This window comes from Aquimarina ulvae, assembly GCF_053613295.3.
On sequence record NZ_JBSIBP030000010.1, the window covers coordinates 1 to 115343 of the forward strand.

The window sequence follows — 115343 nt, forward strand, 5'->3', positions numbered from 1 at the left end:
CAGGAAGCGGAAGCAGCCAGATTAGCTGAGGAAGCCGAAGCAGCAAGATTGGCAGAAGAAGAGAGATTACGTCAGGAAGCGGAAGCAGCCAGATTAGCTGAGGAAGCCGAAGCAGCAAGATTGGCAGAAGAAGAGAGATTACGTCAGGAGGCGGAAGCAGCCAGATTAGCTGAGGAAGCCGAGGCGGCAAGATTAGCAGAAGAAGAGAGATTACGTCAGGAAGCCGAAGCAGTAGAAGAAAGTAGTGAAGACCTTGATCAGATACAGAGGGAACTGGATAATAGCAGTAGAATTACCGATAAATTAATTGCATCAAGAGATTCTTTGTTAACTTCTTCACAGAACTTGGATAAAAGAGAGTTTAATAAACTCTTAGAGTCTTTAGTGAATATGAGTAATGAAGCTGAGGAAGTAAAAAATGATAGTGATCCTACGAGTTCAAAAAGATTAACTTCTAAAAACAGATTTATAAAGTTTGCAGAAGCAACAAGACCTGAAGCTAAATACGCAACTAAATTTATCCCTGGATACCCTGAAGGATATTATTTAATTGGGAATGTATTTAGAGGAGGAACATACGCAGATAGCTTTACGAATAAGTTGAAGGATTTAGGCTTTAATGATGCTCAAATAATCTTAAACCCAGAAAATCAGTTCCAATATGTATCAATTCAATACTATGCTGATAAAACGGAAGCTGCTGAGAACTATTTAAATAATTTAGGAAACAAATACTTTGGTGATATGTGGATATTACATATAGCTAAGAGTAGAGTGGAATCCTTAAAGCGATTAGTACAAGAATCCAGATTAATAAAGGATACTGTAAAGGATGATACCGTTTTGACCGAAAGCTTATCGTATATAGGAGGTCACAACATAGAAAATGGTTACTATTTGATTACCAATATCTTTAAAAGAGAGAATTATTTTGAAAGAGGAATGGAAAGACTTAAGTCAGAAGGATTAGAACCTAAGTTTTTCAGGAATCCTAAGGATAATTACATATATGTCTATTTAGATAGATTCGACACATTAGACCAAGCAAAGCAAAGCCTGTTCTCTAATGTTAATAATACATATGATGGTGATCTTTATATTTTAAAAATACAGTAGTAAGCACCCCAAAAAAATGTTAGAATGAATAACGCAACTCAAATAAAGCAGCTTATGAAAACAATATCCCCAAAAAAAGCTGTACTGTTAATAATGTTAATTGTTATCGGTACCATAAGCAATATAAGTGCACAGGAATTAGTTCCTTTTACACCAAGAGAAACTCGTGATAATATTAGAGGTAATATCCTAATGACAGGTAACGATATTGTTGGTGTATTAGAAAGAAATGGTGTAGACTATGATCCGAACGCTCCTTTCGATCTTTTTACTGGTAACAATGGTCCTTATACGACAGCATTTATTGATGTGGATAATGATAACTCTACGTTTAGCTCTAGTGAAGCAGATTTAAGAATATATAACAATCAGACCAGAGAATCTTGTAGTTCGATTGTCTATGCTGGGTTGTATTGGTCTGCCAACTACTATATGGCTAGAACTAATAATGTTAATGATTTCAATGATGACGAAATAGGATCAAATAGTGATACAAATACTGTTCTAATTATTAATAATGGAAGACTAGCCCAAGAATATACAGTTAGAAATTCAGAATTTGATAATGATAACTCAGACATAAAATTTAGTCCGGTAACATCATATATGGTGGTTGCTCAACCAGTAAGTGGATGTGGTATTACCAATGGAGCACAATTAGCCGGCAATATCGCGGTGATTAGTAATACTGGTAGTTGTTCGATAAGAGAAAAAGTGGTAAATGCTCAGAACGCTGGAGCTGTCGGGGTTGTGATTGTACATAATAATGGTCTTTTACCGAGAATGACAGGTAATGGTCCTGCCATCAATATTCCATCGGTTTCTATAGGGAACAATGATATCAGTAATGCTAATGTTAATAATGGAGATTTAATACCTTTATTGCAGGCAGAAACCAATGTAGTATTGGGTACGTTATCTACAGAAGATGATGATCAAGAAACAGGACTGCCTCTTACGGATCCAAGAAAAGACGGACCTGCTGATTTTAGAAATATAAAGTTTAAAGTTCCAGGTGGTTCTTATATAGATGTAACGGCCAGCAGCGTTGTTTGGGATGGATATAGAAACACGTCAACGAACAACAGTAACAGGGCTAATGATGAAGTGCAATATGTTTGTTATTCTGAGGTAACGAGTTTAATTGATCAAGATAATCCATTTGGAACCTACACGTTGGCAGATATGAATGCTACCAATGGACAAACAGATGGTAGTGATGGTGCTTGTGGCGGATGGTTTTTGGTAGTGATATATGAAGACCCTCTAGAAAGTGCTAAGTATATAGCTACCTCTGATGGTTATGTTCAGATTTTTAATGGAGGCGCGCCAGAAGACTATACCTTTTCTGGATTTACTACGTTACAAGGTAATCAACCTGTAGATGTGCGTTTTGGTTCTGCGGGACTAGAAGGTGATAGAGGTCTTAGAGGTGATGCTTTACAAGTATTAAATACAGCCAATAATTATACAGCATTGGGTCAAGGTAACAATGCTAATAATGATGTTAATCCTACAAATAACTTTTTTGCAAGTACAATTTCTTTTGATCATCAGCATATAACAGATCGGAATCCGGATTCTGAAAACACCATGGGGTTTGATGCGGATCTCTTTGATCTGAACAATGACAATAATTTATTAATAGGTAATAATCAAACCGACGCCACCTTTAGATTGTTTACCGAAGGTGATAGATATAGCGTGTTTTTTAATGCATTTTCTGTTACAATTATAGAACCGGAACTAAGAATTATAAAGCGAATATATGATACTGATGGTACTACAGAGATTACAGGAGGAAATGTAGAACTGGGAGATCAACTATTTTATGATTTGGAAATTGAAAATGTTGGTAATGAGGATTTAGTTGATGGTACAATAGTTATTACAGATATTTTGCCTCCCAACACCAATTTGCTCAGTGTCGAAACTGCTACCTTACCACCAGGCGTTACTTTTACGGAAGTATCACCAGGAGTAATCGAATTTTATATTCCTGCTAGTTTGGTAGAAACGCCTAATGATGGAACACCGGGAGATGCTCCCATATTCATAAGATTTAGAGCAGAACTAGTTAGTACATGTGAGGATCTGCGGGATGCTTGTTCGGATATTATACAAAATACTGCGACTGCTACATATACTGGAGCAGTATCCGGTACGCTTGGTAGTACCTTAAGTAGTAATGAGTTAGGTGTTTGTGGTAATACAGATGGAGAAGCTTCGAATGTTTTAGTAAATGTTCCAGCTTGTCAATTAGATGTTACTTTTTGTAATGATGAGCTATTATTAGTAGCTGGTACTGGCTATAATCAATATACGTGGTCAGGTCCTGGGATTGCTACACCTGTAGTAACAACCGTTAACTTTTTTAACGTACCAAATCCTCAATCTGGTACTTATACTGTACTTAAGGAAGATACTGATGGTGTCGATCCTTCGTGTATGTCACTTACAGAAGAGTTTACGGTAGAAGACTTTAGAGACATTACAAACCCTGTGTTGGATTATGTTAATGGAACGACCGTAGTGACAGAGGATTGTAGTGGACTTCCTATTCCACAAATTTTGTTATGTGGAGACCAGTCATTATTATTAGAAACAAATTTTGATCCGTCTAGCTTAGACGATATTTCCTGGCAACGGCTAAGTCCATCAGGATCTTGTGTATTAGACCCTAATGACCCTTGTTCTTTATTAGATGGTAATTGTACAGATGCTAATTGGGTAGAAGTTACCGGTGGTGACACTCCAGATTATACAGTTTCAGAAGCAGGTGATTATAGAATTCTTGCAGAGTTTGATGGTGGATGTATTATACCATTTTATTTCAGTGTATTTAAGAATGATTATCAGCCTCAGTTAACCATGAATCCTATTGAGTGTGGCAACGATGGTAGTGTAACAGTAACTAATGTTCCTAACAATTTTGCCTTTAGCTTAACTCCAGGAGGACCATACACAAATACGACGGGTATTTTTGCGATTTCTACTCCAGGTGATGTTACGGTATATGCCATTGATACAACGTTTCCTGGTTGTGAATATACCGCAACTATTAATGTGCCTTCTATTGATCCTACGTTTAGCGTTACATCATCAGACCCTAGTTGTATTAATGACGATAATGGTACTGGATTTGGTAGTATTGTAATAGCTGTAACAGCAGGTTCGCCAGAATACGAATATACTATAGACGGTCCAACCTTAACAAACCCTATTGTTATACCAAATAGCAGCGCAAATAATGGAAACTATACACAAAATAATCTTCCTCCAGGAACATATTCTGTAGAGGTTATCTCTAACAGACCGGCACCAGAATGTATTTTTAGTACTTCGGTAACTATAAACCCTGCTATTCCTTTTGAGGCAGAAGCAGTTTTATTAGCCCCCGAAACTTGTGATACAGGTGCATTAGTACAAATTAATGTTACAAGTGGATCCGGTAGTTATTTATATGCTGACAGTGGCGGTAATTTTCAGTCGAATAATGTTTTCGAAATTCCAATTCCTGCAGATCCTACTGCAACATATACATTCTTTGTAAGCGACCAAAATGTACCTGTTGGTGAACCTGCTTGTGTGATTGAAGTAAGCATAGATAATATTAATCCATATGAGCCTATAGTAATTGATGCCGTTACACCAACGGATCCAGTGTGTCCCGGTGATGCTGGACAGATACGAGTAGAGGTTTCTCCACAAGTTACAGGAAGAGATTATCTATATGAACTATTGACTACGGCTACTTGTGCTGTAACAGATACTACCTATACAGTGGTTGGTCAAATTAATAGCCCTCTTAGGGATGTAACCTTTACAAATGTTACAGATTTTGATTGTTACAAAATCAGAGTATCTCATAACAACACCACACCTCCAGGAACGACTCCAGCAACTATTTGTCCAGTCATTCAAGGGGACTATGCGATCAACTCAGAAGATGCCATAGATGCAACTGTTACCTTAGAAAAGGAATTATCGTGTGAAGTGGGTAATGAAGATGCCATTATAAGAATAACATCTGTTACAGGAGGTTCCGGCAGTTATGCGTGGAGTTTTAGCCCAACAGGTGGTTTTACTAATATCACTACTTTCCCAGTGGATATAGCAGTCGCTACAGCGGGAGGTTATACGGTTTATATAGCGAATCAGAATACAGGAAATACGTGTCCTATTTCCAGAGATGTTACAGTAGCACCTTTAGCTACGGTTAATGATTTAAACATTGTAGAAAATTCTACAGACTGTAGTGCACAAACTTTAGAAGTAACAGTAAGTGCAGTTCCTGTAGGCCCAACGTATACATATAGTGTAGTTCCCGCACCAGTTTCAGGTGATGCAACTACTGGAGTGTTTGTTCTAGACAGAGGAACTAGTTATACATTTACTGCAGTACGATCAGACAATCAATGTTCTTATAGTGAGGGTTTCATAAGAGATATACTTCCTGAAATCGATATTACGAGTGCTGTCGAAGCAAGCCCAGTAATATGTAATGGTGATAATGATGGTTCCCTTAACTTTACAGTTACTAATACTACTGATTTTGATTGGGTAGTAACGGACGCTGGAGGAGCTACGGTTGGATCTGGTTCTGAAACAGGTACTGATCCAACAACAGTTACAGTAAACAATTTACCTGCTGGTGATTATGACATAACTGTTACCGATACTAGTATTACAACTACCTCTGCGTGTGGTGATACTGCTTCTGTTACAATAACTGAACCCTCTGCTTTAACTTTTACAACCACAGCAACAGAAACAGATTGTAGTGCCAATACAGGAACCATTACGGTAACTGCCACTGGTGGAAGAGGAAATTATCAATACAGATTAGTTGATAGCGGTGGTAATGTGATCGTAGATTATCCTAATACCAGCAATATATTTACAGGATTAGCGGTAGATACATATACTGTCTTTGTTAGAGATGGAAATGATCCTGCTACAGCTTGTGAAGTGAATGCTACTGAAGATATTATAGAGTCGGCTTCACCAACTATTGCGTTAGCAACAGGAGGAGATCCTTGTTTTGATGGTACTGATCAAGCAACACAATGGATTACAATTACCCCAGGAATTAACCCTCCTTTAGGGCCATTTGAATATATATTAGATAGAGGAGCGGGACCAGAAACCCCAGTCGCAGTCACTTTCTTGGGTGCGCCTGCAAATACTTTCGAAATAGACAATTTAGCCCCCGGTAATTACACAGTCTTTGTTAGAAACACAAATACACAGTGTACTACAGGTACATTGAATTTTACAATAAATCCTGAGATAACTATTACAACTAATCTTGATAAGGATATAGATTGTAACGGTGATGCTGTGATTTCATTTATCGCATCTGGTGGTAGTGGGACATACACGCAATATGACCTTTATACTACAGGAACACCACCGACATTGTCTCAGGCTAATATTACGTCAACACATAATATTGGAACACCAGGAGATTATCTAGTTCAGGTAACTGATGATCTTGGATGTTCTGCATTTTCTAACCCAGTAACAATAACCGCATATACAGCTGTTACGGCAACAGCAGCAGAAACAAATCCTGATTGCCCTGGCGATGATGGATCTATAACTGTTACAATAGGAACAGGAGATGGACCTTTTACCTACGACCTCAATGGAACAATTATTGGACCTACAGGCGATACAACAGTTACTTTTAATAACATACCAGTAGGAACCGGATATACAGTGGATGTTACTGATGGCACAGGTGTTTGTACCATAACTACCAATAGTGTTGATATTGTAGCGCCAGTTGCCCCTACAGGAACTGTTGCAATTACACAAGACTATAGCTGTGATGGTTCTGGATCAAGTACGACACCAATTTTAGGTGAAATTACAGCCACTATATCAAGTAATGGAGATGCAACTCCACCTTTAGAATATAGTATCGACGGAATTAATTGGCAAGCGTCTCCAGTGTTTACGGGATTAACTGATGGTACATACACAATACAGGTAAGAGGAGCAAATACTATTGCTTGTCCTGTTTCTTTAGCGCCGATTACTATTGATCCGTTGGTACAAGTTACAGATCTATCTTTTGCTGCCACACAAGTACAATGTCCAGCATTAGAGGCAGATGTCACTATTACACCTACATTAGACGGAACAAGTGCAGTTCAATATGAAATTACTGCTCCAATCACAGTAGGACCACAGGCTTCAAATGTATTTACAGGATTAACTTCCGGAACTACATATACATTTTTAGCAAGAACAGATTCTGATGGTTGTGTGTATACAGAAGATTTTACTGTACCAGTAATAGATTTCATCGCCGTAAATGGAACTGTAGTTTCAGAACCTTCGTGTAATGGAGCTACTGATGGGGAAATCTCATTTACAGTTTCTGGTATTGATTTAACATCGACTACGTATACATATAGGGTTAACAGCGGACCCATATCGGCTCCAACGAATGTAGCAACTACAAACCTTGGTAGTCTTGGTGCTGGCTCTTATGTGATCGAAGTTAGAGATGAAACTACATTATGTACTGCACCAGCGACAATTACATTAACAGATCCAGCGGTATTAACCGTGAATGCTGCAGTTACTACAGATCTAACATGTGTACAGAATGCAACTATTACAGTTACCGTAACAGGTGGTAATGGAGGATATCAGTATACATTAGTTGATAGTGGTGGTACGCCAGTAGCAGGACCACAAACGAGTAATGTATTTACCGTAGCAACTGCTGACACATATACTGTTAATGTTGTGGATGCAGAGTCTTGTACTGCAAGTGATACAGTTATTGTTGCTGATCCTACACCAATTGATGCAACCATAGATGCTGCTTCTGATTTCTGTTTGGACGATGGTGCAATTAGTTTTACAATTATTATAGATGGAACAAATACAGGTACTCCTGATTATATTTATAACGTAACTAGAAATGGTGTAGTGGTAATACCAGATACAAATGTTGGAGCGGCAACTACTTTTACTACCACACCAGACTTGACACAGCCGGGTGATTATGTAATCACAGTAACTGATAGTAATGGATGTTTCGTTGTATTACCAACTCAAACAATAGAACCGGCAGTAGAACTAGTTGCTACACAAGTTGCAGACATTACTTGTGACGCTTTAGGAAACCCTGTTGACGCTGAGTTCTCTTTTGTTGTAAACGGAGGATACACTCCTTATGATATTGATGTAATTTTTAATGGTGGTGCTCCTGTAAATCATATTACCAATGGCACTGCACCTTTTGCAAATTATGTGGCAACTTTGGGAGCTGGTACTTATGAGTTTGTAGTAACTGATGATAGAGGTTGTTCGTTTACAACATCACCTTTCACAGTTAGCAATCCTGTAGCTCCTACAATAACTTCACCTAATGTGAATGTGGATTGTGATGGTGAATTAGGAACGGCGATAATAACTGTAACAGGTACAGAAACACCATACGAAATTGATTTCCAAAATACAGGAACGTTTGTAACGATAACGGGAACGCAAATTTCTTTTGCGAATCTTGCAGAAGGATCCTATGCTTATACAGTGAGAAGCAGCAGAGGTTGTTTGTATACTGGTACAGTTGATATAATCGCTCCGGATCCAATTACCGAAGTTAATAGAGTTGAAACTCCTGTAACTTGTGGTGGATCAGCAACAGTGACCGACTTGGGGTCTATTGATTTAGAAATTGCAGGAGGAACTGCTAACTATACATACAATTTAGTTAGAGCCGAAGACTTATTCACTAGACCTTTTGTATTTGCAGCTACTGATGTAGCTACACCTAATCCAGTAACTACTGGTACTAACGTAAGTTTTGATGGTTTGGATTTTGGACAATATTATATAATAGTTGAAGATGCTAATGGTTGCGATCAAGAATTTGGTCCATTTAACATATTCTCACCACCAAATGATCTTTTGCAGAATATTACAGTTTCTGCTACCTGTCCGGGTGGAGTTACTTTCGAAATTGATGTACAAGGAGGTTCGGGTATTAACCCACCTGCTAATCCACCACCTGGATTTGATATAAGAATTGTTGGAGAACCATCTCCGGGTCTTGGAGACTTTGTACCTCTTGATGATAGTGTGGGTGGACCAACTGCGGTAGATGCTAATACTCCAATTAGAGATCACACTTATTCAGGACTTGATTTTAACAGAACTTATATCTTAGAGGTTAGGGACAATGCAACTAATTGTTTATATCAAGAAGTAGTTAATCCCGTTTCTCCACCTTCAGAACCAAATATTACTAATTTGACGGTTTCCGATGTTTCATGTAATGAAACTCCTGCAGTAAATGATGGTGAAATTAGTTTTGATATATCAGGATACGATCCTTCTGTAACTCAAGTTTCATGGGAAGTTTTTGATCAAATCACTAATGTAACATTAGGAGTGGCTTATACTGGTACTGCACCGGCAGCAAGCCCCGCGACTATTCCTGTTACTATTTCAAATTTCTCTCCTGGTCAATATTATGTTGTGGTCAGAGAAGATGATGGAACTTTATGCCCTACTAGAGCGGATTTCGTAATTGATATTCCAGATCCTTTGGATTCAGCTATTACAGCACAAACACCAGCAAATAGCTGTGGTACAAATGCTTTTGTAACATTACAGACTACGGGAGGAACTCCGTTCGGAATACCACCTACTGCAGATGGATATACGTATGAAGTAGTGGCTGATGGAGCAGGTGATCCAGGAACATATACATTGAACAGCAACGTCATTGACTTAGGCATTGTTGCTGGCGATTTTGATATTTGGGTGGCTGATGCTAATAATTGCAGTTTCGGACCTATTGATGTTATGGTTGTAGTAAACCCATTACCTACTGTTACAGCTGCGTTTATAGATGACTGTACTTATGATAACAGCAATATTATTGATGTGGATGGCACTGGTTTAGGAACACTTTTATATCAATTAGATGGTGGAACAGCTGTTGTCGGTAGTATTGATAATAACAATCATGAATTTACTGTTTCAACACCTGGTACGTATACAATCTCTATAACCGATGAATCTGGATGTACGGTTTCTACATCTGTTACTGTGTATGACGAACTAGTGATAGTAGCTGAATTCACTACCGCACCAACCTGTGAAAATGCAGATGGTGTGATTACAACTACAGTTAATTCTGGAGTAGTTCAAGGTACGTTAACCTATGTACTTCAGGATGGAACAGGAACTCCTACAGGAAATACAACAGGAGATGCTACAGGTATTTATACAGGAGTAGCAGCTGGAAATTACATAGTAGTTGCTACTGATGACGGTAGAGGTGTTGCACCAGGCTGTTCATTCTCTGCGCCAGTTAGTATAGATGCTCCAACACCACCAGTTCTGGTACCGGCGACCACGTTGGTTACGTGTGTGGGTGATACAGACGGAGTAATTACTGCAACATTAACAGCAGGATCGACAGATGCTGATCCAGCGGTAACCTATCAATATGAAATTATTGCTGGTCCGGCATTAAGACCTATTCAATCTAGTCCAGTTTTCACCGGATTAGGTATTGGTACTTATACGGTCGAAGTTACAGCTACCAAACCAAATGGTTCGTTGAGTGTAATTTGTACAGATACTGAAGATTATATTATTGCTAATCCAACCTTAGCAACGGCAACTATTACAAACACAGCATATACTTGTGCTGCCGATGGCACTACAGAAAACTTCCCAGTAATTACTATAGATACTTTTGCAGGAGGTTCGGGAGCACCATACAGAATTGAATATATTGATCCATCAGGTAATACTGTTGGACCGGTTGATGCTAATAGTATTGATATTGACGGTAATCCGGCAAATGGTATTCAGATCATAGCTAATGAAGCGGGAAATTATACATTTACTCTTTACGACAGCAATAATTGTCCTAATCCATTAGCACCATATAATATCCCAGCATTCCCAATCATGACGGATGCTGTTATAAATCAAGTTACTCCTATTGATTGTGCTACGAATACCGAAGAGGTAACAGTAACCGTTACAGGAGGAACTGGTCCATACGATTTTGTAGAAATTAACGGAGCCGTGCCACCACAAAATAATGTTGCTTCGGGTGGTGCTACCACAACGAGTGCTTCATTTTTCTTACCAGGTGTAGGAAACTATATTTTTAGAGTGACAGATCAGGCAACAGGTTGTACTATTGATACAGCACCGTATGAAGTGTTGCCGTATGATACTATTGAAGCTAATATTGTTGTAATCGCACCAGATATATTATGCTTTGGTGATGCTACAGGTAATATTGAGCTTACCGTAACGGGTCACACGGGACCTTATAATTATACGGTAACGAATACCACAACCGCAACGGTTACAGGGCCATTCGGTGCTGACACCACTGTTCAAAACCCAATTACAATAACAGGTCTGGAAGCTGGAAATATCCAGGTTTCAATTACAGATCCAGTTTCTACTTGTGATGATGATTCGAATGTGGTTACTATTACGCAGCCAACAGAGTTAACATTGGCTTTAGTTTCTAATGATAATGCATATTGTACTTCTGACGGTAGAGTAGTTGTAGAAGCAACAGGAGGAACAGCTCCTTATACATTTACTGCCGATGATGGTGTTAATCCGGTGTTTACAAACAATACTGGTGACTTCTCATTACCAGGTGGGCCTGCTCCAGGAATTACTTATACCATTACGGTTACGGATGCCAATAGTTGTACCTCAAATCCAGCTTCGCTGTCTGTAGATGTCATAGAAACGGCAGACCCTACATTAGATCCATTAACAGTTGATGATGTTTGTACACACGACGGTAGTTATGAAATCACTGCCACGGGAACAAGTAATGTTACTGGTGGTACTGGAGCATTGAGATTCCAGTTAGATGGTGGAACCATTGTTGATGCCAATAATGGATTAAATTCTCACATATTTACAGTATCTACACCAGGAACATATACAGTGACTGCGTATGATGAAAACGGTTGTCCAACTAATGTGGAATCAATCACGATTCTACCAGAGTTAATCGCTTCAGCAGATTTCACTGCAGATCCAACGTGTAGAGATTTTGATGGAACGATTACAGTGACAGTTACGGGTGGTTCTGATTTCGGTACCAACCCTGTTAACTTTACATTTGTGTTAACTGGAACAGACAGTGCAGGTAATCCTGTAAACATTTCTCAAAACGGTGCAACAGGAACTGAAAATGTGTTCACTAATATTTCAGCAGGAACATATACGGTTACAATTACTGATATAAATATTCCTGCAATAACAGCACCTTGTTCAATCACTATAGATGTACCTACATTACCGGTACCGGTAGACCCTATAATTACAGCTTCTGCAACAGCGGTTTCTTGTATTGGAGCTACTGATGGAGTAGTAACAGTTGTACTAACTAACCCTATCACTGACGACGCTCCTTATACTTATCAATTATTTGTAGATACAGGAGGAGGTGTTCCAGGAGCTCAAATAGGAGTTGATCAAATTGATAACCCTGTGTTTACTAATTTACCAACAGGAAATTATGTTGCTATAGTGACTTCGGATAGAGATTGTTCTGGTCAAGCTTTAGTAACAGTTCCTAATGCAACTCAGGTTGTGGCAACAGCTGCTCAAACAGCATATAGTTGTGCTGCAGATAACAGTGAGGTATTCCCTATAATTACAGTTACAATTCAGGATGGTACAGCACCATATACAGTAATTTATACAACACCTTCAGGAAATACGGTTACTGCAGTTGATGTAGTTGATGCGGATGCTACAGCTGCAGGTGTGCAATATGAGTTTGTTGCTGATGAAGAAGGTAATTATGTGATTACGGTTACAGATTTTAATGGCTGTAACACATCTCCGGTAACTATTACCGAATCAGTAGGACCATTCCCAGTAATGACCAACCCACTGGTTACGGTAAACACACCTATTAGTTGTGTTGTAGCAGAGGATGTATTGGTAACTGTAGAAGGAATTTCTACTGGATTATATGATTTTGTGGAAACTACAGGTACAGGATTATCCGTAACTGGCGTACCATTTGGAACAAATGATATCGGCGCAACACCACAAACAGAAACAGGTGCGTTATTTACATTACCTAATGTTGGCGTGTATATATTTGAAATTACAGATCAGACAACGGGTTGTACAATTACTGTAAGTCATGAGATTCAGCAATTTGATAATATCATCTCTACAGCTACACAGCAAACACCAGAAAGTTGTTTTGGTGATGCTGACGGTCAGGCAGTAGTTACTATCGAAGGATATGCAGGAGATCTAAGCTATCAAATTGTGGATATAGGTGTTACACCAGAGGTTGTTGTTTACACTTCTGTAACAAACTTAACTACTGACGGAGATGTAAATACGGCGGATACGTTTATCGTACCTCCAGCTCCTGATGGATTGACAACAGGTAATTATAGAATTGACTTTACAGAGTTAAACGCTCCACTATGTACAGATAGTGCTGTGTTTACGATTCTTGGTCCTGCTACTCCGGTAGATTTAATATTGACAGCAATAAACGACACAGAGTTTTGTGATCCGGCTGCTAATGGTGCGATTCAAGCAAGTGTTACAGGAGCGAGAGGAACCGTTACGTATCAAATTGCAAGGGCAAGTGCTCCGGCCACTATATTGGAAACAAATACCGATGGTTTGTTTGAAGGATTAACGGCGGATACTTATGAAGTAACAGTAATCGATAATAATGGATTATTTAGTTGTTCAGATACTGATACATTCGTGATCAATCCTCCCGCAGATGATGTAGTTGTAGCTTTAACACCTACAAATATTAGCTGTTTTGGAGCTGCTGACGGCAGTATTACAGTTAACGCTACGGGTACAGATGTACCATTTGTTTACACAATAACACCTAGTGGAGGAGTAGAAAGTGCAATACAAACATCAAATGTGTTTAATTTCCTAACAGCGAATACGTATATCATTAATGTATATGATATTTATGGTTGTGCAGGATCTAATACAATTGATATTACCGAACCAAATGAAGTAACGGTGGTTATCGATAATGCAACTGAAGTTACTTGTGCTATTGATACAGTCGATGTTACGGTGACGGGTAATGGAGATTTCCCAATTGAAAGCCACGTTCTTGTAAATGTAACTGATGACCTTAACCCTGTAGAAACTGTGTTCACGACGAATACTGCTACATTTACCTTTACAGGTTTAGCAGAAGGAGAGTATCAGTTTTATGTGATTGATGTTAATGGATGTAGATCTCAATTGTCTGCTCCTGTGCCTGTTGTGCCAATCGATCAAATTACATTTGATTTAGACCTAAGTGCAGCTAATGTAAATTGTACTGATGAAGCTTCAGGAATAGTGAACCTTGGGAACATTACAGGTGGAATAGGTGATTATAGATTCCAATTAACAAATAATACGACTGGTGTGGTATTGCCAGGCGCTGGATTATTCCAGGCAGAAAGTCAGTTTACAGACTTACCACCTGGTGATTATACATACCTAGTAGAATCAGATAGAGGATGTTCTACTCCAAGAAACTTTACTATAGTAAATCCTCCATTGTTTGAAGAAATTCCTCCAGAGGTAACAAATGTAGTTTGTTTTGGAGAGGACAATGGTTCGATTATAGTATTTGCAGCAGGAGGAACAGGATCATATTCATTTGCAATAAGTACGGATCCTGGCCAATTCTTTAATGATGAGTCAGACAATGTGCTTAATCAGCATACGTTTACGAATCTGGTTCCTGGAGTATATCAGGTGTTTGCACAGGACTCTAATGGTTGTGGTCAGGTATATGATGTAACTATAGGAGAACCAGAGCAGTTAATGGCTAATATTGTTGGAGCAGTAACCCCAGAAACTTGTTTTGGAGATAGTGATGGAGCAGTGACAATTGAAATCACAGGTGGTACTCCACCATATTCAACAAATATTACGAATAATGATTCGGATTTTGTAGAAGGGGTACTCACCTACATGGATCTTCCTGGAGGAACGACTACTATATTTGTAAGAGACGCTAATAATTGTAGAATTAATTTACCAGTAGACATTCCTGAAGGAGCGATTCTTAATGGTGTTATGATTCCAAGGGCAGACTGTCCTATTTATAACGCGGACGGCACTGTGAGTCAACCACCAGTATACTATATAGATTTTGTGTTAGGTGAGGATTCTGTAGATACAGATATCATTTATAACTTAGTTTCAACAGATGGAGGCGTGAGCCCGGGTGATAGCCTTTCGCCAACATTTATAGTACAACCAGGGGAATATCAAGGTACGATGACCTACACGCCTACAGGATGTGTATTTGATGCAGGGTTGATTACCATTGAGGTATATGATCCTTTGCTTCCACCTATAGCAATTATGACCAATAATCCTCAGGATCCAAATGAATATGAAATAAGAGTTGGAGGTACTGAACCATATAATAGTAATTACACATATTTTGTTGCGATTATTCCAGATGGTTTGACAATTAATGATTTAACCGATGCGGATTATAGAGAATTGGATACAAATGTTTTTTCTATTGATGAAACTGCAGAGTATGCACTAAGAGTAGTTGATAATAGTTTTAATGATTGTCCAATAACTGCATCACAGGAATTAACATATATTAATATTGTTATTCCAAACTACTTTACTCCGGATAGTGATGGTACAAACGATTACTGGTATCCAAGACAAGATAGTGCTAACCCTGGCAGTGATCCTTTCTTCTTTAGTGATATGGAAGTAAGAGTCTTTGATAGATACGGTAGATTATTAGCTGAGTTTGTTGGAGAGCAGCAAGGTTGGGACGGAATCTATCAGGGAAGTGAATTGCCATCAGGAGATTATTGGTTTACCATTATCCTGAATGATATTGATAACAGAGAGTTTACAGGTCACTTTACTTTATACAGATAATAAGTATGAGAACGTACACAAAACATATGATAATAGCTATAGTTGTATTAACAACTATAGCAAGCAAACGAAGTTATGGTCAGGAGTTTTTTGCACCGGTTCAAAACCAATACATTGCAGATAATCCATATTTAATTTCGAGTGCTTATGCCGGAATTGGTGATTGCTGGCAGGTTCGTGCTTCAGGATTCGAGCAATGGGTGGATATTGCTGATGCTCCCGGCACCCAGTCTATTTCGATAGATGGACGTATATCGGACCGCTCGGGTGTAGGCGCTATTCTATTTAATGATCAGAACGGATTTACAACGCAAAAGGGTGTTCAGCTATCCTTTGCGCATCACCTTACTTTAAACGAGTACACTAACCAATATTTATCTTTTGGTATTAGCTATAAGTTTACACAGTTTGGTATCGATACTTCAGAGTTTAATGATGGAGATCCTAATCAACCACCCAGTCAGTCATTAGAAAATATTACCGTAAATAATTCTAATTTTGATATTGGGGTATTGTATCGTTTAGGAAGATTCTTCTTAAGTGCGAATGCGGTAAACTTATTACGTAAGGAAATAGATGATTTCAACCCAACAGAGCCCGCTTCAATACAGAATTACTATGTGTATTCTGGCTACACTTTTTACGATCGTTTTAGTAATATTGAGATAGAACCATCTATGTTATATCAGAATTTTGCAGGAGATGGAAGAAGTACCGCAGATTTAAATATAAAAGTAAGAAAGTTACACAGAGGAGATTACTATTGGGCAGGTATAAGTCTTCGATCGTTGGTTGATCAAGATTTTAAGCCACTTTCTGTATCTCCCATGATTGGTATTAAGAAGTCTAACTTTTATGTAGCATATGGATATCAGGTAAATGTCAATGAAGTATTTGATGCCAGTAACGCTGCAGGATCCCATATGATTACTTTAGGCATAGACTTTGGTTGTCGACAAAGTAAATGTGGATGTACATATTAAACTTATAAGAAAAAGAGCACTATAATAGTGCTCTTTTTCTTATAAGTTTAAGGTATACAAGCCAAATATAGCTACTATAAAGTAACAAGTAATAGTCAATGCTCCTTGGTAATCTTTGGCAACTCGCTGTCCAAAAAGAAGCATAAGCAAAGTAACACAAGCAGAAAACATAGCACCAACTGCAAATCCTGTATGATTATCTGCTATTAAATGATAGATACCCATAATGCAGAATATAGCAGTGATGATTTCGATAATCAAGATTGTTCCTAAAAGGAGCGGGACTATATTGCCTAAAAATGTTGCAGAAAAATGATCCTTTAACCAACTTAGATTCCCTTTCCAATCAGTGAATTTATCAATACCAGATTGTAAAAAAGTAATTAATAAAAATAGTAAGATTGTAATCGGGACAAGATGAGTCATAAAATTATCCATAAAGTCGAATTTAGTTTTGAACGAATAACGATTTCTAAAAGTCGTAATAAAGAATAAGAATAAAAAACAGTAAGTATAAAAGCTTATAGAGCCTTTTTATGAAGTAATCGAGTCAGTTTGATAGACAAGTCGGTTAGAATAATTTTTGCATTACCATTACGCTCTATATGATAAATAGCATCCTGAATTTCATTACTGATATCTATGATGTTTGCACCGTGAATAAAAGGCGCAAAATTTTGCAACTCAAAACCATTGGTTTTCGGCTCTAAAAATACGAGATCTTCAGCACCGTAGTTTAATAATAAAGCTTGTCTGAAAAAATCAAGACAATAGTTTAGAAACTTCTTTTGTGTTTCTCTTCCAGAACCAGCTATAGATTCACTCCAATTGATTAAATCATTAACAGCCGATTTATTCCCTTTAGCTCTAAAAGCTGTTCGAATCCACTGTATGAACCAGTTTTCGAATTGCTCATCGCCACCATCGTGGTGTAATAAATGTAATGCCTTGCTATAATCACCATTGGCTTGGTGCGCAATCTTCAAAGCTTCTGCATCAGAAACACCTTCTGATGCTTTTATAGCATCTTTGATTACTTGTTCTCCTAAAGGTGGGAAATGCAAAACCTGACATCGAGATCGTATCGTTTGTATCAGTTGCTCTTCGTCCTCGGAAATCAAAATAAAAACGGTCTTCTCGGGTGGTTCTTCGATAAGTTTGAGCAGCTTGTTAGAAGCGGCCATGTTCATTTTATTAGCCATCCAGATAAGCATTACTTTATAACCACCTTCATAACTTTTTAAAGATAATTTTTTAACAACATCCAACGCTTCATCTACACCTATCTGCCCTTGCTTTTTCTCGATACCTAATAAAAGATACCAATCAAAAATACTTCCATAAGGATTCTCTTTTACAAAAGTTCGCCATTCTTCGGCAAAGTGATTGGCAGTTGGATGCTTTTTCACTTTATCATTCGTGGCAACAGGATATGCAAAATGTAAATCGGGATGTGCCAGATGATTGAATTTTGCATTACACGATTGAATGCCTCCGCTGTTCTCACCATCTTTATTTTGACATAAAATATACTGAGCATATGCTATAGCCATTGGTAAAGTACCACTACCATTAGGTCCCACAAAAAGTTGTGCGTGTGGAACACGACCACGTGCTACGCTGTTAGTCAAATAACTTTTGATATGTGTGAGCCCTAAAATTTCTGAAAAAAGCATAGCGCAAATATAATTTAATCATACATAAAATGAAGGGAGGAGTTTAGATATCTCAAGAATATGATTTTTTCATTGAAAACGACCTTTTTGCTAAAAATCGATAAAAGTGAAACTTTAACGTAAAAATTCAGCATTTTTTCCAATTGTTTTCGATGTTTTTGACGAAATAAAATTATTTTCGTTTGCGATAAATCAATCCAATCCGATGAAGACAATCAACGATTTCAATTTTGAAAATAAAAAAGCATTAATTCGAGTAGATTTTAATGTTCCATTAGACGAAAATTTTAAGGTTACTGATGATACCAGAATCCAGGCGGCGAAACCAACAATTATCAAAGTACTAGAAGATGGAGGAAGCGCTGTTTTAATGTCTCATTTAGGTCGTCCGAAGGGCGTTCAGGATGAATTTTCATTGAATCACATTATAGAAAAAGTAGCAGATGTAATTGGGGTACAAATAAAATTTGTAACTGATTGTGTTGGTCAAGAGGCAGAAGAAGCTGTGGCACAATTAAACCCAGGTGAAGTATTATTATTAGAAAATCTAAGATTCCATAAAGAAGAAACTGCAGGAGATAGTGATTTTGCAGAGCAATTATCCAAACTTGGGGACATCTATATAAACGATGCTTTTGGTACAGCACATAGAGCACACGCATCTACGACAATCGTAGCAAAGTTCTTTCCTGAAAACAAATGTTTTGGAAGCTTATTAGCAAAAGAAATTGAAAGTATTGATAAAGTTCTAAGCAGTGGAGAAAAACCTGTTACAGCCGTTTTAGGAGGATCTAAAGTATCTTCTAAAATTACGATTATAGAAAATATTTTAGATAAAGTAGACCACCTGATCATAGGAGGAGGAATGACATATACCTTTATTAAAGCACAAGGAGGTCAAATAGGCGATTCTATATGCGAGGATGATAAGCAAGAATTAGCTCTAGAGATTTTAAAGAAGGCAAAAGAAAAAGGAGTACAAATTCATCTACCTGTAGATGTAATAGGGGCGGACGCTTTTGATAATAACGCTAATACAAAAGCAATGAGTGTAGATGCGATCCCTGACGGATGGCAGGGTTTAGATGCCGGACCCGAAACCTTAAAGAGTTTTCGTGAAGTGATATTGAATTCCAAAACTATACTTTGGAACGGACCTCTTGGAGTTTTTGAGATGGAAAACTTTGCAAACGGAACCATAACATTAGGACACGCTATCGCAGAAGCAACAGAAAAAGGAGCATTCTCACTTGTAGGAGGTGGAGATTCGGTAGCAGCAGTAAAACAGTTTGGATTTGGAGACAAGGTAAGCTACGTCTCTACGGGTGGAGGAGCGATGTTAGAAAGTTTGGAAGGAAAAACGCTTCCAGGTATTGCTGCTATTGAAAATTAATTATTTAAGATGATGTGTTATTAACAAAAGATGTAATTTTCTGTAAGAAAAACCTTAATAAATACAAAAGTTATTAAAAATCAGTCATTTAGACTGATTTTTTTATGTTTTTAACTTATTGATTTTTTGGATTTTAGAAAAAAAATGCGATTTTCGCAACGGTGTTGTTGATAACTTGTAGAAGCATCGTACGAATCACCCTAAAATATCCGTTAGTTTGAGAAATGATAAAGAATATCCGAAAATGATTAAAAATTGTTGGTTCTGTCTTAGTTTTGTTTTCTGTCTGGCTACATTGCAAGCTCAGGATACTATCCCGTTACCCGTAAGCCAAAAAACGAAAACTTCCAGAACATTAGTGCTGGATAAACAAGTAACATTACAAAAAGATACCGTTCAGGTAATTGATACAACCAAGATCGTTAATACCGTCAGTGAATTAAGAACAACAACCTTTACAAAGACAAGTGCGAAGGATAGTGTGATGTATGCCGTGCAAGATTATCCAAAAATGGCAGAATTAGATGCGATCTGGAAACAAGAATTATATAATTCAGGTCTTTTTGATACCATTCATAAATCAGTTACAGAATTAGAATACGAACCGGTTGAGTATGTCGACCTTCCTACAGATACGCTAAAGGCAAGATTAGCAGAGCTCAATGCACGCACACCATTTAATGTAGAATATAACCCTTCATTAGAAAGTGTAATTAAAAATTATCTCAAGAATCGCCACGAGCACTTAGAAAGACTAATGGCCTTAAGTGAGTTTTACTTTCCGCTGTTTGAACAAGAACTTGACAACCAAAATATTCCATTAGAAATAAAGTATTTGGCAATCGTAGAATCTGCATTAAAACCAAGAGCTAAATCCAGAGTAGGAGCTACGGGTTTATGGCAGTTTATGTTTGGAACCGGAAAAATGTTTGGATTAGAAGTAAGTTCTTATGTAGACGAACGTATGGATCCTATTATGGCTACGCAGGCAGCTTGCAAATATCTAGCAAGTTTATACCGTGTATTTGGCGATTGGGATCTGGCGCTGGCATCATATAACTCAGGACCAGGAAACGTGACTAAAGCAATCAGACGCAGTGGAGGATACACCAATTATTGGAATATACGTCAAAACCTACCAAGAGAGACCGCAGGATATTTACCTGCATTTTTAGCAACGATGTACATATTTGAATATGCAGAAGAACATGGGTTTAAACCCAGAAGACCAGAATTTGCATATTTCGAAACAGATACGATAAAAGTAAAACAGATGATCACCTTGGATCAAGTTTCTGAAGTAATGGATATAAATATGGAAGAATTACAGTTTTTAAACCCTTCGTATAAACTAGACATTATTCCCTTTATTAAAGATGAAAATTATGTGTTGCGCCTGCCACTCGATCAGGTGGGTAAATTTGTAACCAACGAAAATCAAATATATGCATTGGCGCAGGAAGAATTTAATAAAAGAGAAAAACCACTCCCAAAGTTTTTCGAAGCAAATGATAAAATTCGTTATCGTGTGCGAAGCGGAGATTTCTTAGGTAAAATAGCAAGAAGATACGGAGTACGTGTAAGTCAGATAAAAAGGTGGAACGGGTTGCGAAGCAATAACCTCAGGATCGGACAACGATTAACTATCTATCCACGTCGTCCGGTTGTTAACAGAACGCCAAAGAAAAAAGCAACCCAAAAAGCTGTAGCAAGTACCAACGTAGGAAGTTCGGAAACATACACGGTAAAATCAGGTGATACCTTATGGAGCATTTCACAAAAGTTTAAGGGAGTCTCTATTGAAAACTTAAGAAGTTGGAATAATATAAGCGGTAGCGGAATCAAACCTGGTATGAAGTTGAAATTGTCAAAGTCATAGTTGGTTATATATTTGTAAGAAATAGTTGGGTATTCTAACTTTATGAGTTCTTATAGCTGGCTCTATTTTATACAGTAATTTACATTTGGAACGGTTTATGATGTCAAAATCAGTATTATATCGGTTATCTGCATATAATTATTTTTGATATTAGTTCATCCCAAGTATATTTGTATTATGAAAAAACTAACACTAGCCATTATTACTATTCTATGCACCATTAGTTGTGCCGAGAAAAAAAAAGATACCTCCGAAAAAATAAACGGTTCTCTTGCTCAATCTGTTGGTAAAATAAATGAACTAGCGGTTGTGGTGGAGAACGATTTATGGAAAAGTAGTTTAGGTGATACCATACGTAAATATTTTGGAGCAGAGGTTCCAGGTTTACCGCAAGAAGAACCATTATTTTCTATGAGACAATTACCTCCAGAAGCTTTTACTGGTATTTCCAGAAGAAATAGGTTGTTCCTAAAAATCCAAATAGGCAATGAGCCCAAAGTATATGTAGCCAATAATAAATATGCCACACCACAATTAGGATATGTAATCACAGGAACAAATAATGATGATATTGTTAGTTTGATTCAAGAAAGGTCTCAAGGGATGATTGCCAAATATAAAAAGGTGGAAACTAGAGAAAAGCAATTCAGAATTAAAAAATCAGTAGAATACATCCCTCAATTACAAGAAAAAATGGGAATCACTCTCAAAATTCCTTCGGCATATAGGATTGCCAAAGAAGAGGATAAATTCTTTTGGTTGCGTAAGGATATTAAAAATGGTGATACCAACCTGATGATTTATGAACTTCCTTTAGGTACCATACCCAAAGATTCTAATACCATTGCTAAGATTATTCAGGTAAGAGATTCCATAGGCGTATTAAAAATACCAACAAACTCTGGAAAGTTTATGACAGAAGAGGCTTATGCACCATATTTATTCGAAACTTCATTCAACAATAAATTTGCATTCGAAACCAAAGGAACTTGGGAAATCAAAGATCGATATATGGCAGGCCCTTTTGTAAACTATGTGATTGATGACCTTGAAAACAACAGACAATTGGTTATAGAAGGCTTCGTATTAGCTCCTTCTGTTAGAAAAAGAAATTACATGTTCGAACTCGAAGCAATTATTAAGACGATTAAATTCGATTAATACGACTTCCTATACAATAAATCTAAAACTTGCAAATTAGTTTCCGCTCCTTTTAGAGAAGATTGAGGACAGCCTTTATAGCCTTTACCCTAGTGTACATTACTAATTCCGTATAAAAAACATTTTGGATTATTTTTTATAATGTCATCGAAGTAAAGTGTACCGAAAACAAGTTTGTTAGTAGGTATCAATTCCTAATATAGTTTGATTTTAGAGCAGCTTTATAATATATTTAGCCGTTCAAAAATCTTACCAATGAATATTGTTTCTTTTATTGCGAAACACGTTGCTGTTTCAGAAAAACAAATCACTAAAACTATTGAGCTTTTAGAGGATGGAGCTACAATTCCATTTATATCCAGATATCGCAAGGAAATGACCGGCAATCTCGATGAGGTGGAAATTGGAGAGATCGTTAAATACAAAACAGCTTTTGAAGCGTTACAAAAAAGAAAAGAAAGTGTTCTTGCTAGCATTAAAGAACAAGAAGCATTGACACCAGAATTACAAAAACGTATAGAGGCATCTCAAACCCTCTCTGAAGTAGAAGATTTATACCTACCCTATAAGAAAAAGCGTAAGACTAGGGCTACGGTTGCTAAGGAACTAGGATTGGAACCCTTGGCAAAAGTCATCAAGCAACAGCGAGAGGAAGAAATTCTGTTCGTTGCCTCTCAATACCTTACTGATACCATTAGTAATGAAGAGTTGGCGCTACAGGGAGCCAGAGATATAATAGCAGAATGGATCAATGAAGATGAAAAGATTAGAAATAGATTACGTAGACTATACCAACGTAGAGCTACCATTTCGTCTACCGTTATAAAATCCAAAAAAGACGAAGAAGAAGCTCAGAAGTACCAACAATATTTTGAATGGGAAGAACCGTTACATAAATGTCCATCACATCGATTATTAGCTATTCTTAGAGCCGAAAATGAGAAGATCGTACGAGTAAAAATCACCGTTCCAGAAAATGATGCCTTAGACATTATAGATGATGTTATGATCCAATCAAACGTAGAAGCCTGTACAGATCAAATGTTTTTAGCAATCGCAGACGCATACAAAAGATTGTTAGCACCGGCAATTTCTACAGAAATACTTAATCATACAAAAGAGAAAGCTGATGATGATGCAATAAAAGTATTTGCTCAAAATCTCAAACAATTACTGTTAGCCTCACCTTTAGGACAGAAACGTATTCTGGCATTGGATCCTGGATTTAAATCAGGCTGTAAGGTAGTGTGCCTTGACAAGCAAGGCGATTTACTTCATAACGAAAACATATATCCACATCCGCCGCAACGTGAAACAACCAATGCGATAAAAAAAATCAAATCTTTGGTGAATGCCTATAAAATTGAAGCTATTGCCATAGGAAACGGAACTGCCGCCAGAGAAACAGAAGAATTAATTAAAAAAATTCCGTTTGAAGGTTCAATTCAGGTATTTATGGTCAATGAAAGTGGCGCATCTGTATACTCAGCTTCCAAAATTGCCAGAGCAGAATTTCCGAATTATGATGTAACCGTTAGAGGAGCGGTATCTATTGGTAGACGATTAGCAGATCCACTAGCAGAATTAGTAAAAATTGACCCTAAAGCAATTGGAGTTGGTCAATATCAACACGACGTGGATCAAACTAAATTAAAAATTGAACTCGATACCGTTGTGATGAGTTGTGTAAACAGTGTAGGAATTAATGTAAACACAGCCAGCGCCCCATTATTAAGTTATGTATCCGGAATCGGAGAGAAACTTGCAGAAAACATCGTGAACTATAGATCAGAAAATGGAGCCTTAAAATCTAGAGAAGAACTAAAAAAAGTACCTCGGTTAGGCGGGAAAGCGTATGAGCAAGCAGCAGCATTTTTGAGAATCTCTGAGCCTAAAAATCCACTTGATAATTCTGCAGTACATCCAGAACGATATAAATTGGTATCCAAAATGTCCAAAAATGTGGGTGTACCTATCGACGAATTGATAGGAAATAGAAATGCCATTACTAAAATAAAATTAAATGAATATATCTCTGAGGATGTGGGTTTACCAACTTTGACCGATATTGTTAAAGAACTAGAAAAACCTGGAGTTGACCCAAGAAAGAAAGCGACTGTTTTTGAGTTCGACCCCAATGTAAAAACAATTAATGACCTAAAAGCAGGAATGAAATTGCCAGGGATTGTTAATAACATTACCAATTTTGGATGTTTTGTAGATATTGGTATTAAAGAAAGTGGGTTAATACATATCTCAAAACTGGCCCATGAGTATATTAGTGATGTAAACACCATAGTTCAGTTAAATCAACATTTGATAGTTACTGTAATAAGTGTGGATTTACCAAGAAAGAGAATTCAGTTGTCTCTGATCGATTAAAAACAAAAAACCCACTTGCTTGATAGCAAATGGGTTTTCTCTTTTTTATAAAAGTTGAAAATTACTTTTTCTCATCTATTTTGTTAGGATCCTCGTCTTCTTTTGAGGCATCTTTAAATTCTTTAATCCCACTTCCTAAACCTCTCATCAGTTCTGGAATTTTTTTACCTCCAAATAAAAGTAAAACCGCAGCAACAATCATTGCGATTTGCCAAGGGCCTATCATTCCTAAAAATACACTTAATGACATCATGATCTTAAAATTAGATTACAAAGTTAACAAGATTTAGGTAAAAAAGGCATTTTTAAAGTGCTAAATACCGCTTTTAAGAGAATATTCACACCTTCCAGTAAAACTATTCACCCTAAAATAACGTTTTATACTAGTCGCACTTTGAGTTTATAGTAAAAGAAAATCAGCTATTTTTTGCTTATATGAAGAAGAAAAATTTAGCATAGCCATAGCTACGGTCAATTTTTATCCTGAAGTATAGGCGAAAAAGAGTATTTTATGGTGGTAAACTCAAAGTGTAAATAGTATTATTGTAAAATTTAGCGTTTTTATCCGTAAACAGAATATGTATATTTGCGATATAAACACAATTGCCCTGATAGTAGATCGATCTATGGCTAAAAAGAAAAAAGAACAAAAAAGAATTACTAAAAAACTGCTTAATAAGTATCGTTTGGTTATTCTCAATGAAGATACTTTTGAAGAACGCATATCCTTTAAACTAACAAGGCTTAATGTATTTGTGTTGGTAATGATTACCTCAATTGTATTGATTTCATGTACTACAGTCCTTATTGCTTTTACACCATTAAGAGAATATATTCCAGGATACTCTTCGACATCACTAAACCAAAAGGCAACCAGGTTAGTTTCTACCGCGGATTCGTTAGAAACCGTACTAGGCATTAATCAGAAATACTATAGTTCTATCAAAAAAGTACTAACGGGTGATGTAAAAACAGTAGAATTTGATATTGACTCTGCAGTACAATCACAAAAATTAAATCCAGAAGAAGTAGATCTAAGTCCGTCAGAACAAGATATACAACTTAGAGAAGAAGTTTCTAGAGAAGATAAATACAGTTTATTTGAAAGTGAAAAGTCCAGTACCGATTTTTCCTTGTTTCCACCAGTAAAAGGAAGCGTAACAGACACCTATAATGTTAACAAAAAACACTACGCTATTGATATCGCAGTGCCAAAAGATACACCTATCAAAGCTGCTGCAGCGGGGACAGTAATTTTTGCAGAATGGACTTCAGAAACAGGTCACGTAATTATATTAGAACATGGAAATAGTCTATTAACTGTGTATAAGCACAATACCTCTCTTACAAAACAACAAGGAGAGTTGGTGAAAGCGGGTGAGGTAATAGCTACCGCAGGATCCACAGGAGAACTTTCAACAGGACCACACTTACATTTCGAATTGTGGAGAGATGGGTATCCTACAGATCCGTCAAAGTTTATTGATTTTGAATAACAACATACAATGTCTATTAAAGCATTAGGGGCAAAGATTTTTGCAAAGCATATCCGTAAAAAGATAAATAAATGGGCTAACAACCCCGTAAAAACCCAGAAAAGAGTTTTTAACGAGTTAATAGTATCTGCACAGAACACATCTTTCGGTAAAGAGCACCATTTTAAAAAAGTAAAAACCCACGCCGATTTTGTAAAAAATGTACCTATTCGAGATTATGAACAATTGCGAACCTATGTGGATCGGGTGGTAAAAGGAGAAAATGACGTTCTATGGCCGGGAAAACCAATTTATTTTGCTAAAACATCTGGAACTACAAGTGGTGTAAAATACATCCCTTTGACCAGAGACTCTATGCCGACGCACGTAAATGCTGCACGAAATGCTATCTTATGTTACATTGCAGAAAGCGGAAACGCAAGATTTGTGAATGGTAAAATGATATTCCTTCAAGGAAGCCCCGAGCTCATAGAAAAAAACGGAATTAACCTAGGGAGACTTTCAGGTATTGTAGCGCACTATGTACCTAAATATCTTCAAAAAAACAGACTGCCGAGTTGGGAAACAAATTGTATTGATGATTGGGAAACAAAAGTGGACGCTATAGTCGAAGAGACTGTAAACGAAAATATGACGATCATTAGTGGAATTCCACCTTGGGTCCAGATGTATTTTGAAAAACTTCAAAAAAAGACAGGAAAACCAATTGGAGAGCTTTTTAAAAATTTTGAATTATTTATTTACGGAGGTGTAAATTATGAACCTTATAAAGCTACATTCGAAAAGTTAATAGGAAGAAAAGTTGCCAGTATTGAGCTGTATCCTGCCTCTGAAGGCTTTTTTGCGTTTCAGGATAAACAAAATGAAAAGGGAATGCTGTTACAGCTGGATTCAGGAATGTTTTATGAGTTTGTAAAAGCAGAAGAATTTTTTGAAGAAAACCCTAAGCGACTAATGATTGGAGATGTTGAGGTGGGGGTAAATTATGTGATGCTGATTTCCTCTAATGCGGGATTATGGGCTTATAATATTGGAGATACTGTAATGTTTACTAGTACCTCTCCTTATAGATTGGTAGTGTCTGGTAGAATCAAGCATTTTATCTCTGCTTTTGGAGAACACGTGATAGGTAAAGAAGTAGAGCAAGCGATAAAAGAAGCTGCAGAAGCAACAGGAATAATGATCAAAGAGTTTACCGTGGCACCGCAGATTAGCCCTAAAGACTCAGAACTGCCTTACCACGAATGGTTTGTGGAATTTCAAGAAGTTCCAGAAGATATAGAAGAATTTGCATTGCAAATAGACCATTCTTTACGAAAACAAAACTCATATTACGATGATTTGATTGTGGGTAATATACTAAGAACGTTAAAGGTCAGAACCGTTCCAATAAATGGATTTAATGACTATATGAAATCAATTGGAAAATTAGGAGGACAAAATAAACTACCGAGGCTTTCTAATGACAGAAATATTGTCGATTCCTTAGCAATCAGTATAGATAAATAAATTATATCTTTGTTCGGAAAAATTTTATGGTACATCTAAAACTACAAGGAAGAACCCGAGCACAAGAAAGTTCAAGCGCTATTGAGCGCATGTACATTACCATGCGGCACTTGTTCAATAGAGGGTTTTATAAGCCGATGGGGGTTTCTGGAGACACCCTACGGGAAGGACTTCTTACACTACGTCCTGAGATTTATGGCTCTGTAGCAGAAGAAAAAGTAGAATTAGATGGGTTGTTGTATGTAATTGATCGACTACCTATTGGAATTGAAGAATGTCGTTATATTAACCTTACTAGTGAAGAAGGCTATAAAAATTCGCATTTTAAGGCAATTGTCCCTCCTAAAAGGAGAAGAAACTGCTACAGGATTGATGAAGAGCAGATGAATATTGAGATTACACGGGGACGATCGGAAATATATGATATTCTTACCCACCTTACTTTTTTGTTTATTGAATCTCATAAAATAATGAATCGCGTGGTGATTAATGAGGAAGGAAATGTTACACGGGACTGGGATAAACTAGAAAATGCAGTGTCCTCTAAAAAAGAACTAACCAAAGCTGAGAGAGAAGTCGCTCTTACGCATACAGCAAATATATTAGGAAGAACTTTTCATGAGGTTTCTTCTATTTACGAAAACTTTTCTTATCCAGAAAATAAAGAGCGGTTCTTACATATTATCTATTGGTTGGGTAAATTGGCAATCGACGAGTTTGTAAACGGGAACAAAAGAATTGTAACCTTTAGCCCAGTGCTAAGAGAGCGTTTAGGACACCATATTCACGGAGAACGATGGGCAAATACGATTAAAAGTAAGCTGGAAGATCTCAACCTTCTGGATCGACCAATACATATTATAAGTGCGAATATGCATAGTGTAATGAATACACTGTACACGCCAATTGCATTGAAGACAGAACTAAAAAACAAGACTACTTTTGACGTTTATGAATTGCTTAGCGAAAGCAAAAATGATAAGCTAAGAGCTAAAGTAGAAAAACTGGCCTTGCAGAAAGGAATGACCTATATCGCCGATCAGAGCGGAACAAATATTAATGTACAAATTTTTGACACCTCTAAATACACTGAAGGCGGATATGCATCCTTACTATCAGAGGTTAAAAATGAAGAAAAACCTGTTATTATCGTAATGGACTATGCTTTTGGAGAACAAGCGTATGAAACCATGGACGAATTGCTTAAGCCATATGTAAAAGTGAATGATCAAAAGTATCTTAATGTTAAATCGGTTTCTCTAATGGGAAAAGCTGGTATTCTTGAAGGAGGAAAGGGCGACATTATGATACCTTCTGCCCACGTTTTTGAAGGAACAGCAGATAACTACCCTTTTGATAACGGATTAAAGAAAGAACATTTAGAAGGAAATGGGATCGATATTTATGATGGATCCATGATCACCGTATTAGGAACGTCATTACAAAACAGGGACATCCTAAAATTCTTTCACGATTCTACCTGGAATGTAATCGGATTGGAGATGGAAGGGGCTCACTATCAAAAAGCGATACAGTCCGCATCAAAACTTCGTGGTAGTATTAGCGCTGATGTCAAAGTAAATTACGCCTACTATGCATCGGATAACCCATTAGAAACAGGAAGCACATTGGCATCTGGAGGACTAGGTACAACAGGAGTAAAACCAACATACTTGATTACGGAGAAGATTTTAGAACAGATATTTAAAGAAGCATCGATAAAATGAATCAAGAAAAAATAAGTCCAGAAAATGATGATGAAATAATTGATATTAAACCACTTTTTAATGCTATTAAAGGAGTTTTTAAAGGTTTGTTAAAAGCCTTAGTTGCAATTGTTTTATTTTATAAAAGAAACCTTATTCTGTTTCTTGTTTTGGGGATATTAGGCGCTATTGGAGGATATTTTCTAGATAAAAAATTGGAGATAACCAAAACGTTTTCACAAGAAATAATACTAGAACCTAAATATGGAACAAACAACTATATTTATGATTTTGTAGAAGGTTTGGAAAAGAACCTAAAAAACGGGGCTTTTTTAAGAAAACTGCAAATAGATTCTGTGCAGGTGTCCAACATCAAGAAGATAGAATTAGAACCGGTGATTCAGGCAACAGATGTATTGGACGGATTGCATTTAAAATATGGAGATCAGGATTTTTTTCATCATATTATAGATGAATACGATGAGGAAACACTGGAAGATGAAAAATATAGAAATTTTTATAAATACCATAGGCTTCAATTGTATTTCAATAGTGAATCTTCTGATGAGAAAGCTGTTTCAAAAGCGTTACTATCTTATATCCAGTCTAATGAACATTATAGCAAACAGCTATCATTAAAGCTTAAACAAACCAAATATAATCTAGAAAAGAATAGAGAAACGCTGGTTTATGTAGAAGAATATTTAGATAAATTGAATAAGAGCCAAAGCAATCAAGAGAAGGAAATAATCGTTTATGCAGAAGAATCAGAAATCCCTACTATTTCTTCCTTACTAAAAAGAAAAGATGATTTATTAAATGTAATTAATCAACAAGAAAAAATATTAACGTTAGACAAAGAGCTTTTTGAAGTGATTGAATACGGAAACATTATTTCTCAATCGGTTAGGATACATAAAAGGTTTATAATATTATTACCGTTGATTCTTTTTGCATTAACTTCATTGATTTTTTTGTTTATAAACATTTCTCGTAAAATAAATAGTTTTATTAAAGATTAAATGTCGAAAAAAACAGTTTTAATAACAGGAGGAGCAGGATTTATAGGTTCAAATTACTTGAATTTTAAATCCAAATTTCAGGATATAAAACTGATTAATCTTGATAAACTTACCTATGCTGCAAATTTAGACAATATTCAAATAGCTAATAATTGTGATTACACCTTCATTAAAGAAGATATTTGTGATGTAACTTTAGTTCAAAAAATATTTTCCGAATATAAAATAGATGAGGTAGTTCATTTTGCTGCAGAGTCTCATGTGGATAATTCAATAAGCAACCCCGGAGCTTTTATTAATACTAATATCGTTGGTACGTTTAATTTATTACAGACGGCGTATCATAGTTGGATGGATGCTCCAAATATTTTTAAAAAGGGAAAAGAGAAGTCTAGATTCCTTCATGTCTCCACAGATGAAGTTTATGGAACTTTAGGAAAAACAGGTTTGTTTACTGAAGAAACACCCTACGCTCCTAATAGTCCATATAGCGCTTCGAAAGCTTCTTCTGATATGTTGGTGAGAAGTTATTTTCACACCTATGGTTTGCCGGTTGTAACGACTAATTGTTCTAATAATTATGGACCGCAACAACATGATGAAAAACTAATCCCCACCATTATAAGAAAGGCGGTTAGAGAGGAAAACATTCCTATTTATGGAGATGGAAAAAACATAAGAGATTGGTTATACGTTTCGGACCACTGTAAAGGAATTGATCTAGTTTTAGAAAAGGGAAGACTAGGTGAAACCTATAATATTGGAGGTAAAAACGAAAGAGAGAATATATATATAGCTAAAGTTATATGTAGAATTCTGGACAAGGTTAAACCATTGAAGGATGAAAAATCATATCTGGATTTGATTACATTTGTAAAAGATAGACCAGGTCATGATTTTAGGTATGCTATCAATGCTTCTAAAATAGAAAATGAATTGGGATGGAAAGCTGAAGAAAATTTTGAAACAGGAATTGAAAAAACAATAGATTGGTATTTAGAGAAGTACAAATGAAACGAATTTTTCGAATAAATACGAATGGCTGAAAAAATATTATTTAAAGAAGAAAGCTATAAAATTGTTGGAATATGTATGAAAATTCATAGGAAATTAGGTGCTGGTTTTTTGGAAGCAGTTTATCAGGAAGTTTTGGCTGAAGAGTTTTTAAATGAAAAAATACCGTTTCAAAGAGAGGTTAAGCTTGAAATATATTATGGCGAAAAAAATTAAAAAAGTATTATCGTGCGGATTTTTTGTGTTATGATAATATCATTTTAGAAATTAAATCATTAACGCAGGTTCCTGAAACAGGTATTTATCAGCTAAAAAATTATTTGAAAGCAACTAAAAAAGAATTAGGGATTTTAGTAAACTTTGGAAAGCCTTCTCTAGAGTATAAAAGAATTATAAATTTGACAAATAACGAAAGTAAATTCGACTGAATTAGTGAAATTCGGCAAATTCGTAAAAAAATGAAAGGAATCATATTAGCAGGAGGATCAGGAACACGTTTGCATCCGCTTACCTTAGCGATAAGCAAGCAATTAATGCCGGTGTATGATAAACCTATGATTTATTATCCCCTTTCTACATTAATATCCGCAGGGATTAGAGAAATTTTAATCATTTCGACTCCACAGGATGTACCTTTATTCGAAAAATTACTTGGTGATGGTAAGAAGTATGGTTGTGCTTTTGAGTATGCAGTTCAGAAGGAACCGAATGGACTGGCAGAAGCCTTTATAATTGGAGAACAATTTATTGGAAAGGACAAAGTTGCGCTGATTTTAGGTGATAATATCTTTTATGGATCTGGCTTAGAGGAGTTATTAGAAAGTAATAACGACCCAGATGGCGGAATTATATATGCTTATCATGTTCAGGATCCTGAGAGATATGGGGTTGTAGATTTTGACAATGACGGAAAAGCGATATCAATAGAAGAAAAACCAAAATTCCCGAAGTCCAATTACGCGGTTCCTGGAATTTATTTTTATGACAATGACGTTGTCAAGATTGCAAAAAACAGCAAACCAAGTGATAGGGGTGAGTTAGAAATTACAGATGTCAATAACGCATATTTAGAAAAAGGAAAGCTAAAAGTAAGTATTTTAGATAAAGGTACAGCTTGGTTAGATACAGGAACATTTAACTCCTTAATGCAAGCCTCGCAATTTGTGCAGGTTATTGAAGAAAGACAAGGGTTGAAGATAGGCTCCATCGAAGAAATAGCATATAAAAAAGGTTTCATCACCAAGACACAACTTGAAGCACTAGCTAAACCTTTGATTAAAAGTGGGTATGGCGAATATTTATTACAATTGATATAATAGAAATGATTTCAAATCCAACACCAAAAGAGTTACTAATTTTTGAACAACATGTTTAATTTTTGCCTCCCATTAGGGATGGGGTAAAGCAAAAAAAATTAATTAAGAATAGAAATAAAACATATAGTTTGGAAGTAGAAAAAACAAATATCGACGGCTGTATTATATTGAAACCAAGAATATTCAAAGACGAAAGAGGTTCTTTTTTTGAAAGTTTTAATCAACAAAAATTTCAGGAAGTAACAGGATTGAATGTAGAATTTGTTCAGGATAATCAGTCCACCTCTTCAAGAGGGGTGTTAAGAGGATTACACTATCAAACTGGCAAATATGCGCAAGCAAAATTAGTAAGAGTACTACAAGGAGAAGTATTAGATGTTGCAGTTGACTTGAGAAAGCATTCTAAAACGTATGGAAAACATATTTCAGTGGTGTTAAATGACCAAAATAACTTTCAGCTATTCGTTCCCAGAGGGTTTGCCCATGGATTTGTGGCGTTAAGTGAAAAGGCAGTTTTTGCCTATAAATGTGATAATTATTATCACAAAAATTCAGAATCGGGAATCATTTATAATGACCCGGATTTGGCAATCAACTGGAAGATTAGTTCTTCCGAAATTCAATTATCTGAAAAAGATAAAGATTTACGTAATTTCGCATATTTAAATTAATAGCACAAAGTTCTTTTTATTTTTAGAAAACACAGTACCTTTGCGGCACTTTTAAAAGATCAATAATAACTGATTATGAGTAATAAAGAAAACACTTCTGAAGAAATTGACCTTGGTCAATTATTCAAGATAATTGGGGATGGAATCAACAAATTGTTTCGATTTATAGGAAATATTTTCAAAGGGATATTTCACGCTGTTATTTTATTTCTTCAGTTTATTCGTGTCCATTTTTTTAAGTTTGTGATTGCTGGAATAATAGGATTTACATTAGGTTTGATTTTAGACTATATAGCAGAACCGATTTACAAATCGTCGATGATTGTAGAGCCTAATTTTAACAGTGCTCAACAACTATATAATAATATTGAATTCTATAATGAACTTACTGAAGAAGAAGAATACAATACACTCGCCTCAGCTTTAAAAATATCAGATCAAGAAGCGGCTAATATAACGGAGTTATATATCGAAGCTTTTAGTGACGATAATCAGAAGTTAAAACAATTTAGTGATTTTGTTAGAACATTAGATAGTACCTCTAGGGCAAATCTTAGTTATAGGGATTATCTAAAAAACTTTAATAATATTAATGCTAGATTTCATATAGTTACAATAGAAGCTTTAGATCCTAGTGTAGCTAAAAAATGCCAAAATGCAATTGTGCGTTCTATTGCTAACAATGAGTATTTTAGGGTTCAAAAAAGCACGAATGATCTAAATTTAAAAATAGATGATTCTATAGTGCGCAAACAATTAGCAGAAGTAGATTCTTTAAAGGAGTTTTATCAAAAATTAAAGCTATTAGACGTTCAAAGGCCTAATGAATCTTCTGGGACTAGTATAAGCTTAAGCTCAGAAAACAATCAGCTAGATCAATCAGAGATAACTTTATTAAATCAAGCAAAGTCCTTAAGTAAGGAAATTTTGGAAAATAATAGAATAAAGGCAAACTCTAAGGAAATTATAAATGTGTTATCCGATTTTCCAAATCGAGCAGCATTAGTCAACAGCTTTTTTACTCAGAAAAAAGTACTCCTACCAATTCTCTTAATAGGGTTAACATTTTTAGTACTTGTATTACTGTCTTTAAATCGTTTTTTAAAAAATTACGACAAAAGGAGTTGAATTGTAATCGATCATTAGACTTATGAAAAAGACAAAGGTTTTAATAACAGGGTCTAATGGTCAACTTGCCCAGTGTATCAAATCTTTTGAAGATGATTTTAGTGTCTTGGATATTTTCTTTGCTACAAAAGCTGAAATCGATATCACAAATAAAAAATCTGTAAAGGAGTTTTTACATCATAAAAAATATGATTATATAATTAACACTGCTGCCTATACGAATGTAGAACAGTCAGAAAAAGACCCTGAGAAAGCGTTTTTGATAAATGCAGAAGGAGTGAAAAATTTGGCACAGGTGTGCAGAGAAGAAAAAATAGTTCTTATACACATATCAACGGACTATGTTTTTGATGGTGATAATAGTATTCCTTACAAGGAGAAAGATAAACCTAACCCTATTAACAAGTATGGAAAGTCAAAATTAAAAGGAGAATACTATATCCGAGAGATACTTACGAAGTATTTTATTGTAAGAACTTCTTGGCTCTATTCTGAAAATGGTAAAAATTTTTATAAGACCATTCTGGAAAAGTCGAATACACAAACAGATTTCACTATTACAACTACAGAAAGCGGTACTCCTACAAACGCCAATGACCTTGCTAATTTTCTACTTAAAATTATAAATTCTAAAAGTGAAAACTATGGGATTTATCATTTTAGTAACTTAGGAAGTGGCACTTGGTATGATTTTGCAAGAGAAATTTTTGAAATTTCAGGGAAACTGGAGAGAATTAAGCTTAAAAAAACAGATAATTACCCTACTTTTGCAAAACGTCCAAAATACAGCGTGTTAAGTAAAGGAAAAATTAAGAAAAACTTCGATATAAAGATTGATGACTGGAGGAAATCTTTGAAAAAACTAATGACTATTTAGAAAAATGTTATATCCTTTAAAATTCCGACCCATTTTGAAAGAAAAAATTTGGGGAGGAAACAAACTACAAAGTTTTTTGAATAAACCTACAACTAAAGGAAATGTGGGAGAAAGTTGGGAAATTTCGACAGTTGAGAATAATATCTCAGTAGTTTCTAATAGGGAACTAGCCGGAAAAAGTTTGACAGAATTAATTAAAAGATATAAAGAAGAACTTGTCGGTAAAAGAATATATGATGAGTTTGGAAATCACTTTCCTCTGTTACTAAAGTTTATCGATGCCAAAGAAGATTTATCCGTTCAATTACATCCTAATGATACATTAGCAAAAAACAGACATAACTCTTTTGGAAAAACCGAAATGTGGTATGTTGTACAGGCTGATAAAAATGCCAAACTGATTGTCGACTTTAACAAAAAGACGACCAAAAAAGAATACCAAAATTATCTCGAAAAAGGCAACATAGAGGAGCTTCTAAATTTCGAAAATATTTCTAAAGGAGATAGTTATTTTATAAATGCAGGAAAGATACACGCTATCGGGGCAGGGTCTTTAATAGCCGAGATTCAGCAAACTTCCGATATTACCTATAGAGTGTATGATTGGGGTCGACTAGATGATCAAGGTAATGCAAGAGAACTCCATACTGATTTGGCATTAGATGCATTAGGTTTTGATTCAAAAAAAGACTTTAAACTCAATTACCAAAGGAAAATAAATAAAGTAAATAATTTAATACAGGGAACTTACTTTACTACCAACTATTTAAGGATTCAAGGCAAATTAGAGAGAAATTATCATGACATTGATTCATTTGTAGTTTTTATGTGTGTAGGTGGTTCGTTGACTATAAAAACAAAAGAAACATTCGAAGAGATAAAACTTGGAGAAACTATATTGATACCATACTTTGTAAGAGATGTTGTAATATTGGCAAGCGATGCAGAGTTGTTGGAAATTTATTCATAAATAAAATTGATAAATGAAAAAAGCATTTATAACCGGAATTACAGGGCAAGATGGAGCTTACTTAAGCGAGTTTTTATTAAAAAAGGGTTATGAGGTTCATGGGATGAAAAGAAGATCCTCTCTTTTTAATACAGATAGAATAGATCACTTGTATCAAGACCCTCATGTGGAAAACAGAAACTTCCATCTTCACTATGGAGATATGACGGATAGTACTAACTTAATACGGTTAATTCAAGAAATTCAACCAGATGAAATATACAACTTGGCTGCGATGAGTCACGTTCATGTTTCGTTTCAAACTCCAGAATACACTGCCAATGCGGACGCAACGGGAACGTTGAGGCTGCTCGAAGCTATTAGAATCTTAGGCCTGGAGAGCAAAACGAGAATTTATCAAGCATCCACGTCAGAGTTATACGGAAAAGTCCAAGAAGTTCCTCAATCAGAAACAACACCCTTTTACCCTAGAAGCCCATATGCCGTTGCAAAAATGTATGCATATTGGATAACAGTTAATTATCGTGAAGCCTATGGAATGTATGCTTGTAACGGAATATTATTTAATCACGAATCCCCTATTAGAGGTGAAACTTTTGTTACTCGAAAAATTACACGAGCAGCATCTAGAATTGCATTGGGACTACAAGATAAATTCTATTTAGGAAATCTTGATGCGCAGAGAGACTGGGGCCATGCAAAGGATTATGTTAGAATGATGTGGATGATTCTTCAGGCGGATGAAGCAGAAGATTGGGTAATTGCGACAGGAAAAACAACACCGGTAAGGGATTTTGTAAAAATGAGCTTCGCTGAGGCTGGGATCGAATTAGAATTCGAAGGAGAAGGCGTAAATGAAAAAGGGTTTATAAAGGCATGTAATAATCCAGATTATCAATTACCAATTGGTAAAGAAGTTTTGAATGTCGATCCTAAATATTTCAGACCAACAGAAGTCGATTTGTTAATTGGAGACGCTTCTAAAGCAAAGAATAAACTAGGTTGGATTCCAGAATATGAATTAAAATACCTAATAAAGGATATGATGAAAAGTGATTTGAGATTGATGAAAAAAGATCAATATTTGCAAAACGGTGGATATACAACCTTGAACTATTTTGAATAAAAATGCAAAAAGATTCCAAAATTTATGTTGCAGGTCACAGAGGGTTGGTTGGTAGTGCAATCTTAAAAAACCTTAAACAAAAAGGGTATACCAATTTTGTTTTAAAAACCCATAACGAACTTGACCTTACAGATACAACTCAGGTAGCGTCCTTTTTTGAAAAAGAAAATCCAGCATATGTGTTTTTAGCTGCCGCTAAGGTCGGAGGAATAGTCGCCAATAATAAATATCGAGCAGATTTTATTTATCAGAACCTTATGATTCAAAATAATGTGATTCATCACAGTTATGTCAATAACGTTAAGAAATTACTGTTTTTAGGAAGTACCTGCATATATCCAAGAAATTGTCCACAGCCAATGAAAGAGGAGTATTTGCTTACAGATACGTTAGAATATACTAATGAGCCTTATGCTATTGCTAAAATTGCCGGTATTAAAATGTGCGAAAGTTATAATTTACAGTACAACACTAATTTCATATCAGTAATGCCTACTAATTTATATGGCCCTAATGATAATTTTGATTTAGAGAAATCACACGTCCTACCGGCATTAATAAGGAAAATGCATTTAGCCAAATTGCTAGCAGAATCTAAATACGAGCAAGTGGCAAAAGATTTAGGGAAAAAAAATATCGAAGAGGCAATAGAGTATTTGAAAAATTTTGGTGTCTCTGACAATACTGTTGAAATATGGGGTAGTGGTAATCCTATGAGAGAGTTTCTATGGAGCGAGGATATGGCTGATGCTTGTGTTTATATTATGGAGAACAGAAACTTTAAAGACACTTATGATGGTAATTCTAAAGAAATTCGAAACACACATATTAATATTGGAACGGGTAAGGATATATCGATTAGGGAACTTGCAGAATTAATCAGAGATATTGTTGGGTTTAAAGGTGGTTTGGTTTTTAACAAAGAAAAGCCAGAAGGCACCTTAAAAAAATTAACGGATGTTACAAAATTGAATTCCTTAGGTTGGAAACATAGAATTGAATTAGAAGATGGAATTAACAGGATATACAAATGGTATGAAGAGAATAGAATTACTTAACACTGCAATTCGTGCCGCAATTCTGGCAGGAGAAGAGATATTAAAAATATATCAAGAAGATTTTAAAGTTGAAGTCAAAGAGGATAAATCTCCGCTAACTGAAGCTGATAAGAGATCGAATGATACTATTAACCAAATCTTGAAGCCTCTAGACCTTCCTCTGGTTAGCGAGGAAAATAAAGAAATTGCCTATGCACAGCGTAAAGATTGGGATGTTTGTTGGATCGTTGATCCTTTAGATGGCACCAAAGAATTTATTAAAAGAAATGGAGAGTTTACAGTAAATATTGCTTTGATAGAAAAGGGCGAACCGAAGCTTGGAGTTATTTATGTTCCAGTGACCAAAGAATTGTATTATGCAGATGTAACAAGCAAAAAAGCCTTTAAATCAATTGTCAACTACAAAGACCTAAGTTCTTATAAGTTTTTCGAAGATGTTGATCTAATTAATTGGAAAGAAAACAATAAGGATCTTATCAAGGTAGTAGGAAGCAGATCTCATATGAATCAAGATACCTTAGATTTTGTTGAATCATTAAAAGAAAAATACGAAAAGGTTGATATTGTTTCAAAAGGAAGTTCTTTAAAATTTTGTCTAGTAGCAGAAGGTAAAGCCGATGTTTATCCAAGGTTTGCTCCAACAATGGAATGGGATACCGCAGCTGGACAAGCTATTTGTGAGGCAACAGGTTTAAAGGTTTTAGATATGAAAACAAAAAAAACAATGACATATAACAGAGAAAATATGTTAAACAACTATTTTCTTGTTACTAAATAATGAAAAATCAATCGTACAAGAGGCACCTTGCAAAAACATTTACATGGAGGTTTGTTGGCACAGTTGACACGATAGTTTTATCTTGGATTATATCAGGTAATCCAATGTCCGGTTTAAAAATTGGTTTTGCAGAGGTTATTACTAAAATGGTGCTGTATTATGTACACGAAAGACTGTGGTTTAAATATAAAATACCAAATAGTAAAAAAAGGCATTTAGTAAAAACTATCACCTGGAGGTTTGTTGGCACTCTTGATACAATGTTAATAGCTTGGCTTATTACAGGTAATGCAATGGTTGGTTTACAAATTGGGATGTCAGAAGTTGTAACCAAAATGATTTTATATTATATGCATGAGAGACTTTGGTATAAAATAGATTATGGTATAAAGAAATATAGAAGAGCTAAAAAATGGAAAAGAACATCATAAAGCACGATTATAAAGTTTCTAGAAAAGAAAGAACCTTATTAAACAAACATAATTCTTTTTTAGTTTTTTTTACTGGATTATCAGGATCTGGTAAATCAACTATTGCCTGTGCCTTGGAGCAGAAACTTTACAAAGATAATGTAAGAACCTATGTTTTAGATGGAGATAATGTAAGAAGAGGAATTAACAAAGATCTTAATTTTACTCCAGAAGATCGTTCTGAAAATAATAGACGTATTGGGGAAATATCTAAGCTATTTATTGATGCAGGAATTGTAGTATTGGCTGCATTTGTGGCTCCATACAAAAAAGACAGGAATATTATTAAAACAACTGTAAATCCTATTAACTTTGTAGAAATTTTCGTTAATACGAGTATTGAAGAATGTGAACGAAGAGATGTAAAAGGATTATATGCAAAAGCAAGAAAAGGAGAAATAAAAAACATGACAGGAATTTCTGCTCCATATGAGTTGCCAGAAAACCCTGATATAGAAGTAACCGATCTTAATTCTATTGAAGAATCTGTAGAATTGATCTATGAAAAAATTAAGAATAAACTAGAACTCAAAAAACAATGAGTAAATACTATTTAAATTATCTGGATGAATTAGAATCTGAAGCAATTTTTATTTTGAGAGAAGTATGGGCACAATTCCAAAATCCAGTTATACTTTTTTCAGGAGGCAAAGACTCTATTCTAGTTACTCATCTGGCTAGAAAAGCATTTTACCCGGCTAAAATTCCGTTTGCCCTTATGCATGTTGATACAGGGCACAATTTTCCAGAAACGATTAAGTTTAGAGATGACCTTATTAACAACCTAGGTGTGCAATTAATTGTTGGATCGGTTCAAAAATCTATAAACCAAGGCAGGGTAACAGAAGAGAAAGGGAAAAATGCAACAAGAAATGCCTTACAAATCACAACATTACTGGATGCTATAGAGGATAATAAAGTAGATTGCGCTATAGGAGGAGGAAGGAGAGACGAAGAAAAAGCAAGAGCCAAAGAACGTTTCTTTTCACATAGAGATGAATTTGGTCAATGGGATCCCAAAAATCAAAGACCAGAATTATGGAATATTTTTAATGGGAAACATTTTGAAGGAGAGCATTTTAGAACTTTTCCCATAAGTAATTGGACCGAAATGGATGTTTGGAATTATATATTAAGAGAAAATATAGATATACCATCTTTATATTTTGCGCACGAAAGAGAAGTTATTTGGAGGAATGGCTCTTGGATACCCAATTCAGAATTTTTGGTTCTTGATGAAAACGAAGAAGTAATTTCAAAAAAAATACGTTTTAGAACTCTTGGGGATATAACTATTACCGGTGGTATAGAATCAGATGCAGACACATTGGAAAAAATAGTAGAAGAAGTAGCAGCGATGAGACATACGGAAAGAGGAAACAGAGCTGACGACAAACGTTCTGAAACCGCTATGGAAGATAGAAAGAAACAAGGTTATTTTTAAGAAAAAGCAATGGAAATAGACAATAATCAGTTACTTAGATTTACTACCGCAGGTAGTGTAGACGACGGTAAAAGTACCTTAATTGGACGATTGCTATATGATTCAAAATCTATCTTTGAAGATCAACTCGAAGCGATTGAAACAACAAGTAAAAAGAAGGGACACGAGGGGGTAGATTTGGCTCTTTTTACAGATGGATTACGTGACGAGCGAGAGCAAGGCATTACTATTGATGTAGCATATCGTTATTTTACGACACCAAAACGTAAGTTTATCATTGCAGACACTCCCGGTCATATTCAGTATACCCGTAATATGGTCACTGGCGCATCTACAGCTAATGCGGCAATTATCTTGGTAGATGCCCGTCACGGAGTTATAGAACAAACCAGAAGACATGCTTTTATCGCTTCATTATTACAGATCCCACACATTATAGTTTGTATCAATAAGATGGACTTGATAGAGTATAAAGAAGACATATATAATGATGTGATTCAACAATTTGAGGAGTTTTCATCAAAACTTTTGGTAAAAGACATACGTTTTATTCCTATTAGCGCTTTATTAGGAGATAATGTTGTAAACCGTTCAAAAAACATGGATTGGTATCAGGGTGCACCTTTATTACATACACTGGAAACAATGCATATAAGCAGTGATATAAATAAAGTAGACGCACGCTTCCCTGTACAAACAGTTTTAAGGCCTCAAAGTGAAGAATTTAGAGATTATAGAGGATATGCTGGAAGAGTAGCCAGTGGGATTTTCAGACCTGGCGATGAAGTAACTGTAATGCCTTCAGGTTTTACCTCTACAATTAAGACCATAAATACTTTTAATAATAAAATAAAAGAAGCATTTGCGCCAATGTCCATTTCTATGACATTAGAAGACGATATTGATATAAGTAGAGGTGATATGATTGTAAGGTCCAATAATCAACCCGAGGCATCTCAAGATATTGAAGTGATGTTATGTTGGCTGCATAACGACCCTCCAAAGCCAAGAGGCAAATATTCTATTAAACACACTACCAATGATCAAAAGGCTATTATTAAGGATGTTGTGTATAAAATAGACATAAACACACTAGAAAGAAAAGAGAACGATAAAAACCTATGTATGAATGACATTTCTAAGGTGAAAATACGAACTACAAAACCTTTGATGATTGATTCTTATAGAGAAAATAGAGCGACCGGAAGTATTATATTGGTTGATGATGCAACAAATGAAACTGTAGCTGCCGGAATGGTGGTCTAGGTTATAATGATTTTTATAATACAAGTATTTCAATTTATAAAATTATGAAAACAGAAATATTAGATTGTACTTTGAGAGACGGTGGGTATTACACCAAATGGGATTTTGACGATATACTAGTAGAAGAATATGCTAAATCCATGGAGGCTTTGCCTATAAAATACGTAGAGATTGGTTATCGAAGTACTCCGTTAGAGGGTTATCTTGGGGAATATTTCTATTGTCCAGAGTATGTTTTAAAGAATTTGAAAGCTTTAATGCCAAGTAAAGAATTGGTTATTATTCTAAATGAAAAGGATATCCGTGATACACATATTTTAGAAGGGTTATTAGATCCTTGTATAAATTACGTTTCCATGGTTAGAATAGCAGTAGATCCTAAAAGCATTGGACGAGCCTTGAAATTAGCTAAGGCTGTCAAAAAAATAGGATTTAAAGTGGCTTTTAATGTCATGTATATGTCTAATTGGGAAAAAGACACCGGTTTTTTAAACAATTTGAAAGGTATAGAAGAGATCGTAGATTATTTTTACATGGTAGATTCTTTTGGAGGTGTTATGCCAGAGGATGTTAAAAAAATAGTCGCACTTGTTCGTTCTAAAACAAAAGTTCCTTTAGGGTTTCATGGACATAACAATTTAGAAATGGCATTGATTAATACAATTACGGCAGTCGAATCAGGTTGTGACATAATTGATGCCACAATTACTGGTATGGGAAGAGGAGCGGGTAATTTAAAAACTGAGCTTTTATTAACATACCTTGAGAGTAAAAAAGGATTAACATTTACGCACCATATCTTAAGTAAAGTAGTCGGTAAATTCGAAGAGCTTAGAAAACAGTATCAATGGGGTACAAGCTTTCCTTATATGTTTTCTGGTGCTAAATCCTTACCACAAAAACAGGTAATGGAATGGATTGGCCTGAATAGATACCCGCTAGGAAGTATTATTAATGCATTACATAACCAAAAACAAGAGGTTAGAGATAATCTGAAATTGCCAGAGCTCAAGAAAACTAATAAGTATACTAAAGCAGTTATTCTAGGAGGAGGAAAGTCCGCAAAAGAACATAAAAAAGCTATTGAGAAATTTTTAGAAAACAACGAGCATAGTATCTGTTTAGTTCATGCCGGAGTTCGTAATGCTAAAGAGTATTTGGAAATAGAAGGGGATCAATATTATGGGTTAGTAGGCTTTGAAAGCGATAAATTATTGGATGAGACAAAGAGTTTCTCTAATGTTAAGCATATGTGCGTATATCCACCTTTTCCGCGAAGAATGGGGACATCTATCCCTGAAGAAATGAGAGCTTTTTCTCAAGAGTTGCAATCAATAACTTTTACCGATGTAACAACGGATTCTCCAATGGCAATCGCTATCCAAGTTGCACTTGACCTTGGCGTAAACGAAATTTATTTGATTGGTTTTGATGGTTACGATGTAAATTTAAATCAAAATCAGTTTGTTATTGCTCAAGAAAATCAAAAGGTGATAGATGATGCGGTTAACATTTCAGGTGTTAATGTGCGATCTTTTACTCCAACCAAATATAAGAGTTTAGAGGTTTTATCTATTTATAGTTTTTTATAATCAAGATGACAATATTTCTCCCTTGTAGATTAGGAAGTCAAAGGATTCCTCAGAAAAATACAAAAGATTTTGCTGGGGTCAAAGGTGGTTTATTAAAAATAAAACTCAATACACTTCTTCAGGTCTCAGGAATCGATACTATAGTGGTGTCAACCAATGATCCTGAAGTAATTGCTGTGTCTAAATCTTTTAAAAATAAAAAGATAAGTATAGACATAAGGCCTGATCATCTAGCAACATCTTCTACAAGTACAGATGATGTAGTTAAGTATGTGCCATCTATAATAGAAGATAACCATATATTATGGACTCACGTAACCTCTCCATTTATATCTGTCTCTACTTTTGAAAAGGCTATTGGTAAATATTTGAGCACAAATAATTTTGATAGCTTGATGACTGTCAATAAGGTTCAAACCTTTTTATGGGATAAAGAAAAGCCAATTAACTATGATAGGTCCGTTGAAAAATGGCCACGCACACAAACTTTACCAGAATTTTTTGAAATAAATAGTGGTTTTTTTATCAGCTCAAGACAAAATTATTTAAAGTATGGAGATAGGATAGGTGCAAAACCATACTTATATGTAACAGAAGGTTATGAATCTTTAGATGTGGATTGGCCAGAAGATTTTCAACTAGCAGAAATGATTTACAAACAAAAACTTCTTTGATGACACAACAGATTGGAACTATATTATGGGATTTTGACGGTGTTATTTTGGATTCAATGCAAGTAAGAGATTGGGGATTCAAAGAAATATTTAAAAATTATCCAGAGGACTTAGTTAAAGAATTAATAATCTACCATAGAATTAATGGAGGACTATCTAGATATGTGAAGATTCGGTATTTTTATGAAAAAATACTAAGAAAGACAATTACTGAAGATAAGATTTTTGATTACGCCAATCAATTTTCGATTTTAATGAAAAAAAGACTTGTAAATCCTGATAATCTGATAACAGATTCTGTTGATTTTATTAAAGCTAATTTTCAAAAATATAATTTTCATATAGTTTCTGGCTCAGATCAGAAAGAGCTTCGGTTTTTGTGCAAAGAATTAGGTATTGATTCCTATTTCATTTCTATTCACGGTTCTCCAACACCCAAAACACAATTAGTTTCTAAACTTATAGAGCAATATCATTATAAAAAGTATACTATTTGTTTAATAGGTGATTCAATGAACGATTATGAAGCGGCTAATGTAAATCGTATAGCTTTTTACGGCTATAATAATATTGATCTAAAATCAATAGGAGATAGTTATATTTCTTCTTTCAATCATTTATGAAAAGAAAAATAAACAAATTTTTATTCTTTGCTTTAGCGCTATTTCCAATATTAGATTTCGCAATAATAAATATTATTACTGTCTTATTTTTTATTACAGCTCCCTTTGAACTAAAGTCGTTATCAAAAGATAAAAGTAAGAAAGTTTGTTTTATTGTATTCATATTTATCCTCACACTAATACCATTAATTGAATCGAATTTTGACTGTTCCATCACACAATGGCTTAGAAAAGTGTTGCCTTTATATATTTCATCACTTGTATTCATATTTTCTTCACCTTTTATTACAAAAAAGGAAAATAAAACATTCGAAAGCATTTTTTTAGTTGGAACGATTCTATACATATTTAAATTTATTTCAATCGTTTCTACACAGGTTTTTAAAGGAAACTTAAAAATTATTTTTGAAAAACAATTTGTGTTCTTTTCAGATATTATGACGCTCTTAAGGCCTGAGATAGATCAATTAGATTCATATTATCATAAGCCGTATTTGTCTTTAATTATGCTATTAGCGTTGTTTTTTGCAACAAAGAAATTGCTAGAAGATAAAAGACATAAAATACTTAATTTTTCTCTAGTTGTATTCTTTTTGTTCGCCCTAGTATACCCAATGTCTCTCCCTAATATTGCTATAGTATTTGTTTATCTAATATGTCTTGCGTATTTATTATATAAAAAAAAGAAAATCGTCATAGCTGGTTTGCTATTAGCGTTCGTAACAGGGTTAGTAACAATAGTTCTTCAGAAAAGCTTTAAGCACAAAAACCTTAATTTAACAGAGGATATTGTCTTTGTTTTAGGTGTTTTACAAGGGAAAAACGAAGATCGAAAAGAAAGTAAATATAATCCAAGGAAAATAATTTATACGGCCTTATTAAGCAAATCAAACGAAGTACCGTTATTGGGTTTTGGATATTGTGAAGGAAAAAAAACGGTTACAAATATTGTCGAAGAAAGAATTTATGAAAACGATCTAAATACTTTAAGAAATAACCTTCTTACTGATACTGAAGACCTACAGAGTTATTTATGGAAAAAAAAAGGCGCTTTTGTAGAAAAACAGGACAGTACATTTTCAATATACTCTAAACCTAATAATTGCCTATCACATACGCTATACCAAACGGTTAATGATTTACAGGATAATGAGTTCTATACGTTTTCGGTAAGTATTAAATCAGACCAAAGTGATGTAATAGTTCGACTAGGTAAAATAAATACCCAAATGGTTGTGTTTGACACGAATGATAAAATTCTATCTCAGGTTGGAAAAGATGTTTTGAGTAAAGAAATTAAAAGAGAAGAAGACGGATACTATAGAATATCAATAACAACAAAAGTTGAAAGTTCAAAAAGTATTGCTTTAGTAGGCTTTGCAGGGGATAATAATACCTATAATCATTGCTCAAAGAATAATCATTTATATATAAAATCGCCGCAATTGGAAATTGGATCACACCAAACGCGGTATAATAAAGGACTTTCAAAAAATGAAAAAAACCTTGTAGATGTAAAGATTAATGCCCATAATACATTTTTACAGAAGTACTTTACTGGAGGTGTCGTCGGACTGTTAGCTATAATTTTGTTCTACGGATGGTTTTTATATTTAGGGATTGTCAATGGAAATAAAATGTTATCCCTATATTTTTTAGTAGTGATATTTAATTCGCTTTTTGAACATATCCTATATAGACAAATGGGAATTACTATTGTTATTATAGTATCAATTTTGTTGATTTTTAAAAAGAAAGAATGAGAGTTAATAAAGTAGCTGAGTTAACGGGAAAGCTTTTAAATAATAAAGGAATAAAAAATTTATCAATGAAGGCATTGGTGAAGGGAGTTTTTTTTCTTTTTAACTTATATATTATCAATACTTTTCCTATCCCTGAGGTTGCGAGTTTTTCGATTTTTTATACAACAGCAAGGTTTTTGTCCTTTTTTGGAGTTGATAGTATGCATATAACTCGTTTTTCAGAAATTCGGGATGTTCATCTAACCGGTAAAGACGACACAAACGTTGTGGACAAAATTAAGACACACCTATTTGTCTCTCATTTACTTTTGTTGGTACTAAGTTTTTTTATTTTTGATGATGTAGAAATAATTATTTCAGCCAATATCGTTGCCTTTGTTTTTTCTGCTATTAGGTTGTTTGCAGATTTTTCAAGAGTAAATAACACAATTTGGATGTCAATAATAATTGAAGACCTATTGTTTACTTTGGGTTTTATATTCTTAAGCGTTGTTTTCTTATCCTTTTTTGATAATATTATATATTCTATCACTTTAGCAGCAGGCATATGCGGTTCCATTGCTATAGGATATGCTCTTTTCCATTTTGAAAAAAATCTTCGAGTTAATTTCTTTTCTCTCGGAAAGTTTGACTTTAGCATTTCAAGATTTTGGTTTTTCAATAAGTTTACTTTATTGAAGGGGATTACTGTATTTGTATTGTATTTGTCCAGGCAGTTTGGTGATTATTACTATGGAGAAAAGATGGTTGCAGAAACACATTTATTGATAATCTTTATTAATGTCTTTACGCTAGTATCAAATTCAATTATCGGTGCCTTTCAAAATGAAATAGTATTACGTGCAGAAGATCATCTCGATAGAAGGGTTTTTCTAAAAGCATTTAAAAAGCTTACGATACCTATCTTATATTTTGTTTTCTTGTTAGGAATACTTTTAATTGTTTTTTCTAAGGAAATATTATTAATCATTGCGCCAAACTACGCATATTTAGAAATTCAATTTATCTGTATGATAATTTTAGTGTTTTTGTACTTTGTTGTTAATCCAATCTTTTATTTCTTTTACATGAATAAAAGAGTAAATAACCTTAAAAGTGTAATAGTTTTAGGATATTTGCTCTTGATTATTGTTGTGCTTTCGGGAATGGTATTAGAAAATTATTGGATTTGGTTCTTCTCTATAATATCCATTATAGTCATTATTCCAATAATGGTGTCAATTAACAACCTAAAACATCTAAAAAAATAATGGATATTTTTTATGTGTTTTTCTTAAGGTTAATATCCTACATCGATGGGAATCAAAAGATTATTGCCTCTTTTGTTTTGTTTTTATTCATTGCAATACACATTTTAAAGCTAAATAGGTGGAAGATTACTCTTCAAAAGGATAATTTATTACCTTTAGGTATTTTTCTTTATATAATCATCCATACCCTAATTTTTTCTTCGTTAACATTACAAATTGTTGGTATTCTTTTTTCTTATTTGTTGTGGTATTTTTTTTTTAAAACCAAATTCGAAAATCAATCAATATATGTTGCTATAAGGTTTTTAGCTTATAATCTGATTATTTATAACTTAATTAATTTTATTTGGTACAAAGTAGCGTATGCTCATTTAAAGACAGGAATTAATAAAACGTTAAGCTTGTTTAATATCGTTGCTTACAGAGTCAATTTTCCAATGGCTAGTGGATTAACAATAAATTCTATTCAGATAGCTATTACGTCCTTATTGATATTATATCTCATTAAAAACACATCGCAATTTTTGACCAAAATCTTTTTAACTATACTATATATTTGGTGTATTTATCTTTTGGTTATTCTGGATTCGAGATCTCCTCTTTTAATTTCTTTAATTTTGGGTGTAATTATAGGCATGGGTATAAGGACGATTATAAGGTTGCTTACTCGTTATTGGGTTGTATTAGCACTATCCGCTATTTTTTTTGTTAATATCTTTTATAATACGGACATCTTTGAAAGTTTCAAAAGACCAGGTGAACTAAGGGAAGGGTTTTTTAAAAGACCAAAAATATGGGGGATTGCATTGAGTAATACATTCAATGATTTGAGATTTTTAACAGGTTATGGCTTAAATAATTTTGGCAACTATATATCACGGCAGAATGTAAATTTACGAACAACACATAACATTTTTCTTCAGATTTTTTACGATTTTGGAATTCCTGGTATTATAATACTAGGATATTTTTTACGAAAAACAATGATCATACTTTTGAAAAAGGAAGATTTGAATCTTATGGTAATATTTGTCTCCTTTTTTTTGTTTGGCTGTTTGGAATCTGTTCCAAGTTATTATACTTTTACCCCTACGTTGATATTTATTCCAATAATCATCATTATATATTACAATAAAGAGAATGAGGCTGTTTGATAAGGTTGTTAAATTAAGCAAACCATTGAGAGATTTTTTTGACAAAGTAATCTTTTTGGTTCTAAACAGATATAATAACTGGCCTTTATTAGAGTCTTTGAAAAACAAACCTGTACTTATTGTAGGTAATGGACCTAGTCTTAATAAAACTGATTTTGATGCTTTTGAAAATCACGTAAGTATTGGTATGAATAAAATCAATTTGCTTTATGAAAAAACAACTTGGCGTCCTGATATTATCGTTTGCGTAAATGGAAGTATCTTATGGCAAAACAGAAGCTTTTTTAATAAAACAAACACTATTTTATTTGTTCCTCCTCGTGCAATATATTTAGGAATAAGAAAAAGGAAAAATATTTTTGTGTTGAACTTCCACAAGAATGATGATTTTTCGGATAATATAAAGCAAACAATTGCCAATGGAGTTACAGTTTCATACCCTTGTTTTCAGATAAGTAATTTTTTAAACCCATTAGAAATTGCTATTGTAGGAATTGATCATAGCTATAAGTTTAAGGGAAAAAGTCAGGTATATAAGAAACACGAAGGAGAAGACGAGAACCATTTTTCTAAAGACTATTTTAAAAATCAAATATGGGGTACTCCCAATTTAGAGCATAGCGAGGTTCAATATAGTATAGCGAAAAGCTTTTTTGATAAAAAAGATGTGCAAGTAGTTGACTATACGGTTGGTGGAAAGTTGGATATTTTTGAAAAAGGCATGATAAATAAACAAGAGATTTAATTCTATATTTGAGCTTGTTTTAGACGTAATACCAACTAGAATATGACCTCTGTTCAACTAATACTGTAGCATAATTTAATTTGAAATGAATAAAGTTATCAAAGAAAAATTAAGAAATTCTTGGCTTAGGGCAGTCGGGTTTTACCTGTTAGATAGTTTTAATTATTGTAAATATAAGTTTTTGGGAAAAGACTTGGTTTTAGTCTATCAGATGGGTAAAGTTGCGTCATCTTCAATATATTCTAGCCTTAAAGAAAAAAACAAAATTGTCTATCATATACATCGATTAAACGAGAAATACATTAAAGAAGTACATAAATCCTCTTTGGAAAAGACAGGATCAATAGAGCCAAAAGTAGTGGATCAAAGAGGAATTAGGCTACATAACCTTTTTATAAAAAATAATGAGCAACCTGTTTATATTATTTCATTAGTAAGAAATCCTATCGAAAGAAATATATCAGCATTTTTTCAAAACAAGGATTATTACACAAAACAAAATGCCTATTCTGATACAGACTCATTAATTGAATTATTTTATGATTTATATGATCATGATACTCCTTTAATGTGGTTTGATAAGGAATTTAAACCATGTCTGAATGTAGATATATATGAACACGCTTTTCCGACTGAGAAAAAATATAAAATTATAACATCAAATAATTTTAATATACTGCTAATGAGAGTAGATTTGGAAGACAGTGTAAAGGAACGTATTATCAGTAATTTCTTAGGGATTGAAAATTTCAAATTGCAAAATAAAAATGTTGGAACTTTAAAAGGCTATAATAAGGAGTATAAAGAATTTAAGAAAGAAATAAACCTGAATGAAGCCTATATAAATAGCATGTTAAACTCTAAATTTACGAATCATTTTTACTCAAAAGGTGAAATTGGCGAATTTAGGAAGAAATGGATGGAAAAATAATGATGAAATAACTTAATCAGTGCAGTGTAATTGCCCATTTTCTCACATCTTTTGTTCAAATCTATGATTGCCAATAACCTCTATATTTATTAACGGTCTATTATAGAGTCGGAGGCTAGAAACCCCTCCTTTCATTTTTATTAGCCCTTGTTTAAAATTACCAATTTTAATAGAACCGAAGTTAAAATCGTCAATATTAGCATTGAAATGAGTCCAACCGGGTTCACGGATATTTCTTCCATTGTTGACTATACCATCTATAACAAATTGTATAAAATCTGGACCACTATCAACAATTTCTCAAACGGATTGCTTTATACCAGAGGCTTTTATAATACCTGGATCAGAGATAAACGAGTCAGTAATTTTACCATCATTTACACTAATTTTTATTACTCTAAAATAATCTGTTTCTAATTTGATCAGCCTCCCATTTTTATCTTTTATAGATAACAATTTTTGTCCCAAAGATAAAGTTGTTATTACCAGACTAAAATCTATTGTAAAACCATCAACATACGAACTCTTGGATGCTGCTGGTATCTTTAGCTCACTATTTTTAGATATTTCATCACTATTCCATTGTGCAACTAAACTTTTTTTAATAACTGTTTATATTTCAAACCGATATCATAACGTTTTTAAAAACTCATTAGGAATTTTCCGCTTTTTTCAACAGCTTCACTTATCCACGCTGGGTTTCTCGAACTGAAATCCTGTGTACCATTATTGTGGTACCAAAGCAAAAACTTTCCGTTTTTACATTTCCATATTCTGGCACAAGCCCTGTGGTTTTTAAGTTAAGTCGCATTGTTGTAGATTGGCGGTAGTGGTAGTGTCCAAGTTTTCGCATCATTATTTGAATAAGTTTCAGCAGGATGTCCAGAAGCAGTTCCTTACATACAATATAGAGTTCTATTATTTAATTGTACAATATTAAGCTCTGAGTTTATAATGCCTAGTTTAGGATTTTTTATTCCTGTATCCGTTTCGGGCAGTAATTCGAAAATTAATTTTTGAGGATTTTTTTTGTATATTAATATCTTTACAATAAAGTAACCAGCCTTCACTATATTCAAGCAAATGTTTTCCAATTTTTGTAATTGCTACCATCATGCCTCCTTTAAAATTAATTGGTTTTCCTACACTCCAAAAAATTTTCACCGTTCCATTCCATTGATTGCTTAAATCAATAAGTTTATTAGGAATAATTATTCTATATCGATTAGACTACGTTTTTCCTATATCATCGCTTATAGAGCTTACAGTATGTTGCCCTTTACTTCCTTCGTTTCTTTGGTTTGTTGTAAATACACATAACCATTTAGCATCTTCGAGAATGATAATATAGGGTTGGTCACAATATCCATTAGAATATATGGGATTACCATTAATTGCATTTCTCCAATCTTGATTTTGCCCTAATATAGGATTTAATGCAAAAAATGACAGTGTTAATGACATCAGGAATTTTCTAAGAATTTCGTGCATGTTGATTATGTATGATTGTAAGTAAGCGAGTTATTTTACAGAAATAGCCTGATTAAATCATCTAAAAACGATAACATAAAAAGGAATTTAGTCAGAAAGCTATATTTTATAATAAATTCATAATAAGTTAATAAAATCTTAATTAGCTATCAAAATTAATGCCTGAAAGAATTTTGCCATCATATAAAGGTATTATATTTGTAGCTACATTAATAAAAAAGTACTCTTAAAGGAAATTAAAGTTGTCTAAAAAAACAGTAACCTTAATAGGTATAAACTTTTATCCAGAGGATACAGCAATAGGTTTGTATTCTACTGAAATGGTAAGGTATTTAATAGAAAAAGGATATAAGGTAAATGTAATCACGGGTTTTCCTTATTATCCTCAGTGGGAGATTAAAGACGCTTACAAAAAAAAGAATTCATTTTATAAAGAAGATGTAGATGGAATAAAGATATTTAGATATAAGCAGTACGTTCCAGCTAAGCCTAACTTTCTAAAACGAATTATTCATTTATTAGATTTTACCTTGGGCTCATTCTTTAATTTGTTTAAAATTAAAGAAACTGATATTGTAATTTCTGTAGTACCCTTTACTACTTCAATCTTATTAGGTTGGGTCTTGAAAAAAAGGCTCAATGCGAAGTTATGGGTTCATGTGCAGGATTTTGAGTTTGACGCTGCGTTGCAGTCAGGAGTTGCAAGTTCTAAAAGAGGAATTAAAGCTTTTATATTCAAGTTACTTTTTGGAATAGAAAAATGGTTGTTTTCAAAAGCTAACGTTGCAAGTACCATAAGTAATACAATGCTTACAAGATTAGAAGAAAAGACCAATACAGAACGTTTTTTTTTCCCTAACTGGGTAGATGCTAATACCATAAATCCAGTAAATTTTCAAAAACATGCTTATTTACAATCAGATAAATTTAAGATTCTTTATTCAGGAAATATAGGAGATAAGCAAGACTGGGATTTTTTCTTGAAATTTGTAAAAGAATTAGATGATGAAATGATAGAAGTTATTGTTGTTGGTGATGGAGCAAATAAAGATTGGTTGTTGCGCAAAATCGAAAAATATGATTTTATTAAATACTACCCACCAGTACCGTATAAAGAATTGTCTGATTTGCTGTGTAGTGCTGATTTACATCTGCTTTTTCAAAAAGAAAATGTTATTGATACCGTAATGCCCTCGAAGTTACTAGGAATGATGGCTAGTGCAAAACCTTCACTAGTAACCGGAAATAGCCAATCCGAAGTTAAAAGTGTTTTAGAAGAATCGCAAGGCGGATATTATTTGTCCGAAAATAACACAAAAAAAGCTGTCCAAATAGTTCACGGTTTGATTGACAATAAAAACACTTCTTATGAGGTCGGATTAAAAGCCAGAAACTACATTGCGAATAGGTTTGGTAAGGACCAAATTCTTAAAGCTTTGTACGATAAGTTAGAAAAAATTTAGAATTATTTTAGCTTTGTACGATAAGTTAGAAAAAAACCGTATTTAATCGCAAATACAATCTTATATTTTTATTAATGAATTCAAAAAAAAGAGGCTATTCAAGTTTTATCAAACCAATTTTTTTATTGGTAGATATAGTGATTTTAAATTCACTTCTTTTTTTATTGGATATTAAATCAGCACCCAACTTACTATTTCCTGTTTATATATCCGCTATCTGGATTATTCTATCAATGACTACTAGATTTTATGATACCAAAAGATTTTCCAAGGCAATTCAAACCTTAGCCAGTTTAGTAAGACAATTTATAATTTTTGCTTTAATCCTATATGCTTTTATAGGGTTTTTCAAACAACCAGAGATTAGTAGGCTTGATTTAGCAAGGTATTTTTTCACTTCTTTTCTTGCCGTTGCGTTTGCTAAATACCTGTTGTTATTTCTTTTGAATAAATATAGAAAGATATTAGGAGGTAATTTTAGAAATGTTGTGGTGATTGGAGACAATCAAAAAACAAATCAACTCATTGAAACATTTAAAGAAAGAAGTGATTTTGGATATAAAATTCAACGGAAATTTTGTGTAAAAAAAGAAAAATTTAATTTAGAAAGCTGTTTTACTTATATAGCAGATAACAATATCGATGAAATATATTGCTCTATTGCTGAACTTACTAATAAACAACTTCGTGAAATAGTTAATTTTACGGATAATAACCTTAAAGTACTAAAGTTTATACCGGACAATAAAGATATTTTTACTAAAAAGCTAAGTTTTGATTATTATGGGTATATTCCTGTACTTTCCTTTAGAGAAATTCCCTTGGATGATCCAATTAATAAATTTATAAAAAGAAGTTTTGATATTTTGCTGTCATTGGGAGTTTTAATTTTTATTCTTTCCTGGCTTACGCCACTAGTTTTTTTATTGATACAAATAGAGTCCAAAGGCCCTGTGTTTTTCATGCAAAAAAGAAACGGGCTTGATTACAGAGAATTTTATTGCTATAAATATAGATCTATGAAACCAGACACCAGTGGTAAACAAACCACAAAGGGAGATGCTAGAGTTACCAAGGTAGGTAAATTTATAAGAAAAACTAGTATAGACGAACTACCGCAATTTATAAATGTGCTAAAAGGCGACATGTCTGTGGTTGGTCCCAGACCTCATATGGTAAAACACAACGAAGACTTTGCGCAAAAGGTGGATAAATTTATGGTTCGACATTTTGTAAAGCCAGGAATATCAGGTTTGGCCCAAGTAAGCGGTTTTAGAGGTGAAATAGAAACCAATAAAGATATAGTGAATAGAGTAAAATATGATATTTTCTATATTGAAAACTGGTCAATTCTTTTAGATATAAAAATTATTTTTCTAACGGTACTAAATGCAATAAAAGGAGAAGAAAAGGCTTATTAAGTACTTTAATTTTTGAAACGCGCCCCGCTATATGAATCCCATATCCAAAGACCTAAAATATTTCTTTTCAGGCTCAGCTTTTCTTGGAGTAAGTAGTTTATATGGGTTAGTGATTCCAGTAATTATTATACCATACTTAATCAAAGTGGTTGGTCTGGGTAATTATGGATTGTCGGTTATAGCTTTTTCCACTACTTTTTTTTTATCATTGATCATTGATTACGGATATACAATTTCTGGAGTAAATAGCTTATCAAAAAGCAAAACAGACCCACAAAGAAATGCAATTGTTATAAAAGCAACATATACCAAAACTATTTTGTTTTTATGTATATGCTTGTTGTTCTTGTTATTAATGGTGACAATACCCTATCTTAAAAAACACACTTCATTATTTTTGTTGTCTTTAGTGATTCCTTTTTCCTCTATTTTAAACCTGAACTGGGCTTTGCAAGGGCTTCAATTGATCAAAGGACTAAGCTTTATAACCATACTAAACAAAACATTGTATCTAATAGGGATTTTTGTAGTGATTAAAAACCCTGAAGATTATATATACATTAATCTCATCTTTGGTTTAGGTATTCTGATTAGTGGAATTATTTCTCTTTTTTTAATTAAAAAGAAAATCAATTTAAGACGGGTAGGTTTTTCATATAACGAACTGATTACTGAAATTAAAGGAAGTGCGCATTATTTTGTATCAAATATTAGTGTGTATGTGTCTACTAATATATATCCTATCATACTTAGTTTTTTTACAACCAATGAAATTGTAGGGGTTTTTGCCGCTGTGGAAAAGCTATATAATGTAATGCGAGCACCTTTTTCTATTTATATCAACTTGATGCTTCCTAGAATTTCAGAAAGCATAGAGCAATACAAAAATCAGGCAGTTCGGCTTGTAAAGAAGACCTATTTTTTTGTGGTGTTGTTTATGCTAACTGCGATTTTTGTGGTATGGAATTTTCAACAACCAATAATGGAATATTTTGTAAAGGACTATATCGTATTATCAACACGTTTACTCCATTTGGCCTTACTAGCTCTGGTTATTGTAATTTTTAATTGTCCAGTCTATTTGTTGTTATTAGCATTAGACAAGAAAAAAGCAATTATGAGAACGTTTCTATTTATTCCATTGATCGGTATGTTAACGTGTACATATATGGCAAAGGTGTATAGCGCAGAGGGTGTTTTTTATACAATACTTTTTGTAGAACTACTGTATGTAATATCACTTCAATGGCTGTATTATCGAATAGTAAAAAATAAAAGGTAGACAAGCAATTCAATTTGTAGCATCGCGTTATCACGTATGTAATTTAAAAAACATATTTTTGACTTTAGTATTGTTTTATAAACCTTAATTTGGTCTAAGGTTAAAGAAATATAACTTGATTTGATAAAAGATACCTGTGAAGTTTGCCAAGGCAAACACTATAAAATATTGAATGTGCGAGAGATGATGTTTGGAACAAAACATGTATTTCAATACTTGTTATGTAAAAATTGTAACAGTCTAACGCTGCAAAATATTCCTGAAAATTTAGGGAATTATTACCCTGAAAATTATTATTCTTTTGCAGAGGAAAGCAGGAAAGGTTTGAAAGGCTGGATTAAAAACCAAACGGATGCGTACAGTTTAGGTCAGGGAAATATTTTAGGACTTATTTTGAGTGGTTTTTTTGTCATTGATTCAAATCTGAAAGCTATAAAACTATGTAATCCGGATAAAGAAAAAACAGCGATATTGGATATTGGATGTGGAGGAGGCGCATTACTAAAAAAACTTCAAAAATATGGATTTAAAAAATTAAATGGTATTGACCCTTACCTCGATCAAGATATTATTAGTGAGAGTATTTCTATTAAAAAGGTCTCCATAGATCAACTTCTTGAGGATAGAAAAAAATATGATGTTGTCATAATGAGTCACGTATTAGAACACTTGGATGACCCTAACCAACATTTACAAAAGGTTAAAAGCTTATTAGCTGATCACGGTAAATTGATTATTAGAGTACCTATCAGTTCTTCGGCTGCTTTTGAAAAGTACGCTAATCATTGGTTTCAAATCGATGCACCCAGACATTTATTTATTCCTTCTCTAAAAGGGATGTATTTACTTGGAGAGCAACAGAATTTAAAGGTTAAAAACAGTTTTTTTGATTCGATGTCAATTCAGTTTACGGCAAGTATTAATTATTCTAACGATATCTCATTAAAAGAACAGGAGAACCTCACCGTATTCGAAAGATTGTCACCAAAAAGACTATATTACTCATTATTGTCAAAAAAGCTAAATAAACAACAGAAAGGAGATCAGGCGACCTTTATTTTTATCAAAAAATAAGTTTTCAATATATCGATACTTTTGAAAAATAAATTTTATATAATTCTTGTAAATTTTAATGGTCTTCAAGACACGATAGAGTGTCTTGAATCTTTATATCATTTTGAAGACCAAAATTTTCATATCATAATAATAGACAATAGTAATTTATATAATGACTTTGATGATTTGAAGAATTGGGCTTCTGGTGAAAAACAATTCGAGATTAACACAACTTTCCCGCAATACGTGAAACCTTTGATTGGTAAATCACTGGATTATGTTTCACTGCAGGAAGAAGATTTGGAAAACAAGTTTTTTGAGCAAAAACTTCTTATTGTAAAAGCAAAAGAGAATAAAGGCTTTGCTGCAGCAAACAATATAGCGTTACATTACATCAAAAAATTTGGATCTTCAGACAACTATATTTGGTTGCTTAATAATGATACTATAGTAGCTCCTGATACTTTACACCAAATAAAAGAGAAATTAAAGAATATTTCAAAAAAAGAAATTGAAAACACTTTGTTAGGGACACCCTTACTAGAGTATGACCAACCCAGTAAAATTCAAACTATAGGAGGAAAGTACCACAAGTTTTCCGGTATAACATCGCACTTAGGAGAAGGTAGGTCACCCATCGATAATATTAAAATCAACAATTACAAAGTGGATTATCCTATTGGCGCATCTATGATTATTTCTATAGCGTTTATAAAAAAAGTTGGGTTATTGAACGAAGAATATTTTCTTTTTTTTGAAGAATTAGATTGGGCTGAAAGAGCAAAAAAAATTGGAGGAAAGGTTAGGGTTTTGGATGTCTTTGGAGTGTATCATAAACAAGGTAAATCCACATTATCAGTCGAAAAAAATAAAAAAACGGACTTTATTGATCTGACCTCCCTTCGGAACAGAATCTTATTTTCAAAAAGATATTATAAGAACTACCTTTGGTCTGTTAAATTTTTTATTTTGACGGTAACAATTTTTAGAAGATTCAAGTCGGGTAATTTTTACCGTATTCCAAAGATTATAAAATTAGTATTTACTACATAACATTTTGAAAAATAAAAATAAGATACTTAATTTTCTAATCCTGTTGTTTTTGACATTTTGCGTTCAATTTACAGATGTAAAAATTGGATTAATTAAAGTTTCTGAACTTTTATTGCTATGTTTAGCACCTTTGGTCTTTTCGAGAAGGATTCATAAATATGTAGTATATCTCTTAGTATTCTTTACCATAACTACACTAATATCAATAGTAACAACCTGTTTTACCGATTTTGAATATTTGGGGAAATCATTTCTTAAACAACCTTATTTGATCACTATTGGAAGATTCGTAGAATTAATAACTTGTTTGGTTTTGTGCAACTTTGTTGTGTTGTATTTTGAGATACTTAGAAGAAGAAAAACTTTTTATTATTATCTTTTAAAGTTTATTGACCTAAATATAGTTATTACAGCAATTTTTGCTGTGATTTATCTTTTAGTTTTAGTAGAATTTTTGAGTATTGAAGATACCCGATTAGTATATAATTATGATATCAGATTAAGAGGATATTTTGTAGAAGGTGGACCATTTGGATTAATGCTAAGCTTCATTTTTATGCTAACTAGCTTTTTTAAAAAATCAAAAAAGCGAGATGCAAAAAGGTTCTTTTTAATTATTGTCATATTGTTTATGGCACAGTCAAAATCTGGTTTTTTATGCACGGTGTTATGGATAGGGATCGAAAATTATGAATTTTTAAGAAAAAAGATAAAATCATTTGTGTATCCTTTGGTTGTTTTGGGAATCATTGGTTTCTACTTTTTGTTTATCAACATCGGAGGTATGTACGTTAGTGAAATAACCAAAATTGAGCAATCAGTAAAAATGAGGCCAAAAGACCCTAATCTTATTATGGGTAGGATCTCTGGGGTTTTCATTGTGCCAAAAATGATTATAGATTATCCAATATTTGGAATAGGAACCGGCAATTACCCACTACTTCGTAACAACAAAGAGTATAGGGGTGTATTTCCTCTACCTCCTGAAAAAATCAGAACAAAAGATGCACATGGTTTTGGAGGCTTAATTGATATATTGGTTGATAACGGGCTTTTGGGGCTGTTTTTCTTTTTTTTCATTATGTGGCATCGATATAAAACGTTAAGGCATCGTAAACACCTTAAACTACTATTACTTGGATTTCTAACCCTGTTTTCTTTTGGGGTACAAATATATTTCCTATACCCTTGGATACTATTTGGTCTATTGTTAACTAAAAAAGATAGATTAAATGAGATTAGTAATTGACGTTAGACTCATTCACAATTCGGGAATTGGTACTTATATTAAAAATACAATCCCATCCATTATAGACCATGTTGATGAGGTTGTTGTGTTGGGTGATCCTGAAACAATTCGAGAGTTTGATTGGAGTCATAAAGTAAAAGTGATTTCGTTTCGAGCCAATGTATATTCGTTTAAAGAACAATTACTTTATCCAATCCGAATTCCCATATGTGATGTGTTCTGGACACCTCATTTTAATGCACCATTATTACCGATAAAAGCTGCTAAAAGAATGGTAACGATCCATGACGTCAACCATTTATCGAATCCTGAATATTTTTCATATATCAAAAGGCTCTGGGCCAGAATACTTTATAAAAATGCTATAGAACAAAGTGATGAAATATGCACCGTTTCAGAATTTTCTAAATCAGAAATTCTTAAGTTTTTTTCTGTAGATTCTACTAAAATAAACATTGTTTATGGAGGGATAGATCAAAATTTTGCGAGTAAAACAACGGATAATTCTGACCTAGTGTTACCATTAAATTACTTTTTGTTCGTTGGTAATATTAAAGCGCACAAAAACCTTATAACGTTGTTAAAGGCATATAATCAACTCGAAGCTGAGCTAAAGAAAACATATAAACTAGTTATATTAGGAAGAAAAAAGGGTTTTATAACACAGGACACGGAGATTTTTAGTCACATAGAAGAGAACGGTTTAATTAAAAACATTCATTTTACAGGTTATGTTATTGACGATGAAGTATCCAAAGTATATAAAAATGCGACACTATTTGTTTTTCCATCTTTGTATGAAGGTTTTGGTTTGCCATTATTAGAAGCAATGGCTTGCGGGGTGCCGGTTTTAAGTTCTGATAAAGCAAGTTTACCAGAAGTAGGAGGGGATGCAGTACTATATTTTGATCCTAATGATCCTCTTAACTTAAAAGAACAAATAATTAGACTGCTATCAGATGATGAGCTAATGTCAGAACTGAAACAAAAAGGATTACAACAGATTAAAAAATTTGATTGGAAATTTTCTATAAAAAAGCACATAACGATTCTTAAAGGATTAGGATGAGTATAAAGGTTACATCATATTATGAGAAGTTGCATTTTTTTTTAATCTGTGCTTTATCATTGTTTCCAGTTACGCCAAGAGGTGTTCATAGTACTTTAATAATTACATTGACGACCCTTGCCATATTATATTTTATATTAGAGGGAAGAAAACTTTGGACTACTAAAAAAACGATATACTTACTGAGTTTAGGTTCCCTAAGCGTTATTTATATAGGTAGCTTATTTCATTTAGATAATTTTGACTCTGGAGTTAAGATGATTGTTCGTACCGCTCCAATTTTGCTTTTGCCTTTCTCATTCTTAACTCTTGAAACCCAATATTGGAATAAGCAAAAACTTAAGATCGTACTTTACATATATATAGCTGCTAATTTTCTATTACTATTATACCTGCACATCTCTTTTTTTGAAATATTCTACCATGCTAACATCACTTCCTGGGAAGTAAGAAATGTCATAGAGAAATCCATAGACGTTCATGGAACATACTTATCATTATGGATCGGTTTCGCGATTTTGAGTGTCTTATGGTTATTGTTTAAGGCTAAGAAAAGTAAAATTGTCAAAGGACTAAGGTTTTTGTTGATAATCTACTTTCTATATTGGTTGTATATTCTTGGGGCCAGAATGCCTTTTTTTGCTACCGCTATTGCCTTTATATGGTTACTTCTGTCATTGCTAAAGGTTTCTGAAAAACGTATTTTGGTGATATTCTCGTTATTGTGTTGTGCAGGGTTAGTGATTTTTTGGAAGCCAATTTCTGGCAAAATACAAGAGATAAAAAACTACGAAAATGCAATACCACCAGGAAAATATGAGAACACTAATCCACTAATATCTAATGAAAACATAAGAAGTGTTATTTACCATTGTGTTTCACAAAAAATCATTCAAAAACCGATATTTGGTTATGGTATTGGTACTATAAATAAAGAATTACAACGATGTTACGATACAGAATTTGGTTATACTGATCTTTTTACCAGGTTTCGTTTTAATACGCACAGTCAGTATCTCCAAGTCCTTTTAGCTTCAGGAATAGTAGGGCTTTTAATATATGTTTTGTCAATTTTTTTATGCGTTCGATGGTCTTTGATAAAGTTTTATATTCCATTCTTGGTGTTGGTTCTTCTTTGTTTTATGTTTGAGAACGTACTAAATAGACACGATGGGATTGTTTTTTTTAGCTTTTTTAATTCAATTTTGTTTTTCACAATAAATGAGAAAATAAAGGATTAAAAGTATTTAAGTTACAGCTAAAAGCCCAAATTCAACGAATAAACATAGAAGGTTTTTAAATTCGACAATAAATTATTAAAAAGAGTTACTTTTACGTTACTGAAAAATATGATGAAATAAGATCAGAAATTTTGAGTTAAAAGATTTCTAAATCCTTTGGGAATCTAACATTCAAAAGCCCTTAACCGATACATGATACATACAGTAAAAAAAGCCCTAATACATGATTGGTATACACAATATAGAGGCGGAGAGCGTTGTGTAGAAAGCTTTACTAATATTTGGAGTGATTTTGATCATTACACTTTAGTGAATACGTTGAATGATGCTGAGTGTGCTAACATCTTTAAAGGCAACAAAGTAACAACATCTTTTATTGAAAAATTACCTTTTGGTAAAACAAAATACCGGTCCTATTTACCATTTTTCCCTTTGGCTATCGAACAGTTTGATCTTCGAGATTACGAGTTGATTGTATCATCATCTTCTTGCGTTGCAAAAGGGGTGTTGACCCGTCAGGATCAATTGCATATTACCTATATGCACTCTCCAGTACGATACGCCTGGGATCTATACCACCAATATCTGACAGAAAGTGGCTTTCAAAAAGGCATTAAAGGAGTACTTGCTAAATATATTCTGCACCGCCTCAGGATTTGGGATGTAAGCACTGCTAATAGACCTGATTTCTACATAGCAAATTCTAAATATGTAGCGGGTCGAATAAAGAAAGTTTATAATAAAGAAGCTCAGGTAATTTATCCTCCAGTAGACACCAGTGCTTTCGAAGTTTCAGAAGAAATATCTGATTACTATGTTACCTGCTCTTCTATGGTACCTTATAAAAAAGTTGATTTAATTGTAAAAGCGTTTGCACAGATCAAAGCTAAGTTAATAGTCATAGGTGATGGACCAGACTACAAAAAGATTAAAAAACTTTGTTCTGATAACATTCTGTTAAAAGGATATTTGGATACAAAGGAAAAGAGTGAAATTTTAAAAAAAGCAAAGGCGTTTGTTTTTGCGGCAGAAGAGGATTTTGGAATTGCTCCACTAGAAGCACAAGCGTGCGGAGTTCCCGTAATCGCTTACGCGAAAGGAGGAGTTTTAGAAACGATTAAAGGAATTTTTGTTTCAGAAAGTGGGGTAATTGACAAAACAGGTGTTTTTTATAAGGAACAAACCATAGCATCACTCATTGAAGCAGTACATTTTTTTGAAAAAAATAAAAAATTTTTCAACAAACAAGTGATAAGAGAACATTCTAAGTCCTTTAGCAGAGAGAGGTTTGAAAAAGAAATTCAAGAAACAATAGAGCGATTATATTCTCAATGGAAAAGAGAAAATAATTCTTAACCATTATGCATACAGGAAAACATTCTAAATATATAAGACCTTTGTTATATGTAATAGACTTATTAATAGTCTCTTCATTATCCTATTTTTTTCTTGCTCAGGATGTAATTGATATCTGCTTTATAGTCACTTTTTGGATTATACTGTCGGTGCTTGTATCGGTCTATGCCGTATATCGTTTTACGAAGATGGTTAAAATTATTTCGCTGCTTTTTACACAAACAACGCTACTGGTACTGCTAGTTTTTGCATACTATTATTGTATTGAAAAGTTCATCCCAACTAAAAATATTATCCAGTTTTATATTGCTTTACTTCTAATAATTAATTTCTGGAGGATATTGCTGTTCGAAATATTTAAAAAATATAGGATAATAACAGGTAGCAACAATAAATATGTTGTCATAATTGGGGTAAACAAATCAACAATAAAGTTGGAACAATTTTTCAAATATTCTCCTGAGTATGGATATAGATTTAAAGGTTTTTTCAGTGATAAAGATATACCTAATAAAAAGGGTACGATAGAAGAAAGTTTTCATTTTATACTAGAAAAAAATATAAACGAAGTGTATTGCTCGGTAAAAGAACTTAGCAATGATCAAATAAAGAGATTTATTGACTTTTGTGAAACAAATTTAAAAATCTTAAAATTTATTGCAGATGATAAAGAGTTGTTTTCTAAAAATCTTCAATTGGATTATTATGATTTGTCACCTATTATCTCGTTACGCAAAATTCCGCTGGATGACACTCTAAAAGGAGGAATCAAAAGAATTTTCGATATTGTTTTTTCGCTTGCTGTTATCTGTTTTGTACTCTCATGGATGACGCCAATTTTAGCATTATTAATAAAGTTAGAAAGTAAGGGACCGGTTTTTTTTAGACAATATAGGTATGGTGCTGATTTTGATAAGTTTTTATGCTATAAGTTTCGTTCTATGACACCCAACAAAGAATCCGATCGAGTTCAAGCTTCAAAAAATGATTCAAGGACAACAAGAGTAGGTAGGTTTATAAGGAGAACAAGTATTGATGAGCTCCCACAGTTCTTTAACGTTTTATTTGGTGAGATGTCGGTTGTGGGACCAAGACCATTGCTAATGAGCCATACGGATGATTATAAAGACAAAATTAACCGTTTTATGATAAGACATAATGTCAAACCAGGGATAACGGGTCTGGCTCAAGTCAGTGGACACAGAGGAAATATTGAAAAGGATTCTGATATGCAAAATCGGGTGCGATATGATGTGTTTTATGTAGAAAACTGGTCTTTGATATTAGATGTTAAAATAATAATCAAAACCATTTTTAATATATCTCAGGGAGAAGAGAAGGCATACTAAATAGTTGTCAAATGCTACTTAAACGTTTTATTCTTCGCAAAAAGCTTGATAAATCATAAGAAAACGCGATTTTTGATTTTTATTTTATTCTAATTAATGGAAGAGGCCAAAAGAACCTGGTGAACATCCATAAAAAGATTCTTAGTGAATCTCGTTAATCGATAAAATATCATAAAATAAATAAATGAAGATATCAGTAATAGGCACGGGATATGTAGGATTGGTTACAGGAACGTGTTTAGCAGAGACAGGTAACGAGGTAATTTGTGTTGATATTGATGAACATAAAGTTCAGAAAATGCGAGATGGTGTGGTCCCTATCTATGAGCCACATTTAGATGTCTTGTTCGAGAGAAATATCAAAGCAAATAGATTGCAATTTTCAACTTCGCTAGAGGAAGGTGTAGATCACGGAGAAATTATTTTTTTGGCATTGCCAACACCAGAAGGCGAGGACGGATCAGCTGATCTCTCATACGTTCTTGGTGTTTCAGCAGAAATTGGTAAGCTTATATCTGATTATAAAGTAATTGTAGATAAAAGTACAGTTCCTGTGGGTACTGCTGAAAAAGTAAAAGCGGCTATTTCAGTATATGCTCAATGTGATTTTGATGTGGTATCAAACCCGGAATTTTTAAGAGAAGGGTTTGCAGTAGATGATTTTTTGAAGCCAGAACGTATTGTAGTTGGATCTTCTTCAGAAAGAGCTACTAAGCTTATGGAAAAACTTTATAAACCGTATGTTCGATCAGGTAATCCTATTATTATTATGGATGAAAAATCTGCAGAATTGACAAAGTATGCAGCAAATTCTTTCTTAGCTACCAAGATTACATTTATGAATGAAATCGCTAATTATTGTGAAAAGGTTGGGGCAGATGTGGACAAAGTAAGAATAGGAATGGGGACGGATTCTAGGATAGGAAAGCGCTTTTTATTTCCCGGTATTGGTTATGGTGGTTCTTGTTTTCCTAAGGATGTAAAGGCATTGCATAAATCCGGAAAAGAAGATCATTATGATTTTAAGATTTTAGAATCTGTTATCGAAGTAAATCAACGTCAAAAAGTAGCATTAATTTCAAAGATTAAAAATTATTTTAAAAATCATCTTAAAGGAAAAACTTTTGCAGTTTGGGGACTTGCTTTTAAGCCTGAAACCGATGATATTAGAGAAGCACCAGCTTTGGACATTATTGACAGCTTACTGAGCTATAAAGCAAAGATACAAGCATTTGATCCTGAAGCCATGGATAATGTTGCCAAAAAATATTCGAATACAATCACTTTTTCGAATTCTATGTATGAGGCTTTAGAAGGAGCAGATGCATTGATCATCTGTACAGAATGGAGTATTTTTAGGACACCAGATTTCAACAGAATAAAAAATGATCTTGTAAGCCCCGTTATTTTTGATGGACGAAACTTATATGATCTAAAGGAGGTAGAAAACGAAAGAATTACCTATTTTTCTATAGGAAGAAAGGATATAAAAGCTTAAAATGAAAAAAGTTCTAATTACAGGGGCAGCAGGTTTTTTGGGGTCACACCTGTGTGATCGATTTATTAAAGAAGGGTATCATGTTATAGGTATGGATAACCTTATAACAGGGGATCTAAAAAATATCGAACATTTGTTCAAATTGAAAAATTTTGAATTTTATAATCACGATGTTTCAAAATTTGTATACGTTCCTGGTAAATTAGATTATATATTACATTTTGCTTCCCCTGCAAGTCCAATAGATTACCTTAAAATTCCTATCCAAACCTTAAAAGTTGGATCCTTAGGTACTCATAATCTATTAGGGCTGGCAAAAGAAAAGAGTGCAAGGATATTAATAGCATCTACTAGCGAAGTTTATGGAGACCCTTTAGTTCATCCACAAACCGAGGACTACTACGGTAATGTCAATACTATTGGCCCTCGCGGAGTTTATGATGAAGCCAAAAGATTTCAGGAATCAATAACCATGGCCTATCACACATACCATAAAATAGAAACCAGAATTGTTCGTATTTTTAATACATATGGTCCAAGAATGCGATTGAATGATGGAAGAGTGGTCCCTGCTTTTATAGGGCAAGCGCTGCGAGGAGAAGATCTTACTGTTTTTGGTGATGGATCTCAAACACGTTCTTTTTGTTATGTTGATGACTTAATTGAAGGAATCTACAGATTGTTATTTAGTGACTATGTATATCCTGTAAACATCGGTAACCCTAATGAGATTACTATTGGAGAATTTGCAGAAGAAATCATAAAGTTAACCAGAACAGAGCAAAAAGTAATATATAAACCACTTCCGGTCAATGACCCTTTACAAAGGCAACCCGATATTACCAGAGCCAAAGAAATTTTAAAATGGCAACCCGAAATTGATAGATCAGAAGGAATGAAACGAACTGTAGAGTACTTCAAAAGCTTGTCTGATGAAGAGTTATATAGAAGCGAACACAAAGATTTTTCATCATATTCTTGATATAGAATGCACCATAAAAGAGGAGGATATTCGTACTTAATTAGACCAATACTCATCGTAATTGATCTACTCATTTTATTGACGTCTTCTTTTTATTTTCTGCAAGATATAGCCAATAATCAGTTGTATGTATTTTTATCATTCGTATGGTATATCGCTGCTTACTTACTTAATTTTTATGAGGTATATAGGTTTACCAGAGTGATCACTATTATTTCTCTTTTAATAAAACAAGGGCTGCTGATTTTAATACTTTTGTTTGCGTATTTCGGAATACTTAAAATAAGCTTCTTTTCGGTAAAAGACACATTTAACTTTGTTGCAACAACAATTGCTTTGGTAGGCGTAGTAAAGATTATTATATACTACGCCCTTAGAAGATATCGTTCATACTTAGGCGGAAACAATAGGAAAGTAATTATTATAGGAAATAATAAGAGCGCACAGCAACTTAAAACCTTTTTTGAGAAAAGAAAGGACTTAGGCTATAAAGTATTGGAAGTGTTTTCTGATAGTCTCCCTAACAAAATAGAAGATAGTTTTAAGTTTTTGAGGAAGCAAGAGGTAGATGAAATATACTGTTCCATAGATGAAATCTCTGATGAAATAGTGAATGAATACGTAAAATACGCTGATCAGAATTACAGTGTGCTTAAATTTATACCTAATTCTCAACGAATTTTTTCAAAAAGACTTAAAACTGACTATTATGAGTACCTACCCGTGCTTTCGATCCCCGAAGTATCTTTAAATAGTGCCACCAATAGAGCCATTAAAAGAGGTTTTGATATCGTTTTCTCTTTGTTAGTCATCATTTTTATTCTTTCTTGGCTAATTCCTGTACTATATATTCTTATAAAAATCGAGTCTAGAGGTCCGTTAATCTATAGCCACAGAAGAAATGGAATTAATTACAAAGAGTTTATTTGCTATAAATTTAGGTCCATGAGACATGAAAACTTCTCGGACCTGGTACAGGTTAAAAAAGATGACCACCGAGTTACTAAAATTGGACGTTTTATCAGAAGAACCAGTATCGATGAGTTGCCGCAATTTTTTAATGTGCTCTTTGGAGACATGTCCGTGGTAGGCCCAAGACCACATATGATTTTATATACAAAAGACTATGGAAAAAGAATTGATAAATATAATTTTGTATTTAGACACTCAGTAAAACCAGGTATAACAGGAATGGCTCAGATAAAAGGATATAGAGGAGAAATAGAAAGTGATGAAGATATTATAAATCGTATTAAATATGATATTTTTTATATAGAAAATTGGTCTTTATTATTGGATTTAAAAATCATATTTGATACAATTATTAACCTTATAAAAGGACAGGAAAAAGCGTATTAACAAATAGAGACTTCAAAAGCTAAGTGATTGAAAGTAGCAGATCAAATTAATCCAAGGCTTCTTTCTGAGTATGTATTCGAATGTATAACTTATATTTATTAAAGTAAAACTAGTGCTACCAGTACGTAAAAAAATAATAGAAATCTCAGAAATGTTTTATAAACATGATGGGGATTTGGCGCGCACTATTTTCTGGAATAGCCTATATATAGCTTTTTTATTATTACCATTAGGGATTAACCTACCAACTCCATTTTTTATTATCTCTATTCTACTAGGGTTGATTAATATTTTTAAATCTGGTAAAAAGTTTGATTCTGGTAATAAAATAGTTCTGTTATTTCCATTATACTTTGTAATGATGTTAATTAGCTTATTATATACCGAAAATATTTCTGATGGGTATGATCTAATACAACGCTCTTTATCTCTATTATTATTTCCGTTAATTTTTCTTTATGTAAAGGAAGATGCATCCACCGTTAGAAAATTGTTTGATTTCTTGCTTTTGGGATTGGTAATCTCATTTTTTCTTAACTTTTCAATAGCTATATACAATGTAATGGCTATTATAAAAGGTGGTTTTTCATTTGAAATTTCGATGGGAGACCTAAGTGTTTTTATAGATGCACTAACAAATGGTTGGAATTATTTCGTGGGCGACGAATTTTCCAAACTAATTAACCCTAGTTATCTTTCACTCTATATTTTATTAGTGTTAAGTTATTATCTAAAAAAAAGATTAGACACATCACTAAGAACTTTTTTGGTTGTTATACTATTTCTATACATATTTTTACTAGCCTCTATAGCTGCCTATTTGACATTAATAATAATGTCATTACTATTAATTTTTGATATTAAAAATAAAAGCAGAAAACATACAATGTTCATCATGTTTTTTTTGGGTCTTTTGATTTTCCTTAATAATCCTAGAGTCTTTGATTTTTATTCTAAAGTAAGAGCATTTGGAAATACCACAGAACACGCAAATTCCACCTCAGAAAGAGCAAGATTGTTATCGTGGAGTGCTAGCTTAGAACTTATCAAGGAAGCACCAATATTAGGATATGGAATCGGAGATGCTAATGATGTTTTGATCAAAAGGTATAAAAAATTAGGATACACATTTAATTTTGAAAACACCTACAATGCACATAATCAATTTCTTCAAACGTTCCTTCAAACCGGAGTACTGGGGTTTGGAGCCTTAGTTAGTATTTTTATTTTGCTAGCAGTTCGTATGAGAAGGAGTCCAAATGAGTTTTCTGTTTTTTTAATACTTTTTATTTCATTGATATTTGAATCAATGCTGGTGAGGTTTAATGGAATTGTATTTTTTTCTATAGTAATTCCACTTCTATTGAAAAAGAGGAGTATTTTGAGCAGTACAATTATACGCAATATCTAAATATCTCATCAAACATTAAAATAAACAAAATAGATGTCAAAATTATTAGTAAGAAAAGCGGTAAAGAATTATTTTTGAAAGCATAGAATTATACCAACTTAGTGTGTTTTGTAGCTATAATTATAAAAAAGTATCAATTCGAATGACTTTCGAAATATAATCTAAAAAAATTGTATAAATCATAGCTTTTTAAACTGGAAACTTTATTCTCGATATATCTTTTACTAGGGTAGAAGTAATCGAATTGTCGAGTTTTAATCAAAATATATAAATGCACAACGAGTTACATCATTAAACAACCGCCAAAAATGAATATTTTAGTATTAGGATCAGGAGGAAGAGAGCACACATTTACATATAAAATTGCACAAAGTAGTTTGTGCAAAAAATTATTTGTAGCACCCGGTAATGCAGGAACATCTGAGATTGCTACCAACGTAGCATTATCCGTAACAGATTTTGAAGCAATTAAGAAACTAGTCTTAAAAGAAGGAATAGAAATGGTTGTGGTTGGACCAGAAGATCCATTAGTAAAAGGAATTACCAACTTCTTTGCAGAAGATAATGATTTAAAAAAAGTTTCGGTTATTGGACCATCACAAGAAGGAGCTAGGTTAGAAGGTAGTAAAGAATATGCAAAAGAATTCTTATTTAGGCATAACATCCCAACGGCTGCGTACCAAAGCTTTACTGTGGACACTGTTAATCAGGGAAAACAATTTCTGGAAACGTTACAACCTCCATATGTGCTAAAAGCAGACGGGCTTGCTGCTGGTAAAGGAGTTCTCATCCTTAACGATATAAAAGAAGCTAAGGCAGAACTCGAAAATATGTTGACAAATAAAAAGTTCGGCGCAGCCAGTGAAAAAGTGGTGATCGAAGAGTTTTTGGATGGAATCGAATTAAGTGTATTTGTACTAACAGACGGTAAAAATTACATAACACTGCCTACTGCCAAAGACTACAAACGTATAGGAGAAGGTGATACGGGTCTTAATACAGGAGGAATGGGTGCGATCTCACCAGTTCCTTTTGCAGATGAGGTTTTTATGAGCAAGATCGAAGAACAAATTATCAAACCAACGGTTCAGGGTCTTGTAAAGGAAGAAATAGATTATAAAGGATTTATATTTATTGGATTGATTAAGGTCGGGGATGAACCAAAAGTGATAGAATATAATGTGCGTATGGGAGATCCAGAAACAGAGGCTGTTTTGCCAAGAGTAAAAACTGATTTAGTATCACTATTTATGCACGTATCTAATCAAACCTTAGATCAAATCAATATTGAGATTGACCCAAGAAGTGCTACCACGGTAATGACAGTTTCTGGTGGATATCCTGAAGCGTATGAAAAAGGAAAAGAAATTACAGGAATTAATCAGATTTCAGATTCAGTAGTTTTTCACGCAGGGACAAGTTTAGAGGAAAATAAAATAGTTACTAATGGAGGGCGGGTTATTGCCGTGACCTCATTTGATGAAGATTTTAGAAAGGCACTGGAAAAATCATATCAGAATATAGAGAAATTACATTTTGATAAAATGTATTACAGAAAAGACCTAGGATTTGATCTGTAATAAAAAGCTCATTGTTAATTTCAATGAGCTTTTTGTAGTGTATACTGTTAACCCGGATTATGTATTAGAACCTCGTAATGAAGCTTTGAGACCCATTAAATAATGGCTTTTTCTTGATTTTATCGTAGCACGGCTACGCTAAAATCAAGAAAAAGAAGTGAAACATCAGTATTTGAAGTAGCTCACAGATGTAATAGATTTTCTAATGCATAATCCAAGTTTAATAATCTAATTTAAAAAAGAGTGAGCTTTTGGATCTCTATCCTCTTCGTTGTTGTCATTAAACTTTTTCAACTCCTTCATCCAATAGAAAAAAGCCACAAAACCAATAATCATAAATAACCAATTTACAATATTAGCGGCTCCCCAACTTTCTAATTCTAAAGCTCTAAGACTGTCTAATGGAGCGAAAAGAACGTCGACAAATAGAGATTGAATAGCTTCAAAAAAATCTTTCATGATATGATTTTCAATTTCTTTATAAAAAACTAACTAAAATCTTTTTATAAATAAGTTATATTATATTTGAAACAATAATATATTGTTTGACGCAAAAATATAAAAAATACTAGTGTTATCAAGCTTTTTTAGTAAATCAAAACCAATTAATTTTATAATCATTGGGTTATATATGTCTGTGCTATATACAATAAGCCATTACAAAAATGGTTTCAGGCTCAATTATATTGCGATTCTTTTGTTTATTGGCGGACTATTAGCATACATTCTGTCTATGCTTATACTAAACTTAATAACTCAAAAAAATGATATAACCCAGAAAAGTACACATACGATACTTTTGTTTGCTTTTCTGACAGCTATGATACCCAATTCATTTACTAATATACATATCTTATTATCAAACTTGTTAGTTATTCTAGGGGTTAGGAGTGTTCTGAGTTTAAGAAATGGCAAGAATTTGAAGTCAAAGGTTCTGGATGCATCATTGTATATCGGATTGGCTTCTTTGGCTTATTTTTGGAGTATTGGATTTATCCTTATCGTGTTTTTAGGAATTTTATTTTTCGAACCCAAAAATTATAGGAACTGGATTATTCCAATTATTGGATTGCTGGTGGTTTATATCATAACTAATTGCTATACGTTACTATTTTACGATTCCTTTTATTCAATTACAGATTATGTAGAACCACTGTCATTTTCTTTTGAAGGATACAGCTATAAAGGAGGGGTTTTTTCGATAGGAGTTCTGGCAATTTGTACATTGTTTTTTTTTACAATATACATGATAAAGTATAATAGGAAATCTACAAAATCAAAACCTGTGTTAAAACTCATTATAGCACAATTATTAATGGCATTGATCTTAGCGATTATCGTTCCTGAGAAAAATACTGCAGAAATAATGTTTATAGCTGCACCTTTGGCTATTATAGGAACAACATATGTAGAAATGGATCACGATATGTTGATACAAGAAATAAACCTTTGGGTATTTGTTTTATTACCATTTATGACCTTATTGTTTTGATTGAAAACCATTTGGAAACTATAGAATCAGAACTTCATTGTCGATTATCATATAAATATATATGGTTTAGAAGACAAAACAATTTATGGGATAGTTATAGTAACTTTATATATACTACAGTACAATGGAAAGATTTGGTTCCTAAAATTTCTGAAACAATTGCAAAGTTTAACGTAGATAAAAAAGAATTCTTTTATTATACAATTAATAGGTGGTATAACTATTGGAGTTCTATAGCAATCGAGCTAATCTTCACGGATTTGGATGGAGTTATTCCTGCCAAACATAAAAAAGATAGGTTGGTAGATTTTTCTATATTAGGAGAGAAGTTTGATCATAAAACAAGTATTTTTCCTAATGGTTTCAAAAAATCACTGGAGTATGCCCGCAAACACCCAAAAGAACTTATTCATTGGCTGTATAAGAATCAAAGTCAACAGCAAAGAAAGCACTTAGAAAATAGGATGTTTGTGATTGTCCACGCTAATGACGGAGAACATTGGAAATTAAAAGCAGAAATTTCCTGGCTCAAGGATATAATCTCAGCATATGTTGCTACATTTGACGACTCAAAATTATTTAGACTACAGTTACAACCTTACAAAGTTACGAAGGCAGGTTTAATATGGGCTATAGCATAAAGGGTATCGGTTGTATAGAAAATGAATTATATAGGATCAAAATATAAACTTTCTGATTTCATCAAAACCACAGTTCAAGAAACTGTAAGTGGCACATTAAAAAATAAAGTGTTCTGTGATCTCTTTGCAGGAACAGGCATTGTCGGCAAAAGTTTTAAAACCTCTGTAAAACAGGTTATATCAAATGATCTGGAATACTATAGTTATGTGTTGAATCGAAATTATATAGGAAACTATACACCAATAGAAGCTTCAGATTATATTTCAGAATTAAACTTACTCCAAGGAAAAGAAGGTTTTGTCTTCAAAAATTATTGTTTGGGTGGTTCCAAACGTCTGTATTTTAGCAATCAAAATGGTCGTAAGATTGATGCCATAAGAATGCAAATAGAAAAATGGAAAATATCCGGAGAAATAAGTGAAGACACTTATTTTTTTTTACTGGCTTCGTTATTAGAAAGTGCAGATAAAGTAGCCAATACAGCTTCAGTATATGGCGCATATCTAAAAAAATTAAAGAGAACAGCTCAAAAAAAATTAGAAATAGCTTCAGCCAATTTCGAGACTACCACAAATCAACACCAGGTTTATAATAGAGATAGTAATACGTTGATAAAAGAGATAGAAGGCGATATTTTATATCTCGATCCACCTTATAATGCAAGGCAATATGGCGCTAATTATCATGTGTTAAATACTATTGCAAAATATGATACCTTTGTACCTGCAGGAAAAACGGGTTTACGCCCTTATGAAAGATCAAATTATTGTAAAAAAGGAGAAGTGATATCGGTTTTTGAAGAATTGATCAAAAACGCAAAGTTTAACTACATTTTTCTTAGTTATAATAACGAAGGATTAATGGCAGAAGAGAAAATAAGAAAAATCATGAAGCGTTATGGAAAATATGATTTAGAAACGACAAAGTACCAGAGATTTAAAGCAGATAAAACCGAAAATAGAAACCATAAAGCGAGTACAACAACAGAATATTTACACATCTTAGAAAAATAGAAACAATGTTTACAGATAAAGCAAACAAGATTTTTAAAGAAGTTATAGCCATGTATCATGTAATTGATCGTGTAGATCAGGAATTTTCGAACCCGTATGATAGTAAATCGCAGCAGATAGAACACTTATTATATCGAAAATGTTGGATTGATACAGTACAATGGCATTATGAAGACATTATTCGTGACCCAGAAATTGATCCAGTAGCAGCCCTAGCACTTAAAAGAAAGATCGATGCATCCAATCAGGATCGAACAGACATGGTAGAATATATTGATAGTTACTTTTTAGAAAAATACAGAGATGTAATTCCCAAGCAAGAGGCAACGATAAATACAGAAAGCCCTGCCTGGGGTGTAGATAGATTATCAATATTAGCTTTAAAAGTGTATCACATGCACGAAGAGACGATAAGAGAAGGTGCGTCTGACACCCATAAAGCAGCCTGTCAGAAAAAATACAATGTATTGTTAGAGCAGCAAGTGGATCTTTCTACTGCGATAGATACATTATTAAAAGATATAGAGAAAGGAGATAAATATATGAAAGTCTACAAACAGATGAAAATGTACAATGATGATGAATTAAATCCAGTTTTACGAGGAGAAAAATAATACTATTTCTTGAGTAAAAATAAGAACATAACAAAAAATAGCAAAGCCCTTTCTAAGGGCTTTGATGCTCATGTTTTGGTTATTAGACTTTCTGCAATGGGTGATGTAGCGATGACAGTTCCCGTATTGCGAGCCTTTAGAGTACAACATCCTAATGTCAAAATAACCGTGCTAACCAGAAAATTTTTCGAGCCCATGTTTTCTGGTATTGAAAACCTAGAAGTATATCATGCGGATGTAAATGGCAAGCACAAAGGAATTTTTGGCTTATTAAAATTATCTAAAGAACTTAAAGATATTGGGATAACTGCTGTTGCAGATGTACACAATGTACTGCGATCAAACATACTCAAGAATTTTTTTGCACTTCGTGGAATCAAAGTTGTGCAAATAGACAAGGGTAGAGCAGAAAAAAAGGCATTAATCAGATCAACAAATAAAGAATTTAAGCAGTTAAAAACTACCCATCAGCGATATGCCGATGTTTTCACTACACTAGGATATTCAGTCGATTTAGAAAAGCATGTATTTCCTGAAAAAGTAGCTTTAACTCCAGAAATTCTTAAACTAACCAAGAACTCTTCTAAAAAATGGTTGGGAATTGCGCCTTTTGCGCAGTATCAAAGCAAGGTGTACCCTCTAGAATTAATGATTGAAGTGATTGAGCAGCTCGATCATAGTAATACGTATGAGATATTTCTTTTTGGTGGTGGTAAAAAAGAAATTGACCTTCTTAATAATATTGAGAGTAAATACAAAAATGTAATCAATGTAGCCGGTACACTATCGTTTGAAGACGAACTAAAACTTATCGGAAACCTTGATGCAATGCTCTCTATGGATAGTGGTAATGCCCATTTAGCAGCTATGTACGCAGTGCCCACAATTACATTGTGGGGAGTTACGCATCCTTTTGCAGGTTTTATGCCATTTGGGCAGCCTATAGAACGGGCAATTTTACCCAATCTCGCAAAATATGAACAAATTCCTACCTCTATCTACGGTAATAAAGTACCCGCCGGATATGAAAAAGTAATGTATACCATCAAACCAGATACCGTTGTTGAAACTATTCTTAAAATGTAAGCTGTTGTTATGATGTATGACGAATCTTTCTTGACAAGAAAATTACTAACAACTATCAACAAAAAACCATTAACTAATTTTATACATCATCAAAGTCTATCTTTACAATAGATGAGGTTGGATGTGCCTGGCAAGCTAGTATGAAGCCTTCTGCAAGCTCTCCATCAGTTAGGATACTATTCTTCTCCATCACTGCGGTACCTTCGGTGATTTTGCATATGCAAGAGCTGCAAACACCACCTTGGCAAGAATACGGAGCGTCTATTTCTTCTTCTAAAGCCGCATCAAGAATTGTTTTTTTCTGATCCATAACAAAACTAAACGATTCGTCATCGACAAGGATGGATATTTTTGTCTTACCATCTAAATCAGCGTCAATTTCAGTGGCTTCTGTACTACTCGTAAAAAGTTCAAAATGTATCTTATCTTTCGAGACTTCATTTTCAATCAAAACGTCTGTGACCGTATGGATCATTTCTTCAGGACCACATAGGTAGAATGTCTCAAAAGAGGTATCTTTAAATTTATTTTTGGTGATATAGTTGATGGTGGATTTTTCTATTCTTCCAAAACGTGCTCCTTCTTCTCGGCTTCTGCTGTAGAAAAACTCTATAAATAACCTGTCAGGATGTTGTGTTTGTAAGGAAAGAAGCTCTTTGAAAAAAATAGTTTCGGTAGGGGTCTGATTTCCATATACCAAAACAAATCGGCTATTAGGTTCTTCTTCCAGTACAGTTTTAATCATACTCATTACCGGAGTAATACCACTTCCTGCGGCAAATGCCGCATACGTATTCGTAGCTGTGGTGTTAGATTTTAATAAAAAGTTCCCTTCAGGAGGATGCACATTTAATGTGTCACCAACTTTTAACTTATTGTTCGCAATGGCAGAAAAAGTTCCTTCTTCGACCTCTTTTACCGCAACTCTAAGAACTTCACTACCTACAGAACTACAAATAGAATAAGCTCTTCGTATTTCTTTGCCATCAACTTCGGTTTTAATGGTGATATATTGTCCAGCAGTAAACACATACGCTTTTTTTAGTGTCGGTGGAACCTCAAATTCTATAGCAACAGCCTTAGGAGTTTCTCTTGTAATATTCTTTATAGTAAGTGTGTGAAAATCTGACATAGCAATTTGGTAAACTTTATACTGAATACGTTGATCTTTAAGTTTTCAGGTAAGATCAAGATTACTTCTGATTATTTAGGAATCAAAATTTTTTTTGCAAAAATAACAAATGCATTATAGCATAGCATGATTTTGACATAAAATTATATACCTAAAATACTTATGCATAAGAAAATTATGTATATATTTGAAATTTAATATTTATTACAATGGGTAATTCTAAATTATATAAAGGGAGTCTAAACACCATTATTTTGAAGCTTTTGGAAGAAAGTGAAAAGATGTATGGTTATGAGATAACACAAAAGGTAAAAGAAATCACTAAAGGTGAACTAAATATTACAGAAGGAGCGTTGTATCCGGCATTGCATAAGCTAGAGGCAGAAGGGTTGTTAGATGTAGAAATGCAAAAAGTAGATAATCGTCTTCGAAAGTATTATAAACTAACCGAAAAGGGTACAAAGGAAACTACAAATCGATTAACAGAATTAGAGGAATATATAAGAACTATGCAAACCATTATTAATCCGGAGTGGAGTATTAATTAGTATGAGGAGATTAACTAAAGAGCAGATTAAATTTATAGAAGAATATCTAATACGACATAACGTGAAGTATTGGGATGTTCGAATAAATTTATTAGATCATATTATTTGCGAGGTTCAACAGAAAATAGGAGAAGGCGTTTCTTTTGAAGCTGCTATGGAACAAGTCCATAAAAGTTTCGGAAATAAAGTGTTTTTCTATGCCTGGGATATAGGCGTAAACAAATCTGGAAAATCTATTCACGAAGATAGCCGAGGTTATAAAAAGTTGCTAATTGAAAAGAGAAAACATATCACAAATGAAATAAGAAGAACGACTTTCGAAACAGTAAAGGCTGTACTAAGAAATTATAAAGTTGTATTGCCTTTTTTACTTTGTACAGGAATACTTTTTTCTTTTTCAGAATACTTCGCAATAAAGTGGATTATGTTGGGTGGGATGATATTCATGTTAATTCCTTGTATCTATGTTTGGATACAACAATATAAAAGAAGAAAGAAAACATCTCTTGCCTTGGTTGTATATTCTTCTTGGATAGGACTGATGTTATATTTTCCTAATATTTTGAATGAAGTAGAACAAATTGATGAAGGTTTCGTTAAAACTCCTCTATATCTGTATATAGACCTTGGTCTAACGCTTATGGCTGTTTTTTATACTTGGATCAGTCTTGTTGGTTATAGAAGATTTATAAAAAAATATGACAAACAATATCAAATGTTAATAGCAGTATGAAAAAATTAACGTTAGAAGATATACAATTTATAGATACGTATTTATCTAATTCTGATATTCACTATGAGGATATCAGAATAGAAATGATCGATCACGTAGCATCAGAGATTGAAAACTCAATGAATCAAGGAGATAATCGAAATTTCTATGCTATTTTTAAGGAGTATATGGTTCAAAATAAGGCTTCGCTAGTAAAACAAGGCAGCAAACCTGTTAATTGGAAAATTATTAAAAGTATCTCCAAACAATTTTTAAAAAACCTATACACCTGGCAAGTAATTCTAGGAAGTATTCTTTGTTTTGGGATTTTCAGCAGCATATATTCTTATTTTTACATTCAGAGTATGGTAGCCACCTTTTTTCCCATATTTTTATTGGTATTAGTGATGTTAATCCCGTTACTGATTTTTGGAAAGAAGAAATTTTCCTTCATCGGTAATTTTGGGATATTGGTCTCGGTATTTTTTACATTCAATTATTATTTCATTCCGTTTTTAGAAGAACCAACATTGTTCTTTTATATCTATTTAGGGATCATGACACTTTTCTTTGTATGTAGTTTAAAAACAATGATTTCATTGGTTGTGTTTTATAAAAACGTTTTCAAAGTATATAGTTTTTGATCATATTTTTCACTCACTTTTGTAACAAAATCTGTTTTTTGATTACTAAATAGTATAAGAAGTTTTTCTTATTACTTCAAAAAACTATCACAACTATGTTTAAACACTTTATCGCATTACAGTGGAAATCCTTTTGGCGAGCGGCTTCTGTTTCATCAAGTATTTGGATGAAAATATTTATGGGATTTTGGGCATTATACTTTATCTTAATGATGATAGGAGGAAGCTTTATTGCGTATAAATATATCAATAAAGAATTATGCCTGGATCCATTAGAAGTGGTCAGTAGATTTTTGATCTACTGGTGGGCGTTTGATCTTATTTTTAGATATGCTTTACAGAAAATGCCTGTCATCAATATAAAACCTTTATTGATCTTACCATTTAGTAAAAACAAGATTGTTTCTTTTGCTTTAGGCAAAACAATGTTATCATTTTTTAATATCATACACGGATTCTTTTTTGTTCCTTTTTCTGTGTTGTTAATAGCAGAGGGAAACGCCCCAGTACTCAATGTGCTCCTGTGGAATGTAGGTCTGATAGCACTGATATATGCTAATAATTTTCTGAATATTTTATTAAACAATAAAGACAATCTTATTTATGGGGTTGGTGGCGTTATAGCGTTATTAGGTGGATTGCATTATTTTGGGTATTTTGATGTTACACAATATACAGCGCCGTTTTTTCAGGGATTATACGAATCAAAGTTTTTAGTAGCTATTCCAGTAGCTGTTGCGATTACATTGTATATTATTGCTTTCAAATCCTTTGTCAAGGATTTATACCTGGATGCTGGATTAGCCTCCAAATCTAAAACTGTAAAGGCAGAAAATCTGGAATGGTTAAATCGTTTTGGTAAAACAGCAACCTTTCTTAAAAATGATATCAAACTTATTAAAAGAAACAAAAGAGCTAGATCTACCGTTCTGGTGAGTGCATTGTTTCTTTTCTATGGCTTATTGTTTTTTACTGGTGCGGTAGAAGCATATGAAGGTCCCGTTTGGAAAATATTTGCTGGAATCTTTGTTTCAGGTGGTTTCCTAATGAGCTTTGGGCAGTTTGTGCCAAGCTGGGATAGTTCATATTATCCATTAATGATGAGTCAAAATATTAAGTACAGAGAATATTTATCTTCGAAGTGGTGGCTAATGGTAATGGCAACATTTATATCGACCATATTAGCATCAGGTTATTTATATTTTGGGTGGGAAGCCTATCTGGCAGTAATCGTTGGAGCTATCTACAATATGGGAATGAACGCTCACGTAGTATTATGGGCAGGTGCCTATGTAAAAACCCCCATAGATCTTACGAGTAATAAAAAAGCGTTTGGTGATAAACAATCTTTTAATGTAAAAACATTAATGCTTTCATTACCAAAATTAGCGTTACCAATGATATTGTATGCAATAGGTCATTATGCATACAGTCCGTATGCAGGATATTTGCTGGTTGCAGTGGCAGGAATTGCAGGTTTCGCATTTAGAAATATGGTTTTTGATAAAATTGAAAGAATTTATAGAACAGAGAAGTACAAGACAATCTGGGCATACAAACAAAAAAAATAGAGAAGATGATAGGAATACATAATATTACAAAAACATATGCTGGTAATACAGTCTTGAGTATTGAACATTTGGAAATACCTAAGGGAGATAGCTTTGGTTTGGTTGGAAATAACGGAGCTGGAAAAACAACATTATTCAGTGCCTTGTTGGATTTAATTAAGCCAACTACAGGATATATCGAAAATAGTGGGATTAAAGTTAGCGAAAGCGAAGAATGGAAATCCATTACTTCTGCTTTTATAGATGAAACGTTCTTAATTGGATATCTTACAGCAGAAGAGTATTTTTATTTTATAGGAGAGCTTCGTGGGCAGAACAAAGCAGATGTTGATGCTTTACTGGCAAAGTTTGAAGATTTTTTTCACGGAGAAATCTTAGGACAAAAGAAATACTTGAGAGACCTTTCCAAAGGAAACCAAAAGAAAGCTGGGATCGTAGCAACATTAATAGGGAATCCAGAAGTAGTCATTTTGGATGAGCCGTTTGCAAACTTGGATCCAACAACTCAGATCAGACTGAAAAAAATAATAAAACAGCTTGCGGCTGACCCAAACGTAACAGTCCTAGTTTCCAGTCATGACCTTATCCACGTGACAGAGGTTTGTGAACGCATTGTGGTTTTAGATAAAGGCGAAGTAGTTAAAGATATTGTTACATCAGAAGCAACGTTAAAAGAACTAGAAGAACACTTTAACAAGTAATAAAAGGGGTTTAGAAACTTTTTAAAATAAATCCAACTCCGGTAAGCAAAATACCAAACAAAAGTAGTGCGATTGTAAGTCCATATTTTTCTATGAAGTCGTCCAGATACACTTCGTTCACCGCAGGAAAATCTTTATGTACATAAATAGAAACTTGTTCGTTAATGACATAATCTCTTGATGATGAAGAGGTTTTTGTTTTTCGCTCGTAAACTTTGCCTTTAAAAGTAAACTGCATTACTGGAGTGTACATTGTATTGGAGATTTTCCCATTGTCAGTGTCACTTACCGAGATGTAAGATTCATATCGGGTAATGATAGCACTAAGTTTTTCAGAGTCAGCTAAGGAATTGAGGGTTTTACCAAGATTTATTATACCACCTAGTAATAAACAAAGTCCAATAAAGACAAATATATAGTACATTATTTTTTGGGTTTTAGATGTTTTCGTATGTAATGAATCCTTGATTTCTTGCTTAAAATTTTGTTTCGTAGTAATGTTAAATATATTTATTTTCGGGTTATCAGTTATTTTTTTGATGACCTTATTCACATCTCGCAGAGACAAATCATAAGTATCTACTAGAAATTTTACAGCTTCCAGTTTTTTATTGGTGTTCAAGAACTGTTTGATTGTCTTTACATCTCTTGCAGAAATCTCTACGATTCTCATATTTTTAGTTTGGATAATAATGGCGTACAAATATCCATTAATTCAAAAAGTAAAAATACACTGTATTCAGGGATGCTTCTTGTGATAGCAGGTTATCAGACATCCTAAAAAAGCGTGTTCTCCTTTCTTAAACCCGCATTATGCATTAGAAAATCTATTACATTTGTGAGCCACTTCAAATACCGATGTTTCACTACTTTTTTTAATTTCATCGTGGTGCTACGCTAAAATCAAGAAAAGTCACTCTTTATTGGATCTCAAAGCTTCATTAAGAAGTTCAAATGCATAGTCTGGGTTAAAGGTAAATTGTTAACAACTTTGGCAGGTATTATAAAATCAATAATCAAATGAGAAAAAGTTGTTAATAACCTATTTTTTGCTGAAAGAAATGTATTTTTACGTTTCACACACTATTTTTGTGCCGTTCTGATGCACTAAAACGCAAGTTTTTAAGTTATCAGCGTATAAATTATTCAGATTTTGAGCAGAAAATTATTACAAATCATCGCTATATTTCTCCTAATAACGATTGGGTTTAGTTGTTCGCGCAAAAAAGATAAATGGACAAATAGAGCTTGGCATGATGTAACTACCAAGAACAATACACTGTATAATGGAAGAGTAGCCTTTGACAAAGGAAAACAAGATATTGTCCAAACCTATAAAGACAATTTTTGGGAGTTACTCCCAGTAGAAAGATTGATTGTAAGTGAAGATGTGCGATTGCCTAATGAAGTGCTTAATCAAAATTTTGACAAAGCTGAGGAAAAAGCAGCAAAGGCAATCCAGAAACATAGTATGCTTATTGATGGCAGGGAACGAAACCCTAAAATTGACGAAGCATTTTTGCTTTTGGGAAAAGCCAGATATAATGAACAACGGTTTATTCCTGCATTAGAAGCATTCAACTATATATTGTATAAATATCCTACCAGTAATAATATTAATCATGCGAAAGTATGGAGAGCAAAAGCTAATCTTCGATTAGACAATAACGAAAAAGCTATCGAGGATTTAATGAAGATGGTAGAAGAAGAATATATGGAAGCTCAGGATTATTCGGATGCGGTGGCGATGATTGCCCAGGCTTATATTAATCTGGAACAAAAAGATTCTGCGGTAACCTACATAAATAAAGCTGCTATACATTCTAAAAACAATGAAGAAAAAGGTAGATTCTTATACATTAAAGGCCAATTGCTCAATCGACTAGGGTATAAGGATAGTGCTAATTATGCTTTTGATCAGGTAATCGAGCTTAATAGAAAAACGCCTAGACGATATATGCTAAACGCATATATGGCTAAAGCGAGAAATTTTAGCTACGAAACTGGGAATAAACAAGAATTTTTAGAATTACTTACAGATCTTGAAGAAAATCGAGAGAACAGACCTTTTCTAGATAAAATTTATAACCAAAAAGCAGTGTACTTTAATACACTAGATTCTATTGATTTGGCAGTAGAATTTCATAACAAATCTCTTAGAACGGATTCCGAAGATAAATATCTGGAATCACTTAATTATAAAGCGCTAGGAGATATCAGATTTGATAATCAGGAATATGCTATCGCCGGAGCATATTATGATAGTACCTTAGAGCGTATGGTAGTAGATTCTAAAAAATACCGTGTTCTCAAAAAGAAAAGAGTCAATCTGGATGATGTAATTCTTTACGAAGGTATTGCTAAAACCAATGATAGTATTCTCAATGTTGTGGCAATGTCCCCAGAAGAAAGGCTTACGTACTATTCAGAGTATACAGAGAAGATTAAGGCAGAAGCCATGGCAGCAGAAGAAGCGGCGGAAATTGCAAGAATAAAAGGAGAACTACCTAATGAACAACGATTTAATAGACCTCAAACAGGTTTAGGTACTAGTGGTGGACCCAATCCTAATGAAGGAGGAACATTCTACTTTTACAATCCTACTACAGTAGCCTATGGTAAAACCACGTTTAAAAGAACCTTCGGAAACCGAGAATTACAGGATAATTGGAGAATTTCAAGTATTACCAAGACTAGTGCAGTATCTACGATCGACCAAAGCGAAATAGAGGAATACTCTATTGATAAGGACCCTACTTTTGATCCACAAACATATATTGTACAATTGCCAACCGATCAAGTGATTTTGGATAGTTTACAAACAGATAGAAATTTCGCTTATTACCAACTAGGTGTTATTTATAAAGAGAAATTTCAGGAATATGGACTTGCTACAGATAAGTTTGAAGGACTTTTAGATAGTAATCCTGAGCAACGATTAATTGTTCCTTCTAAATACAATCTATATAAAATATATCAATTAAATGGGGATGTAACAAAGTCAAATGAATTGAAGCAGGATATTATCAATAACCATGGCGATTCTCGTTATGCTAAAATTCTTCAAAACCCTGATGAAGCATTAAAGAATGATAAAAATAGTCCTGAATCTATATATAATAGATTGTATAAAGACTTTAAAAATCAGAAATATGCCGCTGTGATTAAAGAAAGTGATGAGTTGATCACAAAATTTGGTGGAGAAGATTTCGTTCCAAAATTCGAATTATTAAAAGCGCAGGCAATTGGCCGATATCAGGGATATGAAGCTTATAAAGAAGCACTGAACTATATTTCACTAAATTACCCACAAAGCCCTGAAGGGAAAAAAGCACAGCTGATTTATCAAACCACCATTCCCCAAATTCAGAATAGTGACTTTATTGAAGGCAATGAACAAGAAAAAAATCATAAACTTGTGTACGTGTTCTCAAGATTCGGCGATAATCAGGCACAGGAGTTAACAGAAAGGTTAGAGGCAGTCATTGAAGATCTTAGATATGACAAAATGAAAGTTTCTTTGGATATTTATACAAAGGATCAGCAGTTTGTGGTAGTACACACAAAAAGAGATAAATTAGGTGCAGAAGGTCTGGCAGAACTATTATCTCTTGGTAAAACAGAAGATACAAGAGGAGTGGATCTGACAAGATGGAATAGGAAAAAGAAATATTATCAAAAGGTGGACAAGGATTATTTTATAGTAGCCTCACCTAATTATAGAATTATTCAGATACATAAGAATCTGGATCAGTACTTACAACCTAAATCAGAATAATAATTTTAATCCCCCGTACTATGTTTTCAGACAACAAGAAAGGAAAAGATCAGGCTTTAACAGATTTTTCAAGAAATCAGAACAAGATTTCAGAAGGAACTAAAATTGTAGGAGACGTGATTTCCGAAGGCGGTTTTAGAGTAGAAGGAACTATAGAAGGAACTTTTAAGACCACAGGAAAAGTGGTAGTAGGAAAATCCGGCTATATTCAAGGAACATTAGAATGTTCTGATGCGGATTTTGAAGGAAAATTTTCAGGAAATTTAGTAATATCAGGTACATTATCCCTAAAACCAACCGCACATATAGAGGGAGAAGTTTCTGTAGGTAAATTAGCCGTAGAACCTGGAGCAACTTTTAACGCATCGTGTGTAATGAAAGGCGGTGTTAAATCTCTTGGAGGTAAGCAAGATGAACAAAAACAAGGACAAGGGAAATCAGCTTAGAAAGTATTTAGCATTAACAGGTATTGCCTTCGAAATGGGCGGTATCATTTTTGTCTGCGCATATGCCGGTAAAAAACTGGATGAATATTATCAACTGGAAAAGAATTGGTTTACAATGGGACTTGTTCTTTTAGGAGTAGCGTCGTCGTTGTATTTGGTAATTAAACAGCTTGACCGTATTAATAATTCTAAAAAATAGGTTGTCTGATTTTTTATAAAAACCCTTTGTAAAGTCATCTCAATAGTAAATCTTAAAAACAACGAGGATTCAATTCATGATATTTGATAAAGATATTTGGGAGAAAACGCTCAAGGGTTACTTATTAACCCGATGCGCAATAAAAAACAAAAACAGGCAAATGTTTTTGTTAAGTGAGGATACCGGTGCTGAGGGCATCGATTACTATCCTAGAAAACGATTTTTATTTACCTATAAGGAAAAGGAGCTGCCATCGCAAAAATACTATTACTACGGCTCAAGTGATTTTGGTATTTCAACGTTTGCCCATAATCCCGCGGATAACGAGACGCTGGCTGTGGACATGGCGGGCAATATTTATTCTCAAAGCAATGGTAAAGAACACAGTGAAAACAAGCACCCCACCAGCTTAAATGATACGGACCTTACTGCCGTGGTGGTTAACTTGAAAATTATCGGAAAGTCAATCTACTCGGTGGGCATTCCACGAAAACTCTATCTACGCAAGGGCATCAACCAGTGGGAAGATCTGGCGAAAGCCTTAGACACGCCAGTAGAGTTTAAGCAAGGTAAATCCTCATTAGAGTACGGCTGGAACGATGTCGCGGGCTTTTCCGAAGAAGACATTTACCTAGTCGGTGGGCAAGGTGATGTATGGTACTACGATGGCAAACGGTTCACGCAACTTGATTTCCCGTCAAATGAATTGTTGGAAAACGTTTGTTGCGCCGACGACGGCTATGTCTACATCGGCGGTAACTTGGGGCGACTTTGGCGCGGCAAAGGCACCGCCTGGAAACTGTTGTCTTCCCAAGAGTTTGTAACGCCATGGAAGGACATTGTGTGGTTTGCCAATCGTCTTTGGTTGGGTTCCGACTACGGCCTCTGGGAATATAGTGACAACGAGCTAAAACGCGCAACAGTGCCATCGCAGGTGAAAAACCGCTCCGGATCTTTGAGTATCAATGCTGAAAAAAACCTCTTACTTACTGCGGGGCAAAACGGTGCGTCCATGTTTGATGGCGTCAAATGGGAAGTGCTAATTGACGCGTTAGAAATAAATGATGCGTATGCTAAATAAGTTTTTATCGGCTACAAAATTATGGTAAAGATGCCAGAGCTTGATCGACAAATAATCAAAAATTTACTTCGTTTTCTGATACTATTTCTTCTCATATTATCAGTATTTTACTTTATACAAACATCGGTCATCGATTTTTTTTCTTTCCATAGTAATCCAAAAATTCTTAACCTATCGTATGTCTTTAATGCTATTTACACAGTAATACTAGTTACTCTTATTTTATTACTTAGTAATAATTTTAAAGATCAGATTGGTTTTATATTTTTGGCAGGCAGTTTTATTAAATTAGGTGTGTTTGTGGCGATTACTCAACTAATTAGTATTGAAGTGGATAGAAGCATTTTTCTTGACTTTTTTACTCCGTATGTGATTAGTTTAATCCTAGAGGTATATTATATTTCCAAAATCCTGAATAATTGATAATCAGAATTTTACTAATTTCAAAATTATATTAAACTTATTTACACAAAATAGTTTAAGAATCTAACATAATTATGTACATTTGCACCGAAATTTAGGAACCGAAATCTGACCTAGAATGCAAAAAATTAGTGTAGTTAGAATTTTTATGACCTTGGCCTTGATTCTCACTTCTTTGAATCTAGTAGCAAAAGATACTGAGAAAGTAGAAAAAGAAGGTAAAGATGGGTTGAAGACTGAGATAAAAGAATTTATTGATCATCACCTTCAGGATTCACACGATTTTACATTATTTTCTGATAAAGAGACTGGTACGCATTATGGTTTTCCACTTCCAGTAATTTTATGGGATGATGGTCTTAAGATTTTTTCTTCGTCCAAATTTCACCACGGAGAGACTGTTGCCGAGGTAGATGGGGATTATTACAAATTATATCACTCCAAAATATACAAGACGGATGCTCAAGGTACGATTGATTACGATGAGGACCATCACCCAACAAACGATAAACCTTTAGATTTTTCGATTACAAAAAACGTGGTTAGCATGTTTTTAATTGGACTACTCATGTTTTTTATGTTTAGAGGGTTGGCAAAATCGTATAAAAAGAATAATGGTATTCCTAAAGGAGTTGGGCGTTTCTTAGAACCTTTAGTTCTTTTTGTTAGAGACGAAATCGCAATCCCTAATATCGGAGAAAAGAATTATAAAAAGTACATGAGCTTTTTATTGACTATCTTTTTCTTTGTTTGGTTTTTAAATTTATTGGGAATGACACCGCTTGGAGTAAATGTTACCGGAAATATTGCAGTGACTTTTGCATTAGCGTTAATTACTTTTTTAATTACAAACTTTACTGCTAATAAAAACTATTGGGGACATATTTTCTGGATGCCGGGTGTTCCTACATTTATGAAAATAGTGCTAGCGCCGATAGAATTGTTAGGAGTTTTTATAAAACCATTTTCATTAATGATACGTTTATATGCCAATATGACTGCGGGTCACGTGGTATTAATGAGTATCGTGGGAATGATGTTCTTATTTAAGAGCTGGATCGGTAGTCCATTATCATTTGGGTTAGCATTTGCGCTATCAATATTAGAATTATTGGTAGCGGCATTACAAGCATATATATTTACGATGTTGTCTGCATTATACTTCGGTATGGCAAATGAAGAGGCACATCACTAAAACGATAATTATAATTGTTTAATTTTTTTAATTCTTTACTATGGAAGGTTTAAATTATGTAGGAGCTGGTTTGATTGTTATCGGTGCTGGTTTAGGTATTGGTAGAATCGGTGGACAAGCAATGGAAGCTATTGCACGTCAACCAGAAGCTTCAGGAAAAATCCAAACGGCTATGCTTATTGCAGCAGCACTTATTGAAGGTATTGGATTTGCAGCGTTATTCGCAGCTTAATTTACAGGTAATAGCTGTAACGGTTGGTTACAGCTATTACTACGTTTTAAAATTAAACAATAAAGAAATAACATAATTAAATTATGGAGAAGTTAATAAATGATTTTTCATTCGGTCTGTTTTTTTGGCAGATACTTTTGTTTGTAGGATTACTATTATTATTAAGAAAATTTGCTTGGAAACCTATTCTTGATTCGGTTAACAATCGTGAAGAAGGAATTAAGAACGCATTAGAATCTGCAGAAGCGGCTAGAAAAGAAATGCAAAACCTTCAGGCAGACAATGAGCGTATTCTTAATGAAGCACGTGCAGAAAGAGACGGAATGCTTAAAGAAGCAAGACAACTTAAAGAAAGTATGATTGCTGATGCTAAGGCCGAAGCTCAGACTGAAGCAGATAAAATTGTCGTACAAGCTCAAGCAACAATTGAAAGCGAAAAAAAAGCGGCTATTGCAGATCTTAAAAGTCAGGTAGCAGGTCTTTCTGTAGAGATAGCTGAAAAAGTGGTAAGAAAAGAATTAGCTGACAAAGACAAACAACTAGAGTTGGTAGAGTCTATGTTAGGAGATGTTACTTTAAACTAATCATAACATGAGTAGAGCAGCAATACGTTATGCAAAGGCAGTTTTGAGTTTAGCTCAGGATCAAGGTGCCACGAAGGATATTCAGAAAGATATGCAAGATATTATCACCACAATCGATGGTAGTTCTGATCTTAAGATGGTAATAAATAGTCCTTTAATTAAAAGTGAAGTAAAGCTAGCTTCTTTACGTGAGATCTTCAAGAACACAGGAGATGTTACACAAAAATTATTTGACATCTTGATTACCAATAAAAGAGTGAATTTGCTAGAAGATGTTGCCAGACAATATATTGCTTTATTTGATCAATTGAATAACACTCAGGTTGCCAAAGTGACTACTGCAATTCCTTTGAATAAGGCATTAAGTGCATTGGTGCAGGCAAAAGTAAAAGAGTTAACCGGAAATGAAGCGACCATTGAAAACGTTATCGATGAAAGCATTATTGGAGGTTTTATTCTAAGAGTTGGTGATTTACAATATAATGCGAGTATAGCAAATAAGCTTACGAATTTAAAAAGAGAATTAAGTAATTAACAATTGCTTTATTAATATAAATTTAATAATAAGAGAATGAGTATTCGTGCTCATTTTTGCAAACTATTATAAAATGGCAGAGGTGAATCCTGCTGAAGTATCAGCAATATTAAAACAACAATTATCTGGATTTGAGGCTACGGCTTCGCTGGAAGAAGTAGGTACAGTATTACAAATTGGTGATGGTATCGCCAGAGTATACGGATTGTCCAATGTACAGTATGGAGAATTAGTGGAATTCGAATCTGGATTAGAAGGAATCGTACTGAATCTTGAAGAGGATAATGTTGGAGTAGTACTTTTAGGCCCTTCAACGGAAGTAAAAGAAGGTGTAACTGTTAAACGTACACAAAGAATTGCTTCTATTAATGTGGGAGAAGGAATTGTAGGTCGTGTGGTGGATACTTTAGGAAATCCTATCGATGGAAAAGGTGCGATCGAAGGTGAAACCTTCGAAATGCCATTAGAACGTAAAGCTCCTGGAGTAGTTTTCCGTCAGCCAGTAACAGAACCATTACAGACAGGAATCAAGTCCATTGATGCGATGGTACCGATAGGTAGAGGACAACGTGAGTTGGTAATCGGCGACCGTCAGACTGGTAAAACAACAGTGTGTATCGATACGATCCTTAACCAAAAAGAATTTTATGATGCTGGTGAGCCGGTTTACTGTATCTATGTGGCTATTGGCCAAAAAGCATCGACAGTTGCATTAATTTCTAAAGTATTAGAAGAAAAAGGTGCATTGGCATATACAACTATCGTTGCGGCAAATGCTTCTGATCCTGCTCCTATGCAGGTATACGCTCCATTTGCAGGTGCTGCAATTGGTGAGTATTTCCGTGATACAGGTCGTCCTGCTTTAATTATTTATGATGATTTATCTAAGCAAGCAGTTGCATATCGTGAGGTGTCGCTATTATTGCGTCGTCCACCAGGGCGTGAGGCATATCCTGGAGATGTATTCTATCTTCACTCTAGATTATTAGAGCGTGCTGCAAAAGTAATTGCAGATGACAGTATTGCAAAAGATATGAATGATCTTCCTGATTCTTTAAAAGATAAGGTAAAAGGTGGTGGATCGCTAACGGCTTTACCAATTATCGAAACACAAGCTGGTGACGTATCCGCATATATTCCTACCAACGTGATTTCGATTACTGATGGTCAGATATTCTTAACGTCAGACTTATTTAACTCTGGTGTTCGTCCTGCAATTAATGTTGGTATTTCAGTATCTCGTGTAGGTGGATCTGCGCAGATTAAGTCAATGAAGAAAGTAGCAGGTACACTTAAATTAGATCAGGCACAGTTCCGTGAACTAGAAGCATTTGCTAAATTTGGTTCTGACCTTGATGCGGCTACTCTAAATGTAATTGAAAAAGGGAAGCGTAACGTAGAAATCTTAAAGCAAGCTCAAAACGATCCGTATACTGTAGAAGATCAGATTGCGATCATCTATGCTGGATCTAAAAATTTACTAAGAGATGTTCCTGTAAATAAAATAAAAGAATTCGAAAGTGATTATATAGAATATCTTAATGCGAAGCATAGAGATACACTAGACACTTTGAAAGCTGGAAAATTGACAGATGAAGTAACAGACGTATTACTTTCGGCTTGTAAAGAGATTTCAGCAAAGTATAAGTAAATAGTATTGAGTACAGAGTAGTAAGATTTTCAAATTTTTAGTACTCTGTATTTTATAAAAGTTATAATATTAGAAAGGTATTGTTTTAGAAAGTATTAACTACTAACTACTCAATACTCAATACTAAGAAAAATGGCAAATTTAAAAGAATTACGTAGTAGAATTACCTCTGTATCTTCAACGATGCAAATTACCAGTGCCATGAAAATGGTATCGGCAGCAAAGTTGAACAAAGCACAGATGGCCATTACTGCTATGCGTCCTTATGCAGACAAGCTTACCGAGTTGTTACAAAGCCTAAGTGCTTCACTCGAAGGAGATAGTGCAAGCTCATATGCTGAGCAACGCGAGGTAAATAAGGTTTTGGTAGTAGCAATTGCTTCTAATCGTGGTCTAGCAGGTGCTTTTAATTCTAATATTGTTAAAGCCTCTAGAGAGTTATGCAATCATGTATATGCTGGTAAACAAGTTGACTTTTTAACCATCGGAAAAAAAGTGAATGACATTGTTTCCAAAACGCATACGGTTGTTGCTAATAAAAATGAAGTTTTTGATGAGCTGACTTTTGCTAATGTTGCAGCGATCGCAGATGACTTAATGGAGTTATTTACAAAAGGTTCTTATGACAAAATTGTAGTTGTATATAACAAGTTTAAAAATGCAGCCACTCAGATAGTAACTACAGAACAGTTTTTACCAATTCAGCCAGTAGAAATTGAAGGCAAAAAGAATGCTAATTTGGATTATATTTTTGAACCATCAAAAGAAGAGATTGTTGAAGAATTAATTCCAAAATCTTTAAAAACACAGCTTTATAAGGCAATTCGTGATTCTTTTGCTTCTGAACACGGAGCCCGTATGACAGCGATGCATAAAGCAACTGATAATGCTACCGAATTAAGAGATTCTTTAAAATTACAATACAATAAAGCTAGACAGGCTTCTATTACTAATGAGATCTTAGAGATCGTTGGTGGTGCAGAGGCATTGAATGGATAAAAACACATTAAATTTATATAAAAAGAGGTCATATAGTAAAATATGACCTCTTTTTATATAAATTATCTTAAGCACTTTAAAAATCATGAAAAATAATAAAACCTTACTGCTTTCTTTTTTGTTTTTAATAAACAACTTTTTGTTTTCTCAAGTTTCAACTTGGGATTTTAAAGAGGAAGAATATAAAAATCTTGAAAATAGAACTACTCTCTTTGTTCTCGATATTTATGAAAAGGATTCTTTAGAGAAAGTAATTTCAGCAGTTTGGACTTTTAATGATTTTAAGGTTATATCTGCTGAGGAGTATAAAGATTATGATAGAAATTCTAAGTATGCTTTATTTTCATTAGGATCTAGTAGTAGTACTTTGAGCTCAAACTCTACCAATAATTGGTTTTATACTAGCACATTTACAAGAAATTATTACAAGTATGAATACCATATTAAAGATGGTAAAAAGAAAACTAAAAATATTGCTAAGGTATACCTTAGTCTTAATTATGGTTTAGGTTATCTTAAAAATCAATTAAAAGAGGTTAATAGGCTACTTTTGAAAAATGAGAAACATGGATTTTATGGCAATCACGAAAACTCAGAAAAACTAGCAGATTTAAAAGATAAAACGCTTTACGTTCCTGAAGAAATAAAAATGAGACTACATCCAAGAAAGTTAGAACTTGTCGATAGAAAAGATGCTGACGAGCTTTTTAAGGGCTATTCGTGGAAATATGAATATATTGATAGAAAGAGTTTACAGAGTAAAATATTGAATGCTACTGAAAGCTTTTATTATTTAATGTCTACTAGTGCTGCAAACGAGAAGTTTGTGGAAGTAATAGACGGATATACCGGAGAAATAATATACCACGATTATAATGCGATGTCTGTCGATCTCACGTCAAAAAATGTAGAACATTTAAATTCTAAGATTCAATAGACTCTAACAGTAAAACTTATGACCTCATACACCCCGGTGTATGAGGTTTTTTGTTTTTTTTATGATAAAGCAGGTATTCGTTTTTTATCTTTAATGGAAAAAAGAAAAATGAAGACAAGTAAACTTTTTGCGCTATGTATTATAGCAATTTTCGTATCCAATCTTAATGCCCAGGAATCAGAAACCCTATATGAAGCGGGCGATATAAAAATGGGGCTAGCAGCCGTTCCGCTAATGGACTTCAACAATGGGTATAGTGGTGTGGTAGCCAAACCTAGCTTATCCTATTATGTGTCTGAGCGTTTTGCCATCAATACAGCAGCTTTTGTGTTGTTTCCTCAAGACATAGAACAAGAAAATGGCATAGATGCAGAGGTGCAAGCCTATGGTTTTATTCCTTCTTTTAAGAAACATGCAATTAATAGTGGTAAATTTAGTTTTTATTTAGAGTCTGGAGTCGGAATCGGTGCCATACGTTATAAAGCAAATGATCCTGCAGATATCGCTATCGAAGATAATAGTGGAGGATTATTGTTACTAACTGCCGGTGCCGGAATTAATTATAAATTTGCGAAGTGCCTGGAATTAGAATTCGGAGTTCCCTATATGTATGGATTGAATATTACGAATGGTAACGATTCTAAATTGTTCTCTGGAGTTGCTTTTAATTTTGGAATGAATATTGTTTTTAACACTAGAGATATTAAAAAATGGAAAACAAAAATGCGGGAACGCATGAAAGAAAAATGGGAAACAGAACAATAAAAATACAAAAGCTTATTACCAACATAGGTCTATTGACCTTGCTCGCAGCTTTTACACAATGTGCAACAAGTCAAAAAATTGATCAAACAGCACCTGTTCAGCTAACCGATCCTTATTTTCAAAATTGGGTAGCTGGTGTCAAAGGAGGAGGCTCAGGATTCATGATATATCTTCCTGTGGATGCAACTTCTGATGTGCAATTAGAGACCGCTTATTTTAAGGGAAAAGAGGTAAAATTAGAACGCAAACGGAATGAAGCCGTTTACGTGGGGCGATATACGGATCCTAAGACAATAGAAAGAGATATGGTGATGAGTAGTGATCCAAAGGAAGAATATACTAACAAAGTTCCTCAAATTGAAGAAAAAATACCCTTCGAACTAAAACAAGAAGAATGTGTAATTGCGTACAATAAGAACGGTACAAGAGGATATTTCAAAATAGATAAATTACCAGAGAAGGAATTGAAAGCATATCCGATGCAGCCGAGGCAATAAAAATTGTATTTTTAAGCCCACAATTAAATAGCAGTTGGGAATTTTTCAAAAACTTTTTAAGCAAACTTTTATATATGGAATGGCAACAGTGTTACCACGCATGTTGTCATTTCTTTTGGTGCCTCTATACACCGATCAATTACCTACAGAGGAGTACGGTAAAGTCTCCATCATCTTTTCGTATTTTGTGTTATTCAATGTGATGTTAGCGTATGGAATGGAAACTGCTTTTTTCAGGTTTTTTAGTAAGGAATCTGATAAGGAAAAAGTAGCAAGCACCTCTGCAATATCAATTGCCGCTTCATCTTTGATTTTCTTAGTGATAGCTTTGTTACTCAGAGAGCCGATATCAACATGGATTGAGATTAAGTTGGAGTACATAAACTTGGTTATATGGATATTACTTTTAGATGCTTTGGTGATTATTCCTTTTTCCTGGTTAAGAGCAAAAGAACGTCCAATTAGATATGCAATTATTAAAATAACGAATGTTGCGATCAATTTTGGACTTAATATATTCTTCTTACTCTATTTAAAACAACTTTCCTTTCATTTTTCAGCGTTGGATTGGATTTATAAGGACGATTATGAGATTAATTACATTTTTATTTCTAATGTAATAGCAAGCGGATTTGCTTTGTTGGTATTATTACCCTTCTATACTAAGATCAAATATCGTTTTGATATTACCTTATGGAAAAAGATGATGAAATATGCGACACCAATTCTGGTAGCTGGAATAGCATATTCGATTAACGAAACTTTCGATAGAATACTATTGGATAAATTATTGCCGGATAATGTAGCCGAACATATGGTAGGTGTATATGCTGCTTGTTATAAATTAGCACTGTTTATGACTTTATTTGCCACTGCTTTTAGGTTAGGAATAGAACCCTTTTTCTTCAATTATGCTGCAAGTAAAAATGCGCCAGAAACGTATGCAAGAATTACCAAATATTTTGTGATTTTAGGATCTTTTATCTTCTTGTTGGTTATTGTGTTTGTTCACGTATTAAAAGTTGCCTTTTTACGAGATGTATCTTATTGGGAAGCAGTAAAGATTGTTCCTTTTATTTTATTAGCTAATTTCTGTCTGGGTATCTATCATAACCTTTCAGTATGGTATAAAGTAACAGACAGAACTAAATTTGGAGCTTATATCTCGGTTTTTGGTGCTATCATCACTTTGACGCTTAATTTTCTGTTGATTCCAAAGTATACGTATGTAGGTTCAGCAATTGCAACGTTAGGAGCTTATGGAACTATGATGATATTGTCGTGGTATTTAGGGAGAAAATATTACCCGATACCTTATGACCTTAAAAAAATGGGAATGTATCTGATGCTATCAATTGGTTTTTCTATCATTTCTTTTTACGTCTTTGATAGTAATTATATGATTTCTGTCCCTCTGTTACTAGTGTTTTTAGTAATTTTGTATGCCTCCGAAAAAAAAGAACTAAAACGAATATTAAAAAAGTAATCTTTTGTTTTCTTCATTCTACAGGCCTTAGGGGATGTAGTTGAGAAAACATAACGATTTATATAAAATAGTATGCAAATAAATATCATTAACAAGTCATCACACAAGTTACCACATTACGAAACCATTGCTTCGGCAGGAATGGATCTGAGAGCAAACATCCCAGAACCAATAACGCTTAAACCTTTAGAAAGAGCTATTGTTAAGACCGGATTATTTGTAGAATTACCGGTAGGTTTTGAAGCACAAGTACGTCCACGAAGTGGATTGGCCGCCAAAAAAGGAATCACAGTATTAAATGCTCCCGGAACAGTGGATGCAGATTACAGAGGCGAAATAGGAGTAATTCTGGTTAATTTGTCTCAAGAAGATTTTGTTATAGAAAATGGAGAAAGAGTAGCACAGTTAGTCATCGCAAAACATGAAAGAGCAGAATGGAATGAAGTAACAGCGCTTTCAGAAACCTCAAGAGGAGCAGGTGGTTTTGGAAGCACAGGAGTGAAGTAAAAGTTAACAGAAGTAAGCAAGTGGTCTCAAGATATAAAACAGCTCTTTTGTGGGCAATTCTTTTTAAAGAGAAATATCTAGAGGACGTTACCTAATGTTTTTTCTATTCTGAAACAATATGTCAATTAACCAATTAAAATAAACAAAACAAAGCATGAAAATCATAGTACCCATGGCAGGTAGAGGCTCTAGATTGAGACCTCATACGTTAACAGTTCCTAAACCATTGATTCCGGTAGCCGGAAAACCAATCGTTCATCGATTAGTTTCTGATATCGCAAAAGTGTTAGGAGAACCTGTAGATGAAATTGCTTTTGTATTGGGAGATCCTGCATTTTTCGGAGATGATGTTGTAGAAAACTTAATTGCACTGGCAGAAGAACTAGGTGCTAAAGCTTCTGTCTACAGACAGGATCAACCGTTAGGAACAGGTCATGCTATTATGTGTGCAAAGGATTCCTTATCAGGGCCAGCCGTTGTTGCCTATGCGGATACACTGATCAGAGCAGATTTTAATCTGGATAAAGAGGCAGACTCTGTTATTTGGGTCAAACAAGTGGAGCAACCAGAGGCATATGGTGTAGTCAAACTAAATGACAAAAAACAAATCGTAGAATTAGTAGAGAAACCAAAAGAATTTGTTTCTAATCTTGCTGTGATAGGAATCTATTATTTTAAAGATATTAGCGTATTAAAAAATGAATTACAACACGTTTTAGATAATAATATTATTAACGGAGGCGAATACCAGATTAACGATGGTATCAAGAGAATGATGGCAGATGGAAAAACATTTGTAACGGGTCAGGTTGAAGAATGGATGGACTGTGGAAATAAAGATGTCACTGTAGAAACCAATAGCAGAATGCTAGGTTTTTTAGAAAATGATGGAGAAAAATTGATAAATGAAAGTGTTTCTTTAGAAAACGCGAAGATCATTCCGCCTTGTTATATAGGAAAAGGAGTGACTATAAAGAATGGATCTGTCGGTCCCAATGTTTCTATAGGGAATGATTGTAGTATCGAAGATAGTATAATTAAAAATAGTCTGATACAAAACCAAACTATCATAAAAAATGCTAACTTAGACAATGCTATGATTGGAAATCACGTATACTACGACGAAAAGTATACCACCATTAGTATTGGAGACTATGCTACTTTGGAATAATTTGTGATTCACTTTTTTGAAAAATTTGTATGACTAAGTATTGGAGACATATCATAATGGCTATCCTCTTTTTTGGAGGGGGAATGAATGTTGTTTTTTCTCAAGAACCGGAATCTCTCAAAAAAATTGAGATTTTAGACGATCTTGGCGATGTGTCTGATGTATTTAAAGAAAGTTTCTTTGAAGCGTTAAAACAAAGAGCGATTACTAACTATGAGAAGGCAATTAGCGCTTTGGAAAGATGTATTGAAGCCAATCCAAAGCCGGTAGCATTATACTATGAGTTAGGTAAGAATTATCTGGATTTGAAAAAGTATGATCGGGCTGCTAATAATTTTAAAAAGGTTTTAGAAGAAAAACCAAATGATAGATATGTGCTGGAACTCTTATTTGAAGTATATTTTAAGCAAAGAAAGTATACAGAATCTATCGAAGTTGTTGAAAAATTAGCTGATTATGACAGTATGTATAAAGAGCAGTTAGCCAATTTGTATTTTTTGGAAGAAAGGTATGATGATGCACTAACTGTTGTTGATGCGCTCATTGAAGAATTGGGCATAGACTCGTACAGAGATAAGCTACGAAAAAAAATAATGCTAAAAATTAGCAACCCAAACTCTCAAATTACTCGATTAGAAGAAAAAATAGCAGAAAATCCTAAGGAAGAACAAAACTACTTAAACCTCATTTACTTATACAGTCAGGATAATCAGGAAAACAAAGCTTTTGGCACTGCTCAATTACTTTTGGAACAGAAACCAAAATCACAATTGGCTCATTTAGCATTGTACAAATTCTACCTGAATAATAAAAGCACTGATGAGGCTGTAAATTCTATAAAAATTGTTTTGGCAAGTGATAAAATAGATGCAGAGTCTAAATATAAAGTCATAAATGACTTTCTGATATTTGTGGATAAAAACCCAAGTTACGAATCAAAACTTATTGAGGTAACCAACGTATTCTCTGAAGATTCTGGAAGCAGCAAAGTGTTTACGGAAATAGGAAATTACTTCTATGACAAAGATAAGAAGGAAATTGCGCTTAATTATTACGAAAGAGGATTAAAAGATAATGTAAATAACTTTGGGGTTTTAAGAAAGATGTTGTTATTACAGCTTGATTTAAAGAGATTTGAAAAGGCAAAAGAAGGAAGTGAACTGGCAATAGAAATGTATCCCTCTCAACCGATTTTATATCTGGTACATGGTGTTTCTTTGATTAACCAAAATAAAAATGAAGAAGCGATAGATATTTTGAGTATCGGGATGGATTACATCATTGATGATCTCAAAATGGAATCGGATTTCTACGATCAAATAGGAGAGGCGTATCTAAAAATGGGTGATGAAGTAAAGGCGTCAGAATACAAAGAAAGATCTTTTCAACTTAAAAAAAAATCATAAAAAGTAATGAATAGAGCATTGTATCTACTATGTTGTTTGCTAATTGTACTACACTCTTGTAAAGGAACTAAGGCGCTTTCCGATACTAAAACCAAACGATTAAAAACAGAAAAAATAGTAAACAATCACTATAATAATGCCTTCAATTTTACTACAATCAATGCTAAAGTAAAGGTACGGTACGATGACGGAAAACAATCGTTTAGCCCAAATGTTACATTGCGCTTAGAAAAAGACAAAAAAATATGGGTAAGTGCAAAACTATTGGGAATCACGTTGGCCAAAGCACTGATTACACCAGAAAAAGTTAGTTATTATGAGAAGATTAACAACACTTATTTCGAAGGCAATTTTCAGTTACTTAGTGAGTGGTTAGGGACTGATTTAGATTTTGAAAAAGTCCAGCAATTATTATTGGGTCAAGCATTATTTAATCTTAAAGATGAAAAATATGTGTCTTCTATAGAAAATCAAAAGTATAGACTGACCCCAAAAAAAGAGTTGGAATTATTTGAACGATTGTTCGTGTTGTACCCTGATAATTTTAAAATGTTTTCTCAGCAATTAAAACAGCCTTTAGAAAATAGAAACCTGCTTATTAGTTACGGTAGTTACCAAAATGTTGGAAATCAGAGTTTCCCTAAAGAAATCAGTATTTTAGCTTCAGAAGGAATCGCAAGAACCTCAATTATGATTGATTATCGAAGTGTAGATTACAATGCCAACGTAAGTTTTCCGTTTAAAATACCATCAGGATACGAGCAAGTAACTATAGAATGAGGCTACAAAAATTCATATACATTATCGGAATGCTAAGTATAAGCATTTCATCATTTTCTCAAAGTGCCAAGCAACAACAGTTGGAAGAACAACGTCGACGACTTAAAGAGCAGATTGAGCAAATGAGATCTTTACTGGCTGACACCAAACTTAAGGAACGCTCTGTACTGGATGAAGTAGAAACATTAAGCTCTCAGATTACTACGAGACAAAACCTCATAAAAATTACAAATCAGCAGGCAAATCTATTAACAAGAGAGATTAATACCAATCTTAAAAAAATGGAATCCTATCGAGCAGAGCTGAAGACATTAAAAAAAGATTATGCTAGAATGATTGTAAAATCTTATAAAAGTAAATCACAGCAAAGTAAAATTATGTTTCTCTTGTCGTCATCAGATTTTGCCCAGGCATATAAACGGCTTCAGTATATGAAACAATATAATGAGCATCGCAGAGAACAGGCAAATCAGATACAAATGCGTGCCGAAGAACTAAGGACGTTAAACAATGACTTGTTAGCACGAAAAAAACAAAAAGAAGTACTAGTAGAAGAGAATAGAGAGGCTCAGGAACGACTAAAGGAAGAAAAAAAGCAACAGCAATCTCTAATGGCATCTATCAGAAAAAAAGAAGGCACTTATAAAAAGGAAATAAAAAAGAAACAGGAACAGGCAAGTGCGATTGATAAAGCCATTGAAAAACTGATTCGAGAAGCTATTGCCAAAGCCAATAAAAAAGCTGGAAACAAAGCTTCTAAAAAAGGATCCGCTACAACTTTTGCTTTAACACCTGAGGATAAGAAATTAGCTGATAATTTTACAGCTAATAAAGGAAAATTTCCATGGCCGGTTGGAACGGGAAAGCTTACTAAAAAATATGGAAGACAACCACATCCAACATTACCTAACATCCAGATTAATAGCAGTGGGGTAGAGTTAGAGACACGGCCTGGAGAAAAGGCCAGAGCCATTTTTGAAGGAGAAGTAATGGCTATCCAAAAATTAAAAAATGCAGGTAGATTAGTACACGTAAGGCATGGTAATTATATAACGGTATATTATAATCTTGAAAAAATTTCTGTAAAAGAAGGACAAAAGGTTTTAACAAAACAGAGCATTGGAGAGGTTCGGGTAAACCCTGCAACAGGGCGTGCTATTATGAAATTTTTAATTTTCAAGGATACAAAGAAAATGAATCCACAATCCTGGATCTATAAAATGTAATAGAATAACAGAAATAGCTATTATTTCGGTTGTAGTATTTTTGGTTTCCATACTTACATTTTTTTCAGGATCTGGGCTAGGAACCATCTTAACACCAGTACTGATGATTTTCTTTCTGGTGGAGATTTCTATTGCATTGACTGGCGTGGATCATTTTTTAATAGTGTTTTTAAACTGTTTTAGTGGGTAAAATGTGGATAAAGCAGTGTTGCTTCGCTTCGCGGGATTCGGGCAGTTTTGGCTTCTATTTTTGGTGCACGGGTGCTGATTAATATCCTAGACATTAAACCACTTTTTTACATACAGTTTATTTGATAAAAAATTTGAAGTTTTCCCAGTAAAATTTATTATTTCAATAGCAATTATCATTTTTTCAAGTATGGACTTAATCCCTTATTTCTCGAAAAAAATTTGATAAAGAAAAATTTCCTCTTGGAGAGGTATGTTAAGTAGCTTTTTTGGAGGTTTATCAGGCAATCAGGGAGCATTGCGTAGAGCTTTTTGATTGAAGCTGGTCTCTCTAAAGAGGAATTTATCGGCGCTGCAGTGGTGGTTGCTTCTACTCTTATAGATTTTACACGGCTTAGTGTGTATGCAACAAATGTTGCTCAATTAGGTGTCGAAGAGAATTTGCCATTGGAGGAGCATTTATCGGTATGAAGCTACTAAAGAGAGTTGCTTTAAAATTTCTTCAAATTGTAGTGGCAATTATGTTGATTTTAATTTCTATAGCTCTGGGAGCAGATTTTTTATAAACAACTAGAAGGTTTCTTATAAAATCACCTCATATCTTTGTTTAATTTCTTTATAACCAAAAAACAGAATCGATTATAAAATCCTCCTTCTTAATAGAAGGAATGCATAAGATCTATGGACATTAGTATTAATGAACGCTTATGAAGACTAAGTAAATAGCGCTTTTAATTCTGTGGCATCATCTGGTTTCATTTTACCGGCAAGAACCAAGCTTAATTGCTTACGACGAAGCGCTGCCTCATAGCGTTGTTGTTCTAACGCTGTCTCCGGTTTAATTTGCGGAATGGATACCGGTGCGCCGCTTTCATTCACCGCCACAAACGTGTAAATAGCTTCGTTTGCTTTAGTTTTGTCACCACTTTGCCTGTCTTCTATCCAAACATCTATCACTACCTCCATAGATGATGTAAATGCACGAGAAACCTTTGCTTCTACTGTCACCACACTCCCTAATGGGATTGCTTTGCTAAAAGCTACATGATTTACCGAAGCTGTTACTACAATTCTTCTGGAATGTCGTCCAGCAGCAATTCCTGCAGCACGGTCCATACGTGCTAACAATTCACCTCCAAAAAGATTGTTAAGCGGATTAGTTTCTCCTGGTAAAACGAGGTCGGTTAATATAGTTCTCGATTCTGAAGGATATCTGGCTTCCATATATTTCGGTAATTTTTGGCAAAGATAATCAGGTATGATAAACTACTGGCTATAGGATCACATAAAACTGATATACAGCTAATTTGATTAATTGACGGATTTTTAGCGTTTTTGCTAAAAAATAAAAAAGAATGCGAATTATCACTAGCGATTAGTGTCGAAACTGAATAATTACTCAGAACTGATTGAGAAAAATGTTTTGAAAGAAATAAGATTTAAAGTTCCTGTACTAACAACCAAGCGCGACGATCTTGTTGATTTTTGATACGTTGCAATGCTTCTAATGCCTCAAATCTGTTTTGATAACTACTATATACGACTTGGTGTAATCCATATTTATTTACCCCAATCAATCGTGCGTCAAACCCATTGGCTTTTAGCTTTTGCACTTTTTTAGTAGCATTTCTTTGTATTCTGAAAGCTCCTGCTACCACGTGATATTTACCTGAAGTTTCAATGATATCAGTCTCAGAATGTTCAGAAGAACCTTCTTTGGTCTTAATAATGTTTAAATTAATTGCTGGCAATGGACTTGCAATTTCAAAGGTAGCTTGTTGGATTTTGCTTTCAATCTCCTTTTCCGCATTTATTGATATGCGATCATTTTCTAAATCAACTTTTTTGTTGAACTGATTTAATCCTATAGAGCCTGCGACACCAATCCCTAAAATCAAAATTGCGGCATATTTTAAATATGGGCGTTCCCGTCTTCTTTCTGGAGTGAAAACAATAGGAGTAGTTTCTTCAATAGCTTCTGCCTGTTCCTTATAAACTTCTCTGGCTACCTTAGGTATTACCACTTCTTCAGTAGCTTTCTCTTCTTTGCGAATAATAGAAGGCGATATAAAAGAATTCAACCCGAAAGCTTCTGTTAGGTAATTGATGTCCTGAGAGGGTTCAAACTGTAAGGTGTCTTCAACAGCTATAAAAAAATAACCGATTCCATTTAATTCTATTCTTTTTCCGGATGCCATTTTATCGTGTAAAGACAATACATAGCGCTGAATTTTGGCAACCGCGTCTGTATAAGATATGTTCTCAGCACTAGCAATATAATTAGCTAATAAACCATCATTATTCTGTAATTGACTATTAAACGAAATTGATTTTTGAGGAGGAAAAAAAGCGTGGGTGGATTCCTGAATCATAGCAGATTGACGCTTTGTTAAAAAAGCACCGAACCCTGGTAAAATTACACATTCATATCTGTATAATAATTCGCTTATGTATTTTGCTGTGTTATTCATCACCCCCTTCTTAATATGCTGTCTGTTATTGATAACTCAAAGGTAAAATTTTTTGGTTCTAAATATAACTATCCTGCCTGATTTTATTAACAGTTTTGTTTTTTTTCGTTTCTTGTACTGACTTATAATACATTAGATGACCACAGAAAAATTAATTGCATTACTTACTTTAAAAAAAGCACCAAATTTAGGAGATAGTTCTATCAAAAAATTAATTAGAGCAGTAGGTTCTGCAGAAGCCGTTTTGAAAGAGAAGCCATCAAGGTTGTTAAAAATTGATGGCATCGGAGCTATAAAGGTTAAAGAAATTCATAAAAGCGAACATCAGAAAGCTGCTGAGCATGAGTTGAATTTTATACTCGATAATCGTATCAATTATACTGCCTATGACGATACGGATTATCCAGAGAAATTGAGACATTGCATAGACGGTCCGGTAGTTTTATTTGGTAAGGGGAATATAGACTTAAAAAACAAAAAATTGCTAAGTATCGTTGGTACTAGAAAAGTAACAAGTTATGGGGTAAGATTTTGTGAAGAATTAATTGAAACCATCGTTCCATTAAATCCAGTAATTGTCTCGGGCTTTGCATATGGTGTGGATATAACAGCGCAGAGAGCTGCGGTAAAACATAACCTACAGACTGTAGGTTGTCTTGCTCACGGATTAAATCAGGTCTATCCTAAAACTCATAGAAAGTATATGTCTCAGATTGAGGAAAATGGAGGCTTTTTTACGGATTTCTGGAGTACCGATACCTTTGACAGGAAGAATTTTCTGGGTCGTAATCGCATCATAGCCGGATTAAGCGAGGCTACGATTGTAATTGAAAGTGCTGATAAAGGAGGTTCCTTAGTAACCGCTGAAATTGCAAATTCGTATAATCGAGATGTTTTTGCTGTACCAGGAAGAGTCGACGATCCACAGAGTGCAGGTTGCAATATGCTTATCAAAACACAAAGAGCTCATATGCTGACCACTGCTGCCGACCTTCTCTATATGCTAAATTGGGAACTCGAGGAAAAAGAAAAGCCAGTCGTGCAGAAACAGTTATTTGTAGAGTTAGAAGACGACGAGAAGAAGGTTTTTAGCTTTTTACAAAAAAACGGAAAAGAATTACTGGATGTGATTGCGTTACAGTGCAAAATCCCCACGTTCAAAGCAGCATCGATTCTTCTGAATATGGAATTAAAAGGAGTGATCAGGCCGTTACCTGGTAAGTTGTTTGAAGTGGTTTGATTAATTTAGAAGTTCTCTGGCTACCGGTACTATCTTCTCAACCCATAAACTATATTGATATCCGCTTGGATGCAAGTTATCTGTAGCCAAAGCACCTTCAGAATCACCTAAATCCCTGGAAATCGTGGTGACATCAATGAATACTATTTCTAATTCATCACAAGTTTGTTGTATATAACTGTTATACATATCAATCTCTGATGCAATTACTTCACTATTGTTAGATCCAAAAGGGGTTACACCATAGTCCGGAATAGAAACAACAATTATATGATCTTTTTGATCATTTGCTAAGGAGATCGCCTTGCTTAAAAGAACATTAAATTCTGATTGAAAAGTAATAAAATCTCCTCGTTGGAATTGATTGTTGACTCCGATAAGTAAGGAAACTAAATCATGATTTTCTGGGTCTGTTTCCTCTATACCACTGATCAGATCTCTCGTAGTCCATCCGGTTTGTGCAATAATCGATAATTGTTCTATTTTTTTTGTGTGACCGCCAAAAGCATCTTTTAACTGAAAAGGCCAACGTTCATTTTCAGAAACTCCTTGACCGATAGTGTATGAATCACCTAATGCTAAAAAAGAGAATTTTTTAATCTCTTCAGTTTCTTCTTCTTCTTCAATCATTAACAAAGTATTATCATCAGAAGAACACCCGAAAATGAGTATAAAAAGTAAAAGCAGAATAGAAGGTATATTTTTGGTCATTTTTAAAGTTATGAATTATTCTTCAAATAATACCCGCGCAAACCTTTAAGCGTAAAATCTTTTTCACAGATTGCACTACTTGTTTTTTATAAGCTGCATCAGTTTTCATTTCGGTAAGAATAGCATTTATGGTTGCGTTTTCATTTTGTGGCATAAGGATGAGGTCGCATCCGGCTTTGGAAGCTAATAATGGGGCGTTATCAAGAATTGTAACAGCTTTCATAATGTTTAGTGCATCAGAAATGATAATTCCCTTAAAACCCATTTCTTCTTTAAGCAATCCGGTAATTATTTTTCTGGAACAACTGGACGGTAATCCATTGGTACCGTATTTTTCATTGTTTTGAATCGTAATATGAGCAATCATGATAGATAAAACACCATCTTCTATGATTTTTTTGTAATTAGCCGCTTCTTGTAAAGGACCGTCAATATAGACGCTTTGTTTATGTGTATCACCTTTTACCAAACCGTGACCGGGAAAATGCTTGGCAGTTGCAATAATTCCGCCTTCTTGGGTGCATTTTATAAACTGATTAGCAAGGCTAATTACAGAGTCTTTATTACTACCGTAGCTTCTCGATTTAATAGCAGCATTACTGGCACTTATATCCAAGACGGGAGCATAGTTATGGTGAACACCTATTGACCTAAGCTCTGTATTGATCGTGTTGACTACTGCATCTGATTGTGCTTCGGTTTTGATATCTATTGTTTTTCCTACGTCTTTCGCTCCTTTGATACGGCTGGCAAATAAGCTTGGCTCCGCATCCATACTAAAAAGCAACGGAAGCGTCTTATTTTTAAAGGAAATCTCGTTTAAAGCATTGATATTTTCTGTATGCTTATTTTTACTTCCTTTTAGGAAAACTACACCACCGATAGCATCATTTTCAGTCAGTTTTTTTACAGTAGTTATAGGTTTACCTAATTCGCCTGCCGAGGATATAATCATTTGGGCTACTTGTTGCCTTTCTGAAAGCGTATGATAGATAGAATCTACAGTGTATTCTAATTCTGAGTCATAGGAGTAGAAATCTTGTAGATTAAACTTTTTGGACTGCGCCTGGATTTGTAAACAACATAAGATTGGAAGAAGTAATAACAGTAAATATCGCATAAATAGCATTTAGGGTTGGTCAATAGATTAAGATTCGATCGGAACACCTTCCAACTGACCCCATTCGCTCCAGGAGCCATCGTAAATCCATAGGTCAGTATATCCCGAAAGTTCTGCTGCTAATAAAATAATACAGGCAGTAATACCAGAACCGCAGCTAAAGATCAGTTTTTTATTTTCAATATCAAAATCCTTAAATAGGGCAATGAGTTCTTCAGTAGGAATCATTTTTTCGTTTTGTAAAACTTTAGTGTAAGGAAGGCTAAGAGAATTAGGTATATGTCCTCCTTTTAAATCGGATCTGGGCTCAGGTTCTGTGCCACGGTATCTTCCATAAGAACGGGCATCAATGATGAGCGAATTTGAATCGCTCATTTCACATAAAACTTCTTTAGCAGTTATGATGTGTTTGGAACGATCATTTATTTTAAAATTCCCAACAGGAAAATTAGTTGAAATGTCTTTGTTTTCAGTAGGAAACCCATTGTTGAACCATTCTGGAAAACCGCCATCAAGTACTGCTACGTTTTTATGACCAAAAACAGTAAACATCCACCATGCTCTTGGACTTGAATAAATGCCAATAGTATCGTACACGATAATGGTTGAGTCAGCACCAATTCCTAGTTCTCTACATTTTTTTTCGAAAACTTGAGGATCAGGAAGCATGTTGGGCAATTCAGCGTGTTGATCAGAAAATGATTTTTTAATATCGAAAAATCGAGCCCCTGGAATTTTTAAAAGCTGGTGATTGGATTTATTAGAAGAAGTTACTTTTTTTATACTAGCATCTAGAATGATAACATCTGGATGGTCTATATGATCATAAAGCCATTGTGCAGAAACCAATGGTGCATCTATTGTTTTCATTTTACAGTATTTTTTAAGGTATTTGATAGTTTTCCAACATTCTTCTAGATTTGAATTGTAGTTTGTTCTTAAAATAAGTGGTTCCTCCCATAATTTCTCCTTTCCAACCCATGGTTTGCTTAGCCCATCGGTGTAAATTGAAATCATCTGTATGCTTAATGATTTTATTATCCTCAAATTTAAAATAAGTATGTACTTTATTAAGAACAGGCTTTTTTTCTTTACCAAAAGAGTATCGAGCTTCCCAGTAGGCAGAACCTTCAGAACCATTGACGTTAACATTAGAATACTCAATCTGCATGTCTTTGCCATTTTCAAAAAGCCAATACCACATTTTTTTAGCCGTTTGCCCTTTCAACTCACCAAAAATGGGATCATTGAAAACGATATCATCATGATAGAAAGAAACCATTTTTTCTGCATCGTGATTACTTAATGCGGTATAAAAAGTATGAACTAATTCTGTCATTGTAACTAAAATTTCTAATACTGGATAATGATCAATGCTCTAAAAAATGCGATTATTGATCCACTGTACCGGTCTGTTATAACATAAAAAAGTAAGCATTTAATACTTTGGATTCTATAATTTTTAGTTAAAATCCCTTTAAGTTAATTAGGTTGAAACTTATCTAGAAGTCTGTTGGTTTGTTGATGTATTTTTTTCTTAAAAAAATTAGTGCCTCCTAATAATTTTCCTTTCCATCCAATTGCTTGTGAAGCCCATCGGTGCAAATTAAAGTGATCGGTATGTTTGATGATTTTACCATCTTTAAACTCAAATTCTGCATCGATTTTGTTATGTACTGTTCTTCCTGTTTGGCTAAAAGTATACCACGCCTCCCAGTGTGCAGATCCTATTTGGTCATCTGCTTTAATATTAGAAAATGCTATTTTAAGATTGTTACCATTTTTGCAAAGCATTTGCCACATTTTCTTAGCTTTATCGCCTTTTAATTTTCCAAAGGCTGGGTCTTCAAAAGCGATATCATTGTGATAACAGGAAATCATTTTTTCTGCATTTTGCTCTTGCAAACCAGTATAAAATTTTTCGATTAGTTCTTTCATGTTTATAAAGTTACGAAGAAATATACCTTCATTATAAATTCTCATCTATAGTTGTACAACTTCTTATCCTTTTCTTTTTTCTAATTCGAGATAAAGATGTTCCACTTTATCCCTTGCCCAGGGTGTTTTTCTTAAAAATGTAAGACTGGATTTAATCGAAGGATTATTTTTAAAACAGTTAATAGGAATTTTATGCGCTAGTTTTTCCCACCCATAATGTGCTACCAACAATTCCAATATTGTTACTAATTTCATCCCGTGTAAAGGATTATTAGGTTGTTTTTTGCTAGTGACGTTTTGATTGTCCATTTGTTAGATTATTAATTACAGCGGTTATAATTTTTTTATTAGAATTTTTATAAAGTTTCGTTTAAAAAATAAAATTATTCCTCAAACCAATTATATTCATTACAAAAATCCAAAGACTTATTAATTATATTAGAATAATTTTTCAATGGCTTGTTAAATAAACCAACGAATAGGACATCTTTATTGGGGAAATAGAAATAGAATGAATTAAATCCACCAACTTCACCAGTATGATAAATCATATCTGTTTTGTATCTAGATTTAGTCTTTGGTGTTATGAACCAACTATATCCAATTTTCGGATCAATAGTGTCCTTCCAATTGTCAGGTCTGTGAATAGTTCTCGATTCTTTCAAAAGTTCTTTACTTAAAAACTTATTTTCTTTTATAGACTCCTCATAATTAGCTAAATCCATTACAGAACTCCAAATCCCACTATTTCCAGATGCTGCGAATGTAGGAACTTCACCATAATCACTTTGTACATAATGACCGTCTTTACATTGGTAAGCATGAGCTACTTCATTTTGTGGATATGCCCCGTCTGTTATCTTACTATTATCCATATCGGCACGCACAAAGATGTTTTCAACAATAAATTTTTGCCATTTATCTTTTGTTATCTTTTCTATAATTAATGCAAGGCCATTGAACGAAGGGTTCGAATATTTATATTTTTCTCCTGGTTCAAAATCAAGACTGTCAGTTAATTTCAAAGGAGCAAAATTCCCACTATCCTTTGCCGATAAATAAAACTCTATATTTTCATGAACCTTTCTATTATCTGGTAAACCGGAAGAATGCGATAATAAATGCTTTATCTTAATTTTATCTGCAATTGCTTTATTTTTAAAATTTTTAAAATATATCGAAAGACTGTCTTCTAGAGAAAGAAGACCTCTTTCTTTCAATATAAGTACTCCGTTCGAGACAAAAGTTTTTGAAATTGAACCGGTATTAAAAACAGTATGTTCCGTTATTTTTTCATTTGTTTCAAGATTAGCAAGCCCAAAGTTCTTCATGTAAATTATATCTTTTCCTTTTTTCAAAAGAACTGAACCACCTGGCGCTAACGATTCAATTTCTGATTCTAATAACTCATCAAGTTTTAATTTTAAATCATTATTATTTGTTTTAACCTTACAGGAAACTAAAAATATAAAAGGAAGGAGGTATCGTATAATTTTTTTTTGACCCACTATGGCATTGGTTAATCGTTAAGAACTTTCGGATAAGGCATTAATCCATTTTATCAGCTAACTTTTTAAATATCTTCTTTGGATTCTTGTTTTCATATAAAATGTCATGAACCGCATCAATGATTGGAGTACGTGTATTTTTATTGGCATCTAGCTCATAAGCAGTTTTGGCCGCATAGTAGCCTTCAGCTATCATGCTCATCTCCATCTGAGCACTTTTTACGGTATACCCTTTACCAATCATATTCCCAAACATGCGATTACGTGAGAAGGTGGAGTATCCTGTAACTAATAAATCTCCCAAATAGGCAGAATCATTAATATTACGCTTCATTTTATGAACTTTTTTTATAAAACGTTTCATTTCTCGGATAGCATTACTCATCAAAACACTCTGAAAATTATCTCCATATCCTAATCCATGTGCTATGCCTGCAGCAACAGCGTAAATGTTTTTTAGAACAGCAGCGTATTCGGTTCCGATAATATCATCACTAACTTTGCATTTGATATATTCACTACTTAGTTTTTTTGCCATGATTTCTGCTTTGGCTTCATCATTAGAGGCAATCGTTAGGTAAGAAAGCCGCTCTAGTGCTACTTCTTCAGCGTGACAGGGACCAGTAATAACTCCTATGTTGTTAAAAGGAATTTGATATTCATCATGAAAATGTTCTCCTACAATTAATCCTGTTTTAGGAACGATTCCTTTTATAGCCGAGAAAATTACTTTGTTTTCTAAAGAGGTGGTGAGCTTTTCTAATTCGTTATGTAAAAACGCGGATGGAATGGCAAAAATCAAGTAATCTGCATACGATACCACTTCGTTAATATCGTTGGTAAGTTTAAGCTGCTCCAGTTTAAACTCTACAGAACTCAAATAATTTGGATTGTGTTGTTGTCTTTTGAGATGTTCTAAAGCATATACACTTCTCATGTACCAACCCACTTCAGGTAGGTTTTCGGTAAGCATTTTTACAATAGCAGTAGCCCAACTACCACCTCCAATGACTGCAAATTTTAATTCTTTATCCATGTAAAATGATTGTGAGTTCAAAAATAAGCAAAATACATTTCAAAATAAACAACTGATAATCAATTAAATATGTTTTTGGCACGTGTTTTGGTTTCTTATTACTGAATTTGAAAACAAATAGGTTATGAAGACTTTACAATTACTTTCGGCTTTTATATTTGGCTCCGTGCTTTTAACTTCTTGTGTAACAGAGGTTGTTATAGAGGATGATGTTTATATTGATGAACCAGTAATCAGTTTGGATCAAGTACTAAGTACTTACGAAATATGGTATGTGGATATAGAACGTACGCAGGGTAGTGGAGAGATTCCGTTTCTTCAAAAAGCTTTTACTGTCTCATTTCAGAATGGAACTTTTTTTGCTAATAATAACTTAGTTGGTATGGGAAGTAACGGAAACGGTTTTGGATTAGATGTAGGGTATTATAATACATTCGGTATGGAAGTGGATATAAGTCACGATCTGGATGGAACATATAGTCTGGATGTTACCCAATACACAAATAATGAAATACGATTATATGATGGGGTTACAAACACCAGCTATTATTTAATAGGGTATCAAAGAAATACTTTTGATTATGATAAAGTATTTTATGATAATATTCACTACTTCTTACACGAATATGTAACCTGGGAAAAAGTATATACAAGTGAGTTTGGAGCCCTAAATGAGTTTGATAATGAGAATTATTTACAATTTCTATATTATGGATCGGGCGATAATTTTAGAAGCTCAGAAGACGTTAATGTGTCTAATATCAATGATATATACTACGATTATACCGGTTATTATGCAGTAGATGATGTCCCTAATAATTTCTATATGAAAAATTTAACACTTGATTACGATTATTTGGACAATGAATATTTCGAGTTGACCGTTATTAGTGATAGTAGGATTGAATTGTTTCACCCTGATTCTGGAACTGTTTATGAATTTGTGGGTAGAGGATATCTTCAGTTTAAAAATGCTAAAGATGGAAAACCTACTCAGAATACTAAGAAAAGAATAAAAAAAGCAGATTTTATGAAGCTTACAAAATAGAAAAGTCGCGCTAGACGATATAAATTTTTTTGGTTGGTTATTTAGTTGGAAATCGCTCTACAAGAGAAATCTTGTCTGAGCGATTTCTTTTTAGTGAAATAGCCTGACCTGCATAAAGAAAAAATGATCAAAACTTATTTTTAGGTCTTATAATTTTTCAAGTATAGTATAAATAAAATATGATGGATAATTCCCTTACTTTACAGTGTGGTAATTGATATTAAACAATTGACAATAAGGTATAAAATTAACAAAAAAGAGAAGATTTTTTGTGTAAATAATGACAAAAAATATAATCTTTTTTTATCTTTAAAACATTAATAAATCAATTTAATAGTATGCTAAAAAAAATTTTAAACATCGACAACAGTAAGAAACTAAGTAAGAACGCACAAAAATCTATACAAGGTGGAGGATTCCCTTTCTTTGATGAGTGCTGTTCATGTGTTTTCAGACCTGGAAATAGTCCCTATCCAATTTTCATCACTCAATCATGTTCAGATCCCTGTCCTGTAGACGGAAGTACGGAATATGAAGATACGGGTTGCTAATCCAAAAGGATAAGCGGACTTTAGTCCGCTTTTGTTTTTTTAAACAAGATTGTTTTAGTTTTAAGAAAGATTTCCTGTCATTTCCTTAATTTTATACTTCAAAATATATACAAATATGGCAATCCAGAAACCTTTCAATCTAGACAAGTGGATTGAAGAAAACAGAGAAACTTTAAAACCGCCAGTTGGGAACAAAAATTTATATAAAGAAGCAGGTGATTATATAGTTATGATAGTGGCAGGTCCAAACGCAAGAAAAGATTACCACTATAATGAAACAGAAGAACTCTTTTATCAATTAGAAGGTCAGATAGAAGTTTATATACAGGAAGATGGTGTAAAAAAAACAATGCAGTTAGGACCAGGCGATATGTATTTGCACCCTGCAAAAGTCCCACATTCTCCTGTACGTCATGCAGGATCTATTGGATTGGTTATTGAGAGAAAGCGAGTTGACCTGGAAGCAGAGGACGGATTATTATGGTTTTGTGATAACTGTAAC

At 33.8% G+C, this 115343-nt stretch carries 98 protein-coding genes and 2 pseudogenes (1 of these 100 running past the window's edge); 81 read left to right on the forward strand and 19 right to left on the reverse strand.

What is annotated here, in order from left to right:
- The 3 genes and pseudogenes from ACWGOQ_RS18440 to ACWGOQ_RS18450 form a co-directional block, all read left to right on the forward strand.
- Positions 1-1116 (forward strand): annotated as a pseudogene (locus ACWGOQ_RS18440) (hypothetical protein); the annotation flags it as partial.
- A 54-nt stretch (positions 1117-1170) separates the two neighbouring features.
- The gene (locus tag ACWGOQ_RS18445; protein ID WP_452055876.1) at positions 1171-16059 is read left to right on the forward strand and encodes a T9SS type B sorting domain-containing protein; all 14889 of its coding nucleotides are present in this window, start codon (positions 1171-1173) and stop codon (positions 16057-16059) included.
- Positions 16060-16085: 26 nt separating this feature from the next.
- Positions 16086-17042 carry a PorP/SprF family type IX secretion system membrane protein gene (locus ACWGOQ_RS18450; protein WP_452055875.1) on the forward strand — a complete coding sequence of 319 codons (957 nt, stop codon included), beginning with the start codon at positions 16086-16088 and terminating at the stop codon, positions 17040-17042.
- A gap of 39 nt (positions 17043-17081) precedes the next feature.
- On the opposite strand, the gene ACWGOQ_RS18455 is transcribed toward ACWGOQ_RS18450, so the two are convergent.
- Complete coding sequence (locus ACWGOQ_RS18455; RefSeq protein ID WP_452055874.1) at positions 17082-17480, reverse strand: DoxX family protein; 399 nt, start codon at positions 17478-17480, stop codon at positions 17082-17084.
- Between the two features lie 83 nt (positions 17481-17563).
- Positions 17564-18718 carry a DNA polymerase III subunit gene (locus tag ACWGOQ_RS18460; RefSeq protein ID WP_452055873.1) on the reverse strand — a complete coding sequence of 385 codons (1155 nt, stop codon included), beginning with the start codon at positions 18716-18718 and terminating at the stop codon, positions 17564-17566.
- 205 nt (positions 18719-18923) lie between these two features.
- Between ACWGOQ_RS18460 and ACWGOQ_RS18465 the strand changes: the two genes are divergently transcribed.
- The 4 genes from ACWGOQ_RS18465 to ACWGOQ_RS18480 all read left to right on the forward strand — a co-directional run bounded on the left by ACWGOQ_RS18465 (position 18924) and on the right by ACWGOQ_RS18480 (position 25533).
- Positions 18924-20111 carry a phosphoglycerate kinase gene (locus ACWGOQ_RS18465; RefSeq protein WP_452055872.1) on the forward strand — a complete coding sequence of 396 codons (1188 nt, stop codon included), beginning with the start codon at positions 18924-18926 and terminating at the stop codon, positions 20109-20111.
- A gap of 244 nt (positions 20112-20355) precedes the next feature.
- Positions 20356-21990, forward strand: coding sequence for a LysM peptidoglycan-binding domain-containing protein (locus ACWGOQ_RS18470; RefSeq protein ID WP_452055871.1), 1635 nt, complete (start codon positions 20356-20358; stop codon positions 21988-21990).
- Positions 21991-22167: 177 nt separating this feature from the next.
- Positions 22168-23151 carry a DUF4837 family protein gene (locus ACWGOQ_RS18475; protein WP_452055870.1) on the forward strand — a complete coding sequence of 328 codons (984 nt, stop codon included), beginning with the start codon at positions 22168-22170 and terminating at the stop codon, positions 23149-23151.
- A 255-nt stretch (positions 23152-23406) separates the two neighbouring features.
- The gene (locus ACWGOQ_RS18480) at positions 23407-25533 is read left to right on the forward strand and encodes a Tex family protein (protein ID WP_452055869.1); all 2127 of its coding nucleotides are present in this window, start codon (positions 23407-23409) and stop codon (positions 25531-25533) included.
- A 61-nt stretch (positions 25534-25594) separates the two neighbouring features.
- Here ACWGOQ_RS18480 and ACWGOQ_RS18485 read toward each other — a convergent pair whose 3' ends face one another.
- On the reverse strand, positions 25595-25786 hold the full coding sequence (locus ACWGOQ_RS18485) for a twin-arginine translocase TatA/TatE family subunit (protein WP_452055868.1): 192 nt from the start codon (positions 25784-25786) through the stop codon (positions 25595-25597).
- Between the two features lie 373 nt (positions 25787-26159).
- Here ACWGOQ_RS18485 and ACWGOQ_RS18490 point away from each other — a divergent pair, with 373 nt between their 5' ends.
- The 21 genes and pseudogenes from ACWGOQ_RS18490 (at position 26160) to ACWGOQ_RS18590 (ending at position 46273) form a co-directional block, all read left to right on the forward strand.
- Positions 26160-27029 (forward strand): M23 family metallopeptidase, encoded by an 870-nt coding sequence (locus tag ACWGOQ_RS18490; RefSeq protein WP_452055867.1) that lies wholly within the window; start codon positions 26160-26162, stop codon positions 27027-27029.
- 9 nt (positions 27030-27038) lie between these two features.
- Entirely contained in the window at positions 27039-28538 is a 1500-nt protein-coding gene (locus tag ACWGOQ_RS18495; protein ID WP_452055866.1) for a GH3 auxin-responsive promoter family protein, read from the forward strand.
- 26 nt (positions 28539-28564) lie between these two features.
- Positions 28565-30265 (forward strand): DUF6909 family protein, encoded by a 1701-nt coding sequence (locus ACWGOQ_RS18500; RefSeq protein ID WP_452055865.1) that lies wholly within the window; start codon positions 28565-28567, stop codon positions 30263-30265.
- Positions 30262-31266 (forward strand): hypothetical protein, encoded by a 1005-nt coding sequence (locus ACWGOQ_RS18505; protein WP_452055864.1) that lies wholly within the window; start codon positions 30262-30264, stop codon positions 31264-31266. Before ACWGOQ_RS18500 ends, ACWGOQ_RS18505 begins: the two co-directional genes overlap by 4 nt.
- Positions 31267-32280 (forward strand): dTDP-glucose 4,6-dehydratase, encoded by a 1014-nt coding sequence (gene rfbB, locus ACWGOQ_RS18510; protein WP_452055863.1) that lies wholly within the window; start codon positions 31267-31269, stop codon positions 32278-32280. It begins immediately after the preceding gene.
- A gap of 78 nt (positions 32281-32358) precedes the next feature.
- Positions 32359-32708 (forward strand): annotated as a pseudogene (locus tag ACWGOQ_RS18515) (GxxExxY protein).
- Positions 32709-32738: 30 nt separating this feature from the next.
- On the forward strand, positions 32739-33596 hold the full coding sequence (gene rfbA / locus ACWGOQ_RS18520; RefSeq protein ID WP_452055862.1) for a glucose-1-phosphate thymidylyltransferase RfbA: 858 nt from the start codon (positions 32739-32741) through the stop codon (positions 33594-33596).
- Positions 33597-33724: 128 nt separating this feature from the next.
- Entirely contained in the window at positions 33725-34267 is a 543-nt protein-coding gene (gene rfbC / locus ACWGOQ_RS18525) for a dTDP-4-dehydrorhamnose 3,5-epimerase (RefSeq protein WP_452055861.1), read from the forward strand.
- Between the two features lie 75 nt (positions 34268-34342).
- The gene (locus ACWGOQ_RS18530; RefSeq protein ID WP_452055860.1) at positions 34343-35395 is read left to right on the forward strand and encodes a hypothetical protein; all 1053 of its coding nucleotides are present in this window, start codon (positions 34343-34345) and stop codon (positions 35393-35395) included.
- A gap of 22 nt (positions 35396-35417) precedes the next feature.
- Complete coding sequence (gene rfbD / locus ACWGOQ_RS18535) at positions 35418-36272, forward strand: dTDP-4-dehydrorhamnose reductase (protein ID WP_452055859.1); 855 nt, start codon at positions 35418-35420, stop codon at positions 36270-36272.
- Positions 36273-36276: 4 nt separating this feature from the next.
- Complete coding sequence (locus tag ACWGOQ_RS18540) at positions 36277-37242, forward strand: type I phosphomannose isomerase catalytic subunit (protein ID WP_452055858.1); 966 nt, start codon at positions 36277-36279, stop codon at positions 37240-37242.
- A 13-nt stretch (positions 37243-37255) separates the two neighbouring features.
- Positions 37256-38368 carry a GDP-mannose 4,6-dehydratase gene (gmd, locus tag ACWGOQ_RS18545; protein ID WP_452055857.1) on the forward strand — a complete coding sequence of 371 codons (1113 nt, stop codon included), beginning with the start codon at positions 37256-37258 and terminating at the stop codon, positions 38366-38368.
- A gap of 2 nt (positions 38369-38370) precedes the next feature.
- Positions 38371-39426 carry a GDP-L-fucose synthase family protein gene (locus tag ACWGOQ_RS18550; protein WP_452055856.1) on the forward strand — a complete coding sequence of 352 codons (1056 nt, stop codon included), beginning with the start codon at positions 38371-38373 and terminating at the stop codon, positions 39424-39426.
- Complete coding sequence (gene cysQ, locus ACWGOQ_RS18555) at positions 39404-40204, forward strand: 3'(2'),5'-bisphosphate nucleotidase CysQ (protein WP_452055855.1); 801 nt, start codon at positions 39404-39406, stop codon at positions 40202-40204. The genes ACWGOQ_RS18550 and cysQ overlap by 23 nt, the downstream gene beginning before the upstream one ends.
- On the forward strand, positions 40204-40635 hold the full coding sequence (locus ACWGOQ_RS18560; RefSeq protein ID WP_452055854.1) for a DUF2061 domain-containing protein: 432 nt from the start codon (positions 40204-40206) through the stop codon (positions 40633-40635). Before cysQ ends, ACWGOQ_RS18560 begins: the two co-directional genes overlap by 1 nt.
- Positions 40617-41216, forward strand: coding sequence for an adenylyl-sulfate kinase (cysC, locus tag ACWGOQ_RS18565; protein WP_452055853.1), 600 nt, complete (start codon positions 40617-40619; stop codon positions 41214-41216). Before ACWGOQ_RS18560 ends, cysC begins: the two co-directional genes overlap by 19 nt.
- Entirely contained in the window at positions 41213-42118 is a 906-nt protein-coding gene (gene cysD, locus ACWGOQ_RS18570; RefSeq protein WP_452055852.1) for a sulfate adenylyltransferase subunit CysD, read from the forward strand. The genes cysC and cysD overlap by 4 nt, the downstream gene beginning before the upstream one ends.
- Before the next feature lie 9 nt (positions 42119-42127).
- Positions 42128-43384 carry a sulfate adenylyltransferase subunit CysN gene (gene cysN / locus ACWGOQ_RS18575; RefSeq protein WP_452055851.1) on the forward strand — a complete coding sequence of 419 codons (1257 nt, stop codon included), beginning with the start codon at positions 42128-42130 and terminating at the stop codon, positions 43382-43384.
- 44 nt (positions 43385-43428) lie between these two features.
- Entirely contained in the window at positions 43429-44976 is a 1548-nt protein-coding gene (locus ACWGOQ_RS18580) for an aldolase catalytic domain-containing protein (RefSeq protein ID WP_452055850.1), read from the forward strand.
- A gap of 5 nt (positions 44977-44981) precedes the next feature.
- Positions 44982-45650: an acylneuraminate cytidylyltransferase family protein gene (locus tag ACWGOQ_RS18585; RefSeq protein WP_452055849.1), complete on the forward strand. Its 669-nt coding sequence runs from the start codon at positions 44982-44984 to the stop codon at positions 45648-45650.
- Positions 45650-46273: an HAD family hydrolase gene (locus tag ACWGOQ_RS18590; protein WP_452055848.1), complete on the forward strand. Its 624-nt coding sequence runs from the start codon at positions 45650-45652 to the stop codon at positions 46271-46273. Before ACWGOQ_RS18585 ends, ACWGOQ_RS18590 begins: the two co-directional genes overlap by 1 nt.
- On the opposite strand, the gene ACWGOQ_RS18595 is transcribed toward ACWGOQ_RS18590, so the two are convergent.
- A complete protein-coding gene (locus ACWGOQ_RS18595; RefSeq protein WP_452055847.1) occupies positions 46260-46619 on the reverse strand; it encodes a hypothetical protein in 360 nt (119 codons plus the stop codon). The two genes, ACWGOQ_RS18590 and ACWGOQ_RS18595, sit on opposite strands and share 14 nt — an antisense overlap.
- Before the next feature lie 91 nt (positions 46620-46710).
- Here ACWGOQ_RS18595 and ACWGOQ_RS18600 point away from each other — a divergent pair, with 91 nt between their 5' ends.
- The 5 genes from ACWGOQ_RS18600 to ACWGOQ_RS18620 all read left to right on the forward strand — a co-directional run bounded on the left by ACWGOQ_RS18600 (position 46711) and on the right by ACWGOQ_RS18620 (position 52116).
- Positions 46711-48036: an O-antigen ligase family protein gene (locus ACWGOQ_RS18600; protein ID WP_452055846.1), complete on the forward strand. Its 1326-nt coding sequence runs from the start codon at positions 46711-46713 to the stop codon at positions 48034-48036.
- The gene (locus ACWGOQ_RS18605) at positions 48033-49286 is read left to right on the forward strand and encodes a hypothetical protein (RefSeq protein ID WP_452055845.1); all 1254 of its coding nucleotides are present in this window, start codon (positions 48033-48035) and stop codon (positions 49284-49286) included. Before ACWGOQ_RS18600 ends, ACWGOQ_RS18605 begins: the two co-directional genes overlap by 4 nt.
- A 437-nt stretch (positions 49287-49723) precedes the next feature.
- A complete protein-coding gene (locus tag ACWGOQ_RS18610) occupies positions 49724-50440 on the forward strand; it encodes an O-antigen ligase family protein (protein WP_458202843.1) in 717 nt (238 codons plus the stop codon).
- Positions 50427-51185, forward strand: coding sequence for a 6-hydroxymethylpterin diphosphokinase MptE-like protein (locus ACWGOQ_RS18615; protein ID WP_452055843.1), 759 nt, complete (start codon positions 50427-50429; stop codon positions 51183-51185). The genes ACWGOQ_RS18610 and ACWGOQ_RS18615 overlap by 14 nt, the downstream gene beginning before the upstream one ends.
- Positions 51186-51270: 85 nt before the next feature.
- Positions 51271-52116 (forward strand): putative capsular polysaccharide synthesis family protein, encoded by an 846-nt coding sequence (locus ACWGOQ_RS18620; protein ID WP_452055842.1) that lies wholly within the window; start codon positions 51271-51273, stop codon positions 52114-52116.
- Between the two features lie 300 nt (positions 52117-52416).
- Here the strand turns inward: ACWGOQ_RS18620 and ACWGOQ_RS18625 are convergent, their stop codons facing one another.
- Both ACWGOQ_RS18625 and ACWGOQ_RS18630 read right to left on the reverse strand, forming a co-directional pair.
- Complete coding sequence (locus tag ACWGOQ_RS18625; RefSeq protein WP_452055841.1) at positions 52417-52584, reverse strand: hypothetical protein; 168 nt, start codon at positions 52582-52584, stop codon at positions 52417-52419.
- 762 nt (positions 52585-53346) lie between these two features.
- Positions 53347-53607, reverse strand: a complete 261-nt coding sequence (locus tag ACWGOQ_RS18630; protein ID WP_452055840.1) for a hypothetical protein — start codon at positions 53605-53607, stop codon at positions 53347-53349.
- A gap of 242 nt (positions 53608-53849) precedes the next feature.
- On the opposite strand from ACWGOQ_RS18630, the gene ACWGOQ_RS18635 reads away from it, so the two are divergent.
- The 15 genes from ACWGOQ_RS18635 (at position 53850) to purD (ending at position 72976) form a co-directional block, all read left to right on the forward strand.
- Entirely contained in the window at positions 53850-55070 is a 1221-nt protein-coding gene (locus ACWGOQ_RS18635) for a WcaI family glycosyltransferase (protein ID WP_452055839.1), read from the forward strand.
- Between the two features lie 74 nt (positions 55071-55144).
- Positions 55145-56491: an undecaprenyl-phosphate glucose phosphotransferase gene (locus tag ACWGOQ_RS18640; RefSeq protein WP_452055838.1), complete on the forward strand. Its 1347-nt coding sequence runs from the start codon at positions 55145-55147 to the stop codon at positions 56489-56491.
- Between the two features lie 31 nt (positions 56492-56522).
- Positions 56523-57773, forward strand: coding sequence for an oligosaccharide flippase family protein (locus ACWGOQ_RS18645; protein WP_452055837.1), 1251 nt, complete (start codon positions 56523-56525; stop codon positions 57771-57773).
- 120 nt (positions 57774-57893) lie between these two features.
- The gene (locus ACWGOQ_RS18650; RefSeq protein WP_452055836.1) at positions 57894-58847 is read left to right on the forward strand and encodes a class I SAM-dependent methyltransferase; all 954 of its coding nucleotides are present in this window, start codon (positions 57894-57896) and stop codon (positions 58845-58847) included.
- A 21-nt stretch (positions 58848-58868) separates the two neighbouring features.
- Entirely contained in the window at positions 58869-59882 is a 1014-nt protein-coding gene (locus ACWGOQ_RS18655; RefSeq protein WP_452055835.1) for a glycosyltransferase family 2 protein, read from the forward strand.
- A 49-nt stretch (positions 59883-59931) separates the two neighbouring features.
- Positions 59932-61131 carry an O-antigen ligase family protein gene (locus ACWGOQ_RS18660; protein ID WP_452055834.1) on the forward strand — a complete coding sequence of 400 codons (1200 nt, stop codon included), beginning with the start codon at positions 59932-59934 and terminating at the stop codon, positions 61129-61131.
- Positions 61115-62200 (forward strand): glycosyltransferase family 4 protein, encoded by a 1086-nt coding sequence (locus ACWGOQ_RS18665; protein ID WP_452055833.1) that lies wholly within the window; start codon positions 61115-61117, stop codon positions 62198-62200. Before ACWGOQ_RS18660 ends, ACWGOQ_RS18665 begins: the two co-directional genes overlap by 17 nt.
- Positions 62197-63441 (forward strand): O-antigen ligase family protein, encoded by a 1245-nt coding sequence (locus ACWGOQ_RS18670; RefSeq protein WP_452055832.1) that lies wholly within the window; start codon positions 62197-62199, stop codon positions 63439-63441. Before ACWGOQ_RS18665 ends, ACWGOQ_RS18670 begins: the two co-directional genes overlap by 4 nt.
- Positions 63442-63633: 192 nt before the next feature.
- Positions 63634-64797 carry a glycosyltransferase gene (locus ACWGOQ_RS18675; protein WP_452055831.1) on the forward strand — a complete coding sequence of 388 codons (1164 nt, stop codon included), beginning with the start codon at positions 63634-63636 and terminating at the stop codon, positions 64795-64797.
- A gap of 5 nt (positions 64798-64802) precedes the next feature.
- Entirely contained in the window at positions 64803-66146 is a 1344-nt protein-coding gene (locus ACWGOQ_RS18680) for an exopolysaccharide biosynthesis polyprenyl glycosylphosphotransferase (protein WP_452055830.1), read from the forward strand.
- Positions 66147-66330: 184 nt separating this feature from the next.
- Entirely contained in the window at positions 66331-67644 is a 1314-nt protein-coding gene (locus ACWGOQ_RS18685) for a UDP-glucose dehydrogenase family protein (RefSeq protein ID WP_452055829.1), read from the forward strand.
- Between the two features lies 1 nt (position 67645).
- Positions 67646-68626 carry a UDP-glucuronic acid decarboxylase family protein gene (locus ACWGOQ_RS18690; protein WP_452055828.1) on the forward strand — a complete coding sequence of 327 codons (981 nt, stop codon included), beginning with the start codon at positions 67646-67648 and terminating at the stop codon, positions 68624-68626.
- A 6-nt stretch (positions 68627-68632) separates the two neighbouring features.
- The gene (locus tag ACWGOQ_RS18695) at positions 68633-69985 is read left to right on the forward strand and encodes an exopolysaccharide biosynthesis polyprenyl glycosylphosphotransferase (protein WP_452055827.1); all 1353 of its coding nucleotides are present in this window, start codon (positions 68633-68635) and stop codon (positions 69983-69985) included.
- Between the two features lie 151 nt (positions 69986-70136).
- Entirely contained in the window at positions 70137-71396 is a 1260-nt protein-coding gene (locus ACWGOQ_RS18700; protein ID WP_452055826.1) for an O-antigen ligase family protein, read from the forward strand.
- 308 nt (positions 71397-71704) lie between these two features.
- The gene (gene purD, locus ACWGOQ_RS18705; protein WP_452055825.1) at positions 71705-72976 is read left to right on the forward strand and encodes a phosphoribosylamine--glycine ligase; all 1272 of its coding nucleotides are present in this window, start codon (positions 71705-71707) and stop codon (positions 72974-72976) included.
- A gap of 228 nt (positions 72977-73204) precedes the next feature.
- Here the strand turns inward: purD and ACWGOQ_RS18710 are convergent, their stop codons facing one another.
- Positions 73205-73435 carry a DUF6341 family protein gene (locus ACWGOQ_RS18710; RefSeq protein ID WP_452055824.1) on the reverse strand — a complete coding sequence of 77 codons (231 nt, stop codon included), beginning with the start codon at positions 73433-73435 and terminating at the stop codon, positions 73205-73207.
- 112 nt (positions 73436-73547) lie between these two features.
- Here ACWGOQ_RS18710 and ACWGOQ_RS18715 point away from each other — a divergent pair, with 112 nt between their 5' ends.
- The 5 genes from ACWGOQ_RS18715 to ACWGOQ_RS18735 are packed head-to-tail and all read left to right on the forward strand — an operon-like array spanning position 73548 to position 77823.
- The gene (locus tag ACWGOQ_RS18715) at positions 73548-74468 is read left to right on the forward strand and encodes a DUF6427 family protein (protein WP_452055823.1); all 921 of its coding nucleotides are present in this window, start codon (positions 73548-73550) and stop codon (positions 74466-74468) included.
- A gap of 11 nt (positions 74469-74479) precedes the next feature.
- Positions 74480-75109, forward strand: coding sequence for a hypothetical protein (locus ACWGOQ_RS18720; RefSeq protein ID WP_452055822.1), 630 nt, complete (start codon positions 74480-74482; stop codon positions 75107-75109).
- Between the two features lie 21 nt (positions 75110-75130).
- On the forward strand, positions 75131-76123 hold the full coding sequence (locus tag ACWGOQ_RS18725; protein ID WP_452055821.1) for a DNA adenine methylase: 993 nt from the start codon (positions 75131-75133) through the stop codon (positions 76121-76123).
- Between the two features lie 5 nt (positions 76124-76128).
- Positions 76129-76737 carry a DUF4254 domain-containing protein gene (locus tag ACWGOQ_RS18730; protein WP_452055820.1) on the forward strand — a complete coding sequence of 203 codons (609 nt, stop codon included), beginning with the start codon at positions 76129-76131 and terminating at the stop codon, positions 76735-76737.
- Between the two features lie 9 nt (positions 76738-76746).
- Positions 76747-77823 carry a glycosyltransferase family 9 protein gene (locus ACWGOQ_RS18735; RefSeq protein ID WP_452055819.1) on the forward strand — a complete coding sequence of 359 codons (1077 nt, stop codon included), beginning with the start codon at positions 76747-76749 and terminating at the stop codon, positions 77821-77823.
- Between the two features lie 79 nt (positions 77824-77902).
- Here the strand turns inward: ACWGOQ_RS18735 and ACWGOQ_RS18740 are convergent, their stop codons facing one another.
- Complete coding sequence (locus ACWGOQ_RS18740) at positions 77903-78955, reverse strand: 2Fe-2S iron-sulfur cluster-binding protein (protein WP_452055818.1); 1053 nt, start codon at positions 78953-78955, stop codon at positions 77903-77905.
- 209 nt (positions 78956-79164) lie between these two features.
- Between ACWGOQ_RS18740 and ACWGOQ_RS18745 the strand changes: the two genes are divergently transcribed.
- From ACWGOQ_RS18745 to ACWGOQ_RS18765, 5 genes are all read left to right on the forward strand, one after another.
- Complete coding sequence (locus ACWGOQ_RS18745) at positions 79165-79503, forward strand: PadR family transcriptional regulator (RefSeq protein ID WP_452055817.1); 339 nt, start codon at positions 79165-79167, stop codon at positions 79501-79503.
- A gap of 1 nt (position 79504) precedes the next feature.
- Positions 79505-80236 carry a hypothetical protein gene (locus ACWGOQ_RS18750; protein ID WP_452055816.1) on the forward strand — a complete coding sequence of 244 codons (732 nt, stop codon included), beginning with the start codon at positions 79505-79507 and terminating at the stop codon, positions 80234-80236.
- Positions 80233-80859: a hypothetical protein gene (locus ACWGOQ_RS18755; RefSeq protein WP_452055815.1), complete on the forward strand. Its 627-nt coding sequence runs from the start codon at positions 80233-80235 to the stop codon at positions 80857-80859. Before ACWGOQ_RS18750 ends, ACWGOQ_RS18755 begins: the two co-directional genes overlap by 4 nt.
- A 95-nt stretch (positions 80860-80954) precedes the next feature.
- On the forward strand, positions 80955-82430 hold the full coding sequence (locus ACWGOQ_RS18760; protein ID WP_452055814.1) for a DUF5687 family protein: 1476 nt from the start codon (positions 80955-80957) through the stop codon (positions 82428-82430).
- Between the two features lie 5 nt (positions 82431-82435).
- Positions 82436-83131 carry an ABC transporter ATP-binding protein gene (locus tag ACWGOQ_RS18765; RefSeq protein WP_452055813.1) on the forward strand — a complete coding sequence of 232 codons (696 nt, stop codon included), beginning with the start codon at positions 82436-82438 and terminating at the stop codon, positions 83129-83131.
- A 10-nt stretch (positions 83132-83141) separates the two neighbouring features.
- On the opposite strand, the gene ACWGOQ_RS18770 is transcribed toward ACWGOQ_RS18765, so the two are convergent.
- A complete protein-coding gene (locus ACWGOQ_RS18770) occupies positions 83142-83804 on the reverse strand; it encodes a DUF3592 domain-containing protein (RefSeq protein WP_452055812.1) in 663 nt (220 codons plus the stop codon).
- Between the two features lie 480 nt (positions 83805-84284).
- On the opposite strand from ACWGOQ_RS18770, the gene porW reads away from it, so the two are divergent.
- The 19 genes from porW (at position 84285) to ACWGOQ_RS18865 (ending at position 103029) form a co-directional block, all read left to right on the forward strand.
- Entirely contained in the window at positions 84285-86909 is a 2625-nt protein-coding gene (gene porW / locus ACWGOQ_RS18775) for a type IX secretion system periplasmic lipoprotein PorW/SprE (protein ID WP_452055811.1), read from the forward strand.
- Positions 86910-86929: 20 nt separating this feature from the next.
- Complete coding sequence (locus ACWGOQ_RS18780; protein WP_452055810.1) at positions 86930-87355, forward strand: bactofilin family protein; 426 nt, start codon at positions 86930-86932, stop codon at positions 87353-87355.
- Positions 87321-87554, forward strand: a complete 234-nt coding sequence (locus ACWGOQ_RS18785; protein WP_452055809.1) for an AtpZ/AtpI family protein — start codon at positions 87321-87323, stop codon at positions 87552-87554. Before ACWGOQ_RS18780 ends, ACWGOQ_RS18785 begins: the two co-directional genes overlap by 35 nt.
- Positions 87555-87630: 76 nt before the next feature.
- The gene (locus ACWGOQ_RS18790; protein ID WP_452055808.1) at positions 87631-88635 is read left to right on the forward strand and encodes a hypothetical protein; all 1005 of its coding nucleotides are present in this window, start codon (positions 87631-87633) and stop codon (positions 88633-88635) included.
- A 541-nt stretch (positions 88636-89176) separates the two neighbouring features.
- Entirely contained in the window at positions 89177-90253 is a 1077-nt protein-coding gene (gene atpB / locus ACWGOQ_RS18795) for a F0F1 ATP synthase subunit A (protein WP_452055807.1), read from the forward strand.
- 40 nt (positions 90254-90293) lie between these two features.
- Positions 90294-90485: an ATP synthase F0 subunit C gene (gene atpE / locus ACWGOQ_RS18800; RefSeq protein ID WP_027394417.1), complete on the forward strand. Its 192-nt coding sequence runs from the start codon at positions 90294-90296 to the stop codon at positions 90483-90485.
- An 83-nt stretch (positions 90486-90568) separates the two neighbouring features.
- The gene (locus ACWGOQ_RS18805) at positions 90569-91069 is read left to right on the forward strand and encodes a F0F1 ATP synthase subunit B (RefSeq protein ID WP_452055806.1); all 501 of its coding nucleotides are present in this window, start codon (positions 90569-90571) and stop codon (positions 91067-91069) included.
- Positions 91070-91076: 7 nt separating this feature from the next.
- Positions 91077-91604 carry an ATP synthase F1 subunit delta gene (atpH, locus tag ACWGOQ_RS18810; protein ID WP_452055805.1) on the forward strand — a complete coding sequence of 176 codons (528 nt, stop codon included), beginning with the start codon at positions 91077-91079 and terminating at the stop codon, positions 91602-91604.
- Between the two features lie 73 nt (positions 91605-91677).
- A complete protein-coding gene (atpA, locus tag ACWGOQ_RS18815; RefSeq protein WP_452055804.1) occupies positions 91678-93255 on the forward strand; it encodes a F0F1 ATP synthase subunit alpha in 1578 nt (525 codons plus the stop codon).
- A gap of 132 nt (positions 93256-93387) precedes the next feature.
- Complete coding sequence (gene atpG / locus ACWGOQ_RS18820; protein ID WP_452055803.1) at positions 93388-94254, forward strand: ATP synthase F1 subunit gamma; 867 nt, start codon at positions 93388-93390, stop codon at positions 94252-94254.
- 85 nt (positions 94255-94339) lie between these two features.
- Positions 94340-95191, forward strand: coding sequence for a hypothetical protein (locus tag ACWGOQ_RS18825; protein ID WP_452055802.1), 852 nt, complete (start codon positions 94340-94342; stop codon positions 95189-95191).
- An 18-nt stretch (positions 95192-95209) separates the two neighbouring features.
- Positions 95210-95956 (forward strand): hypothetical protein, encoded by a 747-nt coding sequence (locus tag ACWGOQ_RS18830; protein ID WP_452055801.1) that lies wholly within the window; start codon positions 95210-95212, stop codon positions 95954-95956.
- Complete coding sequence (locus tag ACWGOQ_RS18835; protein ID WP_452055800.1) at positions 95902-96453, forward strand: hypothetical protein; 552 nt, start codon at positions 95902-95904, stop codon at positions 96451-96453. The genes ACWGOQ_RS18830 and ACWGOQ_RS18835 overlap by 55 nt, the downstream gene beginning before the upstream one ends.
- A gap of 34 nt (positions 96454-96487) precedes the next feature.
- Positions 96488-97939 carry an oligosaccharide flippase family protein gene (locus ACWGOQ_RS18840; protein ID WP_452055799.1) on the forward strand — a complete coding sequence of 484 codons (1452 nt, stop codon included), beginning with the start codon at positions 96488-96490 and terminating at the stop codon, positions 97937-97939.
- A gap of 72 nt (positions 97940-98011) precedes the next feature.
- On the forward strand, positions 98012-98446 hold the full coding sequence (gene dut, locus ACWGOQ_RS18845) for a dUTP diphosphatase (RefSeq protein WP_452055798.1): 435 nt from the start codon (positions 98012-98014) through the stop codon (positions 98444-98446).
- A gap of 154 nt (positions 98447-98600) precedes the next feature.
- Entirely contained in the window at positions 98601-99617 is a 1017-nt protein-coding gene (locus tag ACWGOQ_RS18850) for a sugar phosphate nucleotidyltransferase (RefSeq protein ID WP_452055797.1), read from the forward strand.
- A gap of 29 nt (positions 99618-99646) precedes the next feature.
- Positions 99647-101023, forward strand: a complete 1377-nt coding sequence (locus ACWGOQ_RS18855; protein WP_452055796.1) for a tetratricopeptide repeat protein — start codon at positions 99647-99649, stop codon at positions 101021-101023.
- A 6-nt stretch (positions 101024-101029) separates the two neighbouring features.
- Positions 101030-101803 (forward strand): lipoprotein insertase outer membrane protein LolB1, encoded by a 774-nt coding sequence (gene lolB1, locus ACWGOQ_RS18860; RefSeq protein ID WP_452055795.1) that lies wholly within the window; start codon positions 101030-101032, stop codon positions 101801-101803.
- 29 nt (positions 101804-101832) lie between these two features.
- On the forward strand, positions 101833-103029 hold the full coding sequence (locus ACWGOQ_RS18865; RefSeq protein ID WP_458202839.1) for a murein hydrolase activator EnvC family protein: 1197 nt from the start codon (positions 101833-101835) through the stop codon (positions 103027-103029).
- 903 nt (positions 103030-103932) lie between these two features.
- Here ACWGOQ_RS18865 and ACWGOQ_RS18870 read toward each other — a convergent pair.
- Both ACWGOQ_RS18870 and ACWGOQ_RS18875 read right to left on the reverse strand, forming a co-directional pair.
- On the reverse strand, positions 103933-104442 hold the full coding sequence (locus ACWGOQ_RS18870; RefSeq protein WP_452055793.1) for an acyl-CoA thioesterase: 510 nt from the start codon (positions 104440-104442) through the stop codon (positions 103933-103935).
- Positions 104443-104657: 215 nt separating this feature from the next.
- Positions 104658-105689, reverse strand: a complete 1032-nt coding sequence (locus ACWGOQ_RS18875; RefSeq protein ID WP_452055792.1) for an HU domain-containing protein — start codon at positions 105687-105689, stop codon at positions 104658-104660.
- Between the two features lie 136 nt (positions 105690-105825).
- Here ACWGOQ_RS18875 and dprA point away from each other — a divergent pair, with 136 nt between their 5' ends.
- Positions 105826-106929 (forward strand): DNA-processing protein DprA, encoded by a 1104-nt coding sequence (dprA, locus tag ACWGOQ_RS18880; RefSeq protein ID WP_452055791.1) that lies wholly within the window; start codon positions 105826-105828, stop codon positions 106927-106929.
- Here dprA and ACWGOQ_RS18885 read toward each other — a convergent pair whose 3' ends face one another.
- From ACWGOQ_RS18885 to ACWGOQ_RS18920, 8 genes are all read right to left on the reverse strand, one after another.
- A complete protein-coding gene (locus ACWGOQ_RS18885) occupies positions 106930-107640 on the reverse strand; it encodes an SGNH/GDSL hydrolase family protein (RefSeq protein ID WP_452055790.1) in 711 nt (236 codons plus the stop codon).
- A 22-nt stretch (positions 107641-107662) separates the two neighbouring features.
- Positions 107663-108760 (reverse strand): glycoside hydrolase family 3 N-terminal domain-containing protein, encoded by a 1098-nt coding sequence (locus ACWGOQ_RS18890; protein ID WP_452055789.1) that lies wholly within the window; start codon positions 108758-108760, stop codon positions 107663-107665.
- Between the two features lie 27 nt (positions 108761-108787).
- Complete coding sequence (locus tag ACWGOQ_RS18895) at positions 108788-109630, reverse strand: sulfurtransferase (RefSeq protein WP_452055788.1); 843 nt, start codon at positions 109628-109630, stop codon at positions 108788-108790.
- Between the two features lie 13 nt (positions 109631-109643).
- Complete coding sequence (locus tag ACWGOQ_RS18900; protein ID WP_452055787.1) at positions 109644-110099, reverse strand: nuclear transport factor 2 family protein; 456 nt, start codon at positions 110097-110099, stop codon at positions 109644-109646.
- A gap of 143 nt (positions 110100-110242) precedes the next feature.
- A complete protein-coding gene (locus ACWGOQ_RS18905) occupies positions 110243-110698 on the reverse strand; it encodes a nuclear transport factor 2 family protein (protein ID WP_452055786.1) in 456 nt (151 codons plus the stop codon).
- 63 nt (positions 110699-110761) lie between these two features.
- Positions 110762-111007, reverse strand: coding sequence for a VF530 family protein (locus ACWGOQ_RS18910; RefSeq protein WP_452055785.1), 246 nt, complete (start codon positions 111005-111007; stop codon positions 110762-110764).
- 74 nt (positions 111008-111081) lie between these two features.
- Positions 111082-112206, reverse strand: coding sequence for a serine hydrolase domain-containing protein (locus tag ACWGOQ_RS18915; RefSeq protein ID WP_452055784.1), 1125 nt, complete (start codon positions 112204-112206; stop codon positions 111082-111084).
- A gap of 40 nt (positions 112207-112246) precedes the next feature.
- Complete coding sequence (locus ACWGOQ_RS18920; RefSeq protein WP_452055783.1) at positions 112247-113242, reverse strand: NAD(P)H-dependent glycerol-3-phosphate dehydrogenase; 996 nt, start codon at positions 113240-113242, stop codon at positions 112247-112249.
- 124 nt (positions 113243-113366) lie between these two features.
- On the opposite strand from ACWGOQ_RS18920, the gene ACWGOQ_RS18925 reads away from it, so the two are divergent.
- The 3 genes from ACWGOQ_RS18925 to ACWGOQ_RS18935 all read left to right on the forward strand — a co-directional run.
- A complete protein-coding gene (locus ACWGOQ_RS18925; protein ID WP_452055782.1) occupies positions 113367-114290 on the forward strand; it encodes a nicotinic acid mononucleotide adenyltransferase in 924 nt (307 codons plus the stop codon).
- 338 nt (positions 114291-114628) lie between these two features.
- Positions 114629-114841, forward strand: coding sequence for a hypothetical protein (locus tag ACWGOQ_RS18930; RefSeq protein WP_452055781.1), 213 nt, complete (start codon positions 114629-114631; stop codon positions 114839-114841).
- A gap of 115 nt (positions 114842-114956) precedes the next feature.
- Positions 114957-115343: the 5' portion of a 3-hydroxyanthranilate 3,4-dioxygenase gene (locus tag ACWGOQ_RS18935; protein WP_452055780.1), read on the forward strand. The gene runs 153 nt beyond the window's last position; 387 of the gene's 540 nt are visible here — the first part of the coding sequence; its start codon is at positions 114957-114959; its stop codon lies beyond the right edge, outside the window.

What these genes read in the sequence shown, in the direction of transcription:
- ACWGOQ_RS18665 (WP_452055833.1), top strand. Translation starts at nt 61,115, where the DNA reads ATGAGATTAGTAATTGACGTTAGACTCATTCACAATTCGGGAATTGGT.
- ACWGOQ_RS18825 (WP_452055802.1), top strand. Translation starts at nt 94,340, where the DNA reads ATGAAAAATAATAAAACCTTACTGCTTTCTTTTTTGTTTTTAATAAAC.
- ACWGOQ_RS18685 (WP_452055829.1), top strand. Translation starts at nt 66,331, where the DNA reads ATGAAGATATCAGTAATAGGCACGGGATATGTAGGATTGGTTACAGGA.
- ACWGOQ_RS18925 (WP_452055782.1), top strand. Translation starts at nt 113,367, where the DNA reads ATGAAGACTTTACAATTACTTTCGGCTTTTATATTTGGCTCCGTGCTT.
- ACWGOQ_RS18790 (WP_452055808.1), top strand. Translation starts at nt 87,631, where the DNA reads ATGATATTTGATAAAGATATTTGGGAGAAAACGCTCAAGGGTTACTTA.
- ACWGOQ_RS18890 (WP_452055789.1), bottom strand. Translation starts at nt 108,760, where the DNA reads ATGCGATATTTACTGTTATTACTTCTTCCAATCTTATGTTGTTTACAA.
- ACWGOQ_RS18590 (WP_452055848.1), top strand. Translation starts at nt 45,650, where the DNA reads ATGACACAACAGATTGGAACTATATTATGGGATTTTGACGGTGTTATT.
- ACWGOQ_RS18620 (WP_452055842.1), top strand. Translation starts at nt 51,271, where the DNA reads ATGAATAAAGTTATCAAAGAAAAATTAAGAAATTCTTGGCTTAGGGCA.
- ACWGOQ_RS18740 (WP_452055818.1), bottom strand. Translation starts at nt 78,955, where the DNA reads ATGTCAGATTTTCACACACTTACTATAAAGAATATTACAAGAGAAACT.
- dprA (WP_452055791.1), top strand. Translation starts at nt 105,826, where the DNA reads ATGACCACAGAAAAATTAATTGCATTACTTACTTTAAAAAAAGCACCA.
- purD (WP_452055825.1), top strand. Translation starts at nt 71,705, where the DNA reads ATGAATATTTTAGTATTAGGATCAGGAGGAAGAGAGCACACATTTACA.
- ACWGOQ_RS18905 (WP_452055786.1), bottom strand. Translation starts at nt 110,698, where the DNA reads ATGAAAGAACTAATCGAAAAATTTTATACTGGTTTGCAAGAGCAAAAT.
- ACWGOQ_RS18745 (WP_452055817.1), top strand. Translation starts at nt 79,165, where the DNA reads ATGGGTAATTCTAAATTATATAAAGGGAGTCTAAACACCATTATTTTG.
- ACWGOQ_RS18920 (WP_452055783.1), bottom strand. Translation starts at nt 113,242, where the DNA reads ATGGATAAAGAATTAAAATTTGCAGTCATTGGAGGTGGTAGTTGGGCT.
- ACWGOQ_RS18495 (WP_452055866.1), top strand. Translation starts at nt 27,039, where the DNA reads ATGTCTATTAAAGCATTAGGGGCAAAGATTTTTGCAAAGCATATCCGT.
- ACWGOQ_RS18550 (WP_452055856.1), top strand. Translation starts at nt 38,371, where the DNA reads ATGCAAAAAGATTCCAAAATTTATGTTGCAGGTCACAGAGGGTTGGTT.
- ACWGOQ_RS18630 (WP_452055840.1), bottom strand. Translation starts at nt 53,607, where the DNA reads ATGCACGAAATTCTTAGAAAATTCCTGATGTCATTAACACTGTCATTT.
- cysC (WP_452055853.1), top strand. Translation starts at nt 40,617, where the DNA reads ATGGAAAAGAACATCATAAAGCACGATTATAAAGTTTCTAGAAAAGAA.
- ACWGOQ_RS18680 (WP_452055830.1), top strand. Translation starts at nt 64,803, where the DNA reads ATGCATACAGGAAAACATTCTAAATATATAAGACCTTTGTTATATGTA.
- ACWGOQ_RS18805 (WP_452055806.1), top strand. Translation starts at nt 90,569, where the DNA reads ATGGAGAAGTTAATAAATGATTTTTCATTCGGTCTGTTTTTTTGGCAG.
- ACWGOQ_RS18895 (WP_452055788.1), bottom strand. Translation starts at nt 109,630, where the DNA reads ATGAAAACAATAGATGCACCATTGGTTTCTGCACAATGGCTTTATGAT.
- ACWGOQ_RS18675 (WP_452055831.1), top strand. Translation starts at nt 63,634, where the DNA reads ATGATACATACAGTAAAAAAAGCCCTAATACATGATTGGTATACACAA.
- cysD (WP_452055852.1), top strand. Translation starts at nt 41,213, where the DNA reads ATGAGTAAATACTATTTAAATTATCTGGATGAATTAGAATCTGAAGCA.
- gmd (WP_452055857.1), top strand. Translation starts at nt 37,256, where the DNA reads ATGAAAAAAGCATTTATAACCGGAATTACAGGGCAAGATGGAGCTTAC.
- cysQ (WP_452055855.1), top strand. Translation starts at nt 39,404, where the DNA reads ATGAAGAGAATAGAATTACTTAACACTGCAATTCGTGCCGCAATTCTG.
- ACWGOQ_RS18445 (WP_452055876.1), top strand. Translation starts at nt 1,171, where the DNA reads ATGAAAACAATATCCCCAAAAAAAGCTGTACTGTTAATAATGTTAATT.
- ACWGOQ_RS18760 (WP_452055814.1), top strand. Translation starts at nt 80,955, where the DNA reads ATGTTTAAACACTTTATCGCATTACAGTGGAAATCCTTTTGGCGAGCG.
- ACWGOQ_RS18850 (WP_452055797.1), top strand. Translation starts at nt 98,601, where the DNA reads ATGAAAATCATAGTACCCATGGCAGGTAGAGGCTCTAGATTGAGACCT.
- ACWGOQ_RS18695 (WP_452055827.1), top strand. Translation starts at nt 68,633, where the DNA reads ATGCACCATAAAAGAGGAGGATATTCGTACTTAATTAGACCAATACTC.
- ACWGOQ_RS18765 (WP_452055813.1), top strand. Translation starts at nt 82,436, where the DNA reads ATGATAGGAATACATAATATTACAAAAACATATGCTGGTAATACAGTC.
- ACWGOQ_RS18640 (WP_452055838.1), top strand. Translation starts at nt 55,145, where the DNA reads ATGAATTCAAAAAAAAGAGGCTATTCAAGTTTTATCAAACCAATTTTT.
- ACWGOQ_RS18540 (WP_452055858.1), top strand. Translation starts at nt 36,277, where the DNA reads ATGTTATATCCTTTAAAATTCCGACCCATTTTGAAAGAAAAAATTTGG.
- ACWGOQ_RS18725 (WP_452055821.1), top strand. Translation starts at nt 75,131, where the DNA reads ATGAATTATATAGGATCAAAATATAAACTTTCTGATTTCATCAAAACC.
- rfbD (WP_452055859.1), top strand. Translation starts at nt 35,418, where the DNA reads ATGAAAAAGACAAAGGTTTTAATAACAGGGTCTAATGGTCAACTTGCC.
- atpG (WP_452055803.1), top strand. Translation starts at nt 93,388, where the DNA reads ATGGCAAATTTAAAAGAATTACGTAGTAGAATTACCTCTGTATCTTCA.
- ACWGOQ_RS18690 (WP_452055828.1), top strand. Translation starts at nt 67,646, where the DNA reads ATGAAAAAAGTTCTAATTACAGGGGCAGCAGGTTTTTTGGGGTCACAC.
- ACWGOQ_RS18485 (WP_452055868.1), bottom strand. Translation starts at nt 25,786, where the DNA reads ATGATGTCATTAAGTGTATTTTTAGGAATGATAGGCCCTTGGCAAATC.
- ACWGOQ_RS18670 (WP_452055832.1), top strand. Translation starts at nt 62,197, where the DNA reads ATGAGTATAAAGGTTACATCATATTATGAGAAGTTGCATTTTTTTTTA.
- ACWGOQ_RS18475 (WP_452055870.1), top strand. Translation starts at nt 22,168, where the DNA reads ATGAAAAAACTAACACTAGCCATTATTACTATTCTATGCACCATTAGT.
- ACWGOQ_RS18585 (WP_452055849.1), top strand. Translation starts at nt 44,982, where the DNA reads ATGACAATATTTCTCCCTTGTAGATTAGGAAGTCAAAGGATTCCTCAG.
- ACWGOQ_RS18600 (WP_452055846.1), top strand. Translation starts at nt 46,711, where the DNA reads ATGACGCTCTTAAGGCCTGAGATAGATCAATTAGATTCATATTATCAT.
- ACWGOQ_RS18560 (WP_452055854.1), top strand. Translation starts at nt 40,204, where the DNA reads ATGAAAAATCAATCGTACAAGAGGCACCTTGCAAAAACATTTACATGG.
- ACWGOQ_RS18830 (WP_452055801.1), top strand. Translation starts at nt 95,210, where the DNA reads ATGACCTCATACACCCCGGTGTATGAGGTTTTTTGTTTTTTTTATGAT.
- ACWGOQ_RS18855 (WP_452055796.1), top strand. Translation starts at nt 99,647, where the DNA reads ATGACTAAGTATTGGAGACATATCATAATGGCTATCCTCTTTTTTGGA.
- atpE (WP_027394417.1), top strand. Translation starts at nt 90,294, where the DNA reads ATGGAAGGTTTAAATTATGTAGGAGCTGGTTTGATTGTTATCGGTGCT.
- ACWGOQ_RS18750 (WP_452055816.1), top strand. Translation starts at nt 79,505, where the DNA reads ATGAGGAGATTAACTAAAGAGCAGATTAAATTTATAGAAGAATATCTA.
- rfbA (WP_452055862.1), top strand. Translation starts at nt 32,739, where the DNA reads ATGAAAGGAATCATATTAGCAGGAGGATCAGGAACACGTTTGCATCCG.
- dut (WP_452055798.1), top strand. Translation starts at nt 98,012, where the DNA reads ATGCAAATAAATATCATTAACAAGTCATCACACAAGTTACCACATTAC.
- ACWGOQ_RS18835 (WP_452055800.1), top strand. Translation starts at nt 95,902, where the DNA reads ATGGAAAACAAAAATGCGGGAACGCATGAAAGAAAAATGGGAAACAGA.
- ACWGOQ_RS18700 (WP_452055826.1), top strand. Translation starts at nt 70,137, where the DNA reads ATGTTTTATAAACATGATGGGGATTTGGCGCGCACTATTTTCTGGAAT.
- cysN (WP_452055851.1), top strand. Translation starts at nt 42,128, where the DNA reads ATGGAAATAGACAATAATCAGTTACTTAGATTTACTACCGCAGGTAGT.
- ACWGOQ_RS18450 (WP_452055875.1), top strand. Translation starts at nt 16,086, where the DNA reads ATGATAATAGCTATAGTTGTATTAACAACTATAGCAAGCAAACGAAGT.
- ACWGOQ_RS18770 (WP_452055812.1), bottom strand. Translation starts at nt 83,804, where the DNA reads ATGAGAATCGTAGAGATTTCTGCAAGAGATGTAAAGACAATCAAACAG.
- ACWGOQ_RS18910 (WP_452055785.1), bottom strand. Translation starts at nt 111,007, where the DNA reads ATGGACAATCAAAACGTCACTAGCAAAAAACAACCTAATAATCCTTTA.
- ACWGOQ_RS18455 (WP_452055874.1), bottom strand. Translation starts at nt 17,480, where the DNA reads ATGGATAATTTTATGACTCATCTTGTCCCGATTACAATCTTACTATTT.
- ACWGOQ_RS18580 (WP_452055850.1), top strand. Translation starts at nt 43,429, where the DNA reads ATGAAAACAGAAATATTAGATTGTACTTTGAGAGACGGTGGGTATTAC.
- ACWGOQ_RS18875 (WP_452055792.1), bottom strand. Translation starts at nt 105,689, where the DNA reads ATGAATAACACAGCAAAATACATAAGCGAATTATTATACAGATATGAA.
- ACWGOQ_RS18500 (WP_452055865.1), top strand. Translation starts at nt 28,565, where the DNA reads ATGGTACATCTAAAACTACAAGGAAGAACCCGAGCACAAGAAAGTTCA.
- ACWGOQ_RS18610 (WP_458202843.1), top strand. Translation starts at nt 49,724, where the DNA reads ATGGCTAGTGGATTAACAATAAATTCTATTCAGATAGCTATTACGTCC.
- ACWGOQ_RS18730 (WP_452055820.1), top strand. Translation starts at nt 76,129, where the DNA reads ATGTTTACAGATAAAGCAAACAAGATTTTTAAAGAAGTTATAGCCATG.
- ACWGOQ_RS18530 (WP_452055860.1), top strand. Translation starts at nt 34,343, where the DNA reads ATGAGTAATAAAGAAAACACTTCTGAAGAAATTGACCTTGGTCAATTA.
- ACWGOQ_RS18870 (WP_452055793.1), bottom strand. Translation starts at nt 104,442, where the DNA reads ATGGAAGCCAGATATCCTTCAGAATCGAGAACTATATTAACCGACCTC.
- atpB (WP_452055807.1), top strand. Translation starts at nt 89,177, where the DNA reads ATGCAAAAAATTAGTGTAGTTAGAATTTTTATGACCTTGGCCTTGATT.
- ACWGOQ_RS18460 (WP_452055873.1), bottom strand. Translation starts at nt 18,718, where the DNA reads ATGCTTTTTTCAGAAATTTTAGGGCTCACACATATCAAAAGTTATTTG.
- ACWGOQ_RS18470 (WP_452055871.1), top strand. Translation starts at nt 20,356, where the DNA reads ATGATTAAAAATTGTTGGTTCTGTCTTAGTTTTGTTTTCTGTCTGGCT.
- ACWGOQ_RS18645 (WP_452055837.1), top strand. Translation starts at nt 56,523, where the DNA reads ATGAATCCCATATCCAAAGACCTAAAATATTTCTTTTCAGGCTCAGCT.
- ACWGOQ_RS18930 (WP_452055781.1), top strand. Translation starts at nt 114,629, where the DNA reads ATGCTAAAAAAAATTTTAAACATCGACAACAGTAAGAAACTAAGTAAG.
- ACWGOQ_RS18465 (WP_452055872.1), top strand. Translation starts at nt 18,924, where the DNA reads ATGAAGACAATCAACGATTTCAATTTTGAAAATAAAAAAGCATTAATT.
- ACWGOQ_RS18480 (WP_452055869.1), top strand. Translation starts at nt 23,407, where the DNA reads ATGAATATTGTTTCTTTTATTGCGAAACACGTTGCTGTTTCAGAAAAA.
- atpH (WP_452055805.1), top strand. Translation starts at nt 91,077, where the DNA reads ATGAGTAGAGCAGCAATACGTTATGCAAAGGCAGTTTTGAGTTTAGCT.
- ACWGOQ_RS18755 (WP_452055815.1), top strand. Translation starts at nt 80,233, where the DNA reads ATGAAAAAATTAACGTTAGAAGATATACAATTTATAGATACGTATTTA.
- ACWGOQ_RS18710 (WP_452055824.1), bottom strand. Translation starts at nt 73,435, where the DNA reads ATGAAAGATTTTTTTGAAGCTATTCAATCTCTATTTGTCGACGTTCTT.
- ACWGOQ_RS18785 (WP_452055809.1), top strand. Translation starts at nt 87,321, where the DNA reads ATGAACAAAAACAAGGACAAGGGAAATCAGCTTAGAAAGTATTTAGCA.
- ACWGOQ_RS18780 (WP_452055810.1), top strand. Translation starts at nt 86,930, where the DNA reads ATGTTTTCAGACAACAAGAAAGGAAAAGATCAGGCTTTAACAGATTTT.
- rfbB (WP_452055863.1), top strand. Translation starts at nt 31,267, where the DNA reads ATGTCGAAAAAAACAGTTTTAATAACAGGAGGAGCAGGATTTATAGGT.
- ACWGOQ_RS18865 (WP_458202839.1), top strand. Translation starts at nt 101,833, where the DNA reads ATGCTAAGTATAAGCATTTCATCATTTTCTCAAAGTGCCAAGCAACAA.
- ACWGOQ_RS18505 (WP_452055864.1), top strand. Translation starts at nt 30,262, where the DNA reads ATGAATCAAGAAAAAATAAGTCCAGAAAATGATGATGAAATAATTGAT.
- ACWGOQ_RS18900 (WP_452055787.1), bottom strand. Translation starts at nt 110,099, where the DNA reads ATGACAGAATTAGTTCATACTTTTTATACCGCATTAAGTAATCACGAT.
- ACWGOQ_RS18595 (WP_452055847.1), bottom strand. Translation starts at nt 46,619, where the DNA reads ATGTATAGAATCGTTCCAACTAAAAAAATGCTTTCGAATGTTTTATTT.
- ACWGOQ_RS18885 (WP_452055790.1), bottom strand. Translation starts at nt 107,640, where the DNA reads ATGACCAAAAATATACCTTCTATTCTGCTTTTACTTTTTATACTCATT.
- ACWGOQ_RS18490 (WP_452055867.1), top strand. Translation starts at nt 26,160, where the DNA reads ATGGCTAAAAAGAAAAAAGAACAAAAAAGAATTACTAAAAAACTGCTT.
- ACWGOQ_RS18615 (WP_452055843.1), top strand. Translation starts at nt 50,427, where the DNA reads ATGAGGCTGTTTGATAAGGTTGTTAAATTAAGCAAACCATTGAGAGAT.
- ACWGOQ_RS18605 (WP_452055845.1), top strand. Translation starts at nt 48,033, where the DNA reads ATGAGAGTTAATAAAGTAGCTGAGTTAACGGGAAAGCTTTTAAATAAT.
- lolB1 (WP_452055795.1), top strand. Translation starts at nt 101,030, where the DNA reads ATGAATAGAGCATTGTATCTACTATGTTGTTTGCTAATTGTACTACAC.
- atpA (WP_452055804.1), top strand. Translation starts at nt 91,678, where the DNA reads ATGGCAGAGGTGAATCCTGCTGAAGTATCAGCAATATTAAAACAACAA.